Annotated in this window: 95 protein-coding genes, 2 pseudogenes and 2 riboswitches (1 of these 99 running past the window's edge); of the genes and pseudogenes, 40 read left to right on the forward strand and 57 right to left on the reverse strand. The window is 74.2% G+C overall.

The features are described 5' to 3' along the window. Positions 1-276, forward strand: a pseudogene (locus GA0070215_RS19535) (glutamine synthetase); the annotation flags it as partial. A gap of 142 nt (positions 277-418) precedes the next feature. After that, a complete protein-coding gene (locus GA0070215_RS19540) occupies positions 419-1,558 on the forward strand; it encodes a carboxylate-amine ligase (protein WP_091048503.1) in 1,140 nt (379 codons plus the stop codon). Positions 1,559-1,592: 34 nt separating this feature from the next. Here GA0070215_RS19540 and GA0070215_RS19545 read toward each other — a convergent pair whose 3' ends face one another. Next, positions 1,593-2,420, reverse strand: a complete 828-nt coding sequence (locus GA0070215_RS19545; RefSeq protein ID WP_091048281.1) for a PIG-L family deacetylase — start codon at positions 2,418-2,420, stop codon at positions 1,593-1,595. A gap of 73 nt (positions 2,421-2,493) precedes the next feature. Between GA0070215_RS19545 and GA0070215_RS19550 the strand changes: the two genes are divergently transcribed. Beyond that, on the forward strand, positions 2,494-3,207 hold the full coding sequence (locus tag GA0070215_RS19550; protein WP_018786880.1) for a hypothetical protein: 714 nt from the start codon (positions 2,494-2,496) through the stop codon (positions 3,205-3,207). A 55-nt stretch (positions 3,208-3,262) separates the two neighbouring features. Here the strand turns inward: GA0070215_RS19550 and GA0070215_RS19555 are convergent, their stop codons facing one another. The 10 genes from GA0070215_RS19555 to GA0070215_RS19600 form a co-directional block, all read right to left on the reverse strand. Then, positions 3,263-4,294 (reverse strand): nitroreductase family protein, encoded by a 1,032-nt coding sequence (locus GA0070215_RS19555; RefSeq protein WP_091048285.1) that lies wholly within the window; start codon positions 4,292-4,294, stop codon positions 3,263-3,265. Between the two features lie 2 nt (positions 4,295-4,296). Next, entirely contained in the window at positions 4,297-5,379 is a 1,083-nt protein-coding gene (locus tag GA0070215_RS19560) for a GNAT family N-acetyltransferase (RefSeq protein WP_018786878.1), read from the reverse strand. After that, positions 5,376-5,816 carry a hypothetical protein gene (locus GA0070215_RS19565; RefSeq protein WP_018786877.1) on the reverse strand — a complete coding sequence of 147 codons (441 nt, stop codon included), beginning with the start codon at positions 5,814-5,816 and terminating at the stop codon, positions 5,376-5,378. The genes GA0070215_RS19560 and GA0070215_RS19565 overlap by 4 nt, the downstream gene beginning before the upstream one ends. Before the next feature lie 3 nt (positions 5,817-5,819). Further along, positions 5,820-7,382 (reverse strand): phenylacetate--CoA ligase family protein, encoded by a 1,563-nt coding sequence (locus GA0070215_RS19570; RefSeq protein WP_018786876.1) that lies wholly within the window; start codon positions 7,380-7,382, stop codon positions 5,820-5,822. Between the two features lie 402 nt (positions 7,383-7,784). Further along, positions 7,785-8,183, reverse strand: a complete 399-nt coding sequence (mnhG, locus tag GA0070215_RS19575; RefSeq protein ID WP_091048289.1) for a monovalent cation/H(+) antiporter subunit G — start codon at positions 8,181-8,183, stop codon at positions 7,785-7,787. Continuing rightward, positions 8,180-8,443, reverse strand: a complete 264-nt coding sequence (locus GA0070215_RS19580; RefSeq protein WP_018786874.1) for a monovalent cation/H+ antiporter complex subunit F — start codon at positions 8,441-8,443, stop codon at positions 8,180-8,182. Before GA0070215_RS19580 ends, mnhG begins: the two co-directional genes overlap by 4 nt. Beyond that, on the reverse strand, positions 8,440-9,039 hold the full coding sequence (locus GA0070215_RS19585; protein WP_091048292.1) for a Na+/H+ antiporter subunit E: 600 nt from the start codon (positions 9,037-9,039) through the stop codon (positions 8,440-8,442). Before GA0070215_RS19585 ends, GA0070215_RS19580 begins: the two co-directional genes overlap by 4 nt. Beyond that, positions 9,036-10,607: a Na+/H+ antiporter subunit D gene (locus GA0070215_RS19590; protein ID WP_018786872.1), complete on the reverse strand. Its 1,572-nt coding sequence runs from the start codon at positions 10,605-10,607 to the stop codon at positions 9,036-9,038. The genes GA0070215_RS19585 and GA0070215_RS19590 overlap by 4 nt, the downstream gene beginning before the upstream one ends. Next, positions 10,604-11,062 (reverse strand): Na(+)/H(+) antiporter subunit C, encoded by a 459-nt coding sequence (locus GA0070215_RS19595; protein WP_018786871.1) that lies wholly within the window; start codon positions 11,060-11,062, stop codon positions 10,604-10,606. The genes GA0070215_RS19590 and GA0070215_RS19595 overlap by 4 nt, the downstream gene beginning before the upstream one ends. Next, on the reverse strand, positions 11,059-13,893 hold the full coding sequence (locus GA0070215_RS19600) for a Na+/H+ antiporter subunit A (protein ID WP_091048296.1): 2,835 nt from the start codon (positions 13,891-13,893) through the stop codon (positions 11,059-11,061). The genes GA0070215_RS19595 and GA0070215_RS19600 overlap by 4 nt, the downstream gene beginning before the upstream one ends. Before the next feature lie 242 nt (positions 13,894-14,135). Between GA0070215_RS19600 and GA0070215_RS19605 the strand changes: the two genes are divergently transcribed. Further along, the gene (locus GA0070215_RS19605) at positions 14,136-15,083 is read left to right on the forward strand and encodes an acyltransferase domain-containing protein (protein WP_018786869.1); all 948 of its coding nucleotides are present in this window, start codon (positions 14,136-14,138) and stop codon (positions 15,081-15,083) included. On the opposite strand, the gene GA0070215_RS19610 is transcribed toward GA0070215_RS19605, so the two are convergent. The 6 genes from GA0070215_RS19610 to GA0070215_RS19635 form a co-directional block, all read right to left on the reverse strand. Continuing rightward, entirely contained in the window at positions 15,084-15,653 is a 570-nt protein-coding gene (locus GA0070215_RS19610; protein WP_091048300.1) for a P-loop NTPase family protein, read from the reverse strand. Positions 15,654-15,702: 49 nt separating this feature from the next. Beyond that, positions 15,703-16,926, reverse strand: coding sequence for a multidrug effflux MFS transporter (locus GA0070215_RS19615; RefSeq protein ID WP_091048507.1), 1,224 nt, complete (start codon positions 16,924-16,926; stop codon positions 15,703-15,705). 179 nt (positions 16,927-17,105) lie between these two features. Then, positions 17,106-19,214, reverse strand: a complete 2,109-nt coding sequence (locus GA0070215_RS19620; RefSeq protein ID WP_091048303.1) for a 2-oxo acid dehydrogenase subunit E2 — start codon at positions 19,212-19,214, stop codon at positions 17,106-17,108. Then, positions 19,211-20,113 carry a thiamine pyrophosphate-dependent dehydrogenase E1 component subunit alpha gene (locus GA0070215_RS19625; protein ID WP_018786865.1) on the reverse strand — a complete coding sequence of 301 codons (903 nt, stop codon included), beginning with the start codon at positions 20,111-20,113 and terminating at the stop codon, positions 19,211-19,213. Before GA0070215_RS19625 ends, GA0070215_RS19620 begins: the two co-directional genes overlap by 4 nt. Then, a complete protein-coding gene (locus GA0070215_RS19630; RefSeq protein ID WP_244167060.1) occupies positions 20,110-20,349 on the reverse strand; it encodes an acyl carrier protein in 240 nt (79 codons plus the stop codon). Before GA0070215_RS19630 ends, GA0070215_RS19625 begins: the two co-directional genes overlap by 4 nt. Continuing rightward, positions 20,346-21,356 (reverse strand): 3-oxoacyl-[acyl-carrier-protein] synthase III C-terminal domain-containing protein, encoded by a 1,011-nt coding sequence (locus GA0070215_RS19635; protein WP_091048310.1) that lies wholly within the window; start codon positions 21,354-21,356, stop codon positions 20,346-20,348. The genes GA0070215_RS19630 and GA0070215_RS19635 overlap by 4 nt, the downstream gene beginning before the upstream one ends. A gap of 45 nt (positions 21,357-21,401) precedes the next feature. Between GA0070215_RS19635 and GA0070215_RS19640 the strand changes: the two genes are divergently transcribed. Beyond that, positions 21,402-23,717 (forward strand): lantibiotic dehydratase, encoded by a 2,316-nt coding sequence (locus tag GA0070215_RS19640; RefSeq protein WP_091048314.1) that lies wholly within the window; start codon positions 21,402-21,404, stop codon positions 23,715-23,717. Here GA0070215_RS19640 and GA0070215_RS19645 read toward each other — a convergent pair. From GA0070215_RS19645 to GA0070215_RS19695, 11 genes are all read right to left on the reverse strand, one after another. After that, entirely contained in the window at positions 23,685-29,006 is a 5,322-nt protein-coding gene (locus GA0070215_RS19645; protein WP_091048318.1) for a non-ribosomal peptide synthetase/MFS transporter, read from the reverse strand. The genes GA0070215_RS19640 and GA0070215_RS19645 overlap by 33 nt on opposite strands. Further along, positions 29,003-33,343 (reverse strand): type I polyketide synthase, encoded by a 4,341-nt coding sequence (locus tag GA0070215_RS19650; protein WP_091048321.1) that lies wholly within the window; start codon positions 33,341-33,343, stop codon positions 29,003-29,005. The genes GA0070215_RS19645 and GA0070215_RS19650 overlap by 4 nt, the downstream gene beginning before the upstream one ends. Further along, entirely contained in the window at positions 33,340-35,655 is a 2,316-nt protein-coding gene (locus GA0070215_RS19655) for a lantibiotic dehydratase (RefSeq protein ID WP_018786859.1), read from the reverse strand. The genes GA0070215_RS19650 and GA0070215_RS19655 overlap by 4 nt, the downstream gene beginning before the upstream one ends. Then, positions 35,652-39,125: a non-ribosomal peptide synthetase gene (locus GA0070215_RS19660; protein WP_091048324.1), complete on the reverse strand. Its 3,474-nt coding sequence runs from the start codon at positions 39,123-39,125 to the stop codon at positions 35,652-35,654. The genes GA0070215_RS19655 and GA0070215_RS19660 overlap by 4 nt, the downstream gene beginning before the upstream one ends. Next, on the reverse strand, positions 39,122-40,771 hold the full coding sequence (locus tag GA0070215_RS19665; RefSeq protein ID WP_018786857.1) for a beta-ketoacyl synthase N-terminal-like domain-containing protein: 1,650 nt from the start codon (positions 40,769-40,771) through the stop codon (positions 39,122-39,124). The genes GA0070215_RS19660 and GA0070215_RS19665 overlap by 4 nt, the downstream gene beginning before the upstream one ends. Then, the gene (locus GA0070215_RS19670; protein ID WP_091048328.1) at positions 40,768-43,089 is read right to left on the reverse strand and encodes a non-ribosomal peptide synthetase; all 2,322 of its coding nucleotides are present in this window, start codon (positions 43,087-43,089) and stop codon (positions 40,768-40,770) included. The genes GA0070215_RS19665 and GA0070215_RS19670 overlap by 4 nt, the downstream gene beginning before the upstream one ends. Then, positions 43,086-44,441, reverse strand: a complete 1,356-nt coding sequence (locus GA0070215_RS19675; RefSeq protein WP_026268236.1) for a DUF6002 family protein — start codon at positions 44,439-44,441, stop codon at positions 43,086-43,088. Before GA0070215_RS19675 ends, GA0070215_RS19670 begins: the two co-directional genes overlap by 4 nt. After that, a complete protein-coding gene (locus GA0070215_RS19680) occupies positions 44,438-45,589 on the reverse strand; it encodes a potassium transporter TrkA (RefSeq protein ID WP_091048332.1) in 1,152 nt (383 codons plus the stop codon). Before GA0070215_RS19680 ends, GA0070215_RS19675 begins: the two co-directional genes overlap by 4 nt. Further along, complete coding sequence (locus GA0070215_RS19685; RefSeq protein WP_091048510.1) at positions 45,570-48,194, reverse strand: amino acid adenylation domain-containing protein; 2,625 nt, start codon at positions 48,192-48,194, stop codon at positions 45,570-45,572. Before GA0070215_RS19685 ends, GA0070215_RS19680 begins: the two co-directional genes overlap by 20 nt. Positions 48,195-48,199: 5 nt before the next feature. Then, positions 48,200-49,204 carry a class I SAM-dependent methyltransferase gene (locus GA0070215_RS19690; RefSeq protein ID WP_091048513.1) on the reverse strand — a complete coding sequence of 335 codons (1,005 nt, stop codon included), beginning with the start codon at positions 49,202-49,204 and terminating at the stop codon, positions 48,200-48,202. A 161-nt stretch (positions 49,205-49,365) separates the two neighbouring features. Beyond that, complete coding sequence (locus GA0070215_RS19695; RefSeq protein WP_244167061.1) at positions 49,366-50,130, reverse strand: thioesterase II family protein; 765 nt, start codon at positions 50,128-50,130, stop codon at positions 49,366-49,368. Positions 50,131-50,425: 295 nt separating this feature from the next. On the opposite strand from GA0070215_RS19695, the gene GA0070215_RS19700 reads away from it, so the two are divergent. Next, the gene (locus GA0070215_RS19700; protein WP_091048339.1) at positions 50,426-52,063 is read left to right on the forward strand and encodes an ABC-F family ATP-binding cassette domain-containing protein; all 1,638 of its coding nucleotides are present in this window, start codon (positions 50,426-50,428) and stop codon (positions 52,061-52,063) included. Between the two features lie 14 nt (positions 52,064-52,077). Here GA0070215_RS19700 and GA0070215_RS19705 read toward each other — a convergent pair whose 3' ends face one another. Beyond that, positions 52,078-53,094, reverse strand: a complete 1,017-nt coding sequence (locus GA0070215_RS19705; RefSeq protein WP_231394815.1) for a sensor histidine kinase — start codon at positions 53,092-53,094, stop codon at positions 52,078-52,080. 8 nt (positions 53,095-53,102) lie between these two features. Next, a complete protein-coding gene (locus tag GA0070215_RS19710; protein ID WP_018786848.1) occupies positions 53,103-53,801 on the reverse strand; it encodes a response regulator transcription factor in 699 nt (232 codons plus the stop codon). Between the two features lie 101 nt (positions 53,802-53,902). Between GA0070215_RS19710 and GA0070215_RS19715 the strand changes: the two genes are divergently transcribed. The 3 genes from GA0070215_RS19715 to GA0070215_RS19725 all read left to right on the forward strand — a co-directional run bounded on the left by GA0070215_RS19715 (position 53,903) and on the right by GA0070215_RS19725 (position 55,969). After that, positions 53,903-54,466: a DM13 domain-containing protein gene (locus GA0070215_RS19715; RefSeq protein ID WP_091048342.1), complete on the forward strand. Its 564-nt coding sequence runs from the start codon at positions 53,903-53,905 to the stop codon at positions 54,464-54,466. A 25-nt stretch (positions 54,467-54,491) separates the two neighbouring features. Beyond that, positions 54,492-54,698, forward strand: a riboswitch (cobalamin riboswitch). A 131-nt stretch (positions 54,699-54,829) separates the two neighbouring features. Further along, positions 54,830-55,342, forward strand: coding sequence for an acyl-CoA thioesterase (locus tag GA0070215_RS19720; protein ID WP_091048345.1), 513 nt, complete (start codon positions 54,830-54,832; stop codon positions 55,340-55,342). A 3-nt stretch (positions 55,343-55,345) separates the two neighbouring features. Further along, a complete protein-coding gene (locus tag GA0070215_RS19725; RefSeq protein ID WP_091048347.1) occupies positions 55,346-55,969 on the forward strand; it encodes a LysE family translocator in 624 nt (207 codons plus the stop codon). A 34-nt stretch (positions 55,970-56,003) separates the two neighbouring features. Here GA0070215_RS19725 and GA0070215_RS19730 read toward each other — a convergent pair whose 3' ends face one another. Further along, on the reverse strand, positions 56,004-56,849 hold the full coding sequence (locus GA0070215_RS19730; RefSeq protein ID WP_026268233.1) for a PrsW family intramembrane metalloprotease: 846 nt from the start codon (positions 56,847-56,849) through the stop codon (positions 56,004-56,006). 121 nt (positions 56,850-56,970) lie between these two features. Then, a riboswitch (cobalamin riboswitch) is annotated at positions 56,971-57,186 on the forward strand. Positions 57,187-57,302: 116 nt separating this feature from the next. Here GA0070215_RS19730 and GA0070215_RS19735 point away from each other — a divergent pair. Both GA0070215_RS19735 and GA0070215_RS19740 read left to right on the forward strand, forming a co-directional pair. After that, the gene (locus GA0070215_RS19735; RefSeq protein ID WP_091048350.1) at positions 57,303-59,699 is read left to right on the forward strand and encodes a ribonucleoside-diphosphate reductase subunit alpha; all 2,397 of its coding nucleotides are present in this window, start codon (positions 57,303-57,305) and stop codon (positions 59,697-59,699) included. Beyond that, positions 59,690-60,718 (forward strand): ribonucleotide-diphosphate reductase subunit beta, encoded by a 1,029-nt coding sequence (locus GA0070215_RS19740; RefSeq protein WP_091048352.1) that lies wholly within the window; start codon positions 59,690-59,692, stop codon positions 60,716-60,718. The genes GA0070215_RS19735 and GA0070215_RS19740 overlap by 10 nt, the downstream gene beginning before the upstream one ends. Positions 60,719-60,739: 21 nt before the next feature. Here the strand turns inward: GA0070215_RS19740 and GA0070215_RS19745 are convergent, their stop codons facing one another. From GA0070215_RS19745 to GA0070215_RS19755, 3 genes are read right to left on the reverse strand one after another with little or no spacing between them, the layout of a single operon-like run. Continuing rightward, positions 60,740-61,975, reverse strand: a complete 1,236-nt coding sequence (locus GA0070215_RS19745) for an MFS transporter (RefSeq protein WP_018786840.1) — start codon at positions 61,973-61,975, stop codon at positions 60,740-60,742. Between the two features lie 38 nt (positions 61,976-62,013). Further along, positions 62,014-63,453, reverse strand: a complete 1,440-nt coding sequence (locus GA0070215_RS19750; protein ID WP_091048516.1) for a condensation domain-containing protein — start codon at positions 63,451-63,453, stop codon at positions 62,014-62,016. A 13-nt stretch (positions 63,454-63,466) separates the two neighbouring features. After that, positions 63,467-64,624: a glycosyltransferase gene (locus GA0070215_RS19755; RefSeq protein ID WP_091048358.1), complete on the reverse strand. Its 1,158-nt coding sequence runs from the start codon at positions 64,622-64,624 to the stop codon at positions 63,467-63,469. Positions 64,625-64,729: 105 nt separating this feature from the next. On the opposite strand from GA0070215_RS19755, the gene GA0070215_RS19760 reads away from it, so the two are divergent. The 13 genes from GA0070215_RS19760 to GA0070215_RS19820 all read left to right on the forward strand — a co-directional run bounded on the left by GA0070215_RS19760 (position 64,730) and on the right by GA0070215_RS19820 (position 79,704). Next, positions 64,730-66,004: a DegT/DnrJ/EryC1/StrS family aminotransferase gene (locus GA0070215_RS19760; protein ID WP_244167062.1), complete on the forward strand. Its 1,275-nt coding sequence runs from the start codon at positions 64,730-64,732 to the stop codon at positions 66,002-66,004. A gap of 39 nt (positions 66,005-66,043) precedes the next feature. Beyond that, positions 66,044-67,264: an inositol-3-phosphate synthase gene (locus tag GA0070215_RS19765; protein WP_091048365.1), complete on the forward strand. Its 1,221-nt coding sequence runs from the start codon at positions 66,044-66,046 to the stop codon at positions 67,262-67,264. A 75-nt stretch (positions 67,265-67,339) separates the two neighbouring features. Beyond that, positions 67,340-68,581 carry an acyl carrier protein gene (locus tag GA0070215_RS19770; RefSeq protein WP_091048369.1) on the forward strand — a complete coding sequence of 414 codons (1,242 nt, stop codon included), beginning with the start codon at positions 67,340-67,342 and terminating at the stop codon, positions 68,579-68,581. Further along, positions 68,578-70,077, forward strand: coding sequence for a class I adenylate-forming enzyme family protein (locus GA0070215_RS19775; RefSeq protein ID WP_091048372.1), 1,500 nt, complete (start codon positions 68,578-68,580; stop codon positions 70,075-70,077). The genes GA0070215_RS19770 and GA0070215_RS19775 overlap by 4 nt, the downstream gene beginning before the upstream one ends. Continuing rightward, entirely contained in the window at positions 70,070-71,317 is a 1,248-nt protein-coding gene (locus GA0070215_RS19780; RefSeq protein WP_018786834.1) for a type III PLP-dependent enzyme domain-containing protein, read from the forward strand. Before GA0070215_RS19775 ends, GA0070215_RS19780 begins: the two co-directional genes overlap by 8 nt. 4 nt (positions 71,318-71,321) lie before the next feature. Beyond that, on the forward strand, positions 71,322-71,576 hold the full coding sequence (locus GA0070215_RS19785) for a phosphopantetheine-binding protein (RefSeq protein WP_018786833.1): 255 nt from the start codon (positions 71,322-71,324) through the stop codon (positions 71,574-71,576). Further along, positions 71,573-72,733, forward strand: coding sequence for an acyl-CoA dehydrogenase family protein (locus tag GA0070215_RS19790; RefSeq protein WP_091048374.1), 1,161 nt, complete (start codon positions 71,573-71,575; stop codon positions 72,731-72,733). Before GA0070215_RS19785 ends, GA0070215_RS19790 begins: the two co-directional genes overlap by 4 nt. After that, positions 72,726-73,820 carry an acyl-CoA dehydrogenase family protein gene (locus GA0070215_RS19795; RefSeq protein WP_091048376.1) on the forward strand — a complete coding sequence of 365 codons (1,095 nt, stop codon included), beginning with the start codon at positions 72,726-72,728 and terminating at the stop codon, positions 73,818-73,820. Before GA0070215_RS19790 ends, GA0070215_RS19795 begins: the two co-directional genes overlap by 8 nt. A gap of 57 nt (positions 73,821-73,877) precedes the next feature. Further along, positions 73,878-75,368, forward strand: coding sequence for an amino acid adenylation domain-containing protein (locus GA0070215_RS19800; protein WP_091048379.1), 1,491 nt, complete (start codon positions 73,878-73,880; stop codon positions 75,366-75,368). Continuing rightward, the gene (locus tag GA0070215_RS19805) at positions 75,368-75,901 is read left to right on the forward strand and encodes a flavin reductase family protein (RefSeq protein WP_091048382.1); all 534 of its coding nucleotides are present in this window, start codon (positions 75,368-75,370) and stop codon (positions 75,899-75,901) included. The genes GA0070215_RS19800 and GA0070215_RS19805 overlap by 1 nt, the downstream gene beginning before the upstream one ends. Beyond that, positions 75,898-76,755: an inositol monophosphatase family protein gene (locus tag GA0070215_RS19810; protein ID WP_091048386.1), complete on the forward strand. Its 858-nt coding sequence runs from the start codon at positions 75,898-75,900 to the stop codon at positions 76,753-76,755. The genes GA0070215_RS19805 and GA0070215_RS19810 overlap by 4 nt, the downstream gene beginning before the upstream one ends. After that, on the forward strand, positions 76,739-77,695 hold the full coding sequence (locus tag GA0070215_RS19815) for a Gfo/Idh/MocA family protein (RefSeq protein ID WP_018786827.1): 957 nt from the start codon (positions 76,739-76,741) through the stop codon (positions 77,693-77,695). Before GA0070215_RS19810 ends, GA0070215_RS19815 begins: the two co-directional genes overlap by 17 nt. A gap of 125 nt (positions 77,696-77,820) precedes the next feature. Next, positions 77,821-79,704 carry an AfsR/SARP family transcriptional regulator gene (locus GA0070215_RS19820; protein WP_244167063.1) on the forward strand — a complete coding sequence of 628 codons (1,884 nt, stop codon included), beginning with the start codon at positions 77,821-77,823 and terminating at the stop codon, positions 79,702-79,704. Here the strand turns inward: GA0070215_RS19820 and GA0070215_RS19825 are convergent. Next, entirely contained in the window at positions 79,697-80,533 is an 837-nt protein-coding gene (locus GA0070215_RS19825) for a hypothetical protein (protein ID WP_244167064.1), read from the reverse strand. The two genes, GA0070215_RS19820 and GA0070215_RS19825, sit on opposite strands and share 8 nt — an antisense overlap. Before the next feature lie 597 nt (positions 80,534-81,130). On the opposite strand from GA0070215_RS19825, the gene GA0070215_RS19830 reads away from it, so the two are divergent. Continuing rightward, positions 81,131-82,021, forward strand: coding sequence for an SGNH/GDSL hydrolase family protein (locus GA0070215_RS19830; protein WP_018786824.1), 891 nt, complete (start codon positions 81,131-81,133; stop codon positions 82,019-82,021). Positions 82,022-82,078: 57 nt separating this feature from the next. Here the strand turns inward: GA0070215_RS19830 and GA0070215_RS19835 are convergent, their stop codons facing one another. Next, entirely contained in the window at positions 82,079-83,041 is a 963-nt protein-coding gene (locus GA0070215_RS19835; protein WP_244167075.1) for a golvesin C-terminal-like domain-containing protein, read from the reverse strand. On the opposite strand from GA0070215_RS19835, the gene GA0070215_RS29220 reads away from it, so the two are divergent. The 3 genes from GA0070215_RS29220 to GA0070215_RS19840 are packed head-to-tail and all read left to right on the forward strand — an operon-like array spanning position 83,036 to position 84,479. Beyond that, positions 83,036-83,338: a hypothetical protein gene (locus GA0070215_RS29220; RefSeq protein ID WP_244167065.1), complete on the forward strand. Its 303-nt coding sequence runs from the start codon at positions 83,036-83,038 to the stop codon at positions 83,336-83,338. The genes GA0070215_RS19835 and GA0070215_RS29220 overlap by 6 nt on opposite strands. Before the next feature lie 47 nt (positions 83,339-83,385). Then, the gene (locus GA0070215_RS29575) at positions 83,386-83,514 is read left to right on the forward strand and encodes a hypothetical protein (RefSeq protein WP_018786822.1); all 129 of its coding nucleotides are present in this window, start codon (positions 83,386-83,388) and stop codon (positions 83,512-83,514) included. Beyond that, complete coding sequence (locus GA0070215_RS19840; protein WP_018786821.1) at positions 83,514-84,479, forward strand: golvesin C-terminal-like domain-containing protein; 966 nt, start codon at positions 83,514-83,516, stop codon at positions 84,477-84,479. The genes GA0070215_RS29575 and GA0070215_RS19840 overlap by 1 nt, the downstream gene beginning before the upstream one ends. Before the next feature lie 505 nt (positions 84,480-84,984). Here GA0070215_RS19840 and GA0070215_RS19850 read toward each other — a convergent pair. After that, positions 84,985-87,027: a penicillin acylase family protein gene (locus tag GA0070215_RS19850; RefSeq protein ID WP_091048397.1), complete on the reverse strand. Its 2,043-nt coding sequence runs from the start codon at positions 87,025-87,027 to the stop codon at positions 84,985-84,987. Between the two features lie 227 nt (positions 87,028-87,254). Between GA0070215_RS19850 and GA0070215_RS19855 the strand changes: the two genes are divergently transcribed. The 4 genes from GA0070215_RS19855 to GA0070215_RS19870 are packed head-to-tail and all read left to right on the forward strand — an operon-like array spanning position 87,255 to position 92,480. Beyond that, positions 87,255-88,808 (forward strand): pyridoxal phosphate-dependent decarboxylase family protein, encoded by a 1,554-nt coding sequence (locus tag GA0070215_RS19855; protein WP_091048401.1) that lies wholly within the window; start codon positions 87,255-87,257, stop codon positions 88,806-88,808. A gap of 23 nt (positions 88,809-88,831) precedes the next feature. Continuing rightward, positions 88,832-90,118, forward strand: coding sequence for a lysine N(6)-hydroxylase/L-ornithine N(5)-oxygenase family protein (locus GA0070215_RS19860; RefSeq protein WP_091048405.1), 1,287 nt, complete (start codon positions 88,832-88,834; stop codon positions 90,116-90,118). After that, on the forward strand, positions 90,115-90,699 hold the full coding sequence (locus GA0070215_RS19865) for a GNAT family N-acetyltransferase (RefSeq protein ID WP_018786817.1): 585 nt from the start codon (positions 90,115-90,117) through the stop codon (positions 90,697-90,699). The genes GA0070215_RS19860 and GA0070215_RS19865 overlap by 4 nt, the downstream gene beginning before the upstream one ends. Then, positions 90,696-92,480 carry an IucA/IucC family protein gene (locus GA0070215_RS19870; RefSeq protein WP_091048410.1) on the forward strand — a complete coding sequence of 595 codons (1,785 nt, stop codon included), beginning with the start codon at positions 90,696-90,698 and terminating at the stop codon, positions 92,478-92,480. The genes GA0070215_RS19865 and GA0070215_RS19870 overlap by 4 nt, the downstream gene beginning before the upstream one ends. 61 nt (positions 92,481-92,541) lie before the next feature. Here GA0070215_RS19870 and GA0070215_RS19875 read toward each other — a convergent pair whose 3' ends face one another. The 5 genes from GA0070215_RS19875 to GA0070215_RS19895 are packed head-to-tail and all read right to left on the reverse strand — an operon-like array spanning position 92,542 to position 97,715. Beyond that, positions 92,542-93,444, reverse strand: a complete 903-nt coding sequence (locus GA0070215_RS19875; protein ID WP_091048413.1) for a siderophore-interacting protein — start codon at positions 93,442-93,444, stop codon at positions 92,542-92,544. 45 nt (positions 93,445-93,489) lie between these two features. Then, positions 93,490-95,592: an iron ABC transporter permease gene (locus tag GA0070215_RS19880; RefSeq protein WP_091048416.1), complete on the reverse strand. Its 2,103-nt coding sequence runs from the start codon at positions 95,590-95,592 to the stop codon at positions 93,490-93,492. 5 nt (positions 95,593-95,597) lie between these two features. Then, on the reverse strand, positions 95,598-96,587 hold the full coding sequence (locus GA0070215_RS19885; protein ID WP_091048420.1) for an ABC transporter substrate-binding protein: 990 nt from the start codon (positions 96,585-96,587) through the stop codon (positions 95,598-95,600). 28 nt (positions 96,588-96,615) lie between these two features. Further along, complete coding sequence (locus GA0070215_RS19890; RefSeq protein ID WP_091048425.1) at positions 96,616-97,425, reverse strand: ABC transporter ATP-binding protein; 810 nt, start codon at positions 97,423-97,425, stop codon at positions 96,616-96,618. Between the two features lie 41 nt (positions 97,426-97,466). Beyond that, positions 97,467-97,715 carry a hypothetical protein gene (locus tag GA0070215_RS19895; protein WP_244167066.1) on the reverse strand — a complete coding sequence of 83 codons (249 nt, stop codon included), beginning with the start codon at positions 97,713-97,715 and terminating at the stop codon, positions 97,467-97,469. Here GA0070215_RS19895 and GA0070215_RS29225 point away from each other — a divergent pair. Both GA0070215_RS29225 and GA0070215_RS19900 read left to right on the forward strand, forming a co-directional pair. Then, positions 97,702-97,878, forward strand: a complete 177-nt coding sequence (locus GA0070215_RS29225) for a hypothetical protein (RefSeq protein ID WP_244167067.1) — start codon at positions 97,702-97,704, stop codon at positions 97,876-97,878. The two genes, GA0070215_RS19895 and GA0070215_RS29225, sit on opposite strands and share 14 nt — an antisense overlap. After that, complete coding sequence (locus GA0070215_RS19900) at positions 97,872-98,183, forward strand: hypothetical protein (protein WP_244167068.1); 312 nt, start codon at positions 97,872-97,874, stop codon at positions 98,181-98,183. Before GA0070215_RS29225 ends, GA0070215_RS19900 begins: the two co-directional genes overlap by 7 nt. 136 nt (positions 98,184-98,319) lie before the next feature. On the opposite strand, the gene GA0070215_RS19905 is transcribed toward GA0070215_RS19900, so the two are convergent. Further along, positions 98,320-98,589 carry a hypothetical protein gene (locus GA0070215_RS19905; protein ID WP_244167069.1) on the reverse strand — a complete coding sequence of 90 codons (270 nt, stop codon included), beginning with the start codon at positions 98,587-98,589 and terminating at the stop codon, positions 98,320-98,322. 226 nt (positions 98,590-98,815) lie between these two features. Between GA0070215_RS19905 and GA0070215_RS19910 the strand changes: the two genes are divergently transcribed. Continuing rightward, positions 98,816-99,649, forward strand: a complete 834-nt coding sequence (locus GA0070215_RS19910) for a hypothetical protein (protein WP_026268225.1) — start codon at positions 98,816-98,818, stop codon at positions 99,647-99,649. Between the two features lie 50 nt (positions 99,650-99,699). Here GA0070215_RS19910 and GA0070215_RS19915 read toward each other — a convergent pair whose 3' ends face one another. From GA0070215_RS19915 to GA0070215_RS28095, 3 genes are all read right to left on the reverse strand, one after another. Beyond that, positions 99,700-100,125 (reverse strand): hemerythrin domain-containing protein, encoded by a 426-nt coding sequence (locus tag GA0070215_RS19915; protein ID WP_244167070.1) that lies wholly within the window; start codon positions 100,123-100,125, stop codon positions 99,700-99,702. Between the two features lie 396 nt (positions 100,126-100,521). Then, positions 100,522-101,340 (reverse strand): endonuclease/exonuclease/phosphatase family protein, encoded by an 819-nt coding sequence (locus GA0070215_RS19920; protein WP_091048433.1) that lies wholly within the window; start codon positions 101,338-101,340, stop codon positions 100,522-100,524. Positions 101,341-101,427: 87 nt separating this feature from the next. Next, positions 101,428-101,580, reverse strand: coding sequence for a hypothetical protein (locus GA0070215_RS28095; protein ID WP_018786805.1), 153 nt, complete (start codon positions 101,578-101,580; stop codon positions 101,428-101,430). On the opposite strand from GA0070215_RS28095, the gene GA0070215_RS19925 reads away from it, so the two are divergent. Beyond that, positions 101,563-101,841: a hypothetical protein gene (locus GA0070215_RS19925; protein WP_091048520.1), complete on the forward strand. Its 279-nt coding sequence runs from the start codon at positions 101,563-101,565 to the stop codon at positions 101,839-101,841. The genes GA0070215_RS28095 and GA0070215_RS19925 overlap by 18 nt on opposite strands. A 4-nt stretch (positions 101,842-101,845) precedes the next feature. Here GA0070215_RS19925 and GA0070215_RS19930 read toward each other — a convergent pair whose 3' ends face one another. Next, positions 101,846-102,298: an OsmC family protein gene (locus GA0070215_RS19930; RefSeq protein WP_091048437.1), complete on the reverse strand. Its 453-nt coding sequence runs from the start codon at positions 102,296-102,298 to the stop codon at positions 101,846-101,848. Positions 102,299-102,509: 211 nt separating this feature from the next. On the opposite strand from GA0070215_RS19930, the gene GA0070215_RS19935 reads away from it, so the two are divergent. Both GA0070215_RS19935 and GA0070215_RS19940 read left to right on the forward strand, forming a co-directional pair. Then, a complete protein-coding gene (locus tag GA0070215_RS19935; protein WP_244167071.1) occupies positions 102,510-103,712 on the forward strand; it encodes an FUSC family protein in 1,203 nt (400 codons plus the stop codon). Positions 103,713-103,782: 70 nt separating this feature from the next. After that, positions 103,783-104,229: a DUF305 domain-containing protein gene (locus tag GA0070215_RS19940; protein WP_018786801.1), complete on the forward strand. Its 447-nt coding sequence runs from the start codon at positions 103,783-103,785 to the stop codon at positions 104,227-104,229. Here GA0070215_RS19940 and GA0070215_RS19945 read toward each other — a convergent pair. Continuing rightward, complete coding sequence (locus GA0070215_RS19945) at positions 104,192-104,551, reverse strand: short-chain fatty acyl-CoA regulator family protein (RefSeq protein ID WP_244167072.1); 360 nt, start codon at positions 104,549-104,551, stop codon at positions 104,192-104,194. The two genes, GA0070215_RS19940 and GA0070215_RS19945, sit on opposite strands and share 38 nt — an antisense overlap. Positions 104,552-104,563: 12 nt before the next feature. On the opposite strand from GA0070215_RS19945, the gene GA0070215_RS19950 reads away from it, so the two are divergent. Then, positions 104,564-105,205, forward strand: coding sequence for an aldolase/citrate lyase/malate synthase family protein (locus GA0070215_RS19950; protein WP_377467304.1), 642 nt, complete (start codon positions 104,564-104,566; stop codon positions 105,203-105,205). Positions 105,206-105,329: 124 nt separating this feature from the next. On the opposite strand, the gene GA0070215_RS19955 is transcribed toward GA0070215_RS19950, so the two are convergent. The 4 genes and pseudogenes from GA0070215_RS19955 to GA0070215_RS29735 form a co-directional block, all read right to left on the reverse strand. After that, on the reverse strand, positions 105,330-106,490 hold the full coding sequence (locus tag GA0070215_RS19955) for an alkaline phosphatase PhoX (RefSeq protein WP_091048444.1): 1,161 nt from the start codon (positions 106,488-106,490) through the stop codon (positions 105,330-105,332). Between the two features lie 237 nt (positions 106,491-106,727). Beyond that, the gene (locus tag GA0070215_RS19960; protein ID WP_018786795.1) at positions 106,728-107,072 is read right to left on the reverse strand and encodes a hypothetical protein; all 345 of its coding nucleotides are present in this window, start codon (positions 107,070-107,072) and stop codon (positions 106,728-106,730) included. A gap of 43 nt (positions 107,073-107,115) precedes the next feature. Beyond that, a complete protein-coding gene (locus GA0070215_RS19965; RefSeq protein WP_091048448.1) occupies positions 107,116-108,153 on the reverse strand; it encodes a DUF808 domain-containing protein in 1,038 nt (345 codons plus the stop codon). A 109-nt stretch (positions 108,154-108,262) separates the two neighbouring features. Next, positions 108,263-108,459: pseudogene (locus GA0070215_RS29735) on the reverse strand (site-specific integrase); the annotation flags it as partial. Between the two features lie 396 nt (positions 108,460-108,855). Between GA0070215_RS29735 and GA0070215_RS19975 the strand changes: the two are divergent. Further along, positions 108,856-110,094, forward strand: coding sequence for an O-antigen ligase family protein (locus tag GA0070215_RS19975; RefSeq protein ID WP_091048451.1), 1,239 nt, complete (start codon positions 108,856-108,858; stop codon positions 110,092-110,094). Here GA0070215_RS19975 and GA0070215_RS19980 read toward each other — a convergent pair. The 5 genes in view from GA0070215_RS19980 to GA0070215_RS20000 are tightly spaced (at most 14 nt apart) and all read right to left on the reverse strand, a layout consistent with a single transcriptional unit that may run on beyond the window. Next, on the reverse strand, positions 109,981-111,150 hold the full coding sequence (locus tag GA0070215_RS19980; RefSeq protein ID WP_141708225.1) for a glycosyltransferase family 4 protein: 1,170 nt from the start codon (positions 111,148-111,150) through the stop codon (positions 109,981-109,983). The two genes, GA0070215_RS19975 and GA0070215_RS19980, sit on opposite strands and share 114 nt — an antisense overlap. Next, a complete protein-coding gene (locus GA0070215_RS19985) occupies positions 111,137-112,345 on the reverse strand; it encodes a glycosyltransferase (RefSeq protein WP_091048457.1) in 1,209 nt (402 codons plus the stop codon). Before GA0070215_RS19985 ends, GA0070215_RS19980 begins: the two co-directional genes overlap by 14 nt. Beyond that, entirely contained in the window at positions 112,342-113,673 is a 1,332-nt protein-coding gene (locus GA0070215_RS19990) for a glycosyltransferase family protein (protein ID WP_091048461.1), read from the reverse strand. The genes GA0070215_RS19985 and GA0070215_RS19990 overlap by 4 nt, the downstream gene beginning before the upstream one ends. Beyond that, positions 113,670-115,067, reverse strand: a complete 1,398-nt coding sequence (locus GA0070215_RS19995; protein WP_091048465.1) for a lipopolysaccharide biosynthesis protein — start codon at positions 115,065-115,067, stop codon at positions 113,670-113,672. Before GA0070215_RS19995 ends, GA0070215_RS19990 begins: the two co-directional genes overlap by 4 nt. Positions 115,068-115,081: 14 nt before the next feature. After that, positions 115,082-115,343, reverse strand: partial view of an NAD-dependent epimerase/dehydratase family protein gene (locus GA0070215_RS20000; RefSeq protein ID WP_091048468.1) — the 3' end only. The gene runs 686 nt beyond the window's last position; only the last 262 of its 948 coding nucleotides appear in the window; the start codon falls outside the window, past its right edge; it ends in the stop codon at positions 115,082-115,084.

Raw genomic sequence — 115,343 nt, forward strand, 5'->3', positions numbered from 1 at the left:
CTCGACGGCATCAAGAACAAGATCGAGCCGCCGGCCCCGATCGACAAGGACCTCTACGACCTCCCACCGGAGGAGTGGGGCGACGTCAAGCAGGTACCTGGTTCCCTCACCGAGGCGCTGGCGGCGCTGGAGGCCGACCACGACTACCTGCTCGACGGCGGCGTGTTCACCGACGACCTGATCTCCACCTGGATCGACTGGAAGAACGCCAACGAGGTCGACCCGGTGCGCCTGCGGCCCACGCCGCACGAGTTCGCGCTCTACTTCGACTGCTGAGCCGCCACCGCCACCGCCCCCGCCACCCGCGGGGGCGGTGGTCGGCGGAAACGGCCTCGGGCCGGCCTCCGCCCTCGTACCGTCGAGACATGAACCCGCCTCACGACGAGCCGCCGACCGTTCCGTGCCGGTGGAGCCGTCGGTGAGGCCGCGGCCCACCACCACCGCCACCACCCCGCAGATCCCCGCCGTCCTGACCCTCGGGGTGGAGGAGGAGTTCCTGCTGCTGGACCCGGACACCGGCGAGAGCATGCCGGTCGCCGACCGGGTACGCGACGCGCTGTCCGGCACCGCCCGCGAGCAGAGCCGGCAGGAGTTCCGGCACAGCATGGTGGAGATGGTGACGCCGGTCAGCCCGGACCTCGGCGAGCTACGGGAGCAGTTGGTCACGCTGCGGCGGGCGGCGGCCCGGGCGGCCGGCGCGGCCGGGGCACGGCTGGTCGCCGTCGGCGCCACGCCGGTCTGCGAGGCCCACCGCACGGTGCCCGACGAGCAGCGTTACCACGACATGTCCCGGCGGTTCGGCCCGGTCGCCCACGACCCGGCGGTCTGCGGCTGCCACGTGCACGTCGGCGTACCCGGTCGGGAGCTGGCCGTGCAGGTCTGCAACCACCTGCGCCAGTGGCTGCCGGTGGTGCAGGCGCTCACCGCGAACTCACCACTGCACGACGGGCGGGACACCGGGCATGCGAGCTGGCGTTCGATGCAGCTGGAACGGTGGCCGAGCATCGGGCCGACGCCGCACTTCGACTCCGCCGCCGACTACGACGCCACGGTGGCGGACCTGATCACCGCCGGGATCATGCTCGACGCCGCGATGGTCTACTGGTACGCCCGCCCGTCCGCGTCGTACCCGACGGTGGAGGTCCGGGTCGGCGACGTCTGCCCCACCGTCGACGACACGGTGCTGGTCGCCGGGCTGGTCCGGGCGCTCGTGGCCACGCTGATCGACGACGTCCGGGAGGGCGTGTCCGCACCCCGTATCCGGGACTGCCTGGTCGCCGCCGCACACTGGCGGGCCGCCCACGAGGGCGTCGACGGCAAGCTGGTCGACCTGCGCACCGGGCGGCCCCGGCCCGCCTGGGACCTCATCGACGACCTGTTCGTCACGGTCACGCCCGCGCTGACCCGCCACGGCGACCTGGATCTGGTCCGGCGTGAGCTGGACCGGGTGCACCGGGACGGCACCGGCGCCACCCGGCAACGACGGATCATGGCCGGGACCGGCGGGGACGTCCGCGCCGTGCTCGATCACCTGGCCGCACAGACCGTGTCGACGTGAGTCGATGACCGGCCCGGACCGCGCCCGCTACCGGTCAACGCAACCCGGCGAACAGGTCGTCCTCGGGCGTGGCCGCGCCGGTGGTGTCCCGCACCCGCACGAACGTCTCCATGCCCATCAGCTCGGTGAACCGCTCCTGCCCCAGACGCAGGAAGAAGATGTTCTCCGCCTGGCTGGCGTGCGCGGCGAGCGAGGCGAACTTCTGCCCGCCGTAGGCGCGGGTGTCGACCCAGGTGGTGATCTCGTCGTCCGGCAGGCCCAGCGCCGGCATCTCGTCGGTCGCCTCCGGCTCGGGGAACTCCACCCCGATCTCCTTCATGACGGTGCCGAACTGCTGGAACGCGCTGCGCGGCACGGTGGTCCAGTAGACCTTGGCCGGGATGCCGGTCTGCTCGACAGCGGCCATGGTGATCCGGTGGGCCTGGATGTGGTCCGGGTGGCCGTAGAAGCCGTTCTCGTCGTAGGTCACCACCACGTCGGGGCGGTAGCGCCGGATCAGCTCGGCCAGCCGGTCGGCCGCCTCGGCCACCGGCGTGTTCCAGAACGCGCCGGGCGCCTCGTTCGTCGCCCAGCCCATCATCCCGGAGTCGCCGTAGCCGAGCGTCTCCACGTGGGTGACCTTCAGCGCCTCGCAGCTGGCGGCCAGCTCGGCGCGGCGCATCTCGACCACCGCCTGCGGGTCGCGCCCGGGGTCGCCCGGCTTGATCCCGCCGGGACCGTCGCCGCACCCCCCGTCGGTGCATGTCACGAGCACTGTGGTGACGCCCTCGGCCGCGTAGCGCGCCAGAACGCCGCCGGTGCTCGTCGCCTCGTCGTCGGGGTGCGCGTGCACAGCCATCAGGGTCAGGGAACGATCGGTCACCCCGTCACCATACGAGCATCGGCCGACGAACTAGCATTGCCCGGTCCGCAGACGGCGACGGAAGCGAGGCACGATGGGTTGGCTCCAGCGGTTGCTCGGTGGCGGACGGGTCGAACTGGACCCCACACGTCAGCAGGAGCTGCTGCGGGACGTCCGGCAGTCCTACGGGGCGCACGCCCGTCTCCGGTTCCCGGAGCAGGCCGACGCGATCACCCGGCTGCTGTCCGATGACGACGGTCTCGTGGTGGCCGCCGGGATCGTCTGCGAGGCCGCCGACCAGGCGCACGCCGACCTGCTCGCCCAAGCGCAGGAGGTGTTCCGGCGCACCGGGCGGCGGCTGCTGGTGCACCGCCGCAACTACCGGCCCCTGTGGAAGGAGGCCGGGCCCGCGCTGCGCTGGCCGCTCGGCGCGCTGCCCAGCGGCCTGCACCCGTACGCGCAGCTCAGCGCCGCCGTGGCAGTGGTCGGCGGGCGGGCCGACCGGCTGGACCGGGTGACCGACCCGCAGCCGTTCGTGACGCGCCTGTTCGAGGTGCTCGACCTGACCACCGCCGGCTGGGAGTTCGGCCGGGTGCGTGTGGACACCGACAGCGCGACGCTGGTGGAGCGGCTGATGGGCACCGGCGCGCGGGTGCTCGCGACGATGGACGACCCGCCCCGGCTGCCGCCTGCGGTGCGGGAGATGATGCGCCGCAACCACCGCATCGCCGTGTACGACCCGGCCGGTCCGCGTGTGGTCGGTGAACTGAACCTGGGCGCGCGGCTGCGCGAGACGCTGCTGGCCTGACCGGGCACCGCAGTCCCTGCCCCTATGCGCCCAGGGCTCCCGACCGGGCGACACGTCAACCGATGGCCTCTCGTGGATGAAGTGACACCGCCTCAAGGGGTGTTGCCGCTAACAGATCTGACTCGCGGTTCACGCGCCGGGCCGAGCGGGGCGCGGGAGCGGCCGGCCGGCCCACCCGGGCCACGTGCACGATCCGCTCCGGCGCCACGTCCAGCAGTGTGCCGAGCGCGTCCCGGGTGGCGGCCACGTCGACGAGCTGACTGAGCGGATGCGCGGCCAGCCCCGCCGTGTGCAACGTCAGCCACGTCCGCATCAGCACCCGTCCGAACTCGACCTGTCCGGCCGCGTCCAGGCCCGGCGGCGCGACGAGCGCCAGCACCCCGCCGCCCTGCCCGAGCGGATCACCGCCCGCGGCGGCGAGCAGACGCGGCAGCCCGAGCGGGCGCAACACCCGGTACGCGGCGAGCGCCGCCCGCAGCCCGGTCGCCGCCGCCCGGTCCAGCCCGAGGCAGCTGTCGGTCAGCCCGTCGGCCCGGTAGCGCGGGTCCGACCGGTCCAGGCGCAGCCAGCGGCGCAGCTCCGCCACCACGGCCGGGTCGGCGTACACCTGCCGGTCGGCCGTGCGCAGCAGCGCGCGCAGCCGCCCGGCCGCCGGCACGACGCGGACCGCGCCACCGGCCCGCCGGGCGACCGCGTCCACCGCCGCGACCACGTCGGCGTCCGGGCCGGCGGTGAAGCGGCCCCGGTGGGTGCGCCGGTCCCACACGTCGGCGGTGCGGAACGGCGTCCGGTACGGCTGCCGTCCCGGCCGCAGCCGCCCGGCACGCCGATCGGCCTCGTCGTGGTCGGCGGCCCAGTCCAGCCGCAGCCCCGCGTCGGCGGCGACGATCAGGCACGTCTCCACGAACGCGCCGAGCGACAGCCGCAGGTCCCGCCCGGCCCGATCACCGGCGGGCAGCGCGTCGGCCGGATCCCAGCCGACGGTGACCGCCCAGCGTTCGTAGCGCAACCGCCACGGCTGGGTGTTGTGCGCGCTCGGTGCCCGCCAGCACAGCGGCTCCAGCGCGCGGAACGCGGCGAGGTCCATGGTCACCGCTCCTTGGCGTAGAACGCGTAGCCGTGCAGCGGGCGTCCGCCGAGGCGCCGGTACTGGGCCGCCGACGCCGGATTGTCCCGCCCGACGTACGTGCTGCGCAGCGCCGTGTAGCCGCCGTCGTGCAGGTTGTGGTGCAGGTGCGCGGACAGCAGCCGCTGGTAGCCGCGCCCCTGGAACTGCGGCACCACGCCCTTGACGATCAGCACCGCCTCCCGGCGGTGCCGGCGCCGGGTGGCGAGCAGCCGCAGCTGGTTGACCGGGTTCAGGTCGCCGCGCACCGCGACCAGGAAGTCGCTGATGTCCGGCACGCAGAGCACGAACGCCACCGGTCGCCCGTCGCGGGTCAGGTAGAGCAGCAGCGCGGAGTCGAGCAGGTACGCCAGCCCGTCGGTCTGCCGCCGCAGCTGCGCCGCCGAGATCGGCGTGTAGTAGCCGAGCTGGGCGAAGGAGTCGTTGAGCATCCCGCGCAGCAGTTCGAGCTGCTGGTCGAGCCGCCGGGTGCTCCCCCGGTGCAGGTCCAGCCGGGTGCCGTCGGGCTGCACGCCGAGTGCGGGCGGCGGTCCGGCCGGCGGCGGGACCGGGCAGATCCAGGTGTCGGAGACGAAGCGCCCGGTGAACCCGTACGCCTCGTACGCGTCCGGGTAGTGCGGCGGGTTCCACGCGCTGTCCACGAATCCCCGGTCGGCGTACCCGGAGGTGATCACGCCGCCGGCCTGGTTGGGCAGCAGCGCCACCGGCCCGAACAGCAGATCCCGGCCGGGCGTGGCGTGCGTGGTGATCGCGTCGAACAGCGGCCGGGCGGCCGGCGCGGTGAACTCGGTGAGCCCGAACAGCTGGCACCGGCGGCCCAGCTTCGCGTCGACGTCCGCGTCGGTGTGCAGCGTGGTCCGCCCGGCCACGGTGCCGGTGGCGTCGCGCAGCACGTACATCGGCACGCCCTCACGCCACCAGCGGCGGATCTGCTGCCGGGGCGTCGGCACGTACCGGGGCTCGTCCGCGTACAGCCGGTCGGTGAGGGCGACGAAGTCGCGCAGGCCGCGCCGCCCGGTCACGCGCTCGAACCGGTGGCCGGTCACCGGCGCACCGCCGGACCGGCAGTCTCCGCGCCCAGCGGCGTGAACTGCTCGATGTGGCCCATCGCGCCGTCCTCGGCCCGCCACGCGCCGTTGGAGTAGCCATCAGGGGAGGCGGTGTAGAGCCTGATGAACCCGGCGGTGGCGTTACGGGTGCCGTCGGTCAGCCACATCATCAGCCTTCGGTGGTGCCGGGTCCGGGCGAACCGCAGCAGCGCGTCCCGGTCGGTGAAGAACGCGATGGTGCCGAGCGTCAGCGGGAACTGCCAGTAGACGGTGTGCCAGCAGTAGCCGGACATGCGGCGCATGTCGCGCACCATCCGGATCCAGTCGGGGGCCAGGCGCAGCAGCACCAGCGGGTTCGCGTACCGGGTGCCGCCGATGAACATGGCGCCGGCGCGGGCCTGGGCCGGGGCGCGGGAGAAGTCACGGGTACGCATCGTTCACCTCACCAGGTAGACGTTCTTGATCTTCTGCATGCCGGCGAACGGTCCGCCGTCCGGATCGTGCAGCTCGACCCGCAGGTCACCAGCGGTCGGGTCTTCCACCAGGGACTGCGCGAAGTCCCGCGACACCGAGGTGAGGTGCGCGCGTACCCCGTCACGGCACGCCTCGGCGAGCGCCGCGCGGGCCGCGGTGTCCAGCGGGCGGCGCAGCTCGACGTGGATCACCGGCCGGGTCTCCAGGCCCGCGTCCTCGTGCAGCGCCACGCAGAACCGGTTGATCTCGGCGGCGTGCGGGTTGCCGGTGTAGAGGCCGTACTCGACGTCCTGCGGGTAGAGGTTCGCGCCCAGGTAGGACACGGTGGAGTCGCTGCGGCCGAACAGCAGCAGCAGCGGCAGCGTCATCCGCTCCTCGGCCACCGCGGTCCGGAACTCGGCGCGGCGCACCGGGTCGGCGTGGATCAGCTCGACGATCCGCCGGTACGGCACCAGCAGCGCCTCGTCGCCCACGTTGTAACGCAGCCGGGGCTGCAGCACGTGCGGGCTGGCGACAGTGCACAGCAGTTCCCGCCGCTCGTTGGTCTCCAGGTAGGTGGCGAACGGGTTGTACTGGAACACCATCGGCAGCCGCTGCTCGCCCCGGCCGAGCAGTTCCGCGCGCAGTGCCGCGTCGGTGCGCAGCCGCCGCCGCAGCCACACCGTGAACCGGGTCTCCGCGCCGATGCCGATGGTCAGGTCCGACGCTCCGTACGCCGACCGCACCCGCACGAACCGCTGCTCCAGGTAGTCACGCAGCGCCTCGGTCATGCCCTCGCCGCCGCAACCGGCGAAGATCCGGTACCGCGACCACGGGAAGTCCTCGGCGTCGAGCCGGTCCCGCAGGTGTTTGAGGAACGGCGGGTACGCGGTCACCAGGTAGTCGTGGCCGGGACCGAACTCGCGCAGCGTGTCGACGATCTTCCCGAGGTCCGGGCCGGTGTTCTTCACGGTCGCGATCCGGGCCATCGCCGCGCCGGTGGTGGTGCCGGTCGCCCAGGCGCCCATCGAGTACGCGTTGATCACGAACGGCCGGCGCATCGGGAACACCAGTCCGGTGTAGCCGACGATGTCGCGGTGCACCGCGCGCAGTTCCCGCTCGCCGCGCGGCCAGTTGAACGGCCGCCCGGACGAGCCGGCCGACTCGTCGACCACCACGCCCCGCTCCGGCAGCCGCCCGTCCCGGCAGCGGGCCGAGGCGTCGTACGCCATCACGTACCCGCGCTTGTCGGTCTCCGGGAAGTCCCGCAGCCGGCGGCGCAGGCCGCCCGGGCGGGCCCGCAGGAACGCCTGGTAGGCGGGCACCCGCCGGGCGGCCCGCACGCACGTCGACCGCGCGTTCGCGGCGGCGAGGCGGTCCAGGAGCGGGTGGTGCCGCCGGGCCAACCACCGCCAGCCGGCCGGGTGGTGGGCGACGAGCCGGGCCAGCGCGGCGACCGCGCGGCCGGCGGGGGCCAGCGCGGCCTCGGCGGGCAGGGGCGTGTCGACGGTACGTGCGGCGACGTGTCGGTGCAGCATCTCGGCCATGACAGGAATCCTGTCGACGCCGCGACGCGGGCACATGAGCGACGGGACGGTACTGCGCTGAGTACGCGTACCCAGTGGACGACCACCCGGCCTGGACACGCTCAGTCACCATGGCGGCACTCGTCTGGTGCGTCGTCCCTGGTCCGGTGACACTTCGCCGAGGACCGGGGGCAAGCGTGAACGCACGAACGGGCGCTTCGAGAAGGTGACCGAGGAGACCTCGGAGACCGTGACCCGACGGTACCCGTCCTCGCTGGACACCGTACTCAATCTGGCGCGGCTGGCCCCCGAGGTGGCAAACGGGCTCGCGGACCGGCATTCGCCGTTCGGGCCCGTGAGCGGCGGGCGTTGCCGTGGACCGTGCCGCTCATGGGCTCCCCGCCTCGGCGCTCGTACGGAGTATCAGGCCGTGCGGACCGGCGACGTCTCCTCCGGCTCGCCGGCCCGGTCCGCGCGGATCCGGTCGATGTGGCCGGCCAGTTCGTCGGTGATCAGCAGGTCCCGCCGGATGTCGTCGTGCGGGTACGCCGTCCGCCCGACCATGTGCGCCGCGACCGGGGCGGTGGCGAGCTGGAACAGGCCGACCAGGACCAGCGTGGTGATGTCTACCCCGGTACGCAGCCGCAGCGCGCAGCCGAGCAGCACCAGCAGCAGCCCGAGCACCTGCGGCTTGGCCGCCGCGTGCATCCGCGACAGCACGTCCGGGAAGCGGACCAGCGCGATGCCGGCGGCGACGCAGAGCAGGGCGCCGGCGACGAGACAGATGCCGGCGACGGTGTCGAGGATCTCGTCGGGCGTCACTTCGGGCCTCTCCTGGAGGCGAACCGGGCGACGCTCACCGAGCCGACGAAACCGACCAGGGCGAGGACCACCAGGACCGGCAGCGCGGTGGCGTCCCGGCTGTAGGCCGCCTCGGTGGCGATGGCCGCGACCGCCACGGCGAGCAGCACGTCGGTGGCGACGGCCCGGTCGAGGATCGACGGCCCGCGGATGATCCGGACGAGGGTGAGGCCACCGGCCGCGACGAGCAGCACGGTGACGATCACGGCGACGACTGTCACGTCGGTGCTCCTTCCAGTTCGGCCGACCCGGAGGGTTCGGCCTCGTCGTGGCGGATCCGGTCCCGCTCCTCGGCCGAGCCGACGGCGGCGACGATGCGCGCCTCCAGTTCCCGCACGCCGTGCCGGAACCGTTCCACCTCGTCGAGGCCCCGAATCCCGATCACGTGCACGTAGAGCGTCCCGGTACGCCGGTCGGCCTCCACGATGAGACTGCCCGGCACCAGCGACAGCGCCTCGGCGGTGAGGGTGAGGTTGAGGTCGGTGTTCACCCGCAGGCGCACCGCGATGATCGCCGAGTGCGGCTCCCCGGGCCGGACGGCCAGCCAGGCGACCTGCACCGAGGCGACCACGAGATCCCGCAGGAAGCGGACCAGGAACCGCAGCAACGGAACCGGCCGGATCCGGCCGGCGAACGTCACCGGGGGCAGCGGGAAGACCACCAGCAGCACGGCCGCGACCACGAGCCCGCTGATCACGTTGGCCCAGCTGAAGGTGCCCCACAACAGCACCCAGACGGTGACCAGGCCGGTCACCGCGACGGCCCGGTTGCGCCGGCGGTCACGGGAGGTCAGCGGCGCTTTCGGCTGGCTGGTCACGGCGGTCCCTCCGGGAACACGGCCTCGACGTACGGGGCCCGGCGCAACAGGTCGTCGGCGGCGTCGGTGCTGATGTCGAACAGCGGTCCGGCCACCACCGTAAGCGCGAGGCCGAGCACCACGAGGGCGGCGGTGGACACGGTCATCAGCCGGGGCAGCACCGCCCCGCCCGGCGCCGGGCCGCCGTGCGGCTGTTCGGCACCGTCGGTACGGGCCGCCTGGTCGGCGTCGCCGGGCTCCGGCATGTCCGCGTGCGGTGCCCGCCAGAACGCGAGGTTCCACACCCGGGCGATGGCGTAGAGCGTGAGCAGGCTGGTGACCAGTCCACCGGCGACGAGCGCCCAGGCCAGGAACCCGCCGTCGTCGACGCCGGCCTGCACCAGGCCCAGCTTGCCGAGGAACCCGGAGAACGGTGGGATGCCGGCCAGGTTCAGGGCGGGCACGAAGAACAGCACCGCCAGCAGTGGTGACAGCCGGGCCAGCCCGCCGAGGCGGTCCAGCGCGGTGCTGCCGCCGCGTCGCTCCACCAGGCCGGCGGCGAGGAACAGCGTGGTCTGGACGGTGATGTGGTGCACCACGTAGAAGATCGCCGCGGACAGGCCGAGCGGGGTGGTCAGCCCGACCCCGAACAGCATGTACCCGATGTGGCTGACGAGGGTGAACGACAGCAGCCGTTTGATGTCCGACTGGGCCACCGCGCCGAGGATGCCGACCACCATGGTCAGCGCCGCCGTCACCATGAGCAGGTCCGCGGTACGACCACCGGGGAACAGCAGCGTCTCGGTGCGGATGATCGCGTACACGCCGACCTTGGTGAGCAGGCCGGCGAAGACCGCGGTGACCGGGGCGGGCGCGGTCGGGTAGCTGTCCGGCAGCCACGCCGACAGCGGGAACACCGCCGCCTTGATCCCGAACGCGAGCAGCAGCATGCCCTGGAGCACCAGGCGGGTGTCGTCGGGCAGCGCGTCCAGGCGGTCGGCGAGCTGCGCCAGGTTCAGCGTGCCGGTGGCGGAGTAGACCAGGCCGATGGCCACCAGGAAGATCAACGACGAGAGCAGGCTGACCACGACGTACGTGGTGCCGGCCCGGATCCGCGTCTCGGTGCTGCCGAGCGTCAGCAGCACGTAGCTCGCCACGAGCAGGATCTCGAAGCCGACGTACAGGTTGAACAGGTCGCCGGAGAGGAACGCGTTGCACACGCCCGCGGTCAGCACGAGATAGGTCGGGTGGTAGACCGACAGCGGCGTCTCCTCGTTGCCGTCGGCCATGCCCTGCCCGATGGAGTAGACGAGCACGCACAGGGTGACCGAGGCGGACACCACGAGCATCAGCGCGGCGAGCTGGTCGGCGACGAGCACGATGCCCATCGGCGCGACCCAGCCGCCGACCTCCACCACGAGCGGGCCGTCCAGTGAGGAGCGCACCAGGAGCATCGCGGCGACCGCGACGGTGGCGGCGAGCACGACGATGCTGGCCCACCGCTGGGCGCGGGCGCGGCCGGCGAGCAGCAGGGTGAGGGCGGCACCGAGCAGCGGCATCACCACCGGCAGCGGGACGAGCCAGGTCATCTGACGCCCTCCGCCGCACCGGTGGTGAGCACCCGCGCCTCGGGGCTGCCGTCGGCGGTGTCGGTGTCCGAGGTGCCCGGTCCCTCGTCCCGGTCGGCCAGTTCCATGATCCGGCGGTCCTCGACGTCGTCCTGCACCTCGTCGTGCCCGTTGAGGTGCCAGCTCCGGTAGGCCAGCGCGAGCAGGAACGCGGTCATGCCGAGCGTGATCACGATCGCGGTCAGCACCATCGCCTGCGGCAGCGGGTCGGACATGTCCTCCTCAGCGGTGGTGCCGACGATCGGCGGGCCACCGGCCCGGCCGCCGGTGAGCAGCAGCAGGTTCGCGCCGTTGCCGAGCAGGACGACCCCCATCAGGACGCGGGTGAGGCTGCGTTCCAGCAGCAGGGTGACGCCGGTGGCGAACAGGACGCCGATGACCACGACGTAGACCAGGTTGGGAATGTTCGGGCTCACACCAGCTCCTCTTCCCGCACGCCGGCCGGTTCGATCTCCTGTTCGTCGACCTCCTCCTGACGGTCCATCTCGGTGCCCAGGCTCCGCAGGATGTCCAGGACGAGGCCGACCACGATGAGGTAGACGCCCACGTCGAAGAAGACCGACGTCACGAAGTGCACGTGACCCAGCACCGGCAGGTGGAAGTCGAGCGTCGCGCTCTGCAGGAACTCGCCGCCCAGCAGCATCGCGACCACGCCGGTGCCGACCGCGACGAACAGGCCCGCGCCGAGCACCAGACCGGCGTCGACGGGCGCGGCGCCGTTGAGTTCGGTACGCCCACCGGCCAGGTATCGCACGGCGAGCCCGAGCCCGGCGACCAGCCCGGCGGCGAAGCCGCCGCCGGGGGCGTTGTGGCCGGAGAAGAGCAGGTAGATCGAGAACAACAGGATGGTGTGGAAGAGCAGGCGGGTGACCACCTGGAGGATGACCGACTGCTGCCGGGAGGTCGCGCCGCTGGTCAGCCAGCGCGGGCGCGACGACTGCTGCCGGCCGGCGCCGGGGATGCCGCTGCGCAGGTCCAGCGCGCGGGAGCGGCGGAAGATCAGGCTGGCCACGCCGGTGGCGGCCACCACCAGCACGGCGATCTCGCCCATCGTGTCCCAGGCGCGGATGTCGACGAGCGTCACGTTCACGACGTTCTTGCCGCCGCCGTAGGAGACGGCCTCCGCCGGGAAGCCGACCGAGACCGGCACGGCCGTCCGGCTGCCCGCCGCCACGTACGCCATCCCGGCGGTGACCACGCCGACGGCGACGCCCAGCGCGACCCGCAACCGCCGGCTGGCGCGGGTCGGGCGGGCCGAGAACCGGCGCGGCAGCCGGCGCAGTACCAGCACGAACATCACGATCGTGACGGTCTCCACCAGGAACTGGGTGAGCGCGAGGTCGGGCGCGCCGTGCAGGATGAACATCAGCGCCGTTCCGTAGCCGGTCACGCCGACCAGGATCATCGCGGTCAGGCGGCGGCGGGCGCGCGCGGCCACCAGCGCCGCGACGACGATGACCGCGCCGGCGACGGCCTGCAACGGGGTGTCCCAGAGCTGGAACCGCCGGGCCCACGGCGCACCGGCGAGCACCGCGCCGCCGGGCAGCACGACCAGCACCAGGAGGATGACGCCGAGGTAGAACGGCAGCGAACCGCGCTGGGTGGCACCGGTCAGTTCCACCGCCGCGCGGTCGACGGCACCGGCGATCCGGTCGTAGCCGGTGGTGCCGTCGAAGGGCAGCCGCGGCAGGTGGGGCCGGCGCCGGTGCAGCAGCAGGAACAGCCCGAGACCGCCGGCCACGGCCAGCGCCGACAGGCCGAGCGCCGGGGTCAGCCCGTGCCAGAGGGCCAGGTGGTAGCCCGGGTCGGTGGTCGGGAACTGGTCGGCGTACGGCGCCAGCACCCGGTCCACAACCGGGGCGAGGACGCCGACCGCGAGGCCGGCGAGGGCGAGCACCGCCGCCGGGCCGATGAAGGCCGGCTCGATCCGGTGCGGCCGGGTCTCGGCCACGCCCGGTTTGGTGGCGAATGCTCCCCAGAGGAACCGCGCGGTGTACGCGACGGTCAGCGCCGAGCCGGCCACCACGCCGGCGAGCACCACCAGTTCGGTCGTACCGCCGTGCAGGAACGCCTCGAGCGCGGCCTCCTTGGCCACGAAGCCGATCAGCGGCGGCAGGCCCGCCATCGAGGCGGCGGCGAGTCCGGCGACCGCCGCGAGCACCGGCGCGCGGCGGCCCAGGCCGCTGAGCTCCCGCAGGTCGCGGGTGCCGGCGACGTGGTCGACGACGCCGACGACGAGGAACAGTGTGGCTTTGAACAGGGCGTGCGCCAGCAGCATCGCGGCACCGGCCAGTGCGGTGTCGCGGGTGCCCGCGCCGAGGATCACCATGAGCAGGCCGAGCTGGCTCACCGTGCCGTACGCCAGCAGCAGCTTCAGGTCGGTCTGCCGCAGCGCCGTCCAGCCGCCGAGGAACAGGGTGACCAGGCCGCCGGCCAGCAGGACGCCGCGCCACACGGTGGCCTGGCCCACCGCGGGGCCCATCAGCGCGGCCAGGAACACGCCCGCCTTCACCATGGCGGCGGCGTGCAGGTACGCGCTGACCGGTGTGGGCGCGGCCATCGCGCGCGGCAGCCAGAAGCTGAACGGGAAGATCGCGGACTTGCTGGTCACGCCGAGCAGGACGAGCACCAGCGCGACGGTGAGGTAGCCGCCCTCGGGCAGGTTCCCGGCGATCTCCGACCACCGGTACGAGCCGGCGTGCTGGCCGAGCATCACGAAACCGGCGAGCATCGCCAGGCCGCCCAGTGTGGTCACCAGCAGGGCCTGCATCGCCGCGCGGCGGCTGGCCCGTTCGGTCGGGTCGCTGCCGATCAGCAGGTACGAGAAGACGGTGGTGAGTTCCCAGCACACGTACAGCAGCAGTAGGTCGTCGGAGACGACCAGGCCGAGCATCGCACCGGCGAACGCGACGAACACCGCGGCGAACCGGCCGAGGCCGGGATCGCCGGAGCGGAAGTAGCGCGCGCTGTAGGCCAGCACGAGGGCGCCGACGCCGCCGACGAGCAGCACCAGCAGCCAGGACAGGGTGCCCATGCGCAGGGCGATTTCCAGGCCGAGCTGCGGCACCCAGGTGGCGGTCTCGACGACCGGCCGGCCCGCGCGGACCGGCTCGGTCCGGGTCAGCGCCCAGATCAGCGCCGCCGCCGGTACGGCGGCCAGCAGGTAGAGGGCCCGCCTTCCGAGGAGGCGTACCAGCACGGGGGCGGCCACGGCTGCGAACGCATGGACCGCCACCAGAACCAGCACACACACTCCCCAAGATCGACCTGCGGTGTGTCAACCCTAACCGGCGATGTGGGGAGGCGGTATGTCGAGAGAATCACGCGAACGTGTGGTGTCGACTCCGCTCCGTTCCGGGTAAGGAGTGGGGTTCAACCCGCCCGGTACACCGGCGTCCGGTGCCGGCCTGCTTCCGCGTGCCCGGCTGGCAACGACGCTGAGCACGCACGGGGCTGTCGTGGCGGGCGCCGGCCGGTAGCGTCGCCGCCATGGATGTCGACGACGTCGCCGGCCGGCTCGGCGTGCCCGCCGAGGAGATCGACCGGGTGCGCCGGCTCGCCGGTGACCGGCCCGCCGCGCCGCTGCCCGCCCGGGCGGACGCGCCCGCGCTGCTGGACCGGCTCGCGGTACGCTCCGACGACGCCGCCGAGATCCTGGCGGGCTGGCCGGAGCCCGGCTCCCCACTGTGGACCCCGGAGCTGCGCTGGCTGCTCGACCGCTCGACCGCCCTGGTCCGCGCCGACCTCGGTGGCCACGCCTGGCTGACACCCGGCCCGGCGCTGCCCCGCGACCGGGGTCCGGCCTGGCGGCACCTCTACGTCTACGCGTACCTCGCCCTGGTCGACGCCGTCCGGGGCTACCACCGCGACCACGGCGTCCCCGACGACGTGTCCTGGGCGACGCTCGCGGACCTGGGCACCAACCTCGCTGTCGACCGGCGGATGAACGGCGACGGCTGGCCGGTCATGCAGAGCTGGCTGACGCTGCACGTGCGCGGCGGCCTCTACGAGCTGGGCCGGCTCCAGCACCAGCGCGGCGACGCCGAGGCGGTCGACCTGCACATCCCGGACGCGGGACCGCTGACCCCGGAGGCCGTCGACGCGTCGCTGGGACGGGCCCGCGTGTTCTTCCCGCGTCACTTCCCCGGCGAGCGCTACACCGCGTTCTCCTGCGGCTCCTGGCTGCTGGACCCGCAGTTGCGCGAATACCTGCCGGAGCACTCCAACATCGTCCGGTTCCAGCGGCGGTTCACGCTGGAACCCCACCAGGAGCAGGACACGCCGGACGGCGACGTCGAGGTGCTGCGGTTCGTGTTCCGCAGCCTGAGCACCCCGCTGGACCGGCTGCCGCGCCGCACCGTGCTCCAGCGCGCGGTGATCGACCACATGCGGGCGGGCCGGCACTGGCAGTGGCGCCGGGGCCGCTTCCCGATGTAGTCAGGTCAGCGGCCGCAGGCCCCGGTCCGGCCCGGCACGCGGTGGCACCGGCGCTCCGCGCGCCAGCCAGTCGTCGAGCGCGACCGGGTCGCCGAACAGCAGCACCGGTGGCCCGGCCGGGTCGGCCGCCCAGGCCCGCATCCGCTGCCTCGTCCGGCCGAACCCGGTCAGGTGCCACACCAGGATCGAGTCGCGGGACAGCACGCTGCCCAGCGTCTCCCGGTTGCCGTTGCAGATCAGCTCTCCGCCGGCCAGGCGCCGCAGCGTACGCCGCAGCAGCCGCCGGAACGAGACACCGCGCGGATAGTCCAGGCCGATCACCAGGTCGGCGCGGCCGAGGACCACGTCCCGCCAGCCGTGGTACGCGCCGTCGACGATCCACCTGTCGCGCCGGCAGATCGCCTCGATCCGGCGTCGCTGCTCGGCCACCGGCACCTCGACCCACCCGGGCTCCCACAGCAGGTCGTCGACCGGATGCCAGGGCAGACCGAAGCGCTGCGCCAGATGCGCGGCGAGCGTCGACTTGCCGGAGCCGTGGACGCCCTCGACCAGGATGCGGGCCGGGGTCATGGCAGCAGCGTAGGCACCCTGCGCACCCGGCGCGATCCGGGCGGCCGGGTCAGTGCGCGACAGCGACGGCGGGCGCCGCCTCCAGCCCGGCGAGCCGGGAGGGCCGCACGACGACGAGCAGCACCAGCAGCGCCGCCACCATCCCGCCGGCCACCACCAGGGCCATCGCCACCGCGCCGGTGCCGAGCACACCCACCAGCGGCGCGGCGATCGCGCCCACACCGAACTGCACCGCGCCGAGCAGCGCGGACGCGGTGCCGGCTGCCTCGCCGTGGCGGGACAGCGCCAGCGCCGGCGCGTTCGGCATGGCCAGACCCGCCGCCGCCAGCACCAGCCACAGCGACACCAGCAGGGCGGGCAGCCCGCCGACGCCGGTCGCGGCGAACACCACCAGGGCGAGTCCGGCCACCGTGCCCGCCACCAGCGACGTCACCAGGATCCACTGCGACGGGTAGCGGCGCAGCAGCCGCACGTTGTACTGGGTGGCGCCGATCAGGCCCACCGCGCCCGCGCCGAACGCCAGGGCGAACTCCTGCTCGTCGAGCCCGTAGGTGTCCTGCAGGACGAACGACGAACCCGCGACGTACGCGAACAGCGCGGCCATGGCGAGCCCGGCCACCAAAACCAGGCCGACGAAGACCCGGTCCCGGAGCAACCCGCCGTAGTTCATCACTGTCGCCACGACCCCGCCGCGCTGGCGGCGTGCGGGCGGCAGCGTCTCGGGCAGCGCGAGCGTGGCCAGCGCGACGAGCAGCACCCCGAAGGCGGCCAGGGCCACGAAGACGCCACGCCAGTCGGTCCACCGCAGCACGCCGCCGCCCAGCGTCGGGGCGAGGACCGGCGCCGCGCCCATCACCAGCAGCAGCCGGGACAGCATCGTGGCGAACGCCGACCCGGTGAACAGGTCACGTACCACCGCCATCGCCACCACAGCTGTCGCGGCGACGCCGAGGCCCTGCACGACGCGCAGGACGCCCAGGACGGCGACGTTCGGGGCGATCACGCACAGCGCCGAGGCCACGATGTGCAGCAGGAGACCGGCGATCAGCGGGCGGCGCCGCCCGACCGCGTCCGACAGCGGCCCGATCAGCAACTGCCCGATGGCGAGTCCGGCGAGCGTGCCGGTGAGCGTCAGCTGGACCGCCGCCGACGTGGTCGCGAAGTCGGTGACGATCGCGGGCAGCGCGGGCAGGTACATGTCGATGGTCAGCGGCCCCACCGCGATCAGCGAGCCGAGGACCAGCACGAGCTTGAGCCGCTGTTCCCGGCTCATCAGGTCGCCCGGGGTGGACGTCGGGGTGGCATCGGTCGTCTGGGTCGTCTCGTCCCGGTCGGCGTACGGCTGGGCGCGAGAGGGTGCGGCACTCACACAGTGAGTCAAATACGCCTCCGGTGGCCGCATTCCCGTACCGGCGAGAGGTAACGCAGGTCACGTGGCCCGGGCGGGCCTGCTCACCGGTGCAGCGCGTCGCCGAGCGCGGCCAGGTACGCTCCGGCCTGCGCCCCGTTGACCAGCCGGTGGTCGTAGGCGAGGCCCAGGTCCGCCACCGTGCGCTCGCGTACCCCGCCGTCGCCGTCGAGCACCACCTCGCGGTGCACGTCCGGCAGCGACAGGGCGCAGGTGACGCCGGGCGGGATGATCGGCCGGGCCACCGTGACGCCGGGTGTGTCGTTGAGTGCTACCAGGACGTTCATGCCGGCCATGTCCTCCTCACGCAGCCGCCCGCGCAGCGCCTTCATCCGCAGCGCGACCACGGCGTCGGCGAGGTCACCGAGGTCCAGCCGGGCCGCGTCGCGGATCACCGGCAGGAACAGTCCGGTGCCGACGTCGACGGTGAGCCCGATCGACGGCGCTTCCGCGTCGAGGATCCGGCCGTCGTCGGTGAGCCGCGCGTAGAGGCCCGGGAACCGCTCGTGCAGCGCCGCGACGGCGGCGATGACGACCTCGGTCAGGCCGACCGCGGCGCCGGTCTCGTCGGCGGCGCGGCGGGCGTACGAGAGCGCGGCCGTCACGTCGACGCGCACGGCGGTGAACGCCACCGGGATCTCCCGGTGCGACGTCGCCACCACGTCGGCGATGCGGCGTTGCGCCGGTGGCAGCGGCCGACCCGGCGGCACCGCCCGCGTCCCCACCGCCGCCGCCGGCTCCGGGTACGCCGCAGCGGGCGAGCCCGGACCGGAGCGGACCGGGGCGGGATCCGGCCGGACCGCGGCGGTCCCGTTCGGCGGCGGCAGCGGCACGGCCGACGCGGACCGGATCCGGCCGATGGGCGCGCCCGGGGCGCAGTCGGTGCCGGCGGTCACCTCCTGGCGCAGCACGCCCGCCTGCGTGGCGGCCAGCTCCTCGATCGCCTTGGACGTCTCGACCGCCGCGATCGGCTCGCCGGCCTCGACCGTCGCGCCGTCCGCGACCAGCCATTCCAGCAGCACGTAACTGTCGTCGTTGGGGTTGAGCCGGGGCACGTCCACCGGGACGCCCGACGGCGACGCCGAGGTCGGGGCGGACGGCGGCGGACCGCCAGGTGAGTGGTCGGTGCGCGGCACCGGAACCGCGGCGGGCAGGCGCATGATCCGGTCCAGGATCGCCTCCGCGCCGAGCAGCATCGTTCGTTCCAGGTGCGGCGCGGACGGAATGACCCGGTCGGCGGAGCTGACCAGCTCGACCGGGCCGCGCAGCAGCGGCCACGCCTCGGCGTGCAGGCGGGCGGCGACCTCGCTCCCCCACGTGCCGCCCGCGGTGCTCTCCTCGGCGACGATCACGCCGTGGGCGCCGCCGAGCAGGCCGCGCAGGCCGTCCACGTCCACCGGGTAGAGCCGCGCCGGGACCAGCACCTCGACCGTACGACCCCGCTCGGCGGCCCGCGTGGCGGCGGCGATCGCCCGGTCGGCGACCCCGCCCGGCGCGATGACGAGCGTCGGGGCGCCGGTGGCGTCCGGGTCGTGGACGCGGGCCCAGTTGCCGTCGTCGCCGCGCAGTTCGAAGGCGAGGCGGTCGTCGACGCGGCCGTCCACGTACCGCCGCCTGCCGTAGAGGACCTTGTCCTCGAACAGCATGGCCGGTTCGTCGCGGCGCAGCGCGGCGGCCAGCACGTCGGCCGCGTCGTGCAGCGGGGACAGCTCGTAGAGCGCGAGGTGCGGAATGCCGATGAAGTGCTTCTGCGGGCTCTGGCTGTGCGTCGCGCCGTAGCCGCGCCCGCCGCCGACCGGGCAGCGGATCACCACCCGCATCGGGGTGCGCTCGCCGTACATGGTGACGGACTTGGTGATCAGGTTGAGGATCGGGTCGAACGCGAGACCGGCGAAGTCGCCGAACATGATCTCGACGATCACCGTGTCGCCGCACAGCGCCAGGCCACCCGCGACGCCGGTGATGCCGTTCTCGCTCAGCGGCGTCGACAGCACCCGGTCCGGGTAGGCGGTGGAGAGCCCCTGGGTCACCTTGAACGCACCGCCGTACGGGTCGGCGACGTCCTCCCCCAGCAGCCAGGCCCGCTCGTCGGCGGCGAACAGCGCGTGCAGGGCCCGGTTCAGGTTGCGGCTCACCCGCTCCGCGCGCGTCACGCCGCCGCTCCGCGCGCGAGCGGCCGGGCCAGCACCTCGGCCGAGACCTCCGCGACCCGCTGCCGGGCCCGCGCGTCGGCGGCCGCGAACCGGTCCGGGTACGCCTCGGCGTACCGCTGGAGCCAGTCGAGGCGGCGCAGGCGACCGAGTTCGTCGGCGGGCCGGGTGTCGTCGCCCTTGCTGTGCGGTCCGAGCCGGACCGTGTGCTGCACCAGCACGTGCGGCGCCCGGGTGGCGCGGACCCGCTCGACGTGCGGCGCGGCGGCGGCGCGTACCTCGGTCAGGTCCAGCGAGTCGGACTCGCTGACGGTGATCCCGAACCCGGCGACCCGGCCGGCGATGGTGCCGGCGAGCTGGGCGGTGGTCGGGGTGGACTGGGCGATCCGGTTGTGCTCGACCACGACGAGCAGCGGCACCCGCCACAGTGCCGCCATGTTCAGCGCCTCGTAGACGGCGCCCTCGCCCCAGGTGCCGTCACCGATGTACGCCACCGCTATCGCGTCCTGCCCGGTGCGGTTGAGGTGCAGTCCCACGCCGACCGCGGCGGGCAGGCTCTCCCCCTGCACGCCGGTGGACAGGAACCGGTCCCGGCGCAGGTGCTGGCTGCCGCCGTACCCGTGGCACACCCCGCCGTCGCGGCCCAGCAGTTCCGCCAGCAGGCCCTCCGGGTCGCCGCAGTGTGCCAGGTAGTGCCCGTGCCCACGGTGGTTGCTGAACACGAAGTCGCCGGTCAGCAGCGGGGCCAGCGCGACCGGGACGTACTCCTGGCCGAGGCAGGTGTGGGTGGTGCCGGCGAGGTGACCGTCGGCGTACAGGCGCAGCAGGTGCTCCTCGAAGCGGCGGATGAGCAGCCCGGTGCCGAGGTCGGCGTCGTCGAGCGGGGCCGGCGCGGTGCTCACTCCGGCACGCCCCGCTGGGCGAGCAGCGTGCGCAGGTCGGCCACCGACCGCACGGTGCGGATCTCCCGGGGCGTCAGCGAGATCCGGTACGCGTCCTCGACGGCCGCGACGATCTGCAGGTGCCGCAGGCTCACCCACGCGGCGGTGGTCGCGGGGCCGGTCTGCGCGTCGACCTGGTCGACGGGCAGTTCCAACACGTCGGCGACGAGCCGCACCAGCCGGCTGGACATGCTCATACCTCGATGATCGTACAGGCCCAGTGCGTGCCCCGGCCCAGCGAGATCAACGCGACCCGGTCGCCGTCGTGCAGCTCACCGGCGCCGAGCAGACGGTTTAATCCGAACAGTTGGTCCGCCGCGCCGAGATGCCCGTACTCGGCCGCCAACTCCCGGTTGGTCCGCTCCGGCGGCACCTTGTGGGCCTCGGCCAGCGACGTCATGGCGCGTTCGTTGTCGGCGACCAGAATCAGCCGGGCCAGGTCGGCGACGGTGACCCCGGCCCGCTCGCAGGCGCGTTCGGTGACCCGCGCCATCCGCTCGTCGAGGTGGCGGGCGTACTGCGCGAACTGCTCGGGGTCGTAGTCGAAGAACTCCATCACGTGCCACACGTCGCGGGCGGCGGGCGGCTCGGCGCCGGGTGCGAACGGCGCCGCCGCGCCGCCGCCGTCGAGCCGGTAGAACCCGGCGTAGCGGCCGTCGGTGGCGGCCTCGGTGGCCTGCCAGCGCAGCCGGGGGTGCCCGCGCCGGGCCACTGTGGCCACCGCGCCGTCGGAGAACACCATCGGCTGGGTGTCCATCCGGTTCCAGTACGCCTCGCAGGTCCGGTTCGCGGCCACCACGAGCGCGGTGGCGTACCCCGGGTGAGTGGCGAACTTCCCGGCGACGGTGTCGAGGCTGAGCACACCGGTGGTGCACGCCTGGGTGAGCAGCACCGCCTCGGCGCCGGACGCGCCGAGCCGGTACGCCAGGTCGGCGGCGGCGTCCCAGTAGAGGTGTTCGGTGAGGTCGGTGACGGCGAGCACCAGCAGGTCCACCCGGGTGGCGGGCAGCGCCGCGGCGTCCAGGGCCCGGCGGGCGGCCCGTTCGGCGAGGTCGGTCAGGCCCACGTCCGGCGCGGCGCGGTGCACCTGCCGGTAGCCGTAGCCGAGGACGCGGTTGACGTCGTCTGTGTACTGCGCCACCACGTCCGCGACGGGCGCCGGGTCGCCGAGCGCCTCACCGAAGGACACCAGCCCGAAGCTCATGCTCGACCGTCCCGCCGCAGATCCGCCGCTGCTTACCATTCCCCCATGCCCCGAGAGCATCTCACGTCCCTGCCCGGAACTCCCTGGCACGTATGGCGTTCCGCGTTGCTCCGGTCGGCCGGTTTTCCGGCCGGCGGAATGAGCCGGTTCGCCGCTCCGGCGCTCGCCGAGGCGGCCGACCGGCACCTGCGCGGGGACGGCGACGCGGCGCGGTTCGCGGCCGCGTTCGACGCCGCCGCCGCCGATCTCGGGCAGGCGGTCTACGACATCGCCTGCGACGACGCGTTCCGTACGGCGCTGACCTGGCAGAACCCGGCGGTCCTGCTCGCCGTCGACGCGATCCGGCGCGACGGGCCGCACGCTGCGCGCAACCTGCGTCGGCGGCACCGGGAGGAGGTGATCGCGAAGTACTGGCAGCGGTACTGCCTGAAGAACGACACGGTGGGCTTCTTCGGCCCGATCTGCTGGACCGAGCTGGGCGGCGGCGGTCCGATCGCGACAGTGCGTCCCGGCGCGGTGCTGACGCGTACCCGGAAGGTGTTCCTGGAGCGGTGGGGCCTGGACGCGCTGGCGGTGGCCTTCGCCCGCGTGCCCGGCGTGCGGGACTGGCTGCCGGTGCGGCTCGCCCCGCACCTGAGTCTGCGCGACCGCGTGCTGCGGCACCCGCACCACCCGCCGCAGACGCTGTCGGCGGCGACCGCCGCGCTGGTCACGCTGGCGCGGCGCGGACCGCGGGTGGCCGATCTGGTCGCCGCGCTGCTCGCGGACCCGGCGAGCGGCTTCCGCCGGGCCGCGGACGTGCACGCGCAGCTCGACGATCTGGCCGGGCGCGGCGTCCTGCGGATCGGCTTCGACCTGCCGGTCGACCTCACCGCCGAGGACGCGCTGCGCGAGCAGCTCGCCGCGATCGGCGACGACACGGCCCGCGAGCGGGTGCTCGGCGACCTGGCCACCATCAGCGGCCTCCGGGACGCGGTGGCCGCCGCCGACGGCCCGGACGCGCTGGCCGCGGCGATGTCCGCGCTGGACCGGCGGTTCGTGGAACTGACCGGCCGGGCCGCGCGGCAGCAGCCCGGCGAGGTGTACGCCGGGCGCACGCTCTGCCACCTGGAGACGGTACGCGACCTGGACGTCCGCTTCGGTGACGCGCTGCTGCAACGGCTCGCTCCGCTGGAACCACTGCTGCTGTCGGCGCGGTGGCTGACCGCGGCGATCGGGGCGGCGTACGCCGACGCGCTGGCCGCCCTCTACCGCGACCTGGCGGCGGAGTCGGCCACCGGGGACGTCCCCCTGGCCGACCTGTGGTTCCTGGCGCAGGCGGTGGTGTTCGCGGCGGACCCGCCCGCCGCTGCCGTCACCGCCGAATTCCTTGCCCGGTGGGCCAAGGTGCTGGGCCTGGCCGACGCCGATTCCGACGCCCGGGAGCTGCGGTTCGACGCCGCGGAGCTGACCGAGCGGGTCGCCGCCGCGTTCCCCGCCGACGCGCCGGGCTGGGCCGGCGCCCGGATCCACAGCCCGGACGTGCACGTGTGCGCCCCGGACGAGGCGGCGCTGCTACGCGGGGACTTCACAGTCGTGCTCGGCGAGCTGCACGTGGCCCTCGCCGCGTTCGACACGCACTTCTTCGCGTACGGGCACCCGGACCCGCGACGGCTGCGCGACGGGATGCGCGCCGACCTGCCCGGCGGCCGGGTGCGGCTCCTGCCGCCGGTGGACTGGCCCCGGCACACCGCCCGGATCGCGGAGTGGCTGCACGGGCCCGCCGACGCCCAGCTCGGGTTCGTCGACGCGCCCGGCGCCGACCCGGACCGGCTCGTGCCGATCACCGCCCTGACCGTGCGGCCGGACGACGACGGCACACCGGCGGCGCACGCCGACGACGGCCGCCGGTGGCCGCTGGTGGAGGTGTTCGCGCCGCTGTTCGACCACCAGGTGTTCGACACGTGGAAGCTGGCCGGCAACGCCGGGCGCACGCCGCGCGTCACAGTCGACGGCCTGGTGCTGGTCCGCGAGACGTGGCGCACCACTGTGGGCGACACCGGCCTGCACACGGTCAAGGGCGAGCGGGAACGCTACCTCGCGGTACGGCGCTGGCGGCTCGCGCTCGGCCTGCCCGAGCGGGTCTTCGTCCGGGTCGACACCGAACTCAAACCCAGCTACGTGGACCTGACCAGCGGCGTCTACACCCGGCTGCTGTGCACGCTGCTGCGCGGCGCGCACGCCAAGGGCGGCGACGGGGTCGGGCTCACCGTCACCGAACTGCTGCCCGGCCCGGACGACGCCTGGCTGACCGACCGGGCCGGCCGGGCGTACGCCTCGGAACTGCGGCTACAGATCGTCGACCCGGCGCAGGTGCGGTAGCCACTCGGTGGCGTCCGCCGGCGCGTCGGGGGTCTCGGTGTCGAACAGACGCAGCCGGCGTACGCCGTAGGCGCCCACCGCCACCACGGCCAGGGCCAGCCCGGACACCACGAACGCGAACCCGAGCCCCCGGCCGGGGCCGGTGCCGATCAGTGCGCCGACGCTTCCGGCCAGCGCGCCGCCCGGGGCGAACATCGGTTCCAGCAGCGACCCGCTCAGCGGCACCAGCACGGCGAAGCCCAGCGGCAACGTCGCCCAGGTCAGCGTCTGGATGATCGCCAGCACCCGGCCGTGGAACCGCTGCGGCACCTTCACCTGGATGATCGACAGGTAGATGCCGTTGTGCAGGCCCAGACCCAGCCCCACGCCGAAGCTGCCGAGCGCCACCAGCAGCAGGCTCGGGCGGACTCCGCTGAGCACCAGGCTGATCGCCACACCGAACGCGATGGCGATCAGCGCGGGCATCCGGCGCCGGGTCGGGCCGCCCCACACCGCGATGGCGAGTCCACCCAGGACGGCGCCGAGCGCCTCGGCGAACGCCACGGTGCCGACCTGGCCCATCGAGCCGAACGCGAGCACCATCGGCGGCACCAGCAGCAGGCTCGCCAGGCACAGGTTGTAGAGCGAGAAGAAGCCGAGCATGGCCCGGAAGCCCGGTTCCGCCCACGCCATCCGCGCGCCGCCGACCAGCTCGGCCAGGAACGGCTCCTTGCGGCGGCGGCCGAGCAGGTCGGGGAACCGCACCGCGGCCAGCACACCGATCGCCACCACGTAGCTGACGATGTCGATGACCAGGACTCCGGCCAGGCCGATCGCGGCGAGCAGGCCCGCCGCCAGCAGCGGCACCGCGAGCGAGCTGAGGCCGACCGCGAGCTGCGCGATGCCGTTGGCGTGCCCCAGGTAGCGTTTCGGCACCACCTGCGGGATCGCGGCGAGGTAGGTGATGCGTTGGAATACCGACGCCGCGCCGAGCACGCACACGAGCGTGTACACGGCCGCCAGCCCCAGCCGGTCGGTCCACAGCAGCAGCGCCAGCAACGCCTCCGCTGTCACCGCCGCCGCGCACGCGGCCAGCAGCACCCGGCGCCTGTCGAACCGGTCCGCGACGGCACCCGCCACCGGTAGCGTCAGCAGCGCCGGCAGGTAGGCGATCACCCCGGACAGGCCGAACCACAGCATCGACCCGGTCTCCAGGTAGACCCACACCGGCACCGCCCACTGGGTCAGCGCCGAGCCGGTCGACGAGATGAGCTGGCTGGCGGTGATCGCCAGGAAACGACGTACGCCCGGTTGCACGCCGGTCTCGGCGGTGACCGGATCGGTGCTGGTGGCGGCCAGTTGCCAGCCGTCACCCCGGAGCGGCGCGGCGGACGGCCCGGTGCGGCCGGGATGGGTGCGGGTGAGCACCTCGGCGAGCGCCTCGGCCCGCTGCTTGACGAAGTAGTGCCCGGCCTCGTCCAGGACCACGAGCGCGGTGGACTCGCCGAGGAAGCTCCACTCGCGGTACCGCTCCTCGTAGTACTCGGTGAGCACGTCGTGGGTGCCGACGACGGAGATCACCGGTGCGGGCACCCGGACCGGCTCACCGTCCAGCCACCCGGTGAACCGCTCCTGCGCCTCGGCGGCCTCCCGGCGTACGTGGTGGACGAACCGGTCGACCTGCGCCTGGTCCAGGTCGGCCAGCTCCGCGCCGATCGAGCGCAGGAACGTCTCGTACCGCCGGTCCGCGCCCCGCGAGTCGGCCCAGTCGACGAGCCGGCCGAGCATGTTGTCCGGCCGGGCGGTCGGGAACACGCCACCGGCGTAGATCGCCTCGATCGGGCGCCCCCGCTCGTGCAGTCGCCGGGCGATGCCGGTCAGCAGCGCGCCGCCGACGCAGTGGCCGTACAGGACCAGCGGCCCGTCCACCCGCTCCTGGATCTCGGCCACGCACCGCTCGACCAGCTCGTCGAAGGGCAGCTCGGTGTCGCGGACGCCGACGTCGTGGCCGGGGATCGCCACGGAGAACAGCGTGTGCCCGGCCGGCAGCGCGTCCGCGAGCGGCTGGTAGATGCTGGCGAGCCCACCGCCGTAGGGCACGCACACGTACGAGCGCACCCGCCGGCCCGCCGGGACCGGCCGGGTCAGCTCGTACAGCAGCGGACGCTGCCGCTCCTGGTCCGCCGGGGCGTCGATCAGCGCGGCCAGCCCCTGCACCGTCGGGTGCGCGAACACGTCCATCACGCCGACGTCGACCTGCCCGTACGCCTCGCGCAGCAGCGCCAGCATCCGGATCGCCAGCAGCGAGTGCCCGCCCAGCTCGAAGAAGTCGTCGTCCAGGCCGACCTCGGGCACACCTAGTACGTCGCGCCAGGTGGCGGCGACAGTCCGCTCGACCGGGGTCACCGGGGGACGACGCTGCGCGGGGGCGACCCCGGACGAGGGTGCGGGCAGCGCGGCGACGTCGAGTTTGCCGTTTCCGGACAGCGGCAACGCGTCGAGCGTCACGAACGCCGACGGCACCATGTACTCCGGCAGCCGCCGCTTCAACGCCGCCCGCAGTTCCGCCGGGTCCGGGGCCTCGCCCGTCAGGTACGCCACGAGACGCTGCTCGGCGGGCGTGGCGCCGCGCACGACGACGGCGGCCGAGCCGACGCCCGGCTGTTCGCGCAGCACCGCGGCGATCTCCCCCAGCTCGATCCGCAGGCCCCGAAGTTTCACCTGGTCGTCGATGCGGCCGAGGAACTCCAGGGTGCCGTCGGTGCGCCAGCGGGCCAGGTCGCCGGTGGCGTACAGCCGCCCGCCGGGCTCGCCGAACGGGTCGGGCACGAACGAGCCCGCGGTGAGTCCGGGGCGGTTCAGGTAGCCGCGGGCCACCTGCACCCCGCCGAGATGCAGCTGCCCGGCCACCCCGGCCGGCACCGGCCGCATCGCCTCGTCGAGCACGTATGCGCGGACGTTGCGGATCGGCCCGCCGATCGGCACCCGGGTCACGCCGGTCAGCGCGGCGGGCGTGGCCGCCCAGGCGGTGACGTCGATCGCCGCCTCGGTGGGGCCGTACAGGTTGTGCAGCGCGGCCGACGGGATCGCCGCGACGGCGCGGCGGGCCAGGTCCGCCGGCAGTTCCTCACCGCTGCACACGATCCGCCGCAGCGACCGGCAGCGGGTCGGGTCGGCCGGGCCGGCGGTGGACAGGAACGCGTCGAGCATCGACGGCACGAAGTGGACGGTGGTGATCCGCTCCCGTTCGATCAGCTCCCGCAGGTACGCCGGGTCGCGGTGCCCGCCCGGCGCGGCCAGCACCAGCCGGGCGCCCACGAGCAGCGGCCAGAACACCTCCCACACCGACACGTCGAACCCGATCGGCGTCTTGTGCAGCACCGCGTCGTCCGGGCCGAGCGCGAAGGCGTCCTGCATCCAGTCGAGCCGGTTGACGATCGCGGCGTGCTCGTTCACCACGCCCTTCGGCCGCCCGGTCGAGCCCGACGTGTAGATCACGTACGCCGCGTTGCCCGGTCCGGCGGTAGTGCCCCCGGCGGTGTGTGGCCCGTCCGGCCTGGTGTGCGGCCGGTCGGGCGTGGTGAGCGGCAGCACGGTGCCCGGGACGGTGAGCCCGTCCGGCACCTCGTCTGCGAGCAGCACCCGGGCGCCGGCGTCGGCGAGCATGAAGGCGAGCCGCTGCGGCGGGTGGTCCGGGTCCAGCGGCAGGTACGCCGCACCGGCCCGGTGGATGCCGAGCAGCCCGGCGACCAGTCGGTGGGAGCGCGGCTCGTGGACGGCGACGACCGACTCCGGTCCCACGCCGTACGCGAGCAGCCGCCGCGCCACCTGCTCGGCGGCGGCGGACAGTTGCGCGTACGTCATCCGGGTGTCGCCGTCGACCAGCGCGACCGCGTCGGGCGTGCGGCGGGCCTGGGCGTCGAACAGCTCCGCCAGGGTGGTCCGGCGTACCGGCGCGGCGGTGGCGTTCCAGCCGGTCAAGACCTGGGCGTGCTCGGCGTCCGACATGACCGGCAGCGCGTTCACCCGGGTCCGGGGCGCCGCCACGGCGGCGGCGAACAGCAGCAGGTAGCGGTCCGCGAACGCCTCCATCGCGGTGCGCTCGAACAGCGCGGTGCGGTACTCCAGCCGCAACTCGTCCCCGGCGATCTCCAGCGACAGGTCGTCCATGGCGCCGCCGAACGCCTCGCCCCGGCCGGTCGGCAGGTGGTGGAACGTGAGCTGGTACAGCGGCGGCACGCCCGGGTCGCGCCGTACCGCCAGCTCCTCGACGAGCTTCTGGAACGGCATGTCCTGGTGGTCGAGAGCGTCCAGCACGACCCGGCGGACCCGGCGGACGAGCGTCAGGAACGGTGGGTCACCCGACACGTCGACCCGCAGCACCAGCATGTTCATGAACATGCCGAGCAGCGGTTCCAGCTCGGCCCGGTCGCGGCCGGCCACCGGCATGCCCACCACCACGTCGTCGCTTCCGGACAGCCGGTGCAGCAGCGCGACGTAGGCGGCCAGCTGCACCATGAACGGGGTGGCGGCGGTCTGCTGGGACAGCTCCGGCAGCGCCGCCGTCACGTCGCCGGGCAGCGTGCGGCGGATGTCGGCGCCGTCGAACGTGAGCGTCGCCGGGCGCGGCCGGTCGGTGGTCAGCGCGTGCACGGCGGGCACGCCGGTCAGCGCCTCCCGCCAGTAGTCGCGCAGCTCGTCCCACCGGGGGCCGTCGAGGCGGTCGCGTTCCCAGGCCGCGTAGTCGGCGTACTGGACGGGCAGCTCGGGCAGGTCCGGCGCGCGGCCCGCGACGGCGGCGGCGCACAGCTCGGTCAGTTCGGCGCGCAGGTGGAGCAGGGACGTGCCGTCGAGGATGACGTGGTGCCCGGCGAACAGCAGCCACCAGGTGTCCGGGCCGAGCCGTAGCAGCCGGGCCCGCCACAGCGGGGCGGCGTCCATCGGCAGGTCGAGACCTGCGTACTCGGCGACGATCCGGGCGCGGGCGGCCTCCCGCTCCGGCTCGGGCAGCACGGACAGGTCGGTGACCGGCAGCTCCACCGGGACCGTGGGGTGGATGTCCTGGTAGAGCCGCCCGCCGTCCAGGCGAAGCGTGGTGCGCATGGCCTCGTGCCGGTCGGTGACCGCCCGCAGCGCGGCGAGCGCCTGCGCCGGCCCGGCGCCCGGCGGCAGGGTGACCGCGTCGGTCATCGTGAACAACGGCTGACCGGGGCTGAGCTGGGCGGTGAACCAGACCCGCTCCTGGGCGTACGAGGCGGGAACGGTGTAGACGTCGCCCACCGAGGTGACGTCGTGGCGCGACTCGGTCATCCCGGCCGTCCCGGCCGGCGCAGGCGCGGGATGGGCGCCTCGACCGGTGGAGCGGCGCGCAGCGACTCGATCCGGGCGGCCATCGCCGCGACTGTTGGCGCGTCGAACAGCACCCGCATCGACAGCCGGGCACCCACCGCCTGCCGGATCCGCAGCACCAGCTGCGCGGCCACGAGCGAGGTGCCGCCGAGGCGGAAGAAGTCGTCGTGCGGGCCGACCTCGGCCACGCCCAGCACGTCCCGCCAGATCCGGGCGACCGTGGCGGTCAGGTCCCCGTCGGCGGCGGTCACCGTCGAGGTGGTGGCCGCCGTGGCCGAGGCGAGCCGCCGCTCGTGCCCGGCGACCGCCTCCACGGTGTAGGCGCCGACCGCCACCGAGCCGGTACGCCCCTCGGCGAGGACCCGCAGCGCCGCCCGCACTGCCGCATCCGGTGCCAGCCCGTCGTGGCCGGGTACGCCCTCGTCCCGCCACGCGCCCCAGGCCACCGACAGCACAGGCGCCCGCCAGCCGTGCGGGCTGCGTGCGTACGCGTCGAGGAACGCGTTGGCGGCCGTGTCGTCGGCGCGGCCCAGGCCGCCGGCGAGCGCTGTCACCGAGGAGCTGAGCAGCACGAAGTCGAGCGGCAGGTCACCGAAGACCGCGCGCAGCGCCAGCGCGCCGGTGACCTTCGGCAGCAGTTCGGCGGCCGCCTCGGCCGGTCGCGACCCGGCGGACAGCCCGGTGTCGGGCAGCCGCGCGGCGTGCACGATGCCGTCGAGTCCGCCGAGGTCGTCCTCGATGCCGGCGCGTACCGCCCGCAGCGCGTCCACGTCTGTCACGTCGGCGCGCACGTGGCGGACCTGCGCCCCGGCCCGTTCCAGCGCCTGGACCAGGTCCGGCCGGGCGGTGCGTCCGACCAGGACCAGCCGCGCGCCCCGGCGGGCCAGTTCGGCGGCGAACGCCCCGCCCACCCGGCCCAGCCCGCCGGTGATCAGGTAGCGCCCGCCGTCGCGCACCACCGGCCCGGTACGCCGGCGCGGCGGCGCCGCCGCGAACCCGCGGGTCCAGCGGCGCCCGCCCAGCCGCAGCGCGACCGCCTCGGCCCGCTCTGCGCCGAGCAGTTCGTCCGCCAGCGCGTCCGCGCCCGGATCGGCCGGGTCGGCGTCGACCCAGTGGCAGCGCAGGCCCTGACGTTCCAGCGGCACCGAGCGCACCACCCCGGCCACCGTGGCGTGTTCCGGGCGCAGCAGGTCGACGCCGGTCACGTCGGCCGTGCCGGCGGTCACCACGTCCAGCGCCACGTCGGCGGCCGGCAACGCCTCCAGCAGCGTCAGCAGCGCGAGGTACCCGTGTTCCTGGGCCGCCGTCACGGCGCCGACGCCGGTGCCGGCCGGGTCGCCGTCGAGCGCCCACGCGTGCACGATCCGGGCGGCCCGGCCGTCGTCGGCGCACTCGTCGAGCAGGCGCTGGTGGTCGGCGACGCCGGCCGGGCGCAGCCGGTAGCCGTCCGGGCGGACCGCGAAGGCCGGTCCGGGCCGGACCACCGTGACGTCCGCGCCGCGCTCGCGCAGCCGGTCCCCGAGCGCCTCGCCGCGCTCCCCGGCGACGAACAGCAGCAGCGGCCCGGGCGCCTCGCCGGGCGCGGCGTCGGGCAGTTGACGCCAGACCGGCACCTCGACCACGCCGTCGTCGTACCGCTCTTCGGTGGCCGGCGCGGCGGGTGCCGCCACCGGCGCCGGATCGATCCAGTGCCGGGCGCGCTGGTACGGGTAGCCGGGCAGCGGCACCCGGCGCGGCGTGCCGGACGCGGGCACCCGCACCGGAACCCCGGCCGTCCACAGCCGGCCCGCCGCCTCGTACGCGGTCTGCCGGTCGGTAAGCCGCTCCCCCGGCGCGGGCAGTGTACGCAGCGGCGACCGGGCACCCGCCGGCAGGCTGAGCCGGGCGAGACCGGCGAGCTGCCGGCCGGGGCCGCACTCCAGGAGCAGCAGGTCCTCGGCGGCGCCGGTCGCGGCGAGCGCGGCCACCGTGGCGCCGAACCGGACCGGGCGGCACATCTGGTCGGCCCAGTACGCCGGGTCGGTGATCTGCTCGTCGGTGAACGGCGCGGCGGTCGCGGCCGAGAACACCGCCAGGTCCGGCGCCCGGCGCGGCACCGCCGCCACGAGCGCCGCGAAGTCGTCGCGCACCGCCGCCAGCAGCGGCACGTGCATCGCGTACGGCGACCGCAGCGGCGTGCAGCCGATACCGCGCTCGCGCAGGAGGACCTCGGCGGCGGCGACCGGTTCCGGCGCGCCGCCCACCACACAGGTGTGCGGGCCGTTGCTGATCGCCACCGCGACACCGTCGGGCAGCAGCGGCGCGATCTCGTCGGCGCCGCGCTGCACGGCGAGCATCCGGCCCTCCGGTGCGGCCTGGACCAGGCGGCCCCGGGCGGCGGCGAGCCGCAGCGCGTCCGGCAGGTCGAACACCCCGGCCACCGTCGCGGCGACCAGTTCGCCGACGGAGTGGCCGATCAGCGCGTCGGGCGTGACGCCCCAGTGCCGCCACAGCGCCGCCAGCGCGTACTCGACGGCGAACAGCGCGGGCTGCGCCACCGCCGGTCCGGCCAGCCGTTCGTCCGCACCGGGTCCGGCGTCGAAGATCATCTCGTTCGCGTCCCAGCCGAGGACCGCGGCGCACTCGTCCACGGCGGCGGCGAACACCGGCTCGGTCGCGGCCAGGTGCGCGCCCATGCCGGGGTGCTGCGCGCCCTGACCGGGCAGGAGCAGGCCCACCCGGGGCGGCGCCGCGGCGTCCCCGGTGGCGCGGCGCTTCGGGTCGGTGAGCGCCGCCGCAGCGCGGGCCCGGTCGACGGCGACGACGGCGGCGCGGTGCCGGTGGGCCGGCCGGCCCTCCCGCAGCGTGTACGCCACGTCGCGCAGCTCCACATCGGGCGCGCCGGTGAGCCGCTCGGCCAGCCGGGCACAGGCGGCGGCCAGCCCGTCGGGGGTCGCGGCCGACACCTGGAGCAGCTCGCCGCCGCCGTGATCCGGCTCCGGGGGTACGCGGGGCGGCGCCTCCTGGAGCACCAGGTGCGCGTTGGTTCCGCCCAGGCCGAGCGAGCTGACGCCGGCCCGCAGCGGTCCCTCGCCCTCCGGCTCCCACTTGGTCAACGTGGACACCACGTAGAACGGGCTCGCCTCGATGCCGATGTCGGGGTGCGGCCGGTCGTGGTTGACGGTGGGCGGGATGAGCCGGTGCCGCATCGACAGCACGGTCTTGATCAGGCCGATCACACCACCGGCCGCGCTGAGGTGACCGATGTTGGCCTTGGTGGACCCGACGCCGCACCAGCCGCGCTCGGCGGTCCGCCGCCCGTACGCGGTGCTCAGCGCCGCCAGCTCGATCGAGTCGCCGAGGACGGTGCCGGTGCCGTGCGCCTCGACGTAGCCGACCGAACGCGGGGCGACGCCGGCGACCGCGAGCGCCTGCGTGACCACCTCCACCTGCCCGGTGACGCTCGGCGCGGTGAAGCTCGCCTTGGCCGACCCGTCGTTGTTCACCGCGTTGCCGATGACCAGCGCCCGGATGTCGTCGCCGTCGGCGATCGCGTCGGAGAGCCGCTTGAGCACGACCACGCCGACGCCGCTGCCGTAGACGGTGCCGTCGGCGTCCGCGTCGAACGGGCGGCAGTGCCCGCCGGCGGAGGTGTAGCCCTCGTCGGCGACGTACCCGACGCCGTGCGGCAGTTCCACGCACACCCCGCCGGCCAGCGCCGTGTCGCACTCGCCGCTGCGCAGCGCCTCGGCGGCCAGGTGCACCGCGACGAGCGACGACGAGCAGGCGGTCTGCACGGTCATCGCCGGGCCGCGCAGGCCGAGCCGGAACGCGACGGCGCTGGCCAGGTAGTCCGGCTTGTTGCCGAGCGACACCCGCAGCTCACCGGCGTCCGCGAGCGCCCGCGGGTTCCGCCGGACGTTCAGCCACTGGTACAGGTCGGCGTTGCCGCCCGCGTACACGCCGATCTCGCCGTCGTAGCGAGCCGGGTCGCAGCCGGCGTCGGTGAGCGCGGCGTGCGCGTGTTCCAGGAACAGCCGCTGCTGCGGGTCGGTCAGCTCCGCGTCCCGCGGACTCATCCCGAACAGCTCCGCGTCGAACCGGTCCACGCCGTCGAGCACGGCGGCCACCGGCACGTACGCCGGGTCGTCGAGCTGCTCGGCGGTGACACCCCGGGCCAGCAGCTCCGCGCGGGTCAACCGGGTCAGCGACTCGGCGCCGACGACCAGGTTGCGCCAGAACTCCTCCGCCGACGCCGCCCCCGGTACGCGCAGGCTGAGCCCGACGATCGCGATCGGCTCCACTGTCTCGTTCGTCACGCCATGACCTCCGGCTCGGCCGAATCGCTGATGTGCAGGCGCAGTTCGCTGGCGTACCGGCGGCCCGCGGCGTCGGGCAGCCACGCCTGCCCGGGCACGGGCAGCAGCTCCGACACCGTCACGGCCACGTCGTCGCCACCGGCCCGCCGGGCGGCGCGCAGCAGCAGGCAGAGCCGGTTCGCGTAGACCGGGCTGCTCAGGTCCACGTAGGCGGGTTTGAGTTCGGTGGCCACCCGGACGAAGACCCGCTCCGGCAGGCCCAGCGCGGCCCGCCAGCGGCGGACCGCCAGGTAGCGCCGCGCCTGGTCGACGGCGTCGGCCAGGCCGGTCGCCCCGACGGTGGTGCGCCAGGTCTCCCGCGCCAGCACCAGCCGGTCGACTGTCACCCGGGGGTTGTGCGGGCGGTCGGTCATCAGCTTGAACGCGTCGCCCGCGTGCACCGCGATCAGGTCGGAGAACACCTCGACCAGCGGCCAGCGCGTGCCGTCCGGACCGGTCGCCACCAGCACGCCGTCCACCTCGGACACGATCGCCGCGTTCGCCGGCACGAGCCGGTCGCGCGGTGCGCCGGGCGCGTCGGCGAACGCGAGCCGGTGGTCGTCCGGCCCGGACAGGGACGCCGACAGCCGCCCACCGACGCGGGGGAAGTCGACCGGGTAGAGCGGGCGCAGCCGCCGCGGGCCCAGGTCGGCCGCGTACGCGCGCCGCAGCCGCTCCACGTCGGGGTGACAGTGCGTGAACAGCTCGGCGTTGAACGTGGCGTACGCGGCGTGCAGCTCGCCGAGCACCGCCCCGAACTCGCCGGCGGCCAGCGCCTCGGGCGACTCGGCGAACAGTTGCAGGTCCGGGCTGTGCACCCGGCCCGCGCTCCAGCCGGGGCGCGTCGCCGGGAACTCGGCGGCCACCCGGGGCGCCAGCTCGGCCGCGCCGAACCGCAGACGGGCCGTCCCGGCTGGTAGTCCGGCCAGCCCGAGCACCCGCTCCCAGCGGGCGGCGAACTCGGCGGCGACCCGGTCCACCGGCCGGTCGCCGGGCCCGAACAGCGGCCCCTGCGCGACGAACCACAGGTCACCGAGCCGGACCTGCCCGTCGCCGCGCAGGTCGTCGTACAGGTCGCGCAGCGCGTCGCCGTACGCCGTGGCCAGTTCGGCGGTGAGCCAACGCGCCGCCCGCAGCGGCAGGGCCAGCGCCGGGGCCAGCGCGTCGAGCAGGCCGCCGCCGACTGTGAGGTCCACGTCGCGTGCGGTCTCCTCGTGGCACAGCGCCCGCCCGGCGTAGTTCTGCCCGGCCCGGCGGCGCGGCGGCAGCCCGGTGAGCGCGGTGAACTCGGCGTCCAGCGCGGACAGCGCGCCGGTGAGCGCGGCCGGGTCACCGGCGGCACCGGCGACCCGGGTCCGGGCGGCGGCCAGCCGGTCCAGCCCGGCCAGCGCCCGTGCCCGGCAGTCCGGCTCGCCGATCGCGGCGATCCGCTCCCGCAGGCGGTCCTGCGCGGAGAGCCCCTGCGGCAGGTCGAAGTCCCAGCGCAGCAGCCCTCGTTCGACGAGCTGCGCGAGCAGGAGGAAACCCTCCTCGGCGCGGCGTACGCCGGTGTGCCCGTCGCGCACCAGGTCGTCGACGACGTCCCGGGCCGGGCGGGTGCCGTCGCACCGGCCCAGCGCGATCGACTCGCTCAACGACACCTGTTCCGGGCGCTGGGCGGGCCGGTGCACGACCCGGCCCTCCAGGTGCGTGTGCGGCGCCCGGACCGGGGCGAGCCACTGCCGGACCCGCGGGTCGGCGGCGAGCCGGTCGGCGTACGCGGCGAGCGCCCAGTGTTCGAGGTGGACGGCGCGGCGGCGGAGCAGCCCGGGGCCGGGCACGGCGGTGACGCCCGGCGCGCCGGGTGTCAGGGTGCCCCAGCACACCGGCCCGAAGAAGCCGATGGTCTCGCACTTGGCGACGTAGCGCTGCCAGTACCCGGCGACGACGTTCTCCCGGCCCCGGCGTCGTACGTTGCGTGGCGCGTCCGGGCCGTCGCGGACCAGCCCGTCCAGCGCCACCAGCGCCTCCGGGTTCTGCCAGGCGACGGCCTCGCGGAACAGCGGGTCGGCCGCGATCCCGCACAGCGCCGCCGACGACGCCCGGACGGCTGTGGCGTACGCGGCGGTGAACGCCGCCTCGTCCAGGTCACCGGAGAGGTGCCGGTCGGCGGCGTCGGCGCAGTCCGGCGCGGCGAACCGGTCCAGTCCGTCGGCGGGGAACCCGGCGCTGCGCAGCAGCACGTCCCGCCACACCGACCAGCCGGTGTCGCCGAGGGGGACCAGGTACGTCACCGCGGCTCCTCCTCCGCCGCCGGGCGGCGCTGGACCCGCTGACGGCGCAGCGCGCCCCGGCGCGCTGCGCGTTCCACCGCCTCGTCCCCGGCGTCCTCGCCCGGCGCGCTGACGCTGTCCAGATGCGCGGCGAGCGCACGGACGGTCGGGTGGTGGAACAGGTCCACGACCCGCAGGCTCGTGCCGAGCAGCCGGTTGAGCTGCCGTTGCACGACCGCGACCGCGAGCGAGCCGCCGCCGACGTCGAAGAAGCTGTCGGTCGCGGCCACCTCCGGTACGCCGAGCACGTCGCACCAGACCGAGGCGATCCGCCGCTCGGTGGCGGTGGCCGGGCGGGCCGCGGGCAGCCCGGCGCGGCCTCCGGCCCGGTTCACCCGGGCGACGCGGGACACGTCGCCGGCCGTTCCGGCTTCGACGGCGGTCCAGGCGGGCAGCTCCGCCACCGGCCGCTCCGGGTCGGCGGTGCCGGCACGCAGCAGCCGCTCGACGTCGGCGAGCACCTCGGTGACCAGGGCCTCGCCGTAGACGTCCGGGTTGAAGACGATCTCCACGCGCAGCCGCCCGTCCCGGGTGATGCCGTAGAGCGTGAGGTCGAACGGGGAGCCGGGCGCGGGCACCGGCACCGGTTCGGCGGTCAGGCCGGCCAGGTCCAGCCGGGGTTCGTCGAACGTGTACATGTTGAACAGCACCTGCACCAGCGGGCTGCGGTCGAGCAGGCCGCCCAGGCCGAGGCCACCGACGATGCGTTCGACGGGCGCCTCCGGGTGGGCGAGCGCGGCGAGCAGTTCCTCCCAGGCGGCGCGGACGTGCGCGGCGAAGCCCGCCCCGGGCGTCTGGCGCAGCCGCAGTGGCGCGATCTCGATGAAGAAGCCGACCATCGGTTCGAAGTCGGCGGCCCGCCGGTCCACTGTGGGGGTGCCGACCACCAGGTCGGGCAGGCCGGCACGCCGGGCCAGCACCAGCGCGAACGCGGCGAGCACGACGGCTGCCGGGGTCGCGCCGAGCCCGGCGGCGAGGTCGGTGAGCGCGGCGGTGGCGGCCCGGTCCAGCCGGGTGCGCACCGTCGCGCTGGTGTAGGTCTGTTCGGCCGGCCGGTCCCGTCCCCCGGGTAGGCGCAGCACCGCCGGTGCCCCGGTCAGGTGGTCCAGCCACCAGTCGAGGTCGGCGGCGGCGCGGCGCCGGGACCGGTCGGCGCGCCAGGCCACGTAGTCGCCGTACGTGGCGGGCAGCGGCGGCAGCGGCGGCCCGCCCCCGAGCGCGGCCCGGTACGCGGCGGCGAGGTCGGCGTAGAACAGCGACTGGGACCAGCCGTCGAACACGGCGTGGTGGGCGTAGACGGCCAGCACGTGCTCGTCGGCGCCGGTGCGGATCAGCTCGGCCCGCCACAGCGTGTCGGTGGCCAGCGCGAACGGTGTGGTGGCGTGCGCCGCGAGGTGACCGGCGAGGTCCGTGCCCGGGTCGAGGTCGCGCACCGGCAGCGGCACCGGCGTCGGCGGGTCGGCGACCGCGTACGGCACGCCGTCGCGCTCCGGGATGCGCCAGCGCAGGATCTGCTGGCGCTCCGCGACGGCGGTGAGCGCGGTGGCGAGCGCCGCCACGTCGAGCGGGCCGGTGAGCCGTTCGGCGAACGCGACGTTGTACGCCGACGCGGCGGCCGGGAAGTAGCGGTCGAGGAACCACAGCCGCTGCTGCGCCGGGGACAGCGCTGGTGGCCGTCCCCGGACGACGGGGGCCGGGCCGGTCCGGGCGGCGGCGTCGGCGCGGGCGGCGATGCCGCGCGGCGTCCGCCCGGCCAGCACGTCCTCGATGGCGAGGTCGCGGCCGAGCCGTTCGCGCAGGTCGGCGACCAGCCGCATCGCCGTGATGGAGTGCCCGCCGTGGTGGAAGAAGTCGTCGTCGCGGCCGACTGCGGGCACGTCCAGCAGCGCGGCCCACGCCTGCGCCACGAGGCGTTCGGTGTCGGTGGCGGGCGGCTCGCCGGACGGGGCGGCGGCCGGTCCGGCGACGTCGAGCGCGGCCAGCCGCTCGGTGTCGATCTTCCCGTTGATGGTGATGGGCAGCGCGGGCAGGGTGCGCATCCGGGCCGGTACGGCGGCGGGCGGCAGCAGCCGGTGACAGTGGTCGCGCAGTTGGGCCACGTCCAGGCCGGTCGCCACGTACGCGACGAGTTCCTGACCGCCGGGGCCGGCGCGGACCTGGACGCTGGCCAGGTCGACGTCCGGGTGGCGGCGCAGCACCGCTTCGACCTCGCCCAGCTCGATCCGCTGCCCCCGGATCTTGACCTGCCGGTCGGCCCGGCCGAGGAACTCCAGGTTCCCGTCCGGCAGCCACCGGGCCAGGTCACCGGTGCGGTACAGCCGCTCCCCCGGCTCGCCGGAGAACGGGTCCGGGAGGAACCGTTGCGCGGTACGGGCGGCGTCGAACAGGTATCCGCGGCCCAGCCCGGGACCACCGGCGAGCACCTCGCCGATCTCCCCCGGGCCCACCTCGCGCAACGCGTCGTCGACCAGGTGGATGCGATGGTTCGCGGCGGGCCGCCCGATCGGGATGGGCCGGGTCCACTCGCCGCTGCCCTCGAACCAGGTCACCAGCACCGTCGCCTCGGTCGGGCCGTACACGCTGATGAAGCGGCGTCCGCCCGCGGTCCAGCGGCCCACCTGTTCCGGGCCGGTCGCCTCGCCGCCGGTGACGACCAGCCGTACGCCTGGGAGCCGGCCCGGGTCCAGCAGCGGCAGGATCGGCGGCGGCAGCACCACCACGTCGACGGACTGCTCGGCGCAGATCCGGTAGAGCCGGGTCGGGTCGGCCCGTTCGGCGTCACCGGCGAGCACGACGGTGCCCCCGGCGGCGAGCGGGGCGAGCATGTCGGCCACCGACGCGTCGAACCCGATCGACGCGAACGCCAGGCACCGGGTCGCCGCGTCGAACCCGCAGAACTCCGCGATCGAGGTGACCTTCTCGGTCAGCGCCCGGTGCTCGATCACCGCGCCCTTCGGCTGCCCGGTCGACCCGGACGTGAACATCGCGTACGCGGTGGTGCCGAGCGTCGCCGGGGTCGGCTGCCAGAGCGCGGTGCCGGCGGGGACGTCCAGCACGGTCCGGCCGGTGAACGCCCCGCCGACGGGCGTACCCACCACGACGCGCAGGCGGGCCTCGGCGGCCAACTCCCGCAACCGTCCGGGTGGCAGCGCCGGGTCGAGCGGGACGTACCCGGCACCGGCCGCCTGCACGCCGAGCAGCGCGACCACCAGGTCCGGGCGGCGGTCCACGCAGACCCCGACCAGGTCGTCCGCGCCGACGCCGTGGGCGCGCAGCGACGCGGCCAGCGCGGCGGCCCGGCCGACCAGGTCGGCGTAGCTCAACGTCCGTTCGCCCTGCACCACGGCCGGGGCGCCGGGACGCCGCCGGGCGTGCGCCGCGACCAGGTCGGGCAGGCACTCCTGCGGGAAGGGCAGCTCGGGACCGGTCATCGTCGCGCCTCGATCCAGTGCCGGGTCCGCCGGAACGGGTAGCCGGGCAGCGGCACCCGCCGGCCGGGCGGCACGGGCAGGTCGGCACCGGCGCGCCAGGCACGGACGGCCTCGTCGCCGTCCACCGGGTCGCCGGCCGCGAGCGCGGTCAACCCGGTCACCGCCTCCCCCGCGTCGGCGCAGGCGACCGCGTCCCGGTACGCCAGCCGCCGCCGTCCCACCGCGAGCGTGTGCGCCACGTCGGCCACCGCCAGGTCGCCCTCGGCCAGCCGGACGGCCAGCCGCCGGGCCAGTTCCCGCAGCGCCGCCGGGCTGCCCGCGGACAGTCCCAGCACCACCGGGCCGGGTGCCCCGGCGTCCGGCCGGTCCGCCGCGGTTGCGGGCTCGACCAGCACGTGCGCGTTGGTGCCGCCGAGACCGAACGAGCTGACGCCCGCACGCCGCTGTCCGGCCCACGGCCGGGTCTGCGCGTCCACCTCGGCGCCCGCGGCGGCCAGGTCGACGTCGTCGTGCGCGGCGGCGAAGTGCGCGGTGCCCGGCACCTGTCCGGTGCGGACCGCGTACACGGCCTTGATCAGGGAGAGCACGCCCGCCGCGGCGTCCAGGTTGCCGAGGTTGCCCTTCACCGAGCCGAGCAGCAGCGGGGCGCGGGCGCCCCGGCGTACCCGGGTCAGCGCGTCCACCTCGATCGCGTCGCCCACCGGCGTGCCGGTGCCGTGCCCCTCCAGGTAGCCCACGTCGGCCGCGTCCCACCCGGCCGACGCCAGCGCCTCCGCCATCACCGCCGCCTGACCGGACACGCCCGGCACGGTGAAGCCGGGCCGGTCGGCGCCGTCGTTGTTCACCGCCCACCCGGCCAGCACGGCGTACACGTGGTCGCCGTCGGCGCGGGCGTCGGCGAGCCGCTTGAGCACCACCGCCCCGGCGCCGTTGCCGAACACCTGCCCGGTGGCGGCGGCGTCGTACGGGCGGCACACCCCGTCGGTGGCCAGCAGCCCACCGGGCCGCAGCCGGTAACCGGCCTGCCGGGTGGAGACCACCGCCGCGCCGCCCGCGATAGCCACGTCGCAGCGGTAGTCCAGCAGGCTCTGCCCGGCCTGGCACACCGCGACGAGCGCTGTCGAGCAGGCGGTCTGGACCGCCACGGCCGGGCCGGACAGCCCCAACGCGAACGCGGTCCGCGTCGGCAGGTAGTCGCAGCCGGAACCGGTCAGCGCGTCGTCCCAGTCCTCGGCGAGCGCGCCCGTCGCCGGGGCCAGCGCGGCATTGCCGAGCAGGTGGTGGTGCAGGTAGCGGTTGGGCGCGCACCCGGCGAACACGCCGATCTGGGCCGGGTCGCGGTCCGGGTCGATCCCGGCGTCCTCCAGGGCGTGCCAGGCGACCTCCAGGAACAGCCGGTGCTGCGGGTCGAGCAGCGCCGCCGCCGCGGCGGGATAGCCGAACAGGTCCGCGTCGAAGCCGTCCAGGTCGTCGAGCCGGCCGAACGCCGGCACCCAGTCCGGGCCGGTGGGCGTGCCCTTCCCCACCGGGGTCCGGTGCACCGAGTCCACTCCGGCCAGGAGGTTGCGCCACAGCGCCTGCGCGTCGGCCGCGCCGGGCACCCGGCAGGACAGGCCCACCACCGCGATCCGGTCGTCCTCGCTCACGCCCGTCCCTCCCCGCCGCCGGCGGCCCGCGCGGCGGCGCGGCGGGCCATCCGGCGGCCGACCGCGGCCAGCCGGCCGTCCTCCGGTACGCCCGCGGCGTCCCCGGGCCTGGCCAGGTGCGCGGCCAGCGCCGCCACCGTCGGGAACTCCACCAGCCGGGCCAGCGGCACCCGGCGGCCGAGGTGTTCCTCCAGGTACCCCTGCACCAGGGCGAGCTGGAGCGAGTGCCCACCCGCTTCGAAGAAGTTCACCAGGCGGTCCACGGCGGGCAGTCCGAGCACGGCGCACCAGCCCGCGGCGATGGTCTGCTCGACCGGTCCGGACGGCGGCCCCCCGGCGTCCGGGCGTCCGGCGTCCGGGTCGGGCAGGGCGGCCTGGTCGAGCTTGCCGGTCGGCCCGATCGGCAGCTCCGGCACCGCCACCACCGCCCGGGGCACCATGAAGTCCGGCAGTACGGCGGCCAGCCGTTCCCGCAGCGCTGCCGTCTCGACGAGCGCCCCGGCCACACCGACCACGTACGCGACGATCTCCTGCTCGCCCGCGCCGGACGCATCGTGCCGCGCCACCACCGCCGCGCGGGCCACCCCGGGTAGCGCCGCCAGGCACGCCTCGATCTCGCCCAGCTCCACCCGGTGGCCACGGATCTTCACCATCCGGTCACCGCGACCCAGGTAGACGAGCATGCCGTCGGGCAGCCGCCGCGCGACGTCCCCGGTCCGGTACGCGCGCACCCCGTCGTGCTCGGCGAACCGGGCCGCGGTCAGCTCCGGCAGGCCCAGGTATCCGAGCGCGACGTGCGGGGTCCGCACGACCACCTCGCCGGTGAGGCAGACGGGACGTCCGGCCGGGTCGGTCAGCACCACCTCGACGTCCGGCAGCGGATGCCCGATCGGCACGACCGCCCGCTCCGGGTCCACGCCCGGCGGCAGGTGGTGCTGCGCGGCGAAGCTGATCTCGGTGGTGCCGTACCCGTTGACGAACACCACGCCCGGCGCGAACGACCGCCGGGCCAGCACCACGTCGTGCCGGGTGACCTCCTCGCCGCCGAGAACCACGGCGCGGACCGACGGCAGCCGCCCGCGCTCGCCCAGACTCGCCACCACGTACCGGAAGACGGTCGGGGTGGAGTGGTAGACGGTCACCCCCCGATCGGCGAGCGCACCGGTCAGGTGACCGAGGCCGTGCGTGCGGACGTCGACCGGCACGGCGGCGGCGCCGGACAGCAGCGCGCTGAACGTGTCGGTGACCGCCATGTCGTAGCCGAACGAGGTGAGCACACTCGTGCGGTCGTCCGGCCGGACGGCGAAGTTGCGCACGTGGTTGCGGACGCCGAACAGCACGTTGCGGTGGCTCTGCACCACGCCCTTCGGCTTGCCGGTGGACCCGGAGGTGTAGAGCACGTACGCCGGGTCGTCCGGTCGTGCGGGCCCGGTCGGCGCCGGCACGGCGGGATCGCCCCGGCGCGTCGTCACGACCGGTAGCCGCAGCCCGGCGTCGGCCGCGAGCGCGGCGGCCCGCCCGGCGTGGTCGGGATCCGCGACGATCGCCCGGACTCCGGCGTCGCGCAGCATCGCGGCCAGCCGGGCCGCCGGGTACGCCGGGTCCAGCGGCACGTACGGCGACCCCGAGGCCAGCGCCGCCAGGATGCCGGTGATCGTGGCGACGCCGTGGCGGCACAGCACCGCCACCGGTGCCGCGGCGTCACCGGGCCCGGCCAGCGCCTCGGCGGTCGCGGCGACTGCGGCACCGAGTTCCCGGTAGGTGACAGTCGCGTCGTCGGCGAGCACCGCCGGCCGGTCCGGGTACGCCCGCACCGCCGCCGCGAACGCCGCCGGGACGGTGTCGCCGCGTACCCGATCGGCCTCGGTGCCGTCGCCGCCGTGCAGCCGCCAGAGTTCCGGGGCCGGGCGCCGCTCGTAGCGGGCCGACGGCAGCACCCCCGCCGAGGCGGCGTCCGGATCCAGGGTGGACAGGACGTCGGCCAGGTCGGCGCGGAGGTCGTCGGCGTACTCGGCGGGCAGCCCGGACACGGCGACGCCGGCCAGGTCGGTACTCACCTCGACGGTGGCGTCGACCGGACGGCCCGGCGGTGCCGGGCGCACCGACCGGCACAACTCCCGGATCGGCGCGTCCACGGTCAGGTCCAGCGTCACCGGATCGTCGCCGTGCCGAAGCGTCACCACCGGGGATCCGGTGTACCGGCGAACCACCAGAGCCGTGGCGGTGAGGACGACGGCGGCCGGGTCGACGCCCGCGGCGTGCGCCCGGGCGGCGAGCCACGGCGGCAGGCCGAGCGGGTGGGGCGGTGCCGGGCTCACCGCTGGTCCAGGACGGCGGCGACCACGTCGGCGAGCGTGGACACCTCGGCGTCCGCCTCGGCGACGCGGAAGTCGTCGCAGTAGCTGCCGGTGCCGTGCACCACGATCTCGTACCCGGCCGGCACCAGACCCCGGTCGACGGCGTTGCAGACGCCGGTCAGCGCCATCAGGATCGACCACTCCCGTAGCCGCTCCGGGTCGTCGGGCAGCGACAGGCCGGCGTTCGCGAGCCACTGCCGGGCGGCCGGATAGCGCCGCACGCACTCGCGCCGCGACACCACGACGCCGTCGCCGCCGTGCCGTTCGATGAGCGCGTTCATCGCCGTGGAGGTCACCGGGCGGTGGGTGTAGAACGTCGGGTCGAGAACCTCGGCCGGGTCGTCGGTGACCGCCGGGAAGCGCAGGTCGGCGTCCTGCGTCCAGACGCCCCGGCTCTCGTCGAGCGTGTACGCCGGGCAGTCGCGCCGCTCGAACGAGCCGTGGCGCAGGCTGAGCACCATGTCCGGCGTGCCGAGGTGCTGCACGAGCAGGAAACCGGGCCGGTCGGCCGGATCGGCGTCGCCGGCCGCCTCCAGCACGTCGCGGCCCAGGTTGTAGCCGAGCAGGCCGAACGCGCTGGACACGGCGTGGGCGTGCCAGCGCGCACCGGTGGCCGGCGACACGTCGGCTTCGAAGGCGGCCCGAGCGGCGTCGGCGACCAGGTAGTTGCGCAGATCCAGCGTGTACCAGAGCGTGACGCCGTGCTTGTCGTGGACGGTGCCGGCGTACTCGTCGACGAACGCGCGGCCGAGCGCCTTCACGCCCTCCGGGTCCGCGCCGGTGTACCGCAGCAGCGGGTTGACCGCACGGGTCGCCGGGTCGGCGGCGAGCGCGTCGTGGCGGAACTTGTGCCGCGTCGCCGCCGGCGCCAGCACCACGATGGACAGCTGCTCCGGCGTGACCAGCCCGGCCGCGTACGCGCGGGCCACCGAGTCGCGCAGCGCCACGCCCTTGTTGCCGGAGGTCGGGGTGACGATGCACAAGCGCTCGCCGGTGCGCCGGATGTGTTCCACCGCCCGGCCGACGATCACCAGGGAGGCGAACGTCTTCGTGGTCCGGGTGCCCGGGTTGGCGGTGAGGTCGAGCATCGTCAGGTCGTGCCCGCCGTAGTGGCCCAGCGGGGACCAGCCGACCGTGGCGGCGGCGTAGAACTCGCGTACCGCGGGGGTCAGCTCGGGCAGGTCGAAGCCGGGCGCGAAACCGGGTGTGCCGGGCGCGTCGCCGGGGACCGCGCCGCACCGCCGCACCGCCGACGCGATGACGTCGTAGTAGTCGGTGATCATGTTGCGGGTGGCCGGGGTGGTCACTGTCATCGGGGTTCCTCCAACACACTCCGGGCCGGTGCCGGCGGCACCGTTCGCAGATGGTCACGCAGGGCGGTGAACCGGCCGGCGACCTCGGGCAGCTCGCTCGCGTGCCAGCCGCCGGCCAGGTCGGGCCGGTACGCCGCCAGCGCCGCCCGGGCGCGCTGCGGGTAGCTGACCTGGCCGCCGCCGACCTCGACGCCGTCGCGGCGCCCGGCGGCCGTGTTCCACGCGACCGCCTGCGCCACCGGCAGCTCGGCGGGCAGCCGCAGCTCGGTCCGGCCACCGGTGAGCCGGACCGGGTAGCCGCCCGGGAGTCCCAGCGGCCCGGGCAGGCTCGCCGTCACCTCGTCACCGGTGGCGAGCGCCGCCACCAGGGCGGCCCCGGCGTGTCCGGCGAGCGAGTTCAGCTCCGGCCGGGGCAACGCGCGGTAGCCGGCGAGCAGCCCGGTGACGTCCGGGACGGGCCGGCCGTCCAGCCAGGCGCGTACCTCGGCGGTGTCGTCGCCGTCCGGGCCGGGCGCGGCGAGGTGGGCGTGGTGACCGAGCACCGCGAGCCGGCGCGGCCCGGGACGCCCGAGCGCGGCGTCCAGGCACGCGGCGAGCGTCGCCACGTTGCCGATGCCGCAGCGCACCGGCAGGTCCAGCGCGGCGAGCAGCGGGTTGACCGCGTCCGGGAACGCGCCGTTGACGAGCGTCGCGCCGGGCGCGCCGACCACGAGAGCGGCGGCCAGCCGGGACACCAGCTCGGCCTGCAACGCCAACGTCACCCCGAAGCCGGCCGCGGCGATCAGGTCCGTCCAGGCCGACGGTGCCGCCGCCCGCTCGTACGGCGACTGCGCGGACACGGCGCAGACCAGCACGTCGGGGCGGAGCCGGGCCATCGAGGCGGCGTCGGCGGCGTACCCGTCGCCCGGGCCGACGGCGGGCTCGGCGGTGAACGGCCGGGCGGTGAGGTCGACCGGGGTTCCGGCGACTGCGGCGCGCACCCGCGCGGCGCGGGCGAGCGCGAGTGCGGCGTCCGGGTCGCGGGCCAGGACCGTCACGCGCAGCGGCGCCGGGGTGCGCGTCGCGGCCAGCGCGTGGCACAGTGAGCGGGCCAGCCGGCCGGCGCCCACCACGACGACGTGCCGCGCGTCAGCGGGCCCGGCTGACATCGCGTCCCGCCTCGGTGACCCGGTCGACCCAGTCGGCGAACGACCCGGCACGCAGGCAACTCGCCGGGGACACCTCCAGCCCGGCCATCTCCCGTACCCGCAGCGCCATCCGCAGCGCGGTCAGCGAGTGCCCGCCGAGGGCGACGAACGTGTCGTCGTCCTGCACCGCGTCGACGCCGAGCGTGGCCCGCCACGCCTCGCGCAGCTTGTCGGTGAGGTCGCTGCCCCGGTCCGGGGCGGGTTCGGTGGGCCGGGGCGGTGGCGGTGGCAGCTCCAGCCGGGCGACCTTGCCGTTGGGCAGGCGCGGCAGCCGGTCGACCAGGACGATCTGGTCCGGGCGCATCGCGGGCGGCAGCGCCGAGGCCAGGTGTCCCTGGAGCAGCCCGATGGTCAGCAGATGGTCGGCGGGCTCGTCCCGGGGGGTCGCGGCGGGCGGCGGGTCCTGCGGCCGTACGGCGTAGACGTAGCTGACGTCGGCGTCCGCACCGACGTTCCAGTCGCCGATGTCGTGCACCTCGAACCCGGCCGCGCACAGCAGCTCGCGCACCTGCGGCGTGGTCACGCTGCTGCGCTCGACCTCCAGGCAGACCTGGCGGATCCGGGGCCAGTGCTCGGGACGCAGCCCGCGCAGCACGCCCAGCTCGGCACCCTCGGTGTTGATCTTCAGCAGGTCGACGCGGTCCAGCTCGAAGCGGTCCAGCAGGTCCGACAGCGTCACCGTCGGCACCACGTGCGCCACCGGGGCGAGGCGGCGGCGGGCGTCCGCCAGGAGCGCCGCCTGCTCGGTCTCGTCGGCGTCGCCGCCACCGTTGCGGTAGTGCGACCGGACCAGGTCGGAGGCGGCGCCGGCGCGGTCGGCGCCGAGCCCGGACAGGTAGCTCAGCGCCGGGAAGGAAGTCAGCTCGGCGGTGCCCGCCGCGTCGGTCACGGCGGCCTCGACGACCGACGCGGACCCGGCGTAGAGGCCCAGGTTGGCGCGCAGGTACGGCAACGTGTCCGGGTTCGGCTCGACCGCGACCAGGCGCACGTCACGCGCCTGCCGGGACGCCCAGAGCGAGAACAGCCCGATGTTGGCGCCGACGTCGAGGACCACCGCGCCGTCGCCGACGCGGACACCGAAACGGGCGTACTCGGACTGGTCGAAGATCTGCCGGTAGAGGAAGACCGCCTCGTCCGGCGACGCCGCGGTGACCGCCATGCCGTTCGGCAGCGGGAACCGCGGCAGCCCGCCGACCGCCGGGGCCCGCCGCGGCTGCGGCACCACGTACCCGACCAGACGCGGGCCGTCGTCGGTGTCCGGGACGGTCACCACCACCGCGTCGTGCACGGCGGGATGCGCGCGCAGCACGGCGGCCACCTCGCCCGGCTCCACCCGGACCCCCCGGATCTTGACCTGGTCGTCGGCCCGGCCGTGGAACTCCAGGAAACCCGGCGGCGCGATCCGCACCAGGTCACCGGTGCGGTAGAGCCGCGCGCCCGGCCGCGCCGGGTCGGGGCGGAAGCGCTCCGCCGTCCGCTCGTCGTCGCGCAGGTAGCCCAGCCCGACCGCGACCCCGCCGATCCACAGCTCGCCGGTCTCGCCCGCGGGCACCGGCCGCAGGTCGTCGTCGAGCACGTGGGCGGTGACGCCGTCGATGACCCGGCCGATCGGGGCGATGCTGCCCGCGTACGGCTCGGCGCAGTCCCAGTAGGACACGTTGATCGAGGTCTCGCTCGGGCCGTACCCGTTGAACAGCTCGCACGGCAGCACCTCGCGCAGCCGCCGGACCAGCCGCATGTCCAGCGCCTCGCCGCCGCACAGCACCCGCCGCAGCGTGACGCAGCCGGCGAACTCCGGCTCGTCGAGCACGTGCCGCAACATGGTCGGTACGAAGTGCGCGGTGGTGACCGACTCCCGCTGGATCAGCCGCACCAGGCCGAGACTGTCGAACTGCAGGCCCGGCCCGGCGACGACCACGGCGCCGCCCGCGATCAGCGGGGAGAGGATCTCGTGCACCGACGCGTCGAACCCGATCGACGCCTTGTGCAGCACCCGGTCGTCGGCGGTGAACCCGAACCGGCGGTGGCCCCAGACCAGCCGGTTGACCAGCCCGGCGTGGTGCAGCACGACACCCTTGGGCCGGCCGGTGGAGCCGGAGGTGAACAGCACGAGCGCGGCGTGCTCGCCCGGCGGCAGCCAGCCGGTGCGGTCGGTCAGGTCGGCCGGCGACCCGGCCCGCGCGGTACGCACGTCCCGCCAGCCGGTGGACGCGGGCGCGGCGACGGCGGGCGGACGGTCGGCGTACAGGACGAGCCGGGGCGTGGCCGCCGCGAGCATCTGCTCGGCCCGGCCCGACGGCAGCTCGGGGTCGACCGGCACCGCGACCGCGCCCACCGCGAGCGTCGCCAGCAGCGACGTCACGTAGTCGGCGGACAGGTTCAGGTGCAGGCCCACCAGGTCACCCGGCCGCACGCCGGACCGGCGCAGCAGCTCGGCCGTCGCGCCGACCCGCTCCCACAGCGCCGCATAGCTCAGCTCGCCGTCCGGGCCGACGATCGCGGGCCGGTCGCCGTCGGCGCCGGCGGGCCGGTGCACCAGGTCGGTCAGGTAGCGCGGGCCGGTCATCACGCTCACCGCGTCCTCGTCGCGACCGCGACGATCGCCATCCGGGGCACCTCGGCCACGAACTGCCCGTCGGCCCGGTAGACCAGCGGACGGGCCGGCACGTCGTCGCGGCCGAGCGCGGCCAGGTAGCCGGTGTGGTCGAAGTGGCGGGTCAGCAGCGCCCACACCTCGCTGTCGGTGAGCGTGGCGAGGAAGTCCCGCACCCCGTACATGTCGCCGACGTAGTCGCGCATGCCCGAGTAGGCGGACTCGGCGCTGCCGCCGCGCACGATCAGCGGGTCGTACAGGTCGACGACGCGTACCGGCAGCCCGGCCGCGTCGAACAGGCCGGTCAGCTCGGCGCGGCTGAAGTGCCGGTAGTCGTGGCCGCCGGCGGCGTGCGGGTGCACCACCTCGCCGAAGAACCCGGCCATCGGGCTGGACTCGTCGAAGTCGTGCAGCACGATCCGGCCGCCGGGGCGGACCACCCGGGCCGCCTCCGCCACCGCCTGCGGCCGCCGGTCCGCCGGGATGTGGTGCGTGCCGTACGCGAGCAGCACCGCGTCCACGCCGGCGTCGCGCAGGAACAGGAAGTGCGCGGCCTGGCGGACGGCGGGCAGGCCGTGCGCGAGCGCCTTGTCGACCATGTGGCCGGACAGGTCGCCGGTGATGAACGCGAGTTTGGACTCGAAGCAGGCGGACTGGCTGCTCGCGGCTCGGGCCACTGTGCCGTCACCGCCGAGCACGTCGAGGATGAGCGTCACCGGGGCGGCGGCGTCCGGGGTGGCCAGGTCCAGCAGCCGCCGCATGCCGGCCCAGCGGACGAGCGTGTCCCGCTGGGCCCGGCGGTAGGAATCGCCCCGGCCGGTGGTGTCGGTGTCGAACTCGCTGACCGTGCCGGCCAGTTCCGCCAGCGCCTCGTCAGCGCCCGGTCGCCCGAAGTCGAGCAGTTCGCGCAGTTGCGGGTGAAGGGTCGCCACGGTGTGCAGGTAGTCGCGCAGGGCCAGGGACGGAAGGTACGGCCGGCTCATGAACACCTCGGCGCACGCGACAGTATGCCGCCTCGTCAGCGACGTCCCTTCGGCGAACGGATGGCAGACTTTAACACCGCTTCTGGCCGGTTCACCAGGTCGAATACCGGACATTGTGGAAGGTCCGGTACGGGTACGAGTCCTTACCCGCTCTTTGTCGCCTAATCCGCCACAGCGGTGTGACTGGCGACGATGTGTCGCATTAGGTCGATGATTTCCGGCAGATGGTCGGAAAGGAAGAAATGCCCGCCGGGAAACACGTGCCGCAACGGCTCGGTGACACATTCCCGCGCCCACCCCGCGGCCCGGTCCGGGTCCACGTGTTCGTCCCGGTCGCCGAGCAGCACGTGCACCGGCACCACAAGCGGCGGCTCGGGCCGGTAGACGTACCGCTCGGACAGCGCGAAGTCGGCGCGTACAGCGGGCAGGACCAGCTCCATCAGGTCGCGGTCGGCCAGCAACGCGACCGGCGTGGCCCCGAAGTCCCGCAACGCCTCGACCAGACCGGCGTCGTCGAGGTCGTGCACGCGCCGCCGTACCAGCCGGGTCTGCGGCGCCTCCGCGCCGCCGACCAGCAACGCCAGCGGCGCGGGCGCACCCCGGCGGCGCAGCTCCCGGGTCACCTCGAACGCCACGAGCGCCCCCAGGCTGTGGCCGGCCAGCAGGAACGGCCCGGACGCCCGCTCGATGACGGCTGTCGCCAGCGCGTCCACCAGCTCCGGGAGGTCGTCCACCGGCGCCTCGTGCAACCGGGCGCCCCGGCCCGGCATCAACGCGACCTGCACCGACAGCTCCGGCGCGGCCAGTTCCTGCCACTGCGCGAAGGAGGCGGCGACACCACCGGCATACGGGAAGACGAACACCTGGGCGTCGCCGGTCGAGGACCCGGCCGGCCCGAACCAGCGACCCCCACTCACCTGGGACATGGCCAGGAGCATAGGGCGCGCGTCGGCCACGGGGTGGCCGCACGGACCGCTCCGGCACGCCCACGCCGGCACCGGCCGGTGCTACGGTGGACCCCGGGCGAGCCGGACGTGGCCGTCCGAGCGCGAAGACCGCACCGGGAGACCAGACATGGCGGGTGACGACGACATCTCCGGGTGAGACCGGACATGTGACCGACCGCAGGCGAGCGCCGTGGTCGTGTCGTCGTACCCGAGACCGTGTCCCCCGCCGGGCGGCTGTGGTCCGCCCGCCCTCACCTTCGAGGTCGTCTTCCCGATGTCCGACTCGTTCATCGTCTGCTCGAACCTGACCTTCTCCTGGCCGGACGACACCCCGGTGTTCCAGGGCCTCTCCTTCACCCTCGGCGGCGGCCGGACCGGACTGGTCGCGCCGAACGGCGCCGGCAAGAGCACGCTGCTCAAGCTGATCGCCGGCGAGTACCGCCCGTCCGCCGGGTCGGTCACCGTCGGCGGCGTGCTGGGCTACCTCCCGCAGAGCCTGCCGCTGGCCGCCGACCTGACAGTGGCCGAGGTCCTGGAGATCGCCCCGCTGATCGCGGCGCTGCACGCCATCGAGGCCGGCGACGCCGACGAGAAGCACTTCACCACCATCGGCAACGACTGGGACGTCGAGGAGCGCACCCGCGCCCAGCTCGACCGGCTCGGCCTCGGCGACCTCGCCTTCGACCGGCGCCTGGGTACGCTCAGCGGCGGCCAGGTGGTCGCCCTCGGCCTGGCGGCGCAACTGCTCAAGCAGCCCGACGTGCTGCTCCTTGACGAGCCCACCAACAACCTCGACCTCGGCGCCCGGCACCGGCTCTACGACGTGCTGGAGCATTGGCACGGCTGCCTGCTGCTGGTCAGCCACGACCGGACGCTGCTGGACCGGATGGACCGCATCGCCGAACTGGACCGGGGCGAGATGCGGTTCCACGGCGGCAACTTCAGCGCGTACGAGGCGGCGGTGCGGGCCGCGCAGGAGGTGGCGGAGAAGAACGTCCGCAGCGCCGAGCAGGACCTCAAGCGGGAGAAGCGGGAGTTGCAGGAGGCCCGCGAGCGAGCGGCCCGGCGGGCCGGTAACGCCGCCCGCAACCTGAACAGCGCCGGCCTGCCGAAGATCGTCGCCGGGACCATGAAGCGCAACGCCCAGGAGTCCGCCGGGCGGGCGAGCGAAATGCACTCGGGACGGGTCGACGGCGCCCGGGCACGGCTCGACGAGGCCGAGCGGGCGCTGCGCAACGAGAAGACGATCGCGGTGGAACTGCCCGCCACCACGGTCCCGGCCGGACGCACGCTGCTGGCCGCCGAACGGGTCCGGGTCCGGCGCGGCGAACGGCAGGTGTTCGCCGACGACGGGATCGACCTGACGATCCGCGGCCCGGAGCGGATCGCCCTGCTCGGCGACAACGGTGCGGGCAAGTCCACGCTGCTGCGCCTCATCGACGGCGACCTGGAGCCCGAGAGCGGCCGGATCACCCGCGCCGACGGCCGGATCGCGTACCTGTCGCAGCGGCTGGACCTGCTGGACCTGGACCGTACCGTGGCGGAGAACCTGGCCGCGTTCGCGCCGCAGGCCCCGGATGCGCAGCGGATGAACCTGCTCGCCCGCTTCCTGTTCCGCGGCCCGCGGGCGCACCTGCCGGCCGGGGTGCTCTCCGGTGGTGAGCGGCTGCGCGCCACGCTCGCCTGCGTCCTCGGCGCCGAACCGGCGCCGCAGCTCCTGCTGCTCGACGAGCCGACGAACAACCTCGACCTGGTCAGCGTCGCTCAGCTGGAGAACGCGCTCAACGCCTACCGGGGCGCGCTGTTGGTGGTCAGCCACGACGAGCGGTTCCTCGCCGCGATCGAGGTCGGGCGCTGGCTGCGCCTGGCGCAGGGACGCCTGGTGGAGACCGGCCCTCCGGACGCCGGCTGACCGGCAGGGCCCGGTCAGACCGCCGGCAGGCGGACGACGAACCGGCACCCGCCGGTGACGTTGTGCGCGTCAACCCGCCCGCCGTGCGCCTCGACCAGTCCGCGCACGATCGCCAGGCCCAGCCCGCCGCCGGCCGGCGCCGCCTCGTCGGCGCCGGCCGGTGCGGGGGTACGGGCCCGGGTGCCCCGGAACGCCACGTCGAACACCCGGGGCAGGTCCGCCTCCGGGATGCCGCCGCAGGTGTCGGAGACGGCCAGCCACGCGTCGTCGTCGTCCCGGCCGGCGTCGATGCGCACCGTGCCGTCCGGCGGCGTGTACCGCACCGAGTTGACCAGCAGGTTCGTCACGACGCGGGCGAGTTCGGCCTCGGCGGCACGGACGGTCGGCCAGCCGGTCTCCGGGGCGACGACACGCACCCGCCGGTCGGCGGCCAGCGGCGCGGTGGCGGCGATCGCGTCGGAGACCACGTCGCCGAGCGGGACCGGGGACAGCGCGGGCCGCAGCGCTCCGGCGGTGATCCGGGACAGCTCGAACAGGTCGTCGACCAGCCGCGTCATCCGGTCCGTCTCGACCCGGATCCGGCGGTGGTACTCGGCCACCGCCGCCGGCTCGTCGACCACCCGGTCCTCCAGCGCCTCCGCCATCGCCCGCAGCCCGGCCAGCGGCGTACGCAGGTCGTGCGAGACCCACGCGACCAGCTCGCGGCGGCCGGCCTCCAGCTGCCGTTCCCGCTGCCGGGCCTGGTCGGCCCAGACCGCCGCCTGCGCCAGCCGACGCGCGAACGCCACCCCGACGGCGAGGCTGACCGCCGCGGACGCCGCCACCGTCACGAGGACGACCTGGAGGTCGTGCGCGGACAGGAACATGGCCTGGGCGACGGCCGTGACGCCCGCCGTCACCGAGGCGATCGTGACCGCCAGCAGCACCGCGATGTGCGCGAGGATCGACCGGTGGCGCACCAGCCGCAGCGCGCCCACAGCGAGCGCGCCGACGGCCGCACCGGCGAGGAGGGCGTAGAGCCCGATGACCATCAGTTCGTTCACCGGGACGCCTCCGACGGCTCGTACCGGTAGCCGACGCCCCACACGGTGACGATGCGGCGCGGCTGCGCCGGGTGGTCCTCGATCTTCTCCCGCAGACGCCGGACGTGGACGGTGACGGTGGACTGGTCGCCGAAGCGCCAGCCCCACACGCGGTCCAGCAGCTCGGCCCGCGACCAGGCGCGTCCCGGGTTCGCCAGCAGGAACGCGAGCAGATCGAACTCCCGCACGGTCAACGACAGCGGACGCCCGCCGCGCTCGGCGACGCGCCGGCCGGTGTCCGCGGTGAGGTCGCCGTCGCACAGCACCCCGGCCGGTCCCCGGTCCTGCGGGGCCGCGCGCCGCAGCACCGACCGGATGCGCAGCACCAGTTCGCGCGGGGAGAACGGCTTGGTCACGTAGTCGTCCGCGCCGACCTCCAGCCCGGCGACCCGGTCGGCCTCGTCCCCGAGCGCGGTGAGCATGACCACGGGCAGGCCGGGCAGGCGGCGACGCAGCCGGCGGCACACCTCGATGCCGTCGAGACCCGGCATCATCAGGTCGAGGACCACCAGGTCGGGTGGCTCCTCCTCGGCCGCGGCGAGCGCCTCGGGCCCGTCGAAGGACAGCCGGACCCGGCAGCCGTCCTGTTCCAGGTACCGCCGGACGACGTCGCTCACCGTCCGGTCGTCGTCGACGACGAGCACGTAGCGCCCCATGGGTCAGACGCTACCCACCGGCGTCCCGGTGCGGCGGCCCGCGGTCGACCCGTAAGCGGTCGGAAAGATCTTTCCGCCGGGTACGCGCCTACTGTCGGAGCATGGGCAGAAGACGTGTGGTGTTGTCGGGGCTCGCCGTCGTGGTCGTCACCGGTCTCGCGGTGGGTCTGTACCTGTTCCAGCCGTGGCGGCTGGTGACCGACCGTGAGGTACGCGAGACGCTGCCGTCGGTGGCGGAGCCACAGCCGGCCGGTACGACCGGCCCGTCGGCGACCGGCGGGGCGCCCGCCGACGTGCTCCTCGCCGCCGGTGACTTCGTCACCCACGAGCACGACACGTCCGGCCGGGCGCAGCTGGTCCGCCTCGCCGACGGCCGCCGCCAGCTGCTCCTGCGGGGACTGGACACCTCGGACGGCCCCGACCTGCGGGTGTGGCTCACCGACCGGGAGGTGCTGCCCGGGCGTGCCGGCTGGCAGGTGTTCGACGACGGCCGCTGGGTCGAACTGGGCCGGCTCAAGGGCAACATCGGCGACCAGGCGTACGACATCCCGGCGTCGGTGGACCTGGACGGGTTGCGCAGCGTGTCGATCTGGTGCAAGCGGTTCGCGGTGTCGTTCGGCGCGGCGCCGCTGGCCGCGACGGGAACGGGACCGGCTCCGGCCTGACGGCAGTGCCCGCCCGGTGCTGGGCTACGCTGCGGGAAGCGCTGGTTCACCCGGGCGGCGACGGCCGGGTGTCGTAAGAGGGAACCCGGTGGGAATCCGGGACTGCCCCGCAGCGGTGAGCGGGAACGACAGCCGTCAACAGCACTGGGCCACGGCCTGGGAAGCGACGGCCGGTAGGCGACCTCGTGTCCGGCCCGCGAGTCCGAAGACCTGCCCGCGTCGCGCGTACCACCGGTGCGCGCCGCCGTCGACCTCGCGGGTGGGTCGGGCGGGTGACACGCCGTGCGCAGGGCCGTCGGCGTTCCCTCGACGTGCACACCCAAGCCGGTCGGCGGTCCGCTTCTGCGAGGACGGAACCGCACAGTGCCCGACATCATCACGCTCACCGGCCGACCACCGTCGGCCTCGCACCTGACTTTGTCGCAGATCATGGACCAGCACCACACCAACCTGATGGGCACGGTCCACGGCGGGCGCATCCTCAACCTGATCGACTCGGTCGCCGGGGTGGTCGCCGCCCGCCACTCCGACGGCCCGGCCGTCACCGCCGCCATCGACGAGACCGCGTTCCTGCGGGCGGTACGCGTCGGGGACGTGGTGCACGTGGACGCCCGGATCACCTGGGCCGGCCGCAGCTCGATGGAGGTGGCGGTCAAGGTCAGCGCGGACCGGTGGGACCGCGCGGTGCCGCCGGTGGACGTGGCCACCGCGCATCTGGTGATGGTGGCGGTGGACGACGAGGGGCAGCCCCGGCCGGTGCCGCCGCTGCGCACCGAGACCGAGGGCGACCGGCGGCGCTACCGGGAGGCGCAGATCCGGCGCGAGCACCGGCTGGCGCTGCGCCGGGCGCTGCTCGACGGCGCCGGGGAGGGCTGAGCGGTGCTCGGGCTCTCCGCGGCCACGCTCGCCGGTTACCTGGCCGCCATCGTGGTGCTCATGCTCACACCGGGACCGGACATGATGTTCGTGCTCGCGAACGCCACCCGGTACGGCCCGCGGGCGGGCGCGGTGGCCGCGCTCGGGGTCGCCGCCGGGGAGGCGGTGCACGTCGCCGCCGTGGTGGCCGGGCTCGCCACCGTCATCGCCGCGTCCCCGGTGCTGTTCACCGCGATCCGGTGGGCCGGTGCGGCGTACCTGATCGTGCTGGGGCTGCGGGCGCTGCGCGGCACGGGCCGGCCCGGCGCGCGTGCGGACCGGCCGGTCGGCGGCGCCGGGCGGGCGTTCCGCCGCGGGCTGCTGACGAACCTGCTCAACCCGAAGATGATCCTGTTCAGTGTGGCGTTCCTGCCGCAGTTCGTGCGGCCCGAGTCGGGCCCGGTGGCGGCGCAGCTGGTGCTGCTCGGCGTGCTGTTCGTCGCGGTGCAGCTCGCCGTGGACCTGGTGCTCGGCGTGGGCGCGGGGCGGTTCGCCAGCCGGTGGGGCGACAGCCGCTGGTCGCGGCGCGTGGACCGGCTCTGCGCGGTCGCCTTCGTGGCGCTCGGCGTCCGGCTGGCCGCCGGCTGAGACGCACCGACTCCGTCACGCCGAGGTGGCGGCATCAGAGGTGCTCCGACCCCGCCACCTCGGCGAACTGGCGATGATCATGATGGGTGTCCCGGTTCGGTTCCGCCGGCGCCCGGAACACGGCCGGCCGCTCGCGGTCCAGGTGCAGGCGCAGCAGCACCCAGCCCAGCGACACGCCGCCGATGAACACGTACGCGGGCCGGGTGCCGAACGTGTCCCAGCAGGTGTGCAGCGTGACGGTGGCGGCGAAGGTGAGCAGGAACGCCGCCAGCTTCCGGCCACCGGGCGCGGCGGCGAACGTGAACAGCGCGGCGGCGGTCAGCCCGGTCCAGGCCAGGTGCGCGGCGGGCGCGGTGAGACCGCGTACCAGCAGTGTCTGCTCCACCGCGCCGAGACTGCCCTGCGACCCGACGAACGCGGCGAACGCGTAGCCCACGGTCTCCAGCGCGGCGAACCCGGTGCCGGAGGCCACGCCGATCACCAGCCCCTGCGCCGGGGACCGGTGCCGCCGCCACAGCAGCAGGACGCCGGCCGGCACGATCAGCTTGGCGGTCTCCTCGGCCAGCCCGACGAGCGCCATCGGCAGGACGCCGAGGCGGTGCAGTGTGCCGTACTCCAGCCAGCCGGCGGCGACCACGCCGATCACGCCGCCGAGCAGCGCGGCGACGCCGACGACGGAGCCGGGGACCGGGCGGCGCGCCGGCCGCCCCTGGGCGAAGGTCAGGAACGTGGCGGGTGCGACGGACGCGCCGAGCAGGATCAGCGCCGGCACGAACGTGACGGTCCCGGTGCCGGCGAGTGTCTCCAGCACCAGCAGGTGGAGCCCGACGCCGACGAGCAGGACCGCCACCCACGCCCAGCGGCGTCCGGTATTCCCCATACCGCCGAGTATCGCGCCCGGCGGCGAGCCGCGGCATCGGGGGTAGGCACAGTGGACGGTGAGATCATTCCGACACGCCGACACGACATCTGGTGTTGCAAGGAAGCCCTCACCGCCATATATGGTGGCTCTCGCAGCTGGTTCGGCCGGGCCTTCACTGGTCCGTCCGAGGCAAGAGGGAACCCGGTGGAAGTCCGGGACTGCCCCGCAGCGGTGAGTGGGAACGACAGCCGTCAACAGCACTGGGCCACCGGCCTGGGAAGCGACGGCCAGTAGGCGGCCGGCGACCCCGGTCGGGCCCGCGAGTCCGAAGACCTGCCAGCGCGCCGTGCGCCTCCGCGTACGGCGGTCGGAGGTCGCGCGGGACGACCGACGCCAGCAGCCGGGACGGCCGTTGCGCCGCGCCCGTTGGCGTCTCCCGCCGTCTCCGGACGGTGACAGCGAGGAGAGGTCATGACGGTCGTACAGGAGAGTCCCCCGTCCGGAACCGGCGGGTCCGAGGTCCGCCGGCCGGCGATGCGGGTACGCAAGCGCGACGGCGGCGCCGAGCCGGTGGACGTCAACAAGATCGTCCGGGCGGTGGAGCGCTGGGTCGCCGACCTGGACGAGGTGGACCCGCTGCGGGTGGCCACCAAGACGATAAGCGGGCTCTACGACGGGGCGACCACCGCCGAGCTGGACCGGTTGTCGATCCAGACCGCGGCGGAGCTGATCGGCGAGGAGCCGCAGTACTCGAAGCTGGCGGCGCGGCTGCTGGCCGCGTACGTGGACAAGGAGGTCCGCGGTCAGGGCGTGGCGAGCTTCAGCCAGTCGATCGCGTACGCGCACGGGCTGGGGCTGATCGGCGACGAGACGGCGGCGTTCGTGGCCCGGCACGCCCGCAAGCTCGACGACGCCGTGGACCCGGACGGCGACCTGCGGTTCGAGTACTTCGGACTGCGCACGGTGGCGGACCGCTACCTGCTGCGGCACCCGGAGTCCCGGCTGGTGGTGGAGACGCCGCAGTACTGGCTGCTGCGGGTGGCCTGCGGGCTGTCCCGCACCCCCGGCGAGGCGGTCGGCTTCTACCGGCTGATGTCCACCCTCGCCTACCTGCCCAGCTCCCCCACGCTGTTCAACTCCGGCACCCGGCACACCCAGATGTCGTCGTGCTTCCTGGTCGACTCGCCGCGCGACGAGCTGGACTCGATCTACGAGCGGTACCACCAGGTGGCGAAGCTGTCGAAGTTCTCCGGCGGCATCGGCATCTCCTGGTCGCGGGTGCGCGGCCGGGGCGCGCTGATCCGGGGCACGAACGGCCGGTCCAACGGGATCGTGCCGTTCCTCAAGACGCTCGACGCCGGGGTGGCCGCGGTCAACCAGGGCGGCCGGCGCAAGGGCGCGGCCTGCGTCTACCTGGAGCCGTGGCACCCGGACGTGGAGGAGTTCCTGGAGCTGCGGGACAACACCGGCGAGGAGTCCCGGCGTACGCACAACCTCAACCTGGCCAACTGGATCCCGGACGAGTTCATGCGCCGGGTCGAGGCCGACGGCGAGTGGTCGCTGGTCGACCCGTCGGACGCCCCGGAGCTGCCCGACCTGTACGGCGAGGCGTTCGACGCCGCGTACCGGGCCGCCGAGAAGAAGGCGGTCCGCACGGTGCAGGCCCGGGACCTGTACGGGCGGATGATGCGCACGCTCGCGCAGACCGGCAACGGCTGGATGACGTTCAAGGACACGTCGAACCGGCTGTCCAACCAGACCGGTGAGCCGGGCAACGTCATCCACCTGTCCAACCTGTGCACCGAGATCCTGGAGGTCAACGACGACGCCGAGACCGCCGTGTGCAACCTCGGGTCGGTCAACCTCGGCGCCCACGTCACCGCCGACGGGGTGGACTGGGATCGGCTGCGCGCGACGGTCCGCACGGCGGTGGTCTTCCTCGACCGGGTGATCGACATCAACTACTACCCGGCCGAGCAGGCGGCGGCGTCGAACCCGCGCTGGCGGCCGGTCGGGCTCGGCCTGATGGGACTGCAGGACGCGTTCTTCACGCTGCGCCTGCCGTTCGACTCGGCGCAGGCCAAGGAGCTGTCCACGCGCGTGCAGGAGGAGATCCTGCTGACCGCGCTGGAGACCTCCGCCGGACTGGCCGAGCAGTTCGGCCCGCATCCGGCGTACCCGCAGACCCGGGCCGCCAAGGGTGACCTGCACCCGGACCTGTGGGGCGCGGAGCCGGCGCAGACGCAGCGGTGGGCGGCGCTGCGCGAGCGGATCGCCGCGGGCGGGCTGCGCAACTCGCTGCTGGTGGCGATCGCGCCGACCGCCACGATCGCGTCCATCGCCGGCTGCTACGAGTGCGTGGAACCGCAGGTGTCCAACCTGTTCAAACGCGAAACCATGTCCGGGGAGTTCCTCCAGGTCAACACGTACCTGGTGCGGGAGCTGAAGGCGCGCGGGCTGTGGACGCCGCAGGTCCGCGACCGGATCAAGCGGGCCGAGGGCTCGGTGCAGGACATCACCGAACTCCCCGCCGAGGTGCGCGAGCTGTTCCGCACCGCCTGGGAGCTGCCGCAACGGGCGCTGATCGACCTGGCCGCCGCCCGCGCCCCGTTCATCGACCAGTCCCAGTCGCTGAACCTGTTCCTGAGCGCGCCGACCATCGGCAAGCTCTCCTCGATGTACCTGTACGCCTGGAAGGCCGGGCTGAAGACCACCTACTACCTGCGATCCCGTCCCGCCACCCGCATCCAGCAGGCCACCGTCGCCCCGGTGCCCACCCCGGTCTCCGGCGTGGTCTCCGCCGTCAGCGACGACGAGGCGCTGGCCTGTTCCCTGGAGAACCCCGAGAGCTGCGAGGCATGCCAGTGACCACCACCGCACCGACCCGGCACATGCTGCTCGACCCCGGCATGGACCTGACCCTGCGGCCGATGCGCTACCCGCGCTTCTTCGACCGCTTCAAGGACGCGATCAAGAACACCTGGACGGTCGAGGAGGTGGACCTGCACTCCGACCTGGCCGATCTGGCGAAGCTGTCCCCGGCCGAACGGCACCTGGTGTCCCGGCTGGTGGCGTTCTTCGCCACCGGCGACACCATCGTGGCCAACAACCTCGTGCTCAACCTCTACCAGCACGTCAACTCGCCCGAGGGCCGGCTCTACCTGTCCCGGCAGCTGTTCGAGGAGGCGGTGCACGTCCAGTTCTACCTGAACCTGCTGGACACGTACGTGCCGGACGAGAAGGAACGGTTCGCCGCGTTCGCCGCGGTGGAGAACATCCCGTCGATCGCCCGCAAGGCCGAGTTCTGCTTCCGGTGGATCGACTCCGTCTTCGACCTGCGGGAACTGCGGACCCGCGCGGACCGGCGGGCGTTCCTGCTCAACCTGATCTGCTTCGCCGCGTGCATCGAGGGTCTGTTCTTCTACGGCGCGTTCGCCTACGTCTACTTCCTGCGGTCCCGGGGCCTGCTCAACGGGCTGGCCTCCGGCACCAACTGGGTGTTCCGGGACGAGTCGATGCACATGGCGTTCGCCTTCGACGTGGTGGAGACCGTACGCGCCGAGGAGCCGGACCTGTTCGACGACGAGATGCAGCGGCAGGTGAAGGAGATGCTGTCCGAGGCGGTGGAGTGCGAGGTGAGCTTCGCCGAGGACCTGCTGGGGCAGGGCGTACCCGGGATGTCGCTGGCCGACATGCGCGAATACCTCCAGCACGTGGCCGACCGGCGCCTCGCCGTGCTCGGCATCGCCCCGATGTACGGCAGCGGCAACCCGTTCGCGTTCATGGAGTTGCAGGACGTGCAGGAGCTGTCCAACTTCTTCGAGCGCCGGGTGTCGGCGTACCAGGTCGGGGTGACCGGCTCGGTCACGTTCGACGACGACTTCTGACCGCCGCCCCCGCCCCGGCCGTCACGGCCGGGGCGGGACCGGGCTCTCGCCGGGCAGCGCCGTCGCGCGGACCCGCCCGATCAACGCCACCACGGCGAGCGCCATCACGGCCACCACCACGAACGCGCTCCGCAGGTCCAGCGCGCCGGCGAGCAGGCCGATCACGGGCGCCGCCAGCAACGCGCCCGGCCACTGGCCCATGGCCACCACCGAGACGCCCTCGCCCGAGGTGAGGCCCGGCTGCTCCCCGGCGAAGCCGAGCACCGTCGGGGTCACGCACGCCAGGCCGAAGCCGAGCAGTCCGAAGCCGGCCATCACCGCCGCCGGATGGGGGTACGCCACCGGCAGCGCCACGCCGACGGTGGCCACGAGCGCGGACAGCCGGACGAAGCGGATCCGCCCGAACCGGCCGGCCAGCCGGTCGCCGAACAGCCGGGCGACGGTGGCGGCCAGCGACAGGCAGGTGTACGTCGCAGCGGCCAGCACCGCTGCGGCGCCTGCCACCTCGGTCGCGTACAGGGCGCTCCACTGGGCGCCGGCCATCTCGATGAACGAGGCGAGGAAGGCGATCACCGCGAGCAGCAGCAGCTGCGGGGTGAACCGGTCGCGCAGCCGTCGCCGGTCCTCGCCGTCCTTCGTCTCCTGCCGGGGCGTGTCGGGCAGCCAGCGGTGGGTGCCGACCAGCAGCGCGCCCAGCAGGACGCTGGTGACCGCCATCTGCGCCGACGGGGACATCCCGATCGCGGCGGCGCCGGTGCCGCAGAGGCCGCCGGCCAGCATGCCGATGCTGAACCCGGCGTGGAAGGTGGACAGGATGGGCCGCCCGTACCGCTTCTGCACCTCGACCGACTGGGCGTTCATCGGTGTGGCCAGCAGGTTCGCCGCGAAGCCCCAGACCGCGAGCCCGCCGACCAGCGCCACCACGGTGGTGGACGCGGCCAGCAGTGGGGCGTTGACCAGGATCAGCGCGGCCCCGGCCAGCGCCAGCCGGCGCGTGTTGATCCGGCTGATCAGCACCGCCACCACGACCAGGGAGATCAGCTCCCCGGCATTGGTGGCGATGTTCGCCAGGCCCCAGCCGGTGTTGCCGACGCCCACCGCGTCCCGCACCTCCGGCACGCGGGCCGACCACCCGCCGATGGCCAGGCCCATGATGACGAAGAGCAGCGCCACCGACCAGCGGGCCCGGACGGCCGAGCGGGGCACCGGCGGCGCGGGCTGCTCCGTCGTGTGCTGGTTCGTCGAGGTGTCCGTCATGGTCGTCGTACCTCTCTCCGATCGCTCCGCCGGAACTCCTACCCGATCGCGTGGTCGAGGAAGCACGCACCGTCAGGGAGGCGTACCCGCGCCGGGGTGGTCGCGGGGTCGGTGACCAGCGCCGACACCACCGCCACGTAGTCGTCGATCAGGCCGCTCACCAGGTCGTCGCCGAAGACGCCCCGGTTGCGGATCACCACGCCGCCGGCCCGGTCGTCGTCCACCACGACGATCGGCGAACCGCGCTTGACCCAGACGGGCAGGCACTGGGGCGGCACGTCCGCGGCGACCACCGGCGGCGGTGTGCCGGGCACGGGCCGGGCGGTGACGTCGACCGGCTCCACGAGTAGCTCCGGGCAGTGCAGCACCGGCGACGCGGACGCGGCGGACTGGAACCAGGCGTCGAACAGGTGGTTGTCCGGCCAGGGGCGGATCGCCGCGAAGTCGGGGTGGACCGCCCGGGCCAGCCGGTGGAACGCGGTGGCGTGCGCGACCGCCTCGGCCAGCGACGCGTGCGCGGCGTCGACCACGGCGCTCATCGGCGTGTCCGGCGCGACGTCGACCGGCAGGTAGACGTTGTTTGTGAACTGCCCGACGAGCTGCCGGGACAGCGGGCTCTCCCGGCCCAGCGTGGTGGTGCCCAGCACCACCCGGGGCCGGCCGGCCCGCCGGGACAGCAGCACCAGGTACGCGGCGAGCAGCAGCACGTACGGGCTGGTGCGGGACCGGCGGGCGGCCGGGCGCAGCCGCGCGGTGACCTCGGGCGGGAACGCGAAGCGGGTGGCCACCTCAGCGCTGAGCGCGACGTCCGGCGCCGGCGGCGACGCCGGGAACAGCTGGTACGGCTCCACCGGCCGCAGCCGGTCCCGCCAGTACGCGCCCCGGACGGCGGCGCCGACGCCGTTCCCGGCCTGCTCCGCCTCCTGGAGCGCGGCGAGGGCGCAGTGGTCCACACCCAGTGGTGGCTGCGGATCGGCCGCGCCGAGCCGGGCCGCGTACGCGTGGCACAGGTCCTCCACCACCACGCGGCACGACCAGCCGTCGGAGACCATGTGGAAGAAGCAGAGCGCGAGCAGGTGCTCGGTCTCGGAGAGCCGGACCAGCGCGGCCCGCCACAGTGGCGCCCGGCCGGGGTCGAACGCGTCGTTGCGGTGCGCGTACGCGATCCGCTCGACGCGGTCCTGCTGCTCGGCCGGCGGCAGGCCGGACAGGTCGACGTACTCCAGCGGCGACTCCACGTACGGCAGGATCTGCACCCGGGGCTCCACGCCGATGCGATCGAACCGCATCCGCAGCGCGTCGTGCCGGTCCACCACGTCCTGCATCGCCTGCCGCAGCACGTCGGTCCGCAGGGTGCCCCGTAACCGGCGGAACTCCACCACCACGAGCCGGGAGGCGCCGGGGTGAGCCGGGTCGAGCGCGGTCATGAACTCCCACATCATCTGCTGGCCGGGGGCCAGCGGGAACGTCGTCGGCACTGCCACTCCCCCTTCAGGCCGCCACCGGCGGCGCGGCCACCGGCAGGACCGGTCGGCGGTCCGCACCGTCCGGTCGGTGGTCCGGCCGGTCCGGCTGGTAGTCCGCCTCGTCCGGCGCGCGGAAGCCGGTGAAGAGCAGGTCGGGGCGGCCGAGCCGCAGCGACGTGACGAACGCGGCCCCGTCGAAGAGCGTCTCGATGGCCGCGCAGGCCATCGACTCGGCCACCGCGCGCGGTCCCCGGTCGCCGCCGAGCCGTCCGGGTGTCTTCGCGGCGACCACTGCGGCCGCGACGGCCGGCACCGCGAGCAGGCTGCGCCCTCCGCTGCGCCGGGCGGTCAGCAGCCCGGCCAGCGCGGTCACCGCGAGCGTGCTGGCGGTGTTGAGCACGAACCGGCGGCGGTGCGGGTGGGCGAGGCAGAGCCACTGCTCGGAGCGCCCGTACGTGGTGAACCGGTAGGCGACCGCGCGGAACGTGTCGGCGACGCCGGTGTCGTGGGTGATCACCCCGCCCGGGTCGGTGAGCAACGCGTAGCCCGCGTCGGTGAGCAGCAGCCCGAGGTGCAGGTCCTCCCCGCCCAGCGGCATCGGGGAGTCCTCCGGGAAGCCGCCGACCGACTCGAAGACGGAGCGTTTCACCGCCATGTTCGCCCCGGCGCCCCAGGACACGCGCTCGTAGTGCAGCGGCCGGGTCAGGTCGCCGAGCAGCAGGTACGAGCGGCGCATCACGCGGAAGAACGCGCTGTCGCCGGGCTCGACGATCACCGGGCCGGTGACGCCGGCGACCTCCTCCCCGGAGGCGCGCAGCCGGGCCGCGTACCGGGTGATCAGGTCGGCCGGCACCCGGCAGTCGGAGTCGGTGAACAGCAGCAGGTCGTGGCGGGCGTGCCGGACGCCCAGGTTCCGTTTGGCCCCGACGTGCCGGGGCCCGCGCACGTAGCGGGCGCCGTACTCGGCGCAGGCGGCGCGGTGCGCGGCGGCCGCGACGGGCGCCGAGTCGTCGACGACCACCACCTCCACCGGCTCCGGGCAGTTCGGGGCGGCGTCGCACAGGCTGCGGAGCTGGCGGCGCATCTCCGCCACCCGGTCCTTGACCGGGATGACGACGGAGACGCCGCGCGTGACGGCGCGGGGTTCGGTCGGTTCGCCCACGGGCGATGCGGATCGGCTCATGCCCCGAGGTTCGACCACCGGGATACAACGCCGATACACGGCGCCGGCCGGGCCGGCAATCGCGTGTGTACCGCCGATGTATCGATGGCCGTCAAGGTCGAGGGCATGACGACCTCCATCCCTCTCGACCGGCGGCTCGCCGTGGACGGTGGCCGGCCGGTCCGCCCACCCGACCGTCCGTGGCCACGCTGGCCGGTCCCCGCGCCGGACGCCGCCGGCAACCTCGCCGCGGTGCTGACCGGCGGCCGGTGGGCGATCAGCAGCCCGTCCGTCGGCGACACCGTCCTGTTCGAGCGCCGCTTCGCCGCCGACTTCGCCCGCTACGTCGGCACCCGCCACTGCGTGCCGGTCGACCACGGGTCGAGCGCCCTGGTGGTGGCCCTGGAGTCACTCGGCCTCGGCTACGGCGAGACGGTGCTCGTACCGGCGCTGACCTGGACCGCCTCCGCGACCGCCGCACTGCGCGCCGGCCTGGTCCCGGTGCTCGTCGACGTCGACCGCGACACCGGCTGTGTGCGGCCGGACGACCTCGACCTGTCGGTGGACCCGCGTGCCGTGGTCGCCGTGCACTGGGCCTCCAACATGGCCGACGTGCCGGCGCTCGACGCGGTCACCCGGCCGCGCGGCATCTCCGTCGTGGAGGACTGCGCGCAGGCCCACGGCGCCACCTGGCAGGGCCGTCAGGCCGGCTCGCTCGGCCGGCTCGGCTGCTTCAGCTTCCAGCACGGCAAGGTGCTCACCTGCGGCGAGGGCGGGGCCGTGGTCACCGACGACGACACGCTCGCACCGGTGCTCCAGGAGCTGCGGGCCGACTCGCGCCGCTACCGCGGCGACCGGACTCCGGCGGGCGAACTGGACCTGGAGGAGAGCGCCGGTGTGCAGGGCGCCAACTTCTGCCTGGGTGAGTTCTCCGCCGCCGTGGCCTGCGCGCAACTGGCCACCCTGGACGAGCAGCACGACGTCCGCAACCACAACTACCGGCTGCTCGGCGAGCTGCTGGACGGCGTCGACGGCGTACGGCTGCTGCGCCCGGCGGCGGAGCAGACCCGCCTCTCGATCTACGAGGGCACGATCGTCTTCGACGAGTTGCCGGCCGGCATGGACAACACCGCCGTGGCCGCCGCGCTCACCGCCGAGCTGGGCCGGCGGTTCTACTGCACCGACGAGCCGCTGCACCGCAGCCGGCTGCTCCAGCCGTGGACGAAGCCGCTGCTCGCGCCGCTGGCCGAACGCTTCGCGGCGATCCACCGGGGGCGCACGTACCCGAACACCGAATGGCTCGCCGCCCACACCGTCCAGACGCACCACAGCACGTTCCTCGGCACCGGACCGGACATGGAGGACATCGCCGCCGCCGTCGCCAAGGTGCTCGCCCGCTGATCCGCGCCGTCCCCGGCGCACCAGAGAAGGGAACTTCCCGTGACCGTCACCCATCCCGAGACCTCGCACGCCCCGACCTCGTCCCCCGACACGGACGCGCCCGTCGGCCTGTGGCTCAACGGCGCCCGCGGTTCGGTCGCCACCACCGCGATCACCGGTCTGCTGGCGCTGCGCGCCGGCATGGCCGACTCGACCGGCTGCGTCACCGACACCCGCATGCTGCGCGACGCGCCGCTGGCGAGCTGGACCGACCTGGTGGTCGGCGGGCACGACATCGTCGACACGCCGCTGGAGAAGAAGGCCGAGTCGCTCGTCGACTCCGGGGTCATCCCAGCGCCGGTGCTGGCCGCCGTGCGGGGCAGCCTGCCCGAGGTCGAGCAGAACCTGCGCACCGGTTACGACGCGCGTACCGAGACCGGACCGCTGGCCGAGGTGGTCGAGCGGCTGGCCGGCGACATCGAGGAGTTCCGTGCCCGCCACGGGCTGTCCCGCGTCGTCGTCATCAACGTGTCCTCCACCGAGCCGCCGGCCGACCACCGGCCCGAGCACGACGACCTGGACGCGCTGACCCGCGCCCTGGCCGACCCGGACGACAAGGCGCTGCCGGCCAGCTCGGTGGTCGCGTACGCGGCGTTCCGGGCCGGTTGCGGCTTCGTCGACTTCACCCCGTCCACCGGCGCCCGCCTGCCCGCGCTGGAGATGCTGGCGCAGCGGGAACGCGTGCCGTTCGCCGGCTCCGACGGCAAGACCGGGGAGACGCTGCTGCGCACCGCCCTGGCGCCGATGTTCACCAGCCGCGCCCTGCACGTGCTCTCTTGGGCCGGGGTGAACCTGCTCGGCGGCGGCGACGGCGCCACGCTGGAGGATCCGCGCAACGCCCGCAGCAAGCTCAGCTCCAAGTCGGGTGTGCTGCCCGCGCTGCTCGGTGAGGACGTCACCGCCCCGCTGCACATCGACAACGTGCCGGACCTGGGCGACCACAAGACCGCGTGGGACCACGTCTCGTTCGAGGGGTTCCTCGGCGTCCGGATGTCCATGCAGCTGACCTGGAGCGGGGTCGACTCGACACTGGCCGCGCCGCTGGTGCTCGACCTGGCCCGGCTGACCGCCGCGGCGCACCGCGCCGGGCACGTCGGCCCGATCGAGGAGCTGGGGTTCTTCTTCAAGGACCCGATCGGCACCGACGAGCACGCGCTGGCCGAGCAGGCACAGGCGCTCGCCGCCTGGGCCAACGGCCTGGACGGCCACGGCGACAGCTGACCTTCGTACCGGCCGCCGGCGCGGCACCGTCCGCGCCGGCGGCCCCGCCCACGTACCCGCATCGAGGAGTCCCCCATGTCCCACCACGTCCCGAACGCGCCGGACCGGCCGAGCACGGATCCGGTGTGGACGCCGATCCTGACCGGTCTGCACGCCACCGCGCTGGACTGTCTCCAGACGAGCTTCGCCCTGCTGGCCGACCACGCGAACGGGTCCGGCAGTCACCTCGCCCTCGGCGCCCGGTACGGGTTCCGCACCCGGGACAGGGACGGTCTGGTCACCGTCGAGGCGACCTCGGACGACCGGGCCGCCGAGGCGGTCGACCTGCTCGGCCTGCGGGTCGAGGGCCGGTGGATGCAGCTCGACGGCCCGCAGGTGCGCCGGCTGTGCGCGCCGGGCCAGCCGCTCTACGTCACCGCCGACGCGTACGACCTGCCGTGGTGCCCGTACCACGAGCACGAACACATGCGGCACAGCTTCCTGGTCACGGCCGCCGCGCCGGGCGAGGTCACGGTGGTCGACGCGTACCACAACGACACCGCCTGGGGCCCCGCGCGTCCCGGCGTGTGGCGGCTGCCGGCCGCCGCGTTCGACGCCGCGCTGGCCGGGGGCGCCCACACGCTGGCGGCGACGGCGCACCCCGCCCCGGCGATCGACGTGCCAGCCATGCTCGCCGGCAACGCCACCCGCGCCGGCCGGGCCCGCCCGGAGATCGCCACCTACCTGGCCCGCACCGGTGCCGCCCTGGACACCGTGGCCGGGCTGCACCGCTTCGTGCTCGACGTCTGGCTGCTGGCCCGCGCACGCGACCTGCACGAACGCTGGCTGTCCACGGTCCGGCCGGAGGCCGCCGCCGCACTGGCCGGGCAGGACGCGCGCTGGCAGCAGCTCGCCACGCGCAGCTACGTGGCGCTGCGGCGGGCCCAGGCCGGCCGGCCGGCCGCGCCGGAACTGGCGGACGCGCTCGGCACACTGATCGACGACCACCTGGCCGCGCTGGAATCGATCGCCGGACGGGCCGTCCCGCCCGGCGGCGACGGCACGCCCGCGCCGGGCCGGGCCGGCGACGACGGGGTACGCGCGGCGGTGCTCGGCGCGCTCGGCGACACCCTGGACCTGGACTCCTCGGCCCTGCGCACCACCGACGTGCTCCGGGAACTGCCCGGCTTCGACTCGTTCCGGCTGGTCGACGTCATCGACCGGGTCGAACGCCGGCTCGGCGTCGAGGTTCCGGCCACCGCGCTGTCCGCGGCCGACCTGCGCGACGTCGGCTCCCTGTGCGCCATGTTCGGCGCCGCCACCGGAGGTGCCCGATGAGTACCGAACTGCTGCACGACCTGCTGGACCGCGCCGCCGAGGCGCGCCCCGACGCGCCCGCCGCCGGGGACGGGACCGTCGAGTTCACGTACCGTCAGGTGTGGGCCGACAGCCTGCGGCTGGCCGGCTGGCTGCGCGGGCAGGGCGTCCGGCGCGGCGACCGGGTGCTGGTGGCACTGCCTGCCGGTGCGACCCTGCCCGCGCTGCTGTACGCGGTCGCCCGTGCCGGCGGAGTCTTCGTCGTCCTGCGGACGCCGGCCCCCGAGGTCGCCCTCGCCCACGTGCTCGACGACGCCGAACCGGGCCTGGTCCTCACCGACGACCCGGTGCTGGCCGGCCTGTCCCGCGCCCGTGGCGTCCCGGTGCGCGGCGTGGCCGAGGTGCGCCACGCCGCGTCCGCCGTGACGATCGGCGGCGCGTCCACCGGCCCGGCCCCGCTCGCGGTCGACCCGGTCTGCCTGATCTACACCTCGGGCAGCACCGGCATGCCGAAGGCCGTGGTCTCCACGCACGCCCAGGTCACGTTCGCGGTGCGGGCGATCCAGTCGGAGCTGTGCTACCGGCCCGACGACGTGGTGCACGTCCTGCTGCCGCCCTCGTTCGACTACGGCCTCTACCAGGTGTTCCTCAGCACCGTCGCCGGCGCCCGGCTGCGCCTGGGCGACCCGGGGGACACCGGCGGCCGCCTGCTGGCGACACTTGTCGAGTCCGGCGCCACAGTGCTGCCCTGCGTGCCGTCGCTCGCGATCAACCTGCTGCGGCTGCTCGGCCGGGCGGGCGCGTCGCGTCCGCCGCTGCGCCTGCTCACCAACACCGGCGCCGCCATGCCGCCGGAGGTGCTGGCCGGCCTGCGCCGGCTGCTGCCCGGCCTGACCGTCCAGCTCATGTTCGGCCTCACCGAGTGCAAACGCGCGGCGATCATGCCGCCGGACGCCGACCTGCGCCGGCCCGGTGCCTGCGGGCGGGCGCTGCCCGGCACCGAGATCTTCACTGTCGACGCCGAGGGGCGGCGTCAGCCACCGGGCGTCCGTGGCGAGCTGGTGGTACGCGGCCCGCACGTGATGGCCGGGTACTGGCGACGACCCGAGCTGACCGCGCAGCGGTTCCGGCGCGCGAACGGCCTGTTCCCGCAGCTGCACACCGGCGACCACGGCCACGTGGACACCGACGGGTACGTCCACTTCGCCGGCCGGCGCGACGACGTCTACAAGGAGAAGGGCACCCGGGTCAGCGCCACCGAGGTGGAGGCCGCCGCGTACCGGGTCGACGGGGTGGACGCGGCCGGGGTGCTGCCGCCGGCCGACGGCCGCGACGGCGCGACGCTGTTCGTGGTGGCCGCGCTGCCTCCCGCCGACGTGCTGCGCCGGCTGCGGGAACAGCTGGAGGAGATGAAGGTGCCGGCGCGCTGCGTCGTGCTGCCCGACCTGCCGCTGACCGGCAACGGCAAGGTGGACCGGCGGGCGCTGGCCCGGCTGGCGGGTGAGCACAATGGCTGACCTGCCCTTCGACACGCCGGCGTACCGCTACGACCTGGCCCGGGTACGCACCAGCCACGCCACCCTGGTCGCCGCGCTGCCCGCACCGAGCCGCCTGTTCTACTCGCTCAAGGCCAACCCGCACCCGGCGCTGGTGGCGGCGCTGCACGCCGCCGGCTGCGACGCGGAGATCTGCTCCCCGGGTGAGCTGGCCGCCGCGCTGCGGGCCGGTGTGCCGGGCGAGCGCATGCTCTACACCGGACCCGGCAAGCGCGACGCCGAGGTCGCCGAGGCGGTCCGCGCCGGTGTCCGCTGGTTCTCCGTCGACTCGCCCGAGGGCCTGGACCAGGCCGACCGGATCGCCACCGCGCACGGCGTCGAGCTGCGGTGCCTGCTGCGCGTCAACGACCGGGTGCCCAACCCGGGCCAGGGGCTCACCATGACCGGCGTCGCGTCCCAGTTCGGCGCCGACGCCGACTGGATCGAGCGGGAACCGCAGCGGTTCCGCTCCCGCCCGTCGGCCCCGGTACGGGGATTCCACCTCTACACCGGCAGCAACGTCGACTCGGTGGACGCGCTGGTGGCACAGTTCACCGCCGCGGCGCGTACCGCCCGGCGGCTGCGGGACCTGCTCGGCGTCGACCTGACCCTGCTCGACCTGGGCGGCGGCTTCGGCGCGCCGTTCGCCCGGCCCGGACACAACGCGGACCTGACCGGCCTCGCCGACCGGGTCGCCGCGGCCCTGGACGGCCTCTTCCCCGGCTGGCGCGACGGCACGCCGACGGTCGCCTTCGAGTCGGGGCGGTTCCTCACCGCCACCGCCGGCACGCTGCTCACCCGGGTGCTGGACGTCAAGCGGTCGCAGGGCACGCCGGTGGTGGTGCTGGAATCCGGCATCAACCACCTCGGCGGGATGTCCGGCCTGCGCCGGCTGCCGCCGCTCGTACCGGCCCTGCACGCCGCCGACGGGCGCGACGGCGCGCCGCTGGAGGCCGCGATCGTCGCCGGGCCGCTGTGCACCCCGCTGGACACCTGGGCCCGCGCCGCGACCCTGCCCGACGTACGGCCGGGCGACGTGCTCGCCGTGCCGAACGTCGGGGCGTACGGGCTCTCGGCGAGCCTGCTGGCCTTCCTCGGCCATCCGGCGCCGGTCGAGGTCGTCTGCGACGGCGACCGCGTCGTCGAGACGTCCCGGCTGACCCTGACCCGGCACCCGGTCGACCCGCCGGGCACCACTGCCGAAACCCGAGAAGAAAGGTGACGTCATGAACGCCGAATTCACCGAGTTGCTCCGCCCGTTCCTCAAGTTCGCCGGCCCGGCCGAGATCACCGAGGAGTCCCGCCTGCGCGACCTCGGGCTGGACTCCATGCGCGAGATCGAGTTGCTGTTCGCCATCGAGGACACGTTCGGCGTCGCCGTGCCGGACGACAAGCTGGTCGACTCGACATTCGCCACCGCCGGCGGGCTGTGGGGCGTGGTCGAGGAACTGCGCGCCCCGGTCGGCGGTGGTTCCCGGTGACCGCGGCCGCCGGGTACGCCCCGGCCGTCGAGACCGTCGCCGAGGTGGCGGCGGAGCACGCCCGCCAGGCCGACGAGGACGCGGCCTTCCCGACCGAGGCGCTGGCCGCCATGCGCCGTACCGGCCTGCTGGGGCTGCTCGTCCCGGCCACCGAGGGCGGCACCGGCGGTACGCTGCCGGACCTGGTCGACGCCACGCTGGCGCTGGGCCGGGTGGACATGTCGGTGGCGATGGTCTTCGCCATGCACTGCCAGCAGGTCGCCGCGATCACCGCGTACGGCGGGGAGAAGCTGCGCGCCGAGGTGTTGCCGGCGGTGGCCCGGGGCGAGCGGTATCTCGGCTCGGTCACCACCGAGGCCGGCAAGGGCGGCCACCTGCTGACCGCCGAGTCGGCGCTGGAGCACGACGGCGAGATGCTGCGCGTCGACCGGCAGGCGCCGATCGTGACCGGCGGCCCGTACGCGGACGCCTTCCTGATCACCACCCGCGCCCCGGGGGCCGGTTCGGCCGCCCAGGTGGACCTGGTCTACGCCGACCGGGACCAGGTGGAGATCGAGGTGACCGGCGGGTGGCGCCCGCTGGGCATGCGGGCCACGCACAGCGTGCCGATGCGGCTGCGCGGCGCGGTGCCGCAGTGGCAGGTGGTCGGCGAGCACGGCGGGTTCCGGGAGATCGCCACCCGCGTGTTCGCGCCGCTGGCGCACGTCGGCTGGTCGGCGGCCTGGATCGGGGCGGCGGCCGGCGCGTACGCCCGGGTGCTGCGGCACGCCCGCAGCGAGGCGGGACGGCGGCAGTTCGCCCCCTCGTCCGAGCTGGTGCTGTTGCGGCTGGCCGGCATCCGCACCCGGCTGGACGCGGCGCACGCGCTGCTGCGGCACACCGTCTCGGTGGTCACCGACGCACCGGACATGTCGGCGGCGCCGGTGCAACTGCTGCTCAACACGCTGAAGATCCGCGCGGCCGAGGAGTCCTTCGCCGCCGCCGACGAGCTGGTCGAGCTGACCGGCCTGCGCCACGGATATCTGACCGACTCGCCGCTGACGCTGGAGCGCACGTTCCGGGATCTGCGCTCGGCCTCGCTGAACTACGCCAACGACCGGCTGCGCCTGGCCAACGGGGCGCTGTCGCTGCGCGACCCGGGGGTGCGTCTTGTCTGAGTCCACGCCGACCGGGGACCACGCGGTGGGCGCCGCGCTGTCCGGGGTGGACGCCACCGACCCCGGCGCCGTGTGGCGCGCGCTGGGCGCCGCCGGGATCGTCGAGGCGCTCTACCCGGACGGCGTCCAGCCGGACCCCCGGCGGTTGTCGGTGCTGCTCACCGAACTGGACGCCCGATGCCCGCTGGGCGTGACGCTGTCGGTCTGCGTCCAGGTCGCCACCGTGCTGCCGCTGCTGGCCGGCGCGGCCGGGCCGGCGGAGCGCGTGCGGCGCCTGATGCTGCGCGGCGAGACGGTGGTGGCGCTTGCCGTCACCGACGCCGCCGGGTCAGGCTCGGACCTGCTCGACGCCGCGACCCGGGTGAAGCCGGGCGACGACGGGGCGGTCCTCGACGGCGGCAAGGACTGGATCACCAACGCGACGAGCTGTGACGCGGCGCTGGTGCTGGCCCGACACCGCGAGGCGCGGCACTTCACCAGTTTCTGCTGGGTGCTGGTGCCGGCCGCCGCTCCGGGCGTGACAGTCGAGTCCGCCGGCCGGGCGTTCACCGGCTCCGGAGTGGGCCACCTGCGCTTCGACGGTGTGGCGCTGGGCCCGGACGCCGTGCTGGGCCGCCCCGGCCGGGCGCTGGCCGGGTTCGCCCGGCAGGTGGGCGTCGAACGGGTCGCCGGTGCGCTGTGGGCCCGGGCGATGTGTCACCGGATGCTGGCCGGCCTGCACGACTGGCTGCGGCGGCGACCGGCCGGGGTGGGCACGCTGTGGGACCGCCCTTCGGTCCGCGAGCGGTACGCCCGGTGCCTGGTCGCCACGCACCAGCTCGACGCGCTGTGCGCGCCGCTGCTGGACGCGCCGGCCGCCGTCCCGTCCGCGGTCGCCGGGATGCTGCTCAAGGTCAGCGCCGCCGAGACCGTGGACCGGGTCGCCGCAGAGGCGGTGCGCCTGCGCGGCGCGGACGCGTTCCGTGACGGCGGGGAGGCGCAGCTGCGCACCGAGGCGGCCATGTTCGGCATCGCCGGAGGCGCCACCGGCGCGATGCTCGCCGGCATCGCCGACCACGCCGACGAACTGGTGGGCGCGCGGCCCTGAGCGCGGAGGCGCGCCGGAAGAACCGATCGACGACAGCACAGTGAAGGGAGCAACGCCGTGAGTCTCTACTCCTGGTTCGAGCGGACCGTGGCACGCGTGCCCGAAGCGGTCGCGCTGGAGGTCGGCGGGGAGCCGGTGACCTACCGCCGGCTGCACGACCTCGCCGGCGACCTCGCCGGGCGGATCCACGCCGAGGTGGGCCGGCGCCCCCGCGCGGTCGGCCTGCTGGCCGCCCGCAGCCTGCCCGCGTACGCCGGTTATCTGGCCGCGCTGCGCGCCGGAGCGGTGGTGGTGCCGCTCAATCCGGCGTTCCCGCCGGCCCGCACCGCCCGGCTGTGCCGGGACGCGGGCGTGGACGCGCTGGTGGTCGACGACGCCGGCGCGGCGACGGCGGCGCAGGTAGCGGGCGGCGCCGTGACGGTACGCCTCGGCGGCGCGCCGGGCGTCACGCCGCCGGCCGCCCCGGTGGTGGCGGACGACGTGGCGTACCTGCTGTTCACGTCCGGCTCGACCGGGCGGCCCAAGGGCGTGCCGATCCGGCACCGCAACGTGGACGCGTTCCTCACGTACTGCCGGGACCGCTACCCGGTCGGCCCGGGTGACCGGCTGTCGCAGACCTTCGACCTGACCTTCGACCCGTCCGTGTTCGACATGTTCGTCGCCTGGGGCGGCGGCGCCACGCTCGTGGTGCCGCAGCCGGACGAGGTGCTGACGCCGGTGCGGTTCGTCAACGAGCGGCGGATCACGCACTGGTTCTCGGTGCCGTCGGTGGTCTCGCTGGCCCGGCGGATGCGGATGCTCTCCCCCGGCGCCATGCCCGGCCTGCGGCACAGCCTCTTCGCCGGTGAGGCGCTGACGCTGGAGCAGGCGCGCGCGTGGTCGGCGGCGGCGCCGGGCAGCGTGGTGGAGAACCTCTACGGTCCCACCGAGCTGACCGTGACCTGCACCGGGCATCGGCTGCCGGCGGATCCGGCGGCCTGGCCGGCGACGGCGAACGGCACCGTGCCGATCGGCGACGCGCACCCCGGGCTCGACGCGATCCTGCTCGCCGAGGACGGCACCGCCGGCGGTGACGACGGTGAGCTGTGCGTGCACGGGCCGCAGCGGTTCGACGGCTACCTCGACCCGGCCGACGACGAGGGCCGGTTCGTCACCTACGCGGGCCGCCGGTACTACCGCACCGGTGACCGGGTCCGGCGCGAGCGCGGCACGTTCGTGCACCACGGGCGCCTGGACGACCAGGTGAAGCTGCGCGGCTACCGGATCGAACTGGGCGAGATCGAGATGGTCCTGCGCGGCCACCCGGGGGTGCAGGACGCGGTGGTGCTGGCGTTCGGCGCGGGCGGCGACGTCTCCCTGCGCGCGGTATACACCGGCGCCGACGGGATCACCGGCGAGCTGACCCGCAGGTGCGCGGACCGCCTGCCCGCCTACATGGTGCCGGCGCGGATCCACCACGTGGGCGCCCTGCCCACGAACGCCAACGGCAAGACCGACCGGCGGCGGGCCGCCGACCTGGTCGGCGGCGCGACGAGAGGAGCACGCTGATGACCGGCACAGGAAAGGGACAGGACCAGGAACGGGCGTTCCGCTCGGTGGCCGGGCGCTTCGCCACCGGAGTGGCGGTGGCGACCGCCGTCGGACCCGACGGCCCGGTGGGGATGACCGTCAACTCCTTCACCACCGTGTCGTTGTCGCCCCGGATGCTGCTGGTCTGCCTGCGGCGGGACTGCCGGCTGCTCGGCGCGGTGCGGCGTACCGGCCGCTTCGCGGTGACCGTGCTCGGCGACGACCAGCGCGAGGAGGCGGCCTGGTTCGCCAGCCGGGGCCGTCCGGCGGGCACCGACGGCTTCGCGGGCGTGGCCTACGACGACGAGCGGGCGACCGGCTGCCCGCGACTGACCGACGGGGTGGCGTACTTCGGCTGCGAGGCGGTCTCCACCGACCCGGCCGGTGACCACGCGGTGCTGATGGGGGCGGTCCGCTCCGCGGGCCTGCTCCGGCCGACCCCGCCGCTGTTGTTCGTGGACGGCGACTACGCGCGGGTCGCCGCGCCGCGGGAAGCGCAGGTGGCGCGATGAGCATCGGCGCCGCTCCCGGCGACCTGCGCCACCTGAGCCTGCGCGCGGCGCGGGCCGGGGCGGACGCGATCCGCGAGGCGCGGGTCCGGGGCTTGCGGACCGAGCACAAGGGCGGCGCGGCCCAGGACCCGGTGACCACCGCCGACCACGCCAGCGAGCGGGCCATCCTCGGCCTGCTCGCCCGCGACCGGCCGCAGGACGCCGTCCTGGCCGAGGAGTCCGGGGCCAGCGCCGGCTGCTCCGGCCTGCGCTGGATCGTCGACCCGCTCGACGGCACGCTGAACTTCAGCCACGGGGCGAGCCGCTACGCGGTCAGCATCGCGGTGGCGACCGGCTGCGACGTGGGCGACGGACAGGTGGTCGCGGCCACCGTCCTGCAACCGGCCACCGGCGCCTGTCTGGTGCTCGACGACGAGGGCGCGCTCGACGGCGACGCCGCGGTCGCGGTCAACCGCGAGGCCGAGCCGGGGCACGCCCTGGTGGCGTTCGCGGTGCCCAACGCGCCGGATCCGCGTCGGCGGGCGTACCAGGCGCTCGCCGGTGTCGCGCCGCGCGTCGCCGATCTGCGCAACACCGGCTCCACCGTCTGCGACCTGGCGGCGGTGGCCCGCGGGGAACTGGACGCCTTCGTCAGCTTCGACCCCGCGCCGTGGGACATCGCGGCCGGCGCCGCGCTGGTCGAGGCCGCCGGTGGCGTGAGCCGGCGGTGGCGCCACGACGGGTTCGAGGTCTTCGCCACCGGCGCGCCGGCCGTCGTGGCCGCGCTGGCGGGCTGGCTGGGCGACGACGGCACGGACGGCCGCGACGGTACGGACGACGACGAGAGGGGAACCGGCGATGACCGGCAGCGATGAGTTCCGGCTGGCACTGGTGGGCGCGGGCCGCATGGGCCACCACCACCTGCGGGCCCTGTCCGACCACCCGACGGTCCGGATCCGGTACGTGGTCGACCCGGTTCCGGCGGCACGGGAGGCGGTCGCCGCGGCCGGGCTGCCGGCGTACCCGGGCGTGGAGGACCTGCTCGCGGACGCCGCGCCGGACGGTCTGCTGGTGACCGCGCCCACCGGGCGGCACGGCGCGCTGGTCGCGGTCGCCGCCAAGGCGGGACTACCGGTGCTGTGCGAGAAGCCGGCCGGGCTGGACCCGGCCGAGGCGGCGGAGGCGGGGCGGGTGGCCGCCACCGCCGGGATCGGGTTCCAGGTCGCCTACTGGCGCCGGTTCGTCCCGCAGCTGCGCCGGCTGCGCGAGCGGATCGCCGCCGGGGAGTTGGGCGAGGTGCTTTTCGTGGCCGCGGCGCAGTGGGACGGCGAGCCGCCGGCGGCGGCGTTCCGCACCGGAAGCGGCGGGATCTTCGTGGACATGGGAGTGCACGAGTTCGACCAGATCCGGTGGCTGACCGGGCAGGAGATCGACCGGGTCGCGGTGCAGCCGGCCGGGCCGGTCACCGACCCGGCGGTACGCGGCCGGGACGTGGACAGCGCACAGGCGTTGCTCGGCCTGTCCGGCGGCGGCACCGCGCTGGTCTCGCTCGGTCGGCACCACCGGGGCGGCGACATGGCGACGGTGGAGGTCTTCGGCACCCGGGACCACGAGCGGCTGACCTTCCTCGATCCGGCCGACGGGGACGCCACCATGTACGCGGCCCTGGCCCGCCAGGCGGAGGACTTCGCCGGGCTGGTCCGCGCCGGACGGTCGGCGGGTGCCGGGGTGGCGGACGCGGTGGCGGTGCTCGACGCGGCGCAGTGCGCGACGGCGCAGCTCACCCGGGATCACGAAGTACACACCGATCGGTGACTACTTGCGCCATCTGGGAGCGAGGTATTCCCCAGCCGAAGGTGGGAATTCCGTCGGTGCACCACACTGTGGACGGTACTGCGGAGCGGGGGCATGCATCGATGCAGTTCAGTGTTCTAGGCCCGTTGACAGTTCATGTGGACGACCGCCCGGTCACGCTCACCGGCACCAAACCCCGCCTCCTGCTCGCCGTGCTGCTGCTGAGCCCGGGGCGTACGGTCGCCACGTCCCGGCTGGTCGACGGGCTCTGGCCGGAGTCGCCGCCCACGTCGGCGGTCCGTAACCTGCGCACGTACGTGCACCGGCTGCGGCAGACGCTGGACCGCGGCGGCGACTCGGCCGGCCGGCTGGTCCACGACGGCACCGGCTACCACCTGCGGGTCGACGAGGACGAACTGGACCTGCTGCGGTTCCGGCGGCTCGCCGACGAGGCCCGCCGGGCCGCGCGCGGGGACCGGCCGGAGGCCGCCGCCGACCTGTTCGACCGCGCGGTCGAGCTGTGGGGCGGGTACCCGCTGGAGGATCTGACGGATCTGGGCACCGACCTGGGCGCGACCGTCACGGCGCTGCGCGAGCAGCACCGGGAGATGACGACCGAGCTGATCGACCTGCGCCTTCGGCTGGGCCAGCCGGCCCGGGTCATCCCGTCGCTGCGCCGGATGGTGGCCGAGGAGCCGCTGGACGAGCGCCGGCAGGCGCAACTGGTGACCGCGCTGACGCTGGAGGGGCGGGTGGCCGAGGCGCTGGCCGCGTACCAGCAGGCCCGGCGCGGCATCGTCGACGAGCTGGGCGTGGACCCCGGGCCCACCCTCCAGGGCGCCCTGCAGACCGCACTGGACGCGGACTCCGCCGAGATCCGTCAACCGTCCGGCTGGCCGGCCGTCGTCGGCGCCGGGCCGCCCGGCTCCCCGCCGAGCCCGCAGGCCCTGCCGATGAAGCCGCCGTCCCTGGTCGGCCGGGACACCACGGCCGGGCAGCTGCGCGCCATCGCCGAGGGGATCGCCGACCCGGCCGACGCCGACGAGCACGCCGGGGTCGTGCTCGTCTCCGGCGCGCCGGGCGTCGGCAAGTCCTCGTTCTCGGTGACCAGCGGATACGACCTGGCCGACCTCTTTCCCGACGGTCAGCTCTTCGTCAGCTTCGACAGCGGCGACGAGCCGCCGCGCGGCAGCGGGGAGCTGATCCGGGAGCTGCTGGTCGAGCTGGGTGTGCCGCTGACCGACGTGTCCGAGGACATCCGGGAGCGCTCGGCCGTGCTGCGGTGCGCGCTCGCCGGCCGCCGGCTGCTGCTCATCATCGACGACGTCGACTGCGCGCAGCAGGTGCGCCCGCTGCTGCCCGGGGCGGGACGCAGCCTGGTGCTGATCAACAGCCGGCAGCGCCTGCTGGACCTGGACGTCGGCTGGCGGTTGACGCTCGGCGCGCTCGACCGGGCCGACGCGGTGGAGTTGCTGGCCACGATCGCGGGCGAGCGCCGGGTACGGGAGCAGCCGGAGGTGTTCGGCCGGATCGCGGCGGCCTGCGACCAGTTGCCGCTGGCACTGCGGATCGTCGGCAGCCGGATCGTCACCCAGCCCGACGTCGCCCTTCCCGGCTTCGCGGCGCATCTGGAGGACGAGGAGAACCGGCTGTCGGAGCTGTCCGTCGGGGACATCTCGGTGCGCGACAGCCTCTCGGTCAGCTACCGGGCGCTGGACGTCGACGCCCGCCGGGCGCTGCACGCGCTGGCCCGCGCCGGCTCGTCCATCACCTCGTCCAGCGCGGTGGAGATCCTGCGCCTGCCCCGGCAGGAGGCCAACCGGATGGTGGAGCACCTGATCCAGCACAACCTGCTGGTGCCGGTCGACTCCGGCGATCCGGGCGAGCGTTTCCACCTGCCGGAACTGCTGCGTCTGTTCGCCCGCGAGTGCGTGGACGCGCACGGCCGGCCACTGTCGGCGGCCGGAACCGCCGATCGTGGTGTGCGGGCCGGCCGGCCCGCACACCACGATCCGGGTGTCGCTACTTGAGGAAGCGGTCCAGCGCGGCCTCGATGGTGCCGCTGTCCGGGGACGCGTAGGACTTCATCGTCACCTTGTTGTAGGAGATGAAGCTCGGGCACCGGGCGGCGGGCGCGGTCACCGTGCCGCCGTCGCCGACCTTCTCGCCGGTCTGGGCGGCGTGGAACGTCAGGGTGTAGCGCGAGGAGATGTAGTCGACCGTGACGACCTTGTCCTCGCTGTTCTTGTACTGGCACTTCTTCGGCGCGCCCTCGCTGCCCTCGACCATCTTGAGGCAGCCGATGACCGACACCGTGGCGAAGTCGGCCGACCTCGCGTAGTACGGCTTGGCCGAGCTGATCGTCTTCTGCGACCAGGACGACGGCCGGTCCGGGGAGTTGGAGAAGACGTACGCCTTCGAGCCCGCGGGCGCGGTGTACGGCGCGGCGTTGAGGATCGCGCCCCCGTCGCAGACCGCCGACATCTCGCTGGCGTAACGCGCCGTCAGCGAGTTGTTGTTGGACGGCCCGTCCGGACCGCCCGACTCCGGACCGCTCGTGCTGGGGGTCGCGGACGGGCTGCCGTCCGGCCCGGGGGTGGCGCTGCCCGAGGCCGCCGGCGTCGGGTCCTCCTCGTCGCCGTTGAAGGCGACGTAGGCGAGCCCGCCGCCGCAGCACAGCAGCGTCAGCGTGACCGCACCGGCGGCGAGACCGACGATGAGCCCCTTGCTCTTGCCGCCGCTCGGAGGCGGGGTGGGCGCGTACGGCGCCGGCCCGGGGTAGCCCGGCTGGCCGGGAAACGGCGCCGCGGGCTGCGCACCGTACGGGGCACCCGACGCCGGCTGCGAACCGTAGGGCACGCCGGAGCCCGGCTGGGCACCGTACGGAGCACCCGACGCCGGCTGGGCACCATACGGGGCGCCCGACGCCGGCTGCGAACCGTAGGGCATGCCGGAGCCCGGCTGGGCACCGTACGGGGCGTTCGGGTCGGGCTGGTTGCCCCACGCTCCGGCATTCGGGTCCGGATAGCCTCCGTAGGGAGGGTGATTGTCACTCATCTGAGGTTCTTCCACCTGTCGTCCGTGGTTCCGGCGATCAACCAACCCGCAGCGTAGTGACGCCTGCAAATTCACGATCGCCGACGTTCGATGCGTCGTTCACCTGCCGTGCCGGGGCCACTGCGGTACGTGCGCGCCCGGATCAGACACCCCGCCTCCCTTTGGGCGTGACGGCCCGGGGGCCGTTGGGACGCAACGAATCAGCCGCCCGACGACCGCCCCTTACCTGACATCGGCGACGTCAAGAAGTGTGACGCACACGACACCTCCGGCCGTCCGGGCGCACGGCTGCGGACCACATCATGGACTGCTTTTTAATGATGGTTGTCGATATTGACGCATGCCTCGGGCACGGACAGAATCCCAGCACCACCACCAGGACCCCTCCGGGAGGGCCCCATGAACCGTCCCCGCCTGCCGCTCCTGCGGACCGCCGGCCGGATGACCGCGCTCGTCGCGGCCGCCGCCGGCATGCTGCTCGCCGTCGCCGCACCCGCCGTCGCCGCCGCGCCCGCCGGGCGCTACGTCGCGCTCGGCGACTCCTACACCTCCGCCCCGCTCGTGCCCACCCAGGTCGACCTGAACTGCCTGCGCTCCAACCGCAACTACCCGTCCCTGGTCGCCGCGTCCGCCGGTTCCTCGTCGTTCGCCGACGTGAGCTGCTCCGGAGCCACCACCGAGGACATCCTGTACGGCGGCGACGGTGTGCTGGGCATCGCGCTGCCGCCGCAGGTCAACGCCGTCACGTCGACCACCGCGCTGGTGACCGTCCAGATCGGTGGCAACGACATCGGCTTCTCCGGCATCATCAGCGACTGCGCCGAGGCGAGCGTCAGCAGCCCGCTCGGCTCGCCCTGCAAGAACCGGTTCACCGCGGGCGGCACCGACCAGTTGCGGGCCCGGATCACCGCGACCGCGCCGAAGGTGGCAGCCGTGCTGCGGGCGGTCCGCCAGGCCGCGCCGAACGCGCGCGTGGTGGTGCTCGGATACCCGGCGATCCTGCCCGACAGCGGGTACGGCTGCTGGCCGGTGGTGCCGATCGCCTACCAGGACGTGCCGTACCTGCGTGGCGTCCAGAAGGCCCTCAACACGATGCTGGCCGACACCGCGGCGGCCGGCGGCGCCAGCTACGCCGACGTCTACACCCCGTCGATCGGGCGGGACGCGTGCAGGAGCAGCGGCACCCGCTGGGTGGAGGGACTGGTGCCGCAGAACGCCGCCGCGCCGTTCCACCCCAACGCCCGTGGGGAGCAGGGCATGGCCACCGCCCTGCTGGCGCACCTGAACTGAGCCGGACGCCGGGAGCCGGCCCCGCCGAGGCGGGGCCGGCTCCCGGCGGTGGCAGGCTCAGGCCCGGGTGATGCGGACCGCGTCGGCGACCACGTAGCCGGCGCCGGCGCTCCAGCGGCTCACCCCGACCTTGTCCCCGGTACCGCCGGCGAGTGTGAACACGCCGAGGGAGACCCAGCGTCCGCCGCCGGTGCGCTGGTCGACCGCCACCGGCCGGTTACCCGTCGTGGTGGCCACCAGGTACGGCGTACGGTCGTTGTAGCCGGGGTCGGCGGGGTACCACACCGAGACCTCGTAGGCACCGGTCGCGGGCAGTGTCGCCCGGAACCAGGCCACGTCACTGACCGCCACCGGCGCGGCGAAGCGGTAGTCGGCGCCGTGGCGCTGCCCGGAGTACGCGGAGGTGCCCCAGGCCGCACCGGCGGTGAACCCGCCCGCTGTGGCGTTGTCGACTGTGACGCTCCACGACGCGGGTGGCGCGCCGGCCCGCACGTCCAGGAAGTTTCGGTCGATCTTCATGGTCACGCCGCCCCACGTCTCGGTGACGTCCCCGGCGTACTGGTGCAGGCGCTGCTGGTCGGCGTAGCGGTCGTCGGCGCAGTATGTGCCCCCGTCGGTGTCCGCGACGCCGTTCCACCAGGCGATCCAGATCTGGTCCAGGCGCAGGTACCGGGTGTCGTGGTAGGCGCCGCAGACGTCGGTGATGCCGGACGAGCCGCTGGAGTACATGCCGGCGAGGTAGCCGCGCGTGTGCAGGCGCTCGACCCAGCCGGAGAGGAAGGAGAGCACCGCGGCCCGGCAGGAGGCGGTCGACGGGTACTGCTCGATGTCGTTGTAGAGCGTGCTGCCGGCGCCGATGCCGAGCGCCTGCGCCGCCGCGACCGCGCTGTCCGCCGCGGCCCTCCCCTGTCCGCGGGCGGTGGCCGGATCGGCGGACATCTTCGGCGTACGGGTGCCGCACGGTGGTACGGCGACGCGGCCAGCCAGGCGTCCATCGCGGCCTGGGACGGCGCGGTGCAGGTGTCGAAGCCCTTGCCGGTGAAGGTGCCGGGCTGGGGTCCGATCGCGGCTGCGGCGGCCGGCGGCTCGGCGGCGGCGAGAAGCGTCAGGGCCGTGGTGATCGCTCTCATCGGCGCCCCTCCTGTGAAGGATTCCTCGCTCGACGGCGAGACTTGGGCAGGATTTCTACCACGCATCGACGGATGGCGACAGATGATGGTGGCGAAAGTTTTCACACTGGGAACGGTCATTGAAGAGTATCGACAAGAGGGCCGGCATCGGTATAGCGTGCCCGCACTCACCTCCGTCGATTGGTGAGGCGCCGACACCCGAGGAGCGCCATGCCCACGTCACGATCCCCCCGTATGCGACGCCGAGGTCTGCTCGGCGTACCCGCCCTGGTGGCCGCCGCCCTCGCCGTGGCCGTCCGTCCCGGTACGGCGCACGCTGCGCCGAAGGCCGAATGCCTCGCCGACCTTCTCGGAGAGCAGTGATGGCCACCATCCCCTGGCTGGTGGACGTGCTGCGCGCCGCCGGTGTGCAGGTCGTGGTCGAGGGCGACTGGCTCAACCGGATGCGCCCCGGCTCGTTCGACCCGATCGGTGTGCTCTGGCACCACACCGCGGCCACCTCCAGCGCCTCCAACCCGCACCCGGCGCTGAACATCTGCGTCAACGGCCGCTCCGACCTGCCCGGCCCGCTCTGCCAGGCCCTCGTGGACTACCACGGCGTGTTCCACGTGATCTCCGCCGGGCGGTGCAACCACGCCGGCACCAGCGGCGGCAGCGGCCCCATCCCCGCCGGGGACGGGAACACCCTGATGATCGGGTGGGAGATCGACTACAACGGCGTCAACCAGCAGATGACCACCGCCCAGTACAACGCCAGCATCGCGGCCACCGCCGCCGTGCTCAAGCGGCTCGGCCGGGACTCCAGCTACGCCCGCGGGCACCGGGAGACCAGCACCACCGGCAAGATCGACCCGTCCTTCATCGACCTGAACACGATGCGCGCCGACGTGGCCGCCAAGATGGCCGGCGGCGGCACCGGCTGGACGTCGATCGTGGACAACGCCACGGCGGGCCGGTTCACCGCCAGCGCCAACTGGGGCACCTCGACGTACTCCGGGCAGCGCTACGGCGCCGACTACCGCTACGCGGACCCGGTCGCCGCGAGCGACGCGGCCTGGTACAAGTTCAACGTCCCCCGCACCGGCAGCTACCGGGTCGAGGCGTGGTGGCCGGCGAACGCGGGCTACAACGCGGCCACGCCGTACATCGTCGCCACGACCACCGGCAACCGGACGGTCGCGGTCGACCAGCGCGCGACCGGCGGGCAGTGGCGCTCACTCGGCACGTTCACGCTGCCGGCCGGGGACGCCAACCGCGTCGCGGTCAGCCGGTGGAGTTCCGCCGCCGGACTGGTCATCGCCGACGCGGTCCGGCTGACCGAGGTCTGACAGCGGAGGTACCGATGCGGCCGGGCGGCGCCCCGGCCCGGCCGCATCCGCCGGTCGAGCGCCGGGACCGGAAGGCGGCCCGCATCCCCTCGGGCCGAGTCAGGGACCGAACGTGAAGACGTACGCGCGGAGGCCGGGCCGCTCGGCGCGCAGGGTGAGCCGGTGCTCCCCGGCGGCGCGCCCTCGACCAACCGGCGTATGGCCGCCCGGTCCACGACGGCCGGGTCCTCCGGGCCGACGTCGGCGCCGCGCGCGTCACCCTGCTACGCCGAGCGGGCCGTGCCGGAACTGGCCCGGCGCATCACCTACCTGGTGCGCAGCGGCAACGGGGTGCTGCTGCCCGGCTACGGCCCCGCCGCCGATCAAGGGCCACCTGCCGTCCGAGGACGACCCGGCGTACGCCGGTACGGTGCGGTACCTGGCCGACCGGCTCCGCGCCGGGCCGGGACGCGGCCGGGAGCGTCACGCCTCCCGCGGCGGCTCGCCGAGGCCGGGGATCCGTGGATCACGTCGTCTCGTCTCCCGGCAGGGGGCCGGCCGGCACCGGGATCAGCGTCCCGGCGGCCCAGTGGGCCAGCTGGTCGGCGAAGTGCGGGTCGCCGGGGCGCCCGGAGGCGCCGAACGGCACGATCCACCGGCTGGCCGCCCGGTCGGCCAGGTCCCACACGTAGCGGGCCACCGGGCCGCGCCAGCAGGCGTCGGAGAAACCCGGCACGCTCGACGTGGCCAGCACGCAGTCGGTGTCACCGGCCAGCGCAACCCGCTGCCGCATCGCCGTCACCGCGTCGGTGACCGCCGGCGCGACGCCGAGGTGCACCGGGTGCAGCACGTGCCGGCCGCCCCACTCGCCGGGCGCCGGACCGGCGGCCACCTCGGCCAGCGCCTCGGCGGCCGGTTCCACGACGTCGGCGCCGAGGTGGGCCGCCAGGTTGTCCAGCGCCAGGCCGATCCGGGCCGCCGGTCCGGTCCAGGGGGCGAACAGTTCGTCGAATCCGCACGGCTCGTCGAGGGCACGCAACCTCGGGTGTACGCGCAACCGCCGGGCCAGCGCCGCCCGCCAGGCCGCGTACGCGCCGGCCTCGGCCGAGCCGGCCGCCATCGCCCGGTCCCATCCGCGCAGCCGCAGTAGCAGCGCACGGGCGGGTTCGTCGAACCGGTCCGGGTCCAGCCGATCGAGCAGCCGGTGCAGCGGGCCGGCCGGGAGCCGGTCGTCGGTGTGCACAGTGGACGACCCGGCGCCCTCGGCGAGCAGTGCCCGGATCCGGCGGGCCCGGTGCGGCGGGGCGAAGTCGGCACCGTGCGCTGCGACGTCGTCGCGCCGGTCGTTGGCGCAGACCGCCACGCCGTCGACCGGCTCGTCGACCAGCGGCAGGTAGTCGCCCCGCCACCGGTACCGCGGCTCCCAGGCGGGCACGGGTTCCCGGCGGCACCGCTCGTCGCGTACCGGGACCAGGCCGGCGACCAGGCGGCGGACACCGCCGCCGGTGTCGGCGGCGAGCACGCTGTTGACCGGCTCGACCCAGTGCCGCAGCGCGTCGGCGACGTCGCCGGTACGCCGCGCGCGCAGCAGCGGCAGCAACGCCTCGAAGCCGAGGCGGGCCTCGACCCGGCTCGGGGTGCGCAGCGCGATCGCCTCGCCGGTGACCCGGTCGTGGTCGATCACCGGCCCGCGGGGCGTCTCGATCACCTCGACCGGCTCCGGGGCGCCGCCGCGAACCTCGATCTCCTCGACGTGGCGCGTGGCGGGGGTCCAGCCGTCGGCGTCGCGCACCAGCACCCGGTCGCCGTCGCGGCGCAGCCGTTCGCGGTAGAGGTCCTGGTAGTCGGCCATCGCGTTGGTGACGGCCCAGGCCACGTGGCCGGTGTGGCCGAAGTGCGGCACGCCCGGCACGCCGGGGAAGGCGAGGCCGACCACGTCGAACTCCGGACAGGCCAGCCGGACCTGCTGGTAGACGCCGGGGAGTTCGAGCAGCCGGTGCGGGTCACCGGCGATCACCGGGCCGCGCCCGGTGGCCGGGTCGGCGGGCAGCGCCCAGGCGTTGCTGCCCGCCGACGCCGGTCCCTCGACCGCGAACAACCCGGTCGCACCGGGTCCGAGCGTCCGGGCCACGTGCGCGTGCCAGAGCTTGTTCGGGAAGGTGGAGAAGAGCACGTGCTGGACGAGGAAGACGCCGAGCGGCGACCAGGGCTGCCACGGTTCGGGCCCGGTACCGGTGGCGGCGAACTCCGGCGCGGCGGCGGCGCCCTCGGCGAGTCCCGAGTTGACCCCGTCGACGTACGCCTCGACCCACCGCCGGGTGTCCGGTTCCAGCCGTTCGTAGCAGCGCCGGGCGGTGTCGTCCAGCCGTACGCGGCGGGCGAACCGGTCCCACGCCAGCTCCGCCGGGCCGACGTGGGCGGCCAGGCGGCCCTCGGCCCGCCATCGTTCGACGCTGATCTGCCAGGCCCGGTCCAGCGCGGCGACGCGTCCCTGCAGACGCGCCAGCGCGTCGACGTCGGCGGCCCACAACCGGGGCACACCCCACCTGTCGCGATCGACGCTCGTCATCGCGCCGCGCCGCCCCGGCGCGCCGGGCGACGGTTCCGTTCGACAGTCAACTTAGGATAACCTCCCCTAACCGAGGGCGACCTTACCGCGACACGTGTGGGACGCCAACCGACGGCGGGTGTGGGACCAGGCACCCCGACTCGCGCTTGATAGTTAGGGCACCCTAACCTAACCTGATCGTCGCGGCTGTCGCCGCACATCCTGTCCGTACGACGCTGGGAAGTCGCATGAGTTCGATCGGGAGCCCGACCGGCGCCGCGCCCGCCGACACCGGCCGCGCCGCCGCCGCGGCACGCGGCCACCTGTTCAACGCCGGCTCGCTCGGGCGGTACCGGGACGTGCTGGCGCGCGGCGTCGACCGGGTGGCCCGCCGGGTGGGCGAGGCGGACCGGCCGTTCACCGGCGTCACGCCCGGCGAACTGGCGCCACTCATCGACGCCATCGACCTCGACCGGCCGCTGGGCGACACCGACGCCGCCCTGGACGAGCTGCACGACGTGTGGCTGCGTGACGCGGTGTACTTCCATCACCCCCGCTACCTCGCCCACCTGAACTGCCCGGTGGTCATCCCGGCGCTGCTCGGCGAGGCGGTGCTCAGCGCGGTCAACTCCTCGCTGGACACCTGGGACCAGAGCGCCGGCGCGACGCTGATGGAGCGGCGCCTGATCGAGTGGACGGCCGGGCGCATCGGGCTGGGGCCGACCGCCGACGGCGTGTTCACCAGCGGCGGCACCCAGTCGAACCTCCAGGCGATGCTGCTGGCGCGGGAGGAGGCGTACCGCACTGTGGTCGGTGGCGCCGCCACCCGGCCGGACCGGCCCCAGGTGCTCTCCCGGCTGCGCATCCTCACCTCCGCGGCCGGGCACTTCAGCGTGCAGAAGGCCGCCAAGCTGCTCGGCCTGGCCGCCGACGCGGTGCTCACCGTGCCCACCGACGCCGGCCGCCGGATGCGCACCGACGAGCTGACCCGCGCGATCGACCGCTGCCACCGCGACGGCCAGGTGGTGATGGCCGTCGTCGCCACCGCCGGCACCACCGACTTCGGCACCGTCGACCCGCTGCCGGAGATCGCCGACATCTGCGCCGCCGCGGGCGTCTGGCTGCACGTCGACGCCGCGTACGGATGCGGGCTGCTGGTCTCCCCCACCCGCCGGCACCTGCTCGACGGCATCGAACGGGCGGCGTCGGTGACCGTCGACTACCACAAGTCGTTCTTCCAGCCGGTCAGCTCCAGCGCGCTGCTGGTCCGCGACGGCCGGGTGCTGCGCCATGCCACCTGGCACGCCGACTACCTCAACCCGGCCCGCGCGGTCGAGCAGGGCATCCCGAACCAGGTCGACAAGAGCATCCAGACCACCCGCCGGTTCGACGCGTGCAAACTCTGGCTGACCCTGCGGATCATGGGACCGGACGCGATCGGCGCGCTGTTCGACCAGGTGGTCGACCTCGCGGCGCAGGCGTGGCGCCGGCTCGACGCCGACCCGCGCTTCGAGGTGGCCGCGCCGTCGCAGCTGAGCACCGTGGTCTTCCGATACCGGGAGCCCGGTCTCACGCCCGGCCTGATCGACGAGGCCAACCTGCACGCCCGCGACGCGCTCGCCGCCTCCGGCGCGGCCCTGGTCGCCGGCACCAAGGTCGACGGCGCCCACCACCTCAAGCTCACCCTGCTCAACCCCGAGACCACAGTGGACGACATCGCCTACGTGCTGGACCTCATCGCCGACCACGCCGCCTGGTACGCCCGGACCGCGGCCGCCGCCGAACTGTCCTGCCCGGTCTGACCCCCGCCGAGGAGAACGAGAACATGCCGACCCACGACTTCATCGCCGTCGGGCTGGGCCCCTACAACCTCGGCCTGGCCTGCCTCACCGCGCCGATCGACGACCTCGACGGCCTGTTCCTGGAGGCCCGCGACAGCTTCGACTGGCATCCCGGCATGCTGCTCGAATCCACCCGGCTCCAGACGCCGTTCATCGCCGACCTGGTCACCCTCGCCGACCCCACCTCGCCGTACTCGTTCCTGAGCTACCTCAAGGAGACCGGCCGGCTCTACCCGTTCTACATCCGGGAGAGCTTCTTCCCGCTGCGCGCCGAGTACAACGACTACTGCCGCTGGGCCGCCGCCAAGCTGCCGAACCTGCGCTTCCGGCACAGCGTCACCGCGGTCGAGTACGACGAGACCGACCACCGGTACGTGGTGCACGCGGACACCCCGGACGGGCCGGTCACCCACCGGGCCCGGCACCTCGTGCTCGGCACCGGCACGCCGCCGTACCTGCCGCCGGCCTGCGCCGGGCTGGGCGGTGACATGATCCACAACTCGCGCTACCTGGAGCACCGGGACGCGCTGCGGGCCAAGGACAGCATCACCGTCGTCGGCAGCGGCCAGAGCGCCGCCGAGATCTACCACGACCTGCTCGGCGACATCGACACGTACGGCTACCAGCTCACCTGGGTGACCCGCTCGCCCCGGTTCTTCCCGCTGGAGTACACCAAGCTCACGCTGGAGATGACCTCGCCGGACTACGTGGACTACTTCCACGCGCTGCCCGAGCCGACCCGCTACGCGCTGGAGGCCGCGCAGAAGCCGCTGTTCAAGGGCATCAACGCCGACCTGATCAACGACATCTACGACCTGCTGTACGCCAAGAGCCTGCACGGCCCGGCACCGACCCGGCTGCTGACGAACACCGAGCTGGTCGAGGCGGCGTACGCCGACGGCCGCTACCGGCTCGGGCTGCGCCACACCGAGCAGGACCGCGCGTTCACGCTCGACACCGCGGGGCTGGTGCTGGCCACCGGCTACCACTACCGGGTGCCGGAGTTCCTCACACCGGTACGCGACCGGCTCCGCTTCGACGCGCACGGCCGCTTCGACGTGGCCCGCAACTACAGCGTCGACCACACCGGCCGGGGCGTGTTCCTCCAGAACGGCGGCACCCACACGCACAGCATCACCTCGCCCGACCTGGGCATGGGCCCGTACCGCAACTCGTGGCTGATCCGGGAGCTGACCGGCCGGGAGTACTACCCGATCGAGAAGGCCATCGCGTTCCAGGAGTTCGGCGCGCCCGCCGGAATGCCCTCATGACCGGGTTCACCCGCGTCGACGACGCGCTCGGCGAGTTCACGCTGCGCCCGCTGGACCCGGACGCCGACGCCGCGCTGCTGCACCGCTGGGTCACCCATCCCAAGTCCGCGTTCTGGCTGATGCAGGACGCCGACGTGGCCGCCGTCGCCGCCGAGTACCGGCGCATCGCCGACCACCCGCACCACGACGCGTACCTGGGATCGTGGCGCGGCACCCCGGCGTTCCTGGCCGAGCGGTACGACCCGGCCCACGTCGAGCTGGCCGGCCTCTACGACCCGGAGCCCGGCGACGTGGGCATGCACTTCCTCTGCGCACCGGCCGGCACGCCGGTGCACGGCTTCACCCGGGCCGTCATCACCACGGTGATGGCCTGGCTGTTCGCCGATCCGGCGACGCGCCGGGTGGTGGTGGAGCCGGACGTGCGCAACACCGCCGTGCACGCGCTCAACGCCGCGGTCGGGTTCACCGTCGCCGGCCCGATCCGCAAGCCCGAGAAGGAGGCGCTGCTCAGCGTCTGCACCCGGGACCAGTTCCGGGCCGCCACCGGCGCGCCCGTCACCGAGGAAGGGGCACCGGCGTGAACGCCAGCGCATCAGTGGACCATCTGACCCCCGAGGCGTGGGCGACGGCGAACCGGCTGCTGGTGCGCAAGGCGCTCGCCGAGTTCGCCCACGAGCGCCTGATCAGCCCCGAGCCCGACGGCCCCGGGCGGTGGCTGGTCCGCAGCGACGACGGCACCGTCGAGTACCGGTTCGCCGCGCAGCGGCTGGCACTGGACCACTGGCAGGTCGACGCGGACAGCATCGTGCGCCGCCGCGACGGCGCGGACCTGCCGCCCGACGCCGTGGACCTGTGCGTGGAGCTGCGCGGCGCGCTCGGCCTCACCGACGCGATCCTGCCGGTCTACCTGGAGGAGATCACCTCCACGCTCGCCGGGACCGCGTACAAGCTCGCCAAGCCCGCGCTGAGCGCCGCCGAGCTGGCCGCCGCCGGCTTCCAGGAGATCGAGACCGGCATGACCGAGGGGCATCCCTGCTTCGTCGCCAACAACGGCCGCATCGGCTTCGGCGTGCACGAGTACCACGCGTACGCCCCGGAGGCCGCCGCGCCGGTCCGGCTGCTCTGGCTCGCCGCGCACCGCGACCACACCACCTTCACCTGCGCCGACGACCTGGACTACGACACGCTGGTCCGGGCCGAGCTGGGCGAGGAGGCGCTGGCCGGGTTCACCGCCACGCTCACCGGGCTGGGCCTGGACCCGGCCGACTACCTGTTCTTCCCGGTGCACCCGTGGCAGTGGTGGAACAAGCTGGCCGTCACGTTCGCCGGTGAGGTGGCCCGGCGCCGGCTGGTCTGCCTCGGCGAAGGGCCGGACGAGTACCTCGCGCAGCAGTCGATCCGTACCTTCTTCAACGTCACCGACCCGGCCAAGCACTACGTCAAGACCGCGCTGTCGGTGCTGAACATGGGCTTCATGCGCGGGCTGTCCGCCGCGTACATGGAGGCGACGCCCGCCATCAACGACTGGCTGGCCGGGCTGATCGAGGGTGACCCGGTGCTCAAGCGCACCGGCCTGTCGATCATCCGGGAGCGGGCCGCGATCGGTTACCGGCACCGGCAGTACGAGGCGGCGACCGACAGGTACTCCCCGTACCGGAAGATGCTGGCGGCGCTGTGGCGGGAGAGCCCGGTGCCGGGACTGGAGCCCGGGCACCGACTGGCCACCATGGCCTCGCTGCTGCACCTGGACTCCGACGGCCGGTCGCTCGCGGCCGCGCTGATCGACGAGTCCGGGCTGGCCCCGGCCGACTGGTTGCGCCGCTACCTGGACGCCTACCTGGTGCCGCTGCTGCACAGCCTGTACGCCTACGACCTGGCGTTCATGCCGCACGGCGAGAACGTCATCCTGGTGCTCGACGGCGGCGTGGTGGAACGGGTCGTGTTCAAGGACATCGCCGAGGAGATCGTGGTGATGGACCCGGACGCGGACCTGCCGGAGCGGGTGCGGCGGATCCGGGCCGCCATCGGAGAGGACGAGAAGATCCTGTCCATCTTCACCGACGTCTTCGACTGCTTCCTGCGGCACCTGAGCGCCGCCCTGCACACCCAGGGCGTGCTCGACCAGGACGGGTTCTGGCGCACGGTGGCCGAGTGCGCCGCCGACTACGCCGCGACGGTGCCGCACCTGGCCGACCGGATGCGTCGGCACGACCTGTTCGCGCCGGAGTTCACGCTGTCCTGCCTCAACCGGCTCCAGCTGCGCAACAACCAGCAGATGGTGGACCTGTCCGACCCGTCGGCCGCGTTGCAGTTCGCCGGCACCCTGGTCAATCCGCTCGCCCCGTACGCGCCACGCGGATGACGGAGCGGGCCGGCGCGCCTGGCGCGCCGGCCCGCTCCACCGGTGCACCCGGTGCGGCCGATCAGTTCTCCGCGCGGCCGGCCCGCCAGTAGCCCATGAACGCCACCGCGCACCGGTCCATGCCCCGCTCGGTGACCAGGTGGCGGCGCAGGCCGCGGATCACCGCCGCCTCCCCGGCCAGCCAGGCGTAGAGCGCCGCGCCGTCGGGCCGCTCCGGCACCTCCCAGAGGACGTCCCGGTCCACGTCCACCTCGGCCAGCGGCGCGACGGCCGCCGCCACCGGTACGGGCACCAGCCGGGCGGCCAGGCTCGTCACGGCCGGGGTGAGCCGGCTGCCGTGCGGGGCGCCGTCGCGGGGCAGCCAGGTCACCGTGACGCCGGCCGGCGCCGCGCAGGGCAGTTCGTCGCCGGTCTCCGGCACCTCCACCAGCGCGTGCCCGCGCGCGTCGGCGGGCAGCCGCTCCAGGATCGCGCAGATCGCCGGTGCGGCGGTCTCGTCGCCGACGAGCAGCAGCGTCGCGCCGGCCGGCGGCTGGAACTCGACCCCGCCGTGCGGGCCGTCCCACCCGGCGTCGGGGCCGACCACGGCGATCCGGTCGCCGAGGCGGGCCCGCCGCGCCCAGCGGGTGGCCGGGCCGCCGTCGCCGTGCAGCGCCATGTCCACGTCCACCTCGTACGCCTCCGGCCGGACGGCGCGCACGGTGTAGGTGCGGATCGGGCTGCGCAGCCCGTCCGGCAGCTCACGCCACCGCGGGAACCAGTCCGGCCCGTCGGGCAGTTCCCCCGGCGCCCCGTCGACCGGCGGCAGGGCCAGCTTGATCCGCTGGTCGTACCCGTTGTCGGCGAACCGGTCCAGGTCCGGGCCGGTGAGCGTCACCCGCAGGAACGACCGGCCGAGCCGGCGCAGGGCACGGACCTCCACGGAGAAGACTCGCCAGGGCGCGACGGCCAGGGTGCTGGTCATGCGTCATTCCTCTCACGGCCGCCGGGCGGCGCGTCGGTGAACGGGTCAACGGGCGGCGGCCGCGGCGCGGGAACGCCACAGCAGCCAGACGAAGTACGGGGTGCCGATCATGGCGGTGACCAGACCGGCGGGAACCTGGGCGGGTGCGATCACGCTGCGGCCGAGCGTGTCGGCGAGGCTGACCAGGGTGGCGCCGAGCAGCACCGCGACCGGTAGGACGCGGGTGTGCCGCCCGCCGACGAGTGCCCGGGCGGCGTGCGGCGCGACCAGGCCGACGAAGCCGATCACGCCGACCGCCGACACGGCGGTGGCGGTGAGCAGCGCCGCCAGGCCGAGCGCGACCAGCCGGGCGCGTTCCAGCCGGACGCCGAGCACCCGGGGCGTGTCGTCGTCGAGCGCGAGCAGGTCCAGTTCGCGGCGTACGGCGGCCACCACCGGCAGCGCGACCAGCAGCGCGATCGCCACCGGCAACACCTGCGGGGCGGTACGCCCGTAGGTGGAGCCGGACAGCCAGGTCAGTGCCTTGCCGGTGTTCCACGGGTCGGACGAGACCACGATGAACGTGATGATCGCCGTACCGCCCTGCCAGACCGCGAACCCGATCAGCACCAGCCGGTCGGAGTTGAGGCCGCGCCGCCGGGCGAGGCCGTAGACCAGCGCGAACGCGGCGACCGCGCCGAGACCGGCGGCGCCGGACAGGGCGAGCACGCCGGCCATCGGCGCGAACGTCAGCAGCGACACCGCGCCGATGCCGGCGCCGCCGGTGATGCCGAGGATGCCCGGTTCGGCGAGCGGGTTGCGGCACACCGCCTGCACAGTGGTGCCGGCCAGGGCCAGCGCGGCGCCGGCCAGCAGTGCCGCGGCGACCCGCGGCCAGCGGGCGTCCAGCACGAATGTGTACGCCGGGCCGGTGCGGCCCTGCACCCAGTTGACGATGTCGCCGAGCAGCACCCAGGTGTCCCCGGCCAGCATGCCGAGCACCAGCGCGGCGGTGACGACGACCGCGCAGGCCGCGACGACGACCGCGACGAAGCCGCGGGAGCGGACTGCCGCGTGGCCGCCCGGCGCCTGCCGGGTGGGTCCGGCGTCGCGGTGACGGCGGGCCAACCAGATCAGCAGCACCGCGCCGAAGAGTGTGGTCACCACGCCGGTCGGCACGTCGACACCGGCCTGCCCGCCGAGGACGGCGCGCAGCAGCACGTCGGAGCCGAGCACGATGACGACGCCGACGATGCCGGCCAGCGGCATCAGGATGCGGTGCCGGTGGACCTCGGGCACCCACCGGCCGAGCAGCCGGACGATCACCGGAGCGCCGAGGCCGACGAACCCGATCGGCCCGGCGAGGGTGACCGCCGCGGCGGAGAGCAGCACGGCGAGCAGCACCACCCAGAGCCGGGTACGGCGTACGTTGAGCCCGAGCACGGTGGCGGTGTCGTCGCCGAGGGCGAGCAGGTCCAGCCGGTGCCCGAGCGCCACCAGCAGCAGCGCTGCGACCCCGATCACGGGGGCGAGCTGGGTGAACGCGACCAGGTCGCCCTGCACGAGCGAGCCGTTGCCCCAGGCGAACAGGCCGATGGTGGACTGCTCGAACAGCAGCAGGAGCAGCATGGTCAGCGAGGCCAGCGCCATCGCGGTGGCCGAGCCGGCGAGAATGAGCCGGGTGGTGGCGGCCTGGCCGCCGGCCGAGAGCAGCATGACCAGGGAGGCGGCGGCGAGGCCGCCGCAGAACGCCAGCCCGCCCGCGGGCAGCGCCGGCAGCGCGATCCCGAACGCGGCGGTGGCGACGATCGCCAGGTGCGCGCCCGCGTTGACGGCGAGCGTGTCCGGCGAGGCGAGCGGGTTGCGGGTGGTCGACTGCAACGCCGCACCGGCGAAACCGAGCGCGGCACCGACGGCCAGCCCGGTGAGCAGCCGGGGCAGACGGGAGGCGACCAGCACCCGGGCGGTCTCGTCGTCGCCGCCGGTGAGCAGCCGGAGCAGGTCCAGCGCCCCCACCGACGACGTGCCCTGGGTGAGGTGCACCGCGGTGATGGTGACGAGCAGCACCGCGGCGAGGGTGAACGCGCCGGCGACCCGGCTGCGCCGGGCGGGCGGCGGCCCGACCGGGGCCGGCCGGGTGGCCGGCCCCGGTGGGGCGGGGGCGGTCATCGCGCTCAAGCCGTGTAGACCTTGACGAGCTCGTCGATGTACTGCTTGGCGGACAGCGTGCCGCCGAACGTCCAGATGCCGTTGGGCATCTTGTGCAGCTTGCTCTGCTGCACGAACGGCAGGGAGCGCCAGATCGCGTTGCCGGCGAGGCCGTCGGCGAAGACGTCGGTGCCGTCCGAGGCGTTGTAGAAGAAGTGCAGATCCTGGCCCTTGAGGACGGTCATGCCCTCGACGTCGGTCTGACCGAGGCCCCACATCTCGTCGGTCTTGCCGGTCCAGGCGTTCTCGAGGCCGAGCTGGATGCCGAGCTGGGACACGAACGCGCCCTGGCCGAACATCCGGATGGAGACGGTGCTGCCCTCCTTCCAACCGTCGGCGAAGGCGAACTGCTCGCCGGCCGCACCGGCGTCGGCGATCTTCTTCTTGCCGTCGGCGAGGGCGGCGTCGAAGTCGGCGAGCAGCTTGTCCGCCTGCGCGGTACGACCGGTCGCGGTGGCGATCATCTTCAGGTCCGAGCGCATCCGGCCGATGTTGTCGGCGGCGTCGCTGCCCTTGGTGACCAGCACCGGGACGTACTTCTCCAGCTGGGTGACGACGGCGGAGCCGCGCTCGGCCTCCATCACCACGAGGTCCGGCTGGAGGGCGACGATCGAGTCGACGCTCGGCTCACCCCGGGTGCCGACGTCCTTGACGCCCGGGTCGAGCGGGGCGGCGGTCACCCAGGTGGCGTACCCCGTCGGGTCGGCCACGCCGACCGGCATCACGCCGAGGCCGACGAGCATCTCCACCTCGCCCCACTCCAGGCCGACGACCTTGCTCGCCGGGCTCTTGAGGGTGATGGTCTTGCCCCGGCTGTCGGTGACGGTGACCGGGCCGGTGGGAGCGGCGTCGGAGGGGGACGGTGCGGCGGCGGGCTCCTCGGTGGTGCCGCAGCCGGCGATCAGCAGCGCGCCCGCCGCGGCGGCGGCGAGCAGGGTCAAACGGGTACGCAACATCGGTTTCTCTTCTGTGGGCAGGAGTCGGTCAGGCGGAGACGCGGGTCGTGTGCCGACCGACGGGACGAGTGGAGAGCAGGTTGGTGAGCGGGTCGACCGTCACCTCGACGCGGATGCCGTACGCCTCGGTGAGCGCCGCCTCGGTGAACACCTCGTGCGGAGTGCCGGCGCCGCGGACCCGGCCTTCGTGCAGGAGCACGACCTGGTCGGCGACGGCGGCGGCCTGGTTGAGGTCGTGCAGCACCACACCGACGGCGACGCCGGCGGTGTCGGCGAGTTCGCGCATCAGGTCGAGGATCTCCACCTGGTAGCGCAGGTCCAGGAACGTGGTCGGCTCGTCCAGCAGCAGGATCGCGGTGTCCTGGGCCAGGCAGGTGGCCAGCCAGACCCGTTGCAGCTCGCCGCCGGACAGCTCGTCGACCGGACGGCCGGCCATGCCGTCGACGCCCGTGACCCGCATGGCCCGGTCGATCGCGGCCGGTCCGTCGAGGTCGTTCGCGCGCCACCGCTGCCGGTACGGGTGCCGGCCGTAGCCGACCACGTCCCGTACCGTCACCCCGCTGGGGGTGGGGCGGCTCTGTGCGAGCAGCGTGACCCGCCTGGCGAAGTCCCGGGCGGACAGCGCCCGGGCCGGCGTGCCGTCGGCGAGCACGATCTCGCCGTGCTCCAGCGGGTGCAGGCGGGCCAGCCCGCGCAGCAGCGTCGACTTGCCGCTGCCGTTGGGGCCGACCAACGCGGTCACTGCTGCGGGCCGCAGCGTGATGGCGGCGTCGTGCACCACTGTCGTGCCGTGGTAGCCCAGCCGCAGGTCGTTGCCGCTCAAGCCGTCGGCTCGCACCGTTCTGCTCGTCACGGAGGTTAGGCTAACCTAAGCGCCGATCACGCTGTCAAGCCGGTCCTTCGGTCGGAATCGGCGGCCCGCCGCACGTCGACACGTGTCTCGTGGCGCGCGGTGACGTCGCGGTAGGCGGCGGCGACCCCGGCCAGTCCTCGTCCCAACTCGGCGCCGCGTACCCCGGCGTACCCGATGACCAGTGCCGGTGGCCGGTCGTCGGCGCGCAGGGCGTAGAACCGGCCGCCGCGCACCAGCACGGACCGGCGCCACGCCGGGCAGGTGGCGCGCGACATGCTGGCGTACCGCCCGGCCGCGGCGCTGGAACTCGGCGCGCAGCTGGCGCAGGTGCCGGTCGAACGCACCGGTGTCCACGAGCCGGGCGAAGACGAGCTGGTGCTCTGCGTGGACGAGGACGTCGACGTGGAGTCCGACCAGGATCGTGGTGGGCCATGGTGACCCGGTTCCAGGCCGACCAGGACCTGCGGGTGCTTGCCGAACGGGAGGGCTTCCCGCTGGACCCGAGCCAGCACACCGGCTACTCCCGGTCGCTGTCCGCCGACGGGCGCACCGCCAAGGCGGTGTTCGACTGCACAGTGCCGTACGCCCAGCGGGACCGGTTCCGCCGGCCCCGGTTCATCCGAGCCGTCGCTTCCCGTACCGCGCCGGCCAGCAGCGCCACTCCCTCGCTGATCCGGGCGGTGGGCAGCGCCGCGTACCCGATCAGGAACGTCGGCTCCGGCGGCGGGTGCGTGACGAAGTAGCCGGAGGCGGGATAGACCCGCACGCCGCTGCCGCTGCACACAACGGGTCTGATCGAGGACCGCATCGACCATCTCGAACGGCACCTGTCAGCTCACCCAGATGACTCGGCGCGAACGGGCATGCCGCGACCCGCAGCTAGAGGGAGACGGGGCGGCCGCCCAGGGTCACCGTGAGGCGGCCGTCGGTGATGAGAGACCGGGCCAGGGCACCGTTGTACGTGCCGCAGCGGTCGATGCTCAGGTTGTTCGAGATCGTCATGGTGCCCGGGTTGCGGTTGTACGTGAACCCGTGCTCGCCGTTGCGGTACGCGATGGTGCGCCGGACGGTGTGGTTCACCGCGATGTCCTCGCCGCCGAGCTTGAAGCCGTTACGGTCACCGTTGCCGCTCTGCGTGCCGTTGCTCAACGTGCCGTTGCCGTACGCGAGGGAGTCCTCGATGGTTGGCGGTCAAACCTCTGTCGCACTGAACGATCCCGACGCGCCGTCCGTATCCACTGCCGACCGGAACATCGGCCGGAACCGCGATGCCGGAGCGGGCACGAGCACGATTCCTCCAGTCGTCACTTCGCACCGTGGAGACGGGGCGGCAGCCGCCGCGCCGGCCCTCCCGGTTCGACCAGAGGAGAGGTGCATGACCAGGGGTACGCGCAGGACCGCGGTCCTGAAAGTCGGCGGGGTGGGCGTCCTCGCGGCGCTGTTGTTCGCCGGTGGGCTGCAACTGGCGTCGGCGGGCGAGAACGGCCGCCCGGCCACCACCGCCGCGCAGACCGTGAACTGCCCGACCGTACGCGACAAGCTGCCCGCCGTACCGGCAGCGGCATCGGCCCAGGTGGAACGGGAGCTGGCCAACCTGGACCAGGAGATCGCCCGGCAGAACGAGCGGCTGGCCCGGCTCGCGGTCCGGCCCGAGGGCGGCCCGAACTTCGTCAACAACGCGATCCTCGGCCCGTTGCGCAGCAAGCGGATCGCCGTGCTCGACCGGATCGAGATCGCCTTCAACCGGATCGGCGCGCAGCGCCCCGATCTGGACGCGCTCGCCACCTGCTCGCTCAACGCCCCGGGCGTGCCGAGCGCCGTCAACGGCGGAGCCCAGGGCGGCACCGGCGGCCAGAACGGCGACGTGGGAGGCCAGAACGGCGACGCCGGGGGGCAGAACGGCGACGCCGGCGGTGCGGCGCGGACGGTCGACTGCCCCCGGGTCACGCTGCCGGACGTCCCGGCGGCTGCCGCGGCCCAGGTGCAGGCCGAACTGGCCACGCTGGACAAGCAGATCGCCGAGGCGAACGCCCGCCTCGCCCGGCTCGCGGTACGCCCCGAGGGCGGACCGGCGTTCATCGACAACGCCGTCCTCGGCCCGCTGCGCAGCAAGCGCGTCGCGGCGCTCGACCGCATCGAGATCGCGTTCAACCGGGTCGGCGCCCAACGGCCGGACCTGGACGCGCTCGCCACCTGCGGCCTGGACTGACTGCCCGGTCGGAGCCCGGCGGTGCACGTCCCGCCGGGCCCCGGCCGCCGTCACAACGGCCCGAACACGTCGCCCGGGTCGGCGTCCAGCGAGAGCGTCTCCAGCACGGTGAGCAGTTGCCGTTCCTCGTACCGGAAGTGCGACTCCATGATCGCCGCCACTCCCTCCACGTGCCGGGCCAGCTCCCCGGGCGGGGCGTCGCGGGCCATCGCCGCGCTCAGCCCGGTCAGCAGGTACCCGATCATCGAGTGGTCCTGCCGCAGCCGGTCCAGCGTGTCGCGCAGCTCGGGATGCCGCGCCGCGATCGCCGGGAAGAGACTCCCGTCCTCGCCCTCGTGGTGCGCGGTCAGCGCCGCGCAGAACCCGTGGCAGAACAACAGCAGGTCACGCGTCGCCGGGCGGGCCGGCTCACCGCCGGCGAGCGCCCGCCGGGTCACCTCCAGCGCCTCGCGCAGCCGCCCGTGGACGGCTCGCATCTCGCGGCTCCAGGCCACCAGCCTGGACTGTTCGCCCTCAGCCATGAGGCGGGGGCGAAGGGACGACGAGTGTCATCGTCGTACTCCCTTCGATCCGGCGCCTCCATGCCTGACACGGTCTGCCACCGGCACGCGACGCTGCGCGGAGCATAACCAGCGGCGCGGGCACCATCAAGTAGTGCCGGCGCTACCCCGCGCCGGCAGCAGGCGGGATCAAGCGTGCGCCCCGGACAGCGCTGCGTGCGTCGTGATCCTGGCGATCGCGCTGGTGTTCGCCAATGCGATCAGCATCGGCGCGCGCTACCTGGTGCCAGGTGGCATGCGACTGGGTACGGCGGCCGCTCCCACCGTCACCGGGATCGTTAAGTGCGCCCACCCCGCGCGTCCCGATGGCGGTCAGTACAGTCCCGGTGGCGGCGGTGACCACGAACGGATCATGGTCGCCAGCAGTGCCGGATGGTCGGTCGCACCGCGCATGTCCACCGCGCGGCGGCAGCAGATCGTCACGCCGCTCGACGCCAGGATCTGCTGCCGGGCCCCGTCGTCGATCCGGCGGTAGCCCACCGGCACGCAGGACCGCACGTCCGGTGTGCCGCCGGCACGCAGGTTGAGGTCACCGCCGACGACGGTCGGCGCGCTCACCGCGTCGCCCCGGACCCCGGGCACCACGGTGCCGAGCAGCTGCCCGCACTGGGCCAGCGCGACCTGGGCACTGGTGTTCGCCAGGTGCGTGGTGCACGCGTGCAGCCCGGCGGCCCGGACGCACAGCCACACCCGTTCCTCCGGGTCGGCGAAGTCCTGCGCCGGATAGGTCCCCCGGTGCACCGACGGCCGGGCGTCACCGTCGTCGAGGCGGGCCAGCAGCCCGATCCCGTACGGCTCGCCGTTGTTGCACCGGGTGGGACCACCGGAGGGCCGGTCACCTGCGGCCTGGAACGCGGACACCACGGTGCCGCCGGACCGCGCGGCCCGCAGCGTTCTCTCCAGCGTCACCACGTCGTCGCGGCAGATCTCGTTGAGCGTGACCACGTCGGGCGCCTCGGCGGCGATCACGTCGACGGCCTGGCGGACGGCCCGGCCGGAGTAACAGCCGGCCCGGCCGCTGTTGCACAGGTTCATCTGGAGCACCCGCAGCACTCCCGTGCCGGTCGTGCCGGCGCCCGACGACCCGGCGGGCAGCCCGGCCACGACGAGCAGGCACACGACTGCCAGCACCCGGCGGACACGCCGGGCGGGGTGGGTGGCCGGCTGCGCTGACAGCGGGGCTCCAACGGGTACGGGCGGCGGCGGGCGCCGGTGATCCTATCGCCGGAACGCGTCCGTCGCCGCCCGGGCGGACGGCAGGGTGCCGCTCACGTCGAGGTGGCCGTCGGCGACGGCGGTGTCGTGGACGACCGCTCCGAGCCGGGCGAGCAGCGCCAGCACCGTCTCCACCGCGTGCCGGGGCAGGTTCACGTCGAACCGTTCGACCGGCTGGCACGCCCGCGTACCGGCCTGATAGGCAGGCACCTGCCCGAGCTGGGCGAGAAGGCGACGCTGTTCAGCCTCCAGACCATGGTGCTGGCCGGCGCGCTGTCGGCGTACAGCACACCGCCGCCGAGCCTGGCGGCGGCCTACCAGGCCGCGCCCGAACTGGCCCGCCTGCACCTGGAGATGGCGGAGTCGCTGAACACGGCCCTGACCGCAACCCTCCTGGGCGTGCTGCCCCGCGACTGACCGGCTATCGCGGCCCGGCCGAACCCGTGTCGGTCGCGTCCACGATGGAGACCGGCGTGCCCAGCTCCACGGTCCGGGAGACCGTGCAGAGCCGGTCGTGGGACTGCCGCAGCGAACGCGGCAGCGCCTCGCGGGCCCGGTCGCCGTCCGCACCCGCCGGGAACGTCACCGCAAAGGTGACGGTGAGGTTCTCCATCCGGTTCCCGGCTTCCGGGTCACGGATCTTGTCGCCGCTCACCGTGACCGCGAATCCGGTCGGTTCGGCGCGGCGGCTGGTCACGTGGTCGACGTCCACGGCGGTGCAGCCGCCGAGCGCCGCCAGCAGCAGTTCCACCGGCGTGAAGGTCGCGTCCTCCCCCGTACCCATCGACAGCTCGCCGCCACGGGCGTTGCGCACGACGTACCTGCCCACGCTGGTGCGCTCGATCTCCACCGACCGGAAGGTGTCGTCACTCATGCGCCGAACCTACCGAAGAGCGTTGCGCGAACGTGCGGTACACCGGCACGCCCGGCGAGTAGACGACCCGGTCGCTTCACCGCAGATCCCGCTGCCCCCGGTGGAAGGCGTAGAAGTCCGGGGCGGCAAGCAGGCATGGAAGGGTGCCGACGCGCCCGGGTCCGGCACCCGGATGCGCGATTCAGCGGCTTTCTGACGGGTAGTCGCGGCCGTGACTGAACCACCGCCGAAGCGGGGCAGCCCGGCGCCACTGGTCGTGCTGGCTCGCCGGGCCTGGAACCTGGTCACCGGCACCCGAAGTCGGGCAAGCCGGGCGGGACGATTGCGGCTGCGTCAACTGGAGATCATCGCACTGATCGCGGCACAGGCCGGTCTGGCGGCGGCGCTGTCCTGGTGGCTGGCGTCAACCCTGTTGGGCAACCCGAATCCGGTCTTCGCACCGACGGCCGCGGTCGGCACGATCGCCGCGGCGATCGGGCAGCGCACACGCCGTACGGTCGAACTGCTGTTCGGGGTGGGCCTGGGCATCGCCATCGGCGACGGGCTGGTCCTGCTCATCGGCACCGGCCCGTGGCAGACGGGTGTCATCGTCGCCCTGGCCATCGGGGTGGCCCTCGGACTCACCGGCCGGGGCGGCACCGTGGTCAGCCAGGTGGGTGGTACGGCGGTCCTGATCGCCACGCTCTCCTCCAGCCAGCAGAACCTGGAACTGCCCAGGATCGTCGACGCCGCGACCGGAAGCCTGGTGGGTCTGCTGGTGGTGGCGGTGCTGCTGCCACTGCATCCGCTGCGCGTCATGCGCCGGGCGGCATCACCGGTCTTCGACGCGCTCGCGGGGTACCTCCGGGAGGCCGAGGCGGCGATGCGGACCAGGGAGGCGGGCCGCGCCGTGCGGGCGATGGACGGCCTGCGTGCCATGGGACCGGACGTGGAGCGGCTCCGCGAGGCGCTCAGCGGCGCGGAGGAGGTGGTCACGGTCGCGCCGGCGAGGTGGCACTGGCGGCAGCACTACGAACGGTACGCCCACGGCGTCGCGCACCTGACCCGCGCCATCACCGACAGCCAGAACCTCGCCCGGCAATCGGCGACGATGGTGGAGTACGGGGAGAAGATCCCTGATCATCTTCCCGACGCCGTGGCGGCGCTCGCGGACGCCGTACAGCAGTTGCAGCGGGAGGTAGGGGCCGACAAGCCGCACGACCGAACCCGGCGGCACATCCTGCGGGCGGCCGACGAGGCGGGCCGAGCCGTGGAAGGCGGACTGCAGAACTTCGCCGCCTCCGTCGCGACCCAGGTGCGGGTGACCGCCAGTGACCTGATGCGGGCCACCGGCTGCTCCGTGGACGAGGCGAATCAACAGGTACGGCAGATGGCGCGACGGGGAGGACGGGGAGGACGGGTTCGCCCATCGTGAGGATCGGAGCGGGTGGCGGCCTTAGTCTGGGCGAACCTGGACGGAATCAACCATCACGGCCGGAGGGAAAATGAGAGGCAACTACATCCGCTTCGGTCTGGTCCTGCTGATCAGCCTGGCCGTCATGTTCGTCCTCACGCTGTCCCAGATCCGCAGGTGGTCAGACTTCTTTCTCAATCTGAGCAATTTCTACATGTCGGTGATCATGGTCGCCGTCATGGGTGTGATCATGATGGGCGTCATGCATCAGATGTTCACCGATCGACGTCTCAACATCGTGCTCTACTCGGTGCTGGGTGCCCTCTTCGTCGCCGGTTTCGCGGCGGTGCGCACCGAACCCTTCGTGGGCAACGAGAACTTCCTCAAGTCGATGATCCCCCACCATTCCCGGGCGGTCCTCGTCTGCCAGGAGTCCGACATCACCGACCCGGAGATCATCGCCCTCTGCGGCCAGATCGTGCAGTCGCAGGAAGAGGAGATCACCCAGATGAAACGGATCCTCCGCGACCGGTACTGATCTCCGCGCGGCCACCCGTACCCGCAGCACCACCCACGAACCCCGCCCCCTTCAGCGGGTACGGGATGAACGTGCTGCGGTTCTCGTCCAGGTCGAGCCGTCCGCTGATCGGAGCCGCCGCGCGCTGGGGGCAGGTCATCCGCTCGCAGGTCTTGCAGCCGGGGCCGATCGGGGTGGCCGCCTCGGCCGCGTGCAGGTCCATGCCGGCCGAGTAGACGAGCCGGTCCGCATGACGGGTCTCGCAGCCCAGCCCGACCGCGTAGACCTTGCCCGGCTGGTTGTAGCCGCCGTGGTGGCGGGTGATGGTGCGCGCGGCGCGCACGCGATCGGCGGCATGGCCGCGGTCATCCCCAGCCGCGACGCCGAGGTCAACGAGACGGCGCTGCGCCGGGTACGCGCGGACAAGCGGCGCGAGGCCGGCGACGGATTCGACGGCTCCTGGGTCGCACACCCGGGCCTGGTCGACACCTGCCGGGAGGAGTTCGATGCGGTGCTGGGCGACCGCCCGAACCAGCTCGACCGGCTCCGCAACGACGTCGACGTCACCGCCACCGACCTGCTCGCCGTCGACAAGACCCCGGGCCAGGTCACCGCCGCCGGGCTACGGTCCGACATCGCGGTCGCGCTGCGCTACGTCGACGCCTGGCTCGCCGGCACCGGAGCGGTGGCACTGTGGAACCTGATGGAGGACGCGGCGACCGCCGAGATCGCCCGCTGCCAGGTCTGGCAGTGGCTGCACCACCGCACCCCGCTGGCCGGCGGCGGCTGCGTCACCGAGGACCTCGTCCGGTCGATCCTCGCCGAGGAACTGGCCGCGCTGACCGCCGGCCGCGACGACGCCGACCGCGAGCGCGCCGGGCAGGCGGCGCGGATCGTGGAGGACACCGCGCTCGGCGAGGACCTGCCGGCGTTCTTCACCACCGGCGCGTACGCCCGCCACCTCGCCCCGCGGGCACAGGTGGCGACGGTCGGCTGACCGGCGGGACGCCGCGGCCGGGAGGGAAGTGACAGGTCCCTCCCGGCCGTGCCGCTGCCCGCCGGCCCAGGCTGTCGCGAACGGCCACCCGGGGCCCGCGCGGGTCAGCGCGGCCGGGAACCCGTCATCGGCGGAACGGACCGGTGACGCAGTAGGTGATGCCGCCGGAGGACGAGCCGCTCGTGCCGCGTTGCGACGAGAAGTACAGCCGGTCCCCGGCCGGGGTGAACGCCGGTCCCGTGATCTCCGAACCGCTCTGCCCGGTGATCCGCAGGAAGACGGAGATCTTGTCGTCCGGCGTGATCATGCAGATCTCCATGTTGCCGCCGTCCTCGGCGACGTACAGGTCACCGGCAGTGGACCCGGTGATGTTGTCGACACCGGTCAGCGGTGCGGTGCCGGAGGTGACCAGGCTGTCGTCGTAGGCGAGCTCGTACGTGCCGGCCGCCAGGTTGACCTGCCACACCCGGTTGTCGCCCTTCGTGGTGAACCAGACGGTGTCGTCCGCGTAGTGACAGCCCTCGCCACCGTTGAACGTCTTCGCGCCGGACACCTGCTGCCGGGTCGGCGTGGGCGAGCCGTCCGGGTCGGGCACGGTGGCCCAGGTGAACGTGCCCGAGGTGGCCGTACCGGCGCGGAGGACCTGGAGGGTTCCGGCAGAGAGGTCGCCCCAGGTGGTCGGCACGAACCGGTAGAACTTGCCGTCGCTCTCGTCCTCGGTCAGGTAGACGACCCGGCGGACCGGGTCGGCTGCGGCCGCCTCGTGCTTGAACCGGCCCATCGCGGGACGCGCCACGGCGCTCCCGCCGAGCGGGTACGTCTCGAAGACCCGGCCCCGGGACACCTCCTCGCAGGACAGCCAGGTGTTCCACGGCGTCTTCCCGCCGGCGCAGTTGTTGTTGCTGCCGGAGAGGATCCGCGACGCCCCGATCACGGCACCGCTGGAGTTGAAGAGGAGACGTGACGCACCGCCGCCCGCACCGGCCGACACTTCGGAGTTCGACACGTAGATCCACCCGGTGCCGTTCGGGAACACCGCGCCGCCGTCCGGAGCGTCGTGCCAGGTGTACGACGTCCCCGGCACCGTCTGGCGGGAACGCGCGACGATCGAACTGGTGAAGCCGGCCGGCAACTGGATGCCGTTGGCGTCGGCGGACAGCAGCCCGCCGTAGGGGCCGGCGGCGTTCTGCGCCGGCGCTCCGTAAGCCGCCGACCACGCCGTGAACGGCAGGGCGACAGCGCCCGCACCGACAACAGTGGCCCGCAACATCGCTCGACGATCCATGGAACCTCCTCGGTAGGTTCCCCAGATCTGATCGGGCGGAGCTTACGCACATCGATCTGTTGGATGAACGTCGATGGACGGCTCGGTGCGCGGCGTCGTGCCACCTCCCGGCTGGCCGCACCCCGCCGAGCGGGACGCCCTCGCACCTCGCTCCCGGCCCGGACGACGCCCGATCATCGGCCCGGCGCCGGGCGTCGCGGACGAGAAGCCCGTCGACGCGGGCCGCAGCGCCTCGGCCTATGCCGCCATCCGCACCGGCAGCAGCACCAGCACGACGGTGGCGGCGACGGCGAGCACGACCCGGGCGGTCCGGAGGCCCCGCCACCAGGGGAGCACCCAGAGCAGCAACCAGATGCCGCCGGCAATCGCCACATGCAGGGCGGCCACACCGAGGATCGTCTCCTCGCACAGGTTGTAGGCCTTGCTCTCCGCGCACAGCGCCGGCGTCCCGTCGTTCCCGGCCGCGAAGGTCGCCAGCACGCCGGCGACGCAGGCGAGCACCGGCGCGGCCACAAGGGTGAACAGCGGCGTCACCAGCCACCCGGCGAGGTCCCGGCTGCGGTCCACTGAGCGGTTCAGCATCAGAACGCCTGGCCCCCGTGGTCGAGCAGCGATGATCCGGCGGTCAACCGCGTGGCGCGCGGTTCGCAGGAGCGTCGCGATGCTGAGCTGCACGGCTCGGCTGAGCGGGGACGGTGCCGTCAGTACGAGTCGTGGCCGCCGCAGTCGCGGCCGCAGGCTTGGACGTGCGGCGGTGGAGCGTGAGAGTCATGACCAGCACGACCAGCGCTCCGACGATCAGCCCAAGGATCGCGCTGGCCACCGTGTTGACGAGCCAGCCGACGAGCCCGCCGAGAACACCCGTGGCGTCGTGGGCGGCGACCTCCACGTGGTGCACGGCCTCGTACAGGAAGTGCAGGTTCAGCTCGTTCGTGCCCAGCAGCAGGATGTGCCCGCCCACCCACAGCATCGCCGCGGTGCCGACCACCGTCAGCACGGTGAGGACTACCGGCATCGCCCTCACCAGACCGCGGCCGAACGTGGCGACGGCGCCGGAACGTTGCGACAGGCGCAGCCCGGCGTCGTCCATCTTCACGATCAGGGCCACCGCGCCGTACACCAGGACGGTCATGACGACGGCGACGACAGCCAGGATCGCCAGGCGGGACCAGAAGGCCTCATCGATCACCTCGTTGAGGGTGATGACCAAGATCTCCGCCGAGAGGATCAGGTCGGTTCGTACCGCCCCGGACACCAGTGTCGTCTCGTCCTGCACCTTTTCCTCGCCCGCGCCGTGGGCATCGTGATGGGCGATCTTGGCCCACACCTTCTCCGCGCCTTCGTAACAGAGGTAGGCGCCGCCGAGCATGAGGATCGGAGTGAGCAGCCAGGGCACGAACTGACTGAGCAGCAGCACCGCCGGCAGGATGATGAAGAACTTGTTGCGCAGCGACCCCAGGGCAATACGCTTGATGATCGGCAACTCACGCTCGGCCGCCAGGTTCCGTACGTACTGCGGCGTGACGGCAGCATCGTCGACGACGACGCCCGCAGCCTTGGCGCCGGCCTTCGCGGCGGCCGCCCCGATGTCATCGATCGACGCGGCAGCGGCTCGGGCCAGCACCGCCACGTCATCCAGCAGGGCTACGAGTCCACCGGCCAAGGGAGGTTCCTTCCAGGGTTGCACGGAGTTCGAACTGGCCCATTCTCGCTCAGGTCCCTGCTCGCGGCACGCCACCGCCCAGTCGAATATCGGGCGAGAGTTCGGGGTGCGGGACGCCGGTCGCCACCGGACCGGCCTTGGCTGCCCGTGCAGCTTGATCCACTTGTCGTGCGCCGCCTCACGGGTCATGCGGTAGACGTGTTGCGGATGCGTTTGCCGTCGGGCTTGGTGACCCAGACGTCGGCGGCGAAGCCGTTGCGGTAGGGGAAGGGAGCCTTCGCCGCCGGGGCGTGTGCGCGCGGGCATCAGGTTCCCTGGGGTTCGACCTGTTCGCGGATGTAGTTGTCGAACACGCGGCCCGCGTCAGCACGAAACCGCGGACCTGCTCTTTCGCTTCGGACCAGGTCCGCCACCGTAGACGCCCGCCTCTCTGCCATCAGCACGTCACCACGCGCAGGTAAACGACGCGACCGGCTCACCGATGAGAACCGGACGGGCCGCATCCATCCGATAGAAACTGTAAATATCAGATTAATCAGGAAAAGATGGAAGAATGTCTACCACAGCGGATACGCCGCCTGGTCACTGAATCCGAAGGGCTGCAGCGTGGGAGACGTACCTCCTGGCTTCCTGTCCGGACCTGCCCGCCCGCTCAGCACGCACCTGCGACGGGCCCCTCGGCGCTACGCCACGCTGGCCAGCGTGGCGATCCTCAGCGGCGTCGCCTTTCTGGTCTGCTGGTCGGTGGATCAGACCTATCTGGCTCCCGCTCTGCTGGTCGCCGTCGCCCTCAGTGGTCGCTGTCCCCGGCCCGGGCTGCTCGACGTGCTCGCTCTGCTGCTCGGCGTGTGGGTCGTCGCCAGCCTTGGGTGGACGGTCGACACCGCGGCGACCCGCAGCTCCGTCTACCTGTACGGCACCTGCGTGCTGCTGCTGGTCACGGTGCGACACGTCGTGACCACCATCCGGGACCTGCTTGCGGTCGGCGGCTCGTTCCTCGCCGGGTGTCTCGTCCGGACGTACGAGCTGATCCGTGACCCCTCCATCGGCGGCGACCTGGGCCGTGCGGGAGCCTTCGACCTCAGCGTCCGGTACGGCATCGAGGGATTCAACATCAACCTGACCGCCTACACGATGGTCGCCGGGGTCCTGCTGGCGGTGCTCCTGGGCACCGTCGGTGAACTGCCCCGCGCGGCACGCCTCGTGCTCTACGCGATCGTGGCGCTGCTGGGCTACGCGGTGCTGCTCAGCGGGACGCGGGGCGCCCTGGCCGCGCTGCTGCTCGGAGCCGCCTACCTGCTGTGCAGCCGGGCGACTCCGCGGGCGTGCTGGCTGGTCGCGGCGGTCGCCGTCCCGGCGGTCCTGCTGCTCGTACCGCTCGGCGTGGGCGAGGCGACGCTGCTGCGGCTCGACGGCCTCGTCGCCGACCGCGCGACCGGTGACCTCGCCGGCCGGATGCTGGTCTGGCCCGAGGCCGTCGCCACCTGGGAGCAGTCCCCGCTCGCCGGGATCGGAGCAGGCGCGTTCATGGCGGTCAGCTCCTGGGGAATCGGCGCCCACAGTCTGGTCCTCACCCTCGGCGCCGACCTCGGGCTCGTAGGCGTGCTCTGCTACGCAGCCGTCCTGGCCGCCGCCGTGCGACCCGTCGAGCGTGCCTCCCGGCAGGGCGCGCGGTTGGCCGGGCTGCTCCTGGTGACGTTCCTGCCGATCTGGCTCACCGGGCACTGGGAGGACGCCCTGGCCGCCTGGCTACCGCTGGCGTTGTTCTCGCTCGTGCCCGCCCTCTCGGCCGACCGGCCACAGGGCATCGGCGGCCGGCACCACCGGTCAGGACCCGACGGGGTGCTTTCCCGGCGCGGCGGCCGGCGGTCGATGGTCGGGCCGGGGCGGACCGGCGAGCCGACGCCACAGGTCGATGTGCTGACGCAACACGCGCTGTAGCCCGTAGAGTCGGTGCACCCGGGCCCGGGCGCGGCCGGCCAGGTCAGCACGGCGCACCGGGTCGGTCATCAGCTCCCGCAGCGCCGCGGCGAGGCCGGCGGGGTCCGAGGGCGCGACGATCACCCCGCTGTCGTCGTCGAGGATCTCGGCGGTCGCCCCCACGTCGGTGGCGACGACCGGGCAACCGAGCGCCATCGCCTCGACTATCACGTTGGGGAACCCCTCGGTGTGGCTGGGCAGGACGAACAGGTCGCAGCGGGCCATCATGGCGAGGACGTCCGTGTGCGGCAGCTCGCCCATGAAGGACACCGACGCCGACGGCTGGTGCCGCACGGTCACCGACCGCAGGTAGGCCGGGTCGGCGGGGCCGACGAAGAGCAGCCGCCAGCCCGGCTGCGCGGCCGTCCGCCACGCGGTCAGCAGGTCCTCCACTCCCTTGGCGTGCAGGAGCCAGCCGACGAACAGCACCGTGCGTTCCGCTGGCGCGGGGTCCCGGTGTGGCACCGGGAGCCGGTCGAGGTCCACTCCGTTCGGCATCCGCAGCACCCACACCGTGGGGAGCTGGTCGCGGACGGTGGACTCGGACGCCCCGTCGAGGACCAGAACGGCGGTCGCCAGCCGCATCGCCGGCACCATCAACCGCCACTCCAGGCTGCGGCGCCCCGCGATCTCGGGGATCCGCCCGAAGTGCAGGTGGTAGACGGCCGGTCGCCGGTACACCCGGGCGATGCGCAGTAGCGCCAGGTCCCGGAGGACGCCGGGGCCACCGGACGAATGCAGGTGCACGACGTCGGTCCGGCCCGCGGCCAGGACACGGCGCAGTCCCACGGCGCCGGCCGTGAGCTGGCGTACGCCCGCGGTCAGGCGCCGGCCCCACCCAAGGCCTTGCCCGCCGCGCCACCGCCGGGCGATGTCGATCACCTCGATGCGGACCTCCGGATCGTCGCGGAACCGGTCGACCAGCATCGCCACCCCGCGGGCGATGCCTCCGACCGGTGGCGGCAGCGGCCCCACCACGCACACCCGCATCCGCTCCGGCATCTCAGTGTCCAGCACCCGCTACCTCCTGCACAGAATCGAGCAGCCGCGCCAGCGGCTGCGCGTACGCCCGGACGTCGAAGGAGTCCAGCGCCTGCTCCCGGGCGGCCTTGCGCATGAGCAGCCGTTCCTCGGCGGTCAGCCGCAGCGCCCGGTGCAGCGTCGCCGCCAGCGCGGCCACGGAGTGGTCGGCGCAGACCAGGGCATTGACGCCGTCCTCCAGGTAGCGGCCCAGGTCGCTGGTCAGGTTGCAGATCACCGGGGTGCCGTTCGCCATCGACTCGCAGACCTTCGTCGGGAAGCCGGCGTTCGCGTAGCGCGCCAGCGGCCGGAGCAGGACGCTGAAGTCGGCTTCGCGCAGCAACTGCGGCACCGTCCACTGCGGCACGCGACCGACCACCTCCACCATCTCCGGCGGGTCGCCGCCGAGCAGATCCCGCAGCTGTCGGAGGGACGGCCCCACCACCCGCAGCCGCAGTCGCGCACCGGCGCGCGCCACCGCCTCGACCGCCTCGACGACGGTGCCGAGCAGGTCCTTGCGGCCGGGGGTGCCGGCGTAGACCAGGGTGAGCCCGTCCCGCCCGATGGCCGGGGCGCCCGATGAGCCCGCCAACTGCCGCACGTCGAGGGTCGGCGGTACCCGCACCACCGGGCATCCCCGCTGCCGGAAGTGCTCCTCGAGGAGGGTGCTGATGGCGATGATGCCGGAGCAGCGCGGGTAGTGGTGACGCAGGGCGAGCTTCGCCGACAGGTTCAGGGGGCCCAGCGCTCCGCCGACCAGTTGTCGGGGGCTGTACCACTCGACCACGTCGACGACCAGCGGGATCCCGTGGCGCCGGCACCACCGGCGCAGGTGGACCATGTACGGCGTCCCGCCGCCGTAGACCACGACGTGTGACGGTCGGGTCGGTTGCGCCGTCAGCCAGGCGACGGTTCGCGCCCCCCAGCGCAGGAGCACCTGGGTCGCTCTGGCCGCCGGGCTCGCCCCGGCGGGCGGCAACTCGCCCACCCCGACGTGGGATATCGTGCCCGGCCCCATTCCGACGTCGACCGGTCGAGGCGCGGCCGGGGTGTGCTCCCCGCCGACCACCACCACGTGCCGGCCGGCCAGAGCCAGCGACCGGGCGATCCCGTCGACCCGCCGGGAGCATGCTTCGCCCCACGGGTAACGGAACGGCCCCACGTACGCCACCCACCCGGATGGATCCGTCATAGCATCGTCCCCTCCGGCAATGGGCCCGGTACGGCGGAGACTTCTGCCAGGCGGGCGGCGAAGGCCCGAGCCACCTGGTCCTTGCGGTGGTGGCGACTCGCCCAGGAGTGCCCGGCGTGGGCCAACCGACCGCGCAGCGCGCCGTCCCGACACAGCCGTTCCAGGGCGTGCCGCAGCTCTCCCCGGCTCTCGACGCCCACCACCATTGCGGCCCCCGCGGCGTCGAGGTGCCGCATCGAGGCGATCTCCCCCGGGCCGTACGCCAGGACAGGCCGCCCGGCAGCCAGGTACTGGGGGATCTTGGTGGAGAGTGAGAAACGGGTGTAGCGCCGCAGCTCCGCCCGGAACGACTCCACGTGCACCAGGACGTCCGCCCAGGCCAACGCGCGGGTGACCTCCGCGCCACTGAGAGACTCCCCGAGGTCGACCTGCGGGCAGTCGGCGAACCGATCCCGGTAGTGGACCAGGTCCGCCTCCGGCGCGTGCACCGTCAGCCGCGGTCGAGGCAGGTCCGCGGGCAGTTCGCCGAGGGCGAGACCGACCTGACGCAGCACTGCCCACCGGTCGAGGTGCAGGCCCCCCACATAGCTCAGGCGCAGCACCCTTGGCTCCGCCCGACCGTCCACCGGGTCGAGGAAGGCGCTCTCGTCGACGCAGTTGGCGAACGCCGTGAACGGTCGGTCGTACCGCCGCTCGTACTCCCTGGCCATCTCGTCGCTGATGCACAGGCCGCTGACACAGCGGCGCATGACCCGGTCCAGGTGGCGCCGGACCGAGCGCTGCCCGTGGCCGAGCAACTCGCCGGAAGCGTAGAGGGTCGCCGGCCAGTCGTCCATGAAGTGGGGCACCAGGGGCGCGCCACTGCACTCAGCCAGCCGGTCGGCCAGCCGCATGATCCGGACGCTGCCCAGCATCGAGTAGATCACGTCGGGGCGGAACGCCCGGACCCACTCGACCAGCGGGCCGGCGACCCGCAGCGGGCTCAGGTCGGCCACGGCGCGCAGTTCGGCGTGCAGCCGGGCCGACGAGGGTGCCCCCGCCGACACCGGTATCGCCCCGATCGCCGGATCTGCCCGTCGCCACGACGAGCCGCCACGGCTGAGAAGCCGCCGTCCGTAGTGGTCGATCGGGCTGCTGCGCGGGTCGATCCGATGGAACCGGGAGCAGATTTCGGTGGAGGGTTCCGCGGCGGCGGTGTAGACCTGCGCGAGCCGGTCCCGGGGCCACCCCGCGAAGAGGCTGGCCAGGGTGGTGCCGCTGCCCGTACTAGTTCGGAAGGGCTCCGCCCCGACGACGAGGACGCGAGCCCGGCCGGGCTGCCCGCTCATGCCGTCACCCGCTGCCCGTGCGCCGCCGATCGGGCTCGGGTCACCACCTGGCGACTCCCCAGTAGCGCCGCCGGGACGACCGTCACCAGCCCGACGGCCGCACCCAGCCACGGCACCGCGGCCATCCCCAGCGCCCCGGCTCCCCACACTTTCAGCGGCACCGCCAGAACGAGGTACGCCGTCCAGCCGACGAGCTGCGGGTGGACCACCCCGGCGGCGTTCTGCACCATGAAACGGGGCGAGGCCATCGCGAGCACCATCCACCAGGCACCGAGCCCGGCGAGCAGCCACCGGTCCGGTGGGTGAGCCATCCCCATCAGCGCGGCCAGCGGCTCCCCGCCGACGAGCGCCACCACGACGGTCGGCAACCCGACGGCTACCGCCGCGACGAGGGTCATCCTGCCGGTCAGGCGACGGACCCAGTCCACCCGGCCGTGGGCCAGCGCCTCACCGTACGCCGGCCACAACGCCGTGGTCATCATCGACATGAGCAGTCCCAACTGGGCGAACAGGCGGGCGGCCACGGCGAACACGGCCACCTCGGCCAGGCCGTGGGTCTGGGCGACGATCAGGGGGTCGGTGTTGGTCGCAACCGTCAGCACCGCCGTGAGCAGGAGGAACATCCCGCCCAACCGCAGCAGCGCCCGGGCGGCGGATGCCTCCACGTACCGCAGTGACGGGGCCAGCTCCGGCATCCGCCGGGCGTACAGCCATAGGCTGTTCACCAGGTTGCCCAGCAGCGGGCCGCTCACCGCAGCGGCCACCAGTGGTACCGGCCCGGCGTCGAAGGCCACGGCGACCAGGGTCAGCGGGAGGCAGAGCAGGGACCCGGCCAGCTGCCACGAGTTGGCGCGGGCGACCTGCTGGATGCCGTACTGCACCCGGACGACCAGCGAAATCGGCACGTTGAGGATGAAGACGGTCAGGCAGACCAGCGTCATCGCCCGGGCCGTCGGCACCAACTCGGCGCCGGGCAGATTGAACACGGCTGCCCACGGGACGGCGAACGCCCCGATCCAGAGAGCGGCGCAGGCCACGACCGCCGCGCCGGCCAGAGTCAGGTAGGCGGTGGAGACGTAGCGTCTGGCCCGCACGGTGTCGCCCCGAGCATGGGCGTCCGCCAGCTTGGTCATCAGTCCGTTACCCAGGCCGAGGTCGGCGAAGGCCGCCATCGCGGTGAGTGCCGTCACCGCCTGCCACAGACCGAACAGCTCCACGCCTAGATACCGCTGGGCAAGCGGGAGCAGCAGCAGCGGCACGACGGCCCCGACCGCCCGGCTGCCCACCGTCGTCGCGATGCCGGCCACCAGCCTCCGGTCGCGGCCCCGGTCGGCCACCGCCGGATCGGCCGGTGCGGTCCGGGCGTCGGCCGACTCCGTGACGGCAGGGTGCATCGTGGTCGGCCGCCCTAGGCCGGACTCAGCGCGCGGGCAGCGGACTGCCACTCGACGGTCGCCGTCAGACCGGCGCGCAGCGAGTGCGGCCGGGCGGCGGGGAACAGCTCACGCAGCCGGGTGCAGTCGGCCTGCGAGTCGCGGACGTCGCCGGGCCGCGGTGGGGCGTGCTCCACGTCGAGCCGCCGGCCGAGCACGACCTCAAGCTCGGCGACCAGATCCCGCAGCGACGTCCGGGTACCGAACGCCAGGTTGACCACGTCGGCCGCACCGACG

The organism is Micromonospora marina (genome assembly GCF_900091565.1).
GTDB lineage: Bacteria > Actinomycetota > Actinomycetes > Mycobacteriales > Micromonosporaceae > Micromonospora > Micromonospora marina.

Excerpts from the sequence above, each read along its gene's own strand:
- GA0070215_RS19550 (WP_018786880.1), top strand. The coding sequence starts at position 2,494 with ATGGGTTGGCTCCAGCGGTTGCTCGGTGGCGGACGGGTCGAACTGGAC.
- GA0070215_RS19555 (WP_091048285.1), bottom strand. The coding sequence starts at position 4,294 with ATGGACCTCGCCGCGTTCCGCGCGCTGGAGCCGCTGTGCTGGCGGGCA.
- GA0070215_RS19565 (WP_018786877.1), bottom strand. The coding sequence starts at position 5,816 with ATGCGTACCCGTGACTTCTCCCGCGCCCCGGCCCAGGCCCGCGCCGGC.
- GA0070215_RS19570 (WP_018786876.1), bottom strand. The coding sequence starts at position 7,382 with ATGGCCGAGATGCTGCACCGACACGTCGCCGCACGTACCGTCGACACG.
- GA0070215_RS19590 (WP_018786872.1), bottom strand. The coding sequence starts at position 10,607 with ATGACCTGGCTCGTCCCGCTGCCGGTGGTGATGCCGCTGCTCGGTGCC.
- GA0070215_RS19605 (WP_018786869.1), top strand. The coding sequence starts at position 14,136 with ATGGATGTCGACGACGTCGCCGGCCGGCTCGGCGTGCCCGCCGAGGAG.
- GA0070215_RS19610 (WP_091048300.1), bottom strand. The coding sequence starts at position 15,653 with ATGACCCCGGCCCGCATCCTGGTCGAGGGCGTCCACGGCTCCGGCAAG.
- GA0070215_RS19615 (WP_091048507.1), bottom strand. The coding sequence starts at position 16,926 with ATGAGCCGGGAACAGCGGCTCAAGCTCGTGCTGGTCCTCGGCTCGCTG.
- GA0070215_RS19630 (WP_244167060.1), bottom strand. The coding sequence starts at position 20,349 with ATGAGCATGTCCAGCCGGCTGGTGCGGCTCGTCGCCGACGTGTTGGAA.
- GA0070215_RS19635 (WP_091048310.1), bottom strand. The coding sequence starts at position 21,356 with ATGAGCTTCGGGCTGGTGTCCTTCGGTGAGGCGCTCGGCGACCCGGCG.
- GA0070215_RS19640 (WP_091048314.1), top strand. The coding sequence starts at position 21,402 with ATGCCCCGAGAGCATCTCACGTCCCTGCCCGGAACTCCCTGGCACGTA.
- GA0070215_RS19645 (WP_091048318.1), bottom strand. The coding sequence starts at position 29,006 with ATGACCGAGTCGCGCCACGACGTCACCTCGGTGGGCGACGTCTACACC.
- GA0070215_RS19660 (WP_091048324.1), bottom strand. The coding sequence starts at position 39,125 with ATGACCGGTCCCGAGCTGCCCTTCCCGCAGGAGTGCCTGCCCGACCTG.
- GA0070215_RS19675 (WP_026268236.1), bottom strand. The coding sequence starts at position 44,441 with ATGACAGTGACCACCCCGGCCACCCGCAACATGATCACCGACTACTAC.
- GA0070215_RS19680 (WP_091048332.1), bottom strand. The coding sequence starts at position 45,589 with ATGTCAGCCGGGCCCGCTGACGCGCGGCACGTCGTCGTGGTGGGCGCC.
- GA0070215_RS19685 (WP_091048510.1), bottom strand. The coding sequence starts at position 48,194 with ATGACCGGCCCGCGCTACCTGACCGACCTGGTGCACCGGCCCGCCGGC.
- GA0070215_RS19690 (WP_091048513.1), bottom strand. The coding sequence starts at position 49,204 with ATGAGCCGGCCGTACCTTCCGTCCCTGGCCCTGCGCGACTACCTGCAC.
- GA0070215_RS19695 (WP_244167061.1), bottom strand. The coding sequence starts at position 50,130 with ATGTCCCAGGTGAGTGGGGGTCGCTGGTTCGGGCCGGCCGGGTCCTCG.
- GA0070215_RS19700 (WP_091048339.1), top strand. The coding sequence starts at position 50,426 with ATGTCCGACTCGTTCATCGTCTGCTCGAACCTGACCTTCTCCTGGCCG.
- GA0070215_RS19705 (WP_231394815.1), bottom strand. The coding sequence starts at position 53,094 with ATGGTCATCGGGCTCTACGCCCTCCTCGCCGGTGCGGCCGTCGGCGCG.
- GA0070215_RS19710 (WP_018786848.1), bottom strand. The coding sequence starts at position 53,801 with ATGGGGCGCTACGTGCTCGTCGTCGACGACGACCGGACGGTGAGCGAC.
- GA0070215_RS19715 (WP_091048342.1), top strand. The coding sequence starts at position 53,903 with ATGGGCAGAAGACGTGTGGTGTTGTCGGGGCTCGCCGTCGTGGTCGTC.
- GA0070215_RS19730 (WP_026268233.1), bottom strand. The coding sequence starts at position 56,849 with ATGGGGAATACCGGACGCCGCTGGGCGTGGGTGGCGGTCCTGCTCGTC.
- GA0070215_RS19735 (WP_091048350.1), top strand. The coding sequence starts at position 57,303 with ATGACGGTCGTACAGGAGAGTCCCCCGTCCGGAACCGGCGGGTCCGAG.
- GA0070215_RS19740 (WP_091048352.1), top strand. The coding sequence starts at position 59,690 with ATGCCAGTGACCACCACCGCACCGACCCGGCACATGCTGCTCGACCCC.
- GA0070215_RS19745 (WP_018786840.1), bottom strand. The coding sequence starts at position 61,975 with ATGACGGACACCTCGACGAACCAGCACACGACGGAGCAGCCCGCGCCG.
- GA0070215_RS19755 (WP_091048358.1), bottom strand. The coding sequence starts at position 64,624 with ATGAGCCGATCCGCATCGCCCGTGGGCGAACCGACCGAACCCCGCGCC.
- GA0070215_RS19760 (WP_244167062.1), top strand. The coding sequence starts at position 64,730 with ATGACGACCTCCATCCCTCTCGACCGGCGGCTCGCCGTGGACGGTGGC.
- GA0070215_RS19770 (WP_091048369.1), top strand. The coding sequence starts at position 67,340 with ATGTCCCACCACGTCCCGAACGCGCCGGACCGGCCGAGCACGGATCCG.
- GA0070215_RS19775 (WP_091048372.1), top strand. The coding sequence starts at position 68,578 with ATGAGTACCGAACTGCTGCACGACCTGCTGGACCGCGCCGCCGAGGCG.
- GA0070215_RS19780 (WP_018786834.1), top strand. The coding sequence starts at position 70,070 with ATGGCTGACCTGCCCTTCGACACGCCGGCGTACCGCTACGACCTGGCC.
- GA0070215_RS19785 (WP_018786833.1), top strand. The coding sequence starts at position 71,322 with ATGAACGCCGAATTCACCGAGTTGCTCCGCCCGTTCCTCAAGTTCGCC.
- GA0070215_RS19805 (WP_091048382.1), top strand. The coding sequence starts at position 75,368 with ATGACCGGCACAGGAAAGGGACAGGACCAGGAACGGGCGTTCCGCTCG.
- GA0070215_RS19810 (WP_091048386.1), top strand. The coding sequence starts at position 75,898 with ATGAGCATCGGCGCCGCTCCCGGCGACCTGCGCCACCTGAGCCTGCGC.
- GA0070215_RS19815 (WP_018786827.1), top strand. The coding sequence starts at position 76,739 with ATGACCGGCAGCGATGAGTTCCGGCTGGCACTGGTGGGCGCGGGCCGC.
- GA0070215_RS19830 (WP_018786824.1), top strand. The coding sequence starts at position 81,131 with ATGAACCGTCCCCGCCTGCCGCTCCTGCGGACCGCCGGCCGGATGACC.
- GA0070215_RS29575 (WP_018786822.1), top strand. The coding sequence starts at position 83,386 with ATGCGACGCCGAGGTCTGCTCGGCGTACCCGCCCTGGTGGCCGCCGCC.
- GA0070215_RS19840 (WP_018786821.1), top strand. The coding sequence starts at position 83,514 with ATGGCCACCATCCCCTGGCTGGTGGACGTGCTGCGCGCCGCCGGTGTG.
- GA0070215_RS19850 (WP_091048397.1), bottom strand. The coding sequence starts at position 87,027 with ATGACGAGCGTCGATCGCGACAGGTGGGGTGTGCCCCGGTTGTGGGCC.
- GA0070215_RS19855 (WP_091048401.1), top strand. The coding sequence starts at position 87,255 with ATGAGTTCGATCGGGAGCCCGACCGGCGCCGCGCCCGCCGACACCGGC.
- GA0070215_RS19860 (WP_091048405.1), top strand. The coding sequence starts at position 88,832 with ATGCCGACCCACGACTTCATCGCCGTCGGGCTGGGCCCCTACAACCTC.
- GA0070215_RS19865 (WP_018786817.1), top strand. The coding sequence starts at position 90,115 with ATGACCGGGTTCACCCGCGTCGACGACGCGCTCGGCGAGTTCACGCTG.
- GA0070215_RS19875 (WP_091048413.1), bottom strand. The coding sequence starts at position 93,444 with ATGACCAGCACCCTGGCCGTCGCGCCCTGGCGAGTCTTCTCCGTGGAG.
- GA0070215_RS19880 (WP_091048416.1), bottom strand. The coding sequence starts at position 95,592 with ATGACCGCCCCCGCCCCACCGGGGCCGGCCACCCGGCCGGCCCCGGTC.
- GA0070215_RS19885 (WP_091048420.1), bottom strand. The coding sequence starts at position 96,587 with ATGTTGCGTACCCGTTTGACCCTGCTCGCCGCCGCCGCGGCGGGCGCG.
- GA0070215_RS19895 (WP_244167066.1), bottom strand. The coding sequence starts at position 97,715 with ATGTCGCGCGCCACCTGCCCGGCGTGGCGCCGGTCCGTGCTGGTGCGC.
- GA0070215_RS19900 (WP_244167068.1), top strand. The coding sequence starts at position 97,872 with ATGGTGACCCGGTTCCAGGCCGACCAGGACCTGCGGGTGCTTGCCGAA.
- GA0070215_RS19910 (WP_026268225.1), top strand. The coding sequence starts at position 98,816 with ATGACCAGGGGTACGCGCAGGACCGCGGTCCTGAAAGTCGGCGGGGTG.
- GA0070215_RS19915 (WP_244167070.1), bottom strand. The coding sequence starts at position 100,125 with ATGCGAGCCGTCCACGGGCGGCTGCGCGAGGCGCTGGAGGTGACCCGG.
- GA0070215_RS19930 (WP_091048437.1), bottom strand. The coding sequence starts at position 102,298 with ATGAGTGACGACACCTTCCGGTCGGTGGAGATCGAGCGCACCAGCGTG.
- GA0070215_RS19940 (WP_018786801.1), top strand. The coding sequence starts at position 103,783 with ATGAGAGGCAACTACATCCGCTTCGGTCTGGTCCTGCTGATCAGCCTG.
- GA0070215_RS19950 (WP_377467304.1), top strand. The coding sequence starts at position 104,564 with ATGGCCGCGGTCATCCCCAGCCGCGACGCCGAGGTCAACGAGACGGCG.
- GA0070215_RS19955 (WP_091048444.1), bottom strand. The coding sequence starts at position 106,490 with ATGGATCGTCGAGCGATGTTGCGGGCCACTGTTGTCGGTGCGGGCGCT.
- GA0070215_RS19960 (WP_018786795.1), bottom strand. The coding sequence starts at position 107,072 with ATGCTGAACCGCTCAGTGGACCGCAGCCGGGACCTCGCCGGGTGGCTG.
- GA0070215_RS19985 (WP_091048457.1), bottom strand. The coding sequence starts at position 112,345 with ATGACGGATCCATCCGGGTGGGTGGCGTACGTGGGGCCGTTCCGTTAC.
- GA0070215_RS19990 (WP_091048461.1), bottom strand. The coding sequence starts at position 113,673 with ATGAGCGGGCAGCCCGGCCGGGCTCGCGTCCTCGTCGTCGGGGCGGAG.
- GA0070215_RS19995 (WP_091048465.1), bottom strand. The coding sequence starts at position 115,067 with ATGCACCCTGCCGTCACGGAGTCGGCCGACGCCCGGACCGCACCGGCC.